96 protein-coding genes (1 of these 96 only partly in view) are annotated in these 112,428 nt (G+C 62.7%); 60 read left to right on the top strand and 36 right to left on the bottom strand.

Annotated features, from left to right (window positions below; genetic code table 11):
• The first annotated feature begins 210 nt into the window (after positions 1-210).
• The gene (locus GIB19_RS12340; RefSeq protein WP_099430238.1) at positions 211-1,107 is read left to right on the top strand and encodes a formate/nitrite transporter family protein; all 897 of its coding nucleotides are present in this window, start codon (positions 211-213) and stop codon (positions 1,105-1,107) included.
• A gap of 3 nt (positions 1,108-1,110) precedes the next feature.
• Here the strand turns inward: GIB19_RS12340 and GIB19_RS12335 are convergent, their stop codons facing one another.
• On the bottom strand, positions 1,111-2,205 hold the full coding sequence (locus tag GIB19_RS12335) for an MBL fold metallo-hydrolase (protein WP_099430239.1): 1,095 nt from the start codon (positions 2,203-2,205) through the stop codon (positions 1,111-1,113).
• Positions 2,206-2,335: 130 nt separating this feature from the next.
• Here GIB19_RS12335 and GIB19_RS12330 point away from each other — a divergent pair, with 130 nt between their 5' ends.
• The gene (locus tag GIB19_RS12330; protein WP_274886184.1) at positions 2,336-3,409 is read left to right on the top strand and encodes a diguanylate cyclase; all 1,074 of its coding nucleotides are present in this window, start codon (positions 2,336-2,338) and stop codon (positions 3,407-3,409) included.
• A gap of 56 nt (positions 3,410-3,465) precedes the next feature.
• A complete protein-coding gene (locus GIB19_RS12325) occupies positions 3,466-6,054 on the top strand; it encodes a bifunctional diguanylate cyclase/phosphodiesterase (RefSeq protein WP_274886182.1) in 2,589 nt (862 codons plus the stop codon).
• A gap of 45 nt (positions 6,055-6,099) precedes the next feature.
• Here the strand turns inward: GIB19_RS12325 and GIB19_RS12320 are convergent, their stop codons facing one another.
• The 8 genes from GIB19_RS12320 to GIB19_RS12290 all read right to left on the bottom strand — a co-directional run bounded on the left by GIB19_RS12320 (position 6,100) and on the right by GIB19_RS12290 (position 11,416).
• Complete coding sequence (locus GIB19_RS12320; protein WP_099455113.1) at positions 6,100-6,420, bottom strand: DUF2025 family protein; 321 nt, start codon at positions 6,418-6,420, stop codon at positions 6,100-6,102.
• 160 nt (positions 6,421-6,580) lie between these two features.
• Positions 6,581-7,450, bottom strand: coding sequence for an efflux RND transporter periplasmic adaptor subunit (locus GIB19_RS12315; protein WP_027594248.1), 870 nt, complete (start codon positions 7,448-7,450; stop codon positions 6,581-6,583).
• Positions 7,451-7,485: 35 nt separating this feature from the next.
• Positions 7,486-7,692 (bottom strand): DUF1656 domain-containing protein, encoded by a 207-nt coding sequence (locus GIB19_RS12310; RefSeq protein ID WP_186682724.1) that lies wholly within the window; start codon positions 7,690-7,692, stop codon positions 7,486-7,488.
• Positions 7,679-9,667, bottom strand: coding sequence for an FUSC family protein (locus tag GIB19_RS12305; RefSeq protein WP_274886179.1), 1,989 nt, complete (start codon positions 9,665-9,667; stop codon positions 7,679-7,681). Before GIB19_RS12305 ends, GIB19_RS12310 begins: the two co-directional genes overlap by 14 nt.
• 181 nt (positions 9,668-9,848) lie before the next feature.
• Positions 9,849-9,965: a cytochrome c oxidase subunit CcoM gene (ccoM, locus tag GIB19_RS28265; RefSeq protein WP_003254862.1), complete on the bottom strand. Its 117-nt coding sequence runs from the start codon at positions 9,963-9,965 to the stop codon at positions 9,849-9,851.
• A 135-nt stretch (positions 9,966-10,100) separates the two neighbouring features.
• Positions 10,101-10,262, bottom strand: a complete 162-nt coding sequence (locus GIB19_RS12300; protein ID WP_176515004.1) for a hypothetical protein — start codon at positions 10,260-10,262, stop codon at positions 10,101-10,103.
• Positions 10,263-10,329: 67 nt separating this feature from the next.
• Complete coding sequence (locus GIB19_RS12295; protein WP_085273530.1) at positions 10,330-10,659, bottom strand: aspartate-semialdehyde dehydrogenase; 330 nt, start codon at positions 10,657-10,659, stop codon at positions 10,330-10,332.
• Between the two features lie 61 nt (positions 10,660-10,720).
• Positions 10,721-11,416, bottom strand: a complete 696-nt coding sequence (locus GIB19_RS12290) for a M949_RS01915 family surface polysaccharide biosynthesis protein (RefSeq protein WP_274886178.1) — start codon at positions 11,414-11,416, stop codon at positions 10,721-10,723.
• A gap of 151 nt (positions 11,417-11,567) precedes the next feature.
• Here GIB19_RS12290 and rapA point away from each other — a divergent pair, with 151 nt between their 5' ends.
• Together rapA and GIB19_RS12280 are read left to right on the top strand one after the other, a co-directional pair.
• On the top strand, positions 11,568-14,414 hold the full coding sequence (gene rapA, locus GIB19_RS12285) for an RNA polymerase-associated protein RapA (RefSeq protein WP_274886177.1): 2,847 nt from the start codon (positions 11,568-11,570) through the stop codon (positions 14,412-14,414).
• 281 nt (positions 14,415-14,695) lie between these two features.
• Positions 14,696-16,960, top strand: coding sequence for a putative bifunctional diguanylate cyclase/phosphodiesterase (locus GIB19_RS12280; protein WP_274886176.1), 2,265 nt, complete (start codon positions 14,696-14,698; stop codon positions 16,958-16,960).
• Here the strand turns inward: GIB19_RS12280 and GIB19_RS12275 are convergent.
• Positions 16,860-17,747: an NAD(P)-dependent oxidoreductase gene (locus tag GIB19_RS12275; RefSeq protein ID WP_027594242.1), complete on the bottom strand. Its 888-nt coding sequence runs from the start codon at positions 17,745-17,747 to the stop codon at positions 16,860-16,862. The two genes, GIB19_RS12280 and GIB19_RS12275, sit on opposite strands and share 101 nt — an antisense overlap.
• 205 nt (positions 17,748-17,952) lie before the next feature.
• Positions 17,953-18,264 (bottom strand): DUF2288 domain-containing protein, encoded by a 312-nt coding sequence (locus tag GIB19_RS12270; RefSeq protein ID WP_027594241.1) that lies wholly within the window; start codon positions 18,262-18,264, stop codon positions 17,953-17,955.
• Between the two features lie 360 nt (positions 18,265-18,624).
• On the opposite strand from GIB19_RS12270, the gene GIB19_RS12265 reads away from it, so the two are divergent.
• The 8 genes from GIB19_RS12265 (at position 18,625) to nhaA (ending at position 27,700) form a co-directional block, all read left to right on the top strand.
• Entirely contained in the window at positions 18,625-19,740 is a 1,116-nt protein-coding gene (locus GIB19_RS12265; protein WP_027594239.1) for a branched-chain amino acid ABC transporter substrate-binding protein, read from the top strand.
• A gap of 187 nt (positions 19,741-19,927) precedes the next feature.
• A complete protein-coding gene (gene livH / locus GIB19_RS12260) occupies positions 19,928-20,851 on the top strand; it encodes a high-affinity branched-chain amino acid ABC transporter permease LivH (protein ID WP_008097482.1) in 924 nt (307 codons plus the stop codon).
• Complete coding sequence (locus GIB19_RS12255) at positions 20,848-22,104, top strand: high-affinity branched-chain amino acid ABC transporter permease LivM (protein WP_085273537.1); 1,257 nt, start codon at positions 20,848-20,850, stop codon at positions 22,102-22,104. The genes livH and GIB19_RS12255 overlap by 4 nt, the downstream gene beginning before the upstream one ends.
• The gene (gene livG / locus GIB19_RS12250; RefSeq protein WP_027594237.1) at positions 22,101-22,868 is read left to right on the top strand and encodes a high-affinity branched-chain amino acid ABC transporter ATP-binding protein LivG; all 768 of its coding nucleotides are present in this window, start codon (positions 22,101-22,103) and stop codon (positions 22,866-22,868) included. The genes GIB19_RS12255 and livG overlap by 4 nt, the downstream gene beginning before the upstream one ends.
• The gene (locus tag GIB19_RS12245; protein ID WP_085273538.1) at positions 22,869-23,570 is read left to right on the top strand and encodes an ABC transporter ATP-binding protein; all 702 of its coding nucleotides are present in this window, start codon (positions 22,869-22,871) and stop codon (positions 23,568-23,570) included.
• Between the two features lie 237 nt (positions 23,571-23,807).
• Complete coding sequence (locus tag GIB19_RS12240) at positions 23,808-24,482, top strand: COG3650 family protein (protein WP_274886165.1); 675 nt, start codon at positions 23,808-23,810, stop codon at positions 24,480-24,482.
• 103 nt (positions 24,483-24,585) lie between these two features.
• Positions 24,586-26,199: an NAD(P)/FAD-dependent oxidoreductase gene (locus GIB19_RS12235; protein ID WP_186682734.1), complete on the top strand. Its 1,614-nt coding sequence runs from the start codon at positions 24,586-24,588 to the stop codon at positions 26,197-26,199.
• Between the two features lie 325 nt (positions 26,200-26,524).
• Positions 26,525-27,700 (top strand): Na+/H+ antiporter NhaA, encoded by a 1,176-nt coding sequence (gene nhaA / locus GIB19_RS12230; RefSeq protein WP_274886164.1) that lies wholly within the window; start codon positions 26,525-26,527, stop codon positions 27,698-27,700.
• A 77-nt stretch (positions 27,701-27,777) separates the two neighbouring features.
• On the opposite strand, the gene GIB19_RS12225 is transcribed toward nhaA, so the two are convergent.
• Positions 27,778-28,242, bottom strand: a complete 465-nt coding sequence (locus tag GIB19_RS12225; protein ID WP_027594232.1) for a glycine zipper 2TM domain-containing protein — start codon at positions 28,240-28,242, stop codon at positions 27,778-27,780.
• A 151-nt stretch (positions 28,243-28,393) separates the two neighbouring features.
• On the opposite strand from GIB19_RS12225, the gene GIB19_RS12220 reads away from it, so the two are divergent.
• Positions 28,394-28,627, top strand: coding sequence for a hypothetical protein (locus GIB19_RS12220; protein WP_099430249.1), 234 nt, complete (start codon positions 28,394-28,396; stop codon positions 28,625-28,627).
• 140 nt (positions 28,628-28,767) lie between these two features.
• On the opposite strand, the gene pdxH is transcribed toward GIB19_RS12220, so the two are convergent.
• The 5 genes from pdxH to dinG all read right to left on the bottom strand — a co-directional run bounded on the left by pdxH (position 28,768) and on the right by dinG (position 36,250).
• Positions 28,768-29,415, bottom strand: coding sequence for a pyridoxamine 5'-phosphate oxidase (pdxH, locus tag GIB19_RS12215; protein WP_027594230.1), 648 nt, complete (start codon positions 29,413-29,415; stop codon positions 28,768-28,770).
• A 19-nt stretch (positions 29,416-29,434) separates the two neighbouring features.
• Positions 29,435-30,421: an OmpA family protein gene (locus tag GIB19_RS12210; protein ID WP_265968785.1), complete on the bottom strand. Its 987-nt coding sequence runs from the start codon at positions 30,419-30,421 to the stop codon at positions 29,435-29,437.
• A 99-nt stretch (positions 30,422-30,520) separates the two neighbouring features.
• Positions 30,521-31,666, bottom strand: coding sequence for a serine hydrolase domain-containing protein (locus GIB19_RS12205; protein WP_274886161.1), 1,146 nt, complete (start codon positions 31,664-31,666; stop codon positions 30,521-30,523).
• 120 nt (positions 31,667-31,786) lie between these two features.
• Entirely contained in the window at positions 31,787-34,024 is a 2,238-nt protein-coding gene (locus GIB19_RS12200; RefSeq protein WP_265968782.1) for a beta-galactosidase, read from the bottom strand.
• Between the two features lie 81 nt (positions 34,025-34,105).
• Complete coding sequence (dinG, locus tag GIB19_RS12195) at positions 34,106-36,250, bottom strand: ATP-dependent DNA helicase DinG (protein ID WP_027594226.1); 2,145 nt, start codon at positions 36,248-36,250, stop codon at positions 34,106-34,108.
• 97 nt (positions 36,251-36,347) lie between these two features.
• Here dinG and GIB19_RS12190 point away from each other — a divergent pair, with 97 nt between their 5' ends.
• Entirely contained in the window at positions 36,348-36,812 is a 465-nt protein-coding gene (locus GIB19_RS12190) for a CopD family protein (protein ID WP_099430252.1), read from the top strand.
• 35 nt (positions 36,813-36,847) lie between these two features.
• On the opposite strand, the gene GIB19_RS12185 is transcribed toward GIB19_RS12190, so the two are convergent.
• The 3 genes from GIB19_RS12185 to GIB19_RS12175 all read right to left on the bottom strand — a co-directional run bounded on the left by GIB19_RS12185 (position 36,848) and on the right by GIB19_RS12175 (position 38,748).
• Complete coding sequence (locus GIB19_RS12185) at positions 36,848-37,606, bottom strand: collagen-like protein (RefSeq protein WP_274886157.1); 759 nt, start codon at positions 37,604-37,606, stop codon at positions 36,848-36,850.
• A complete protein-coding gene (locus GIB19_RS12180) occupies positions 37,599-37,874 on the bottom strand; it encodes a DUF1145 domain-containing protein (RefSeq protein WP_027594223.1) in 276 nt (91 codons plus the stop codon). The genes GIB19_RS12185 and GIB19_RS12180 overlap by 8 nt, the downstream gene beginning before the upstream one ends.
• Positions 37,875-38,055: 181 nt before the next feature.
• Positions 38,056-38,748, bottom strand: a complete 693-nt coding sequence (locus GIB19_RS12175) for an OmpA family protein (RefSeq protein ID WP_027594222.1) — start codon at positions 38,746-38,748, stop codon at positions 38,056-38,058.
• 159 nt (positions 38,749-38,907) lie between these two features.
• Between GIB19_RS12175 and GIB19_RS12170 the strand changes: the two genes are divergently transcribed.
• The 10 genes from GIB19_RS12170 to pdeM all read left to right on the top strand — a co-directional run bounded on the left by GIB19_RS12170 (position 38,908) and on the right by pdeM (position 50,804).
• A complete protein-coding gene (locus GIB19_RS12170) occupies positions 38,908-39,402 on the top strand; it encodes a DUF6231 family protein (protein ID WP_274886156.1) in 495 nt (164 codons plus the stop codon).
• A 2-nt stretch (positions 39,403-39,404) separates the two neighbouring features.
• Positions 39,405-39,881 (top strand): YchJ family protein, encoded by a 477-nt coding sequence (locus GIB19_RS12165; protein ID WP_265968781.1) that lies wholly within the window; start codon positions 39,405-39,407, stop codon positions 39,879-39,881.
• Between the two features lie 2 nt (positions 39,882-39,883).
• Complete coding sequence (locus GIB19_RS12160; protein WP_085273650.1) at positions 39,884-40,360, top strand: LEA type 2 family protein; 477 nt, start codon at positions 39,884-39,886, stop codon at positions 40,358-40,360.
• A gap of 7 nt (positions 40,361-40,367) precedes the next feature.
• Positions 40,368-40,571 carry an SEC-C metal-binding domain-containing protein gene (locus GIB19_RS12155; protein ID WP_033694179.1) on the top strand — a complete coding sequence of 68 codons (204 nt, stop codon included), beginning with the start codon at positions 40,368-40,370 and terminating at the stop codon, positions 40,569-40,571.
• A gap of 429 nt (positions 40,572-41,000) precedes the next feature.
• Positions 41,001-43,442, top strand: a complete 2,442-nt coding sequence (locus GIB19_RS12150) for a penicillin acylase family protein (protein ID WP_274886152.1) — start codon at positions 41,001-41,003, stop codon at positions 43,440-43,442.
• 305 nt (positions 43,443-43,747) lie between these two features.
• Positions 43,748-44,764: a ligase-associated DNA damage response exonuclease gene (locus tag GIB19_RS12145; RefSeq protein ID WP_274886151.1), complete on the top strand. Its 1,017-nt coding sequence runs from the start codon at positions 43,748-43,750 to the stop codon at positions 44,762-44,764.
• On the top strand, positions 44,761-46,419 hold the full coding sequence (locus GIB19_RS12140; RefSeq protein WP_274886150.1) for an ATP-dependent DNA ligase: 1,659 nt from the start codon (positions 44,761-44,763) through the stop codon (positions 46,417-46,419). The genes GIB19_RS12145 and GIB19_RS12140 overlap by 4 nt, the downstream gene beginning before the upstream one ends.
• Before the next feature lie 98 nt (positions 46,420-46,517).
• Positions 46,518-47,633: a succinylglutamate desuccinylase/aspartoacylase family protein gene (locus GIB19_RS12135; protein ID WP_274886149.1), complete on the top strand. Its 1,116-nt coding sequence runs from the start codon at positions 46,518-46,520 to the stop codon at positions 47,631-47,633.
• A 67-nt stretch (positions 47,634-47,700) separates the two neighbouring features.
• A complete protein-coding gene (locus GIB19_RS12130; protein ID WP_274886148.1) occupies positions 47,701-50,154 on the top strand; it encodes a ligase-associated DNA damage response DEXH box helicase in 2,454 nt (817 codons plus the stop codon).
• Complete coding sequence (gene pdeM, locus GIB19_RS12125; protein ID WP_274886147.1) at positions 50,151-50,804, top strand: ligase-associated DNA damage response endonuclease PdeM; 654 nt, start codon at positions 50,151-50,153, stop codon at positions 50,802-50,804. The genes GIB19_RS12130 and pdeM overlap by 4 nt, the downstream gene beginning before the upstream one ends.
• Positions 50,805-50,816: 12 nt before the next feature.
• Here the strand turns inward: pdeM and GIB19_RS12120 are convergent, their stop codons facing one another.
• Positions 50,817-51,044, bottom strand: a complete 228-nt coding sequence (locus tag GIB19_RS12120; RefSeq protein ID WP_027594208.1) for a hypothetical protein — start codon at positions 51,042-51,044, stop codon at positions 50,817-50,819.
• Between the two features lie 95 nt (positions 51,045-51,139).
• Entirely contained in the window at positions 51,140-51,706 is a 567-nt protein-coding gene (gene dcd / locus GIB19_RS12115) for a dCTP deaminase (protein WP_012313046.1), read from the bottom strand.
• A gap of 340 nt (positions 51,707-52,046) precedes the next feature.
• On the opposite strand from dcd, the gene GIB19_RS12110 reads away from it, so the two are divergent.
• Positions 52,047-52,256: a cold-shock protein gene (locus GIB19_RS12110; protein WP_027594207.1), complete on the top strand. Its 210-nt coding sequence runs from the start codon at positions 52,047-52,049 to the stop codon at positions 52,254-52,256.
• 142 nt (positions 52,257-52,398) lie between these two features.
• Here GIB19_RS12110 and apbC read toward each other — a convergent pair whose 3' ends face one another.
• The gene (gene apbC / locus GIB19_RS12105; RefSeq protein ID WP_099430263.1) at positions 52,399-53,493 is read right to left on the bottom strand and encodes an iron-sulfur cluster carrier protein ApbC; all 1,095 of its coding nucleotides are present in this window, start codon (positions 53,491-53,493) and stop codon (positions 52,399-52,401) included.
• A gap of 158 nt (positions 53,494-53,651) precedes the next feature.
• On the opposite strand from apbC, the gene metG reads away from it, so the two are divergent.
• The 7 genes from metG to GIB19_RS12070 all read left to right on the top strand — a co-directional run bounded on the left by metG (position 53,652) and on the right by GIB19_RS12070 (position 59,344).
• On the top strand, positions 53,652-55,691 hold the full coding sequence (gene metG / locus GIB19_RS12100; RefSeq protein WP_265968763.1) for a methionine--tRNA ligase: 2,040 nt from the start codon (positions 53,652-53,654) through the stop codon (positions 55,689-55,691).
• An 87-nt stretch (positions 55,692-55,778) separates the two neighbouring features.
• A complete protein-coding gene (locus tag GIB19_RS12095) occupies positions 55,779-56,327 on the top strand; it encodes an Rnf-Nqr domain containing protein (protein WP_274886146.1) in 549 nt (182 codons plus the stop codon).
• Positions 56,324-57,307 (top strand): RnfABCDGE type electron transport complex subunit D, encoded by a 984-nt coding sequence (locus GIB19_RS12090; protein WP_274886145.1) that lies wholly within the window; start codon positions 56,324-56,326, stop codon positions 57,305-57,307. The genes GIB19_RS12095 and GIB19_RS12090 overlap by 4 nt, the downstream gene beginning before the upstream one ends.
• Entirely contained in the window at positions 57,304-57,903 is a 600-nt protein-coding gene (locus tag GIB19_RS12085; RefSeq protein ID WP_274886144.1) for an RnfABCDGE type electron transport complex subunit G, read from the top strand. The genes GIB19_RS12090 and GIB19_RS12085 overlap by 4 nt, the downstream gene beginning before the upstream one ends.
• Positions 57,896-58,420 (top strand): Rnf-Nqr domain containing protein, encoded by a 525-nt coding sequence (locus GIB19_RS12080; RefSeq protein WP_274886142.1) that lies wholly within the window; start codon positions 57,896-57,898, stop codon positions 58,418-58,420. Before GIB19_RS12085 ends, GIB19_RS12080 begins: the two co-directional genes overlap by 8 nt.
• Before the next feature lie 4 nt (positions 58,421-58,424).
• Positions 58,425-59,063, top strand: a complete 639-nt coding sequence (gene nth / locus GIB19_RS12075; protein ID WP_027594200.1) for an endonuclease III — start codon at positions 58,425-58,427, stop codon at positions 59,061-59,063.
• 104 nt (positions 59,064-59,167) lie between these two features.
• Entirely contained in the window at positions 59,168-59,344 is a 177-nt protein-coding gene (locus GIB19_RS12070) for a PA3496 family putative envelope integrity protein (RefSeq protein WP_027594199.1), read from the top strand.
• A gap of 43 nt (positions 59,345-59,387) precedes the next feature.
• Here the strand turns inward: GIB19_RS12070 and GIB19_RS12065 are convergent, their stop codons facing one another.
• Positions 59,388-60,014: a response regulator transcription factor gene (locus GIB19_RS12065; RefSeq protein ID WP_033702663.1), complete on the bottom strand. Its 627-nt coding sequence runs from the start codon at positions 60,012-60,014 to the stop codon at positions 59,388-59,390.
• Positions 60,015-60,382: 368 nt separating this feature from the next.
• Here GIB19_RS12065 and GIB19_RS12060 point away from each other — a divergent pair, with 368 nt between their 5' ends.
• The gene (locus GIB19_RS12060; RefSeq protein ID WP_085273554.1) at positions 60,383-60,817 is read left to right on the top strand and encodes a hypothetical protein; all 435 of its coding nucleotides are present in this window, start codon (positions 60,383-60,385) and stop codon (positions 60,815-60,817) included.
• A 69-nt stretch (positions 60,818-60,886) separates the two neighbouring features.
• On the opposite strand, the gene GIB19_RS12055 is transcribed toward GIB19_RS12060, so the two are convergent.
• On the bottom strand, positions 60,887-62,104 hold the full coding sequence (locus tag GIB19_RS12055) for an argininosuccinate synthase (RefSeq protein WP_027594196.1): 1,218 nt from the start codon (positions 62,102-62,104) through the stop codon (positions 60,887-60,889).
• Positions 62,105-62,593: 489 nt separating this feature from the next.
• Entirely contained in the window at positions 62,594-63,550 is a 957-nt protein-coding gene (locus tag GIB19_RS12050) for a flagellar protein MotY (protein ID WP_274886136.1), read from the bottom strand.
• Positions 63,551-63,680: 130 nt separating this feature from the next.
• Here GIB19_RS12050 and pyrC point away from each other — a divergent pair, with 130 nt between their 5' ends.
• On the top strand, positions 63,681-64,727 hold the full coding sequence (pyrC, locus tag GIB19_RS12045) for a dihydroorotase (protein WP_265968751.1): 1,047 nt from the start codon (positions 63,681-63,683) through the stop codon (positions 64,725-64,727).
• 59 nt (positions 64,728-64,786) lie between these two features.
• Positions 64,787-65,398 (top strand): ribonuclease T, encoded by a 612-nt coding sequence (rnt, locus tag GIB19_RS12040; RefSeq protein ID WP_371097688.1) that lies wholly within the window; start codon positions 64,787-64,789, stop codon positions 65,396-65,398.
• A gap of 177 nt (positions 65,399-65,575) precedes the next feature.
• Here the strand turns inward: rnt and GIB19_RS12035 are convergent, their stop codons facing one another.
• On the bottom strand, positions 65,576-66,178 hold the full coding sequence (locus GIB19_RS12035) for a peroxiredoxin (RefSeq protein ID WP_027594192.1): 603 nt from the start codon (positions 66,176-66,178) through the stop codon (positions 65,576-65,578).
• Positions 66,179-66,388: 210 nt separating this feature from the next.
• On the opposite strand from GIB19_RS12035, the gene GIB19_RS12030 reads away from it, so the two are divergent.
• Both GIB19_RS12030 and bfr read left to right on the top strand, forming a co-directional pair.
• On the top strand, positions 66,389-66,607 hold the full coding sequence (locus GIB19_RS12030; protein ID WP_099455144.1) for a bacterioferritin-associated ferredoxin: 219 nt from the start codon (positions 66,389-66,391) through the stop codon (positions 66,605-66,607).
• Between the two features lie 201 nt (positions 66,608-66,808).
• The gene (gene bfr / locus GIB19_RS12025) at positions 66,809-67,282 is read left to right on the top strand and encodes a bacterioferritin (RefSeq protein WP_027594191.1); all 474 of its coding nucleotides are present in this window, start codon (positions 66,809-66,811) and stop codon (positions 67,280-67,282) included.
• Positions 67,283-67,338: 56 nt separating this feature from the next.
• Here bfr and grxD read toward each other — a convergent pair whose 3' ends face one another.
• Both grxD and GIB19_RS12015 read right to left on the bottom strand, forming a co-directional pair.
• Positions 67,339-67,674: a Grx4 family monothiol glutaredoxin gene (gene grxD / locus GIB19_RS12020; RefSeq protein ID WP_012313029.1), complete on the bottom strand. Its 336-nt coding sequence runs from the start codon at positions 67,672-67,674 to the stop codon at positions 67,339-67,341.
• Between the two features lie 91 nt (positions 67,675-67,765).
• Entirely contained in the window at positions 67,766-69,874 is a 2,109-nt protein-coding gene (locus GIB19_RS12015; protein WP_274886134.1) for a molybdopterin-dependent oxidoreductase, read from the bottom strand.
• 364 nt (positions 69,875-70,238) lie between these two features.
• On the opposite strand from GIB19_RS12015, the gene argF reads away from it, so the two are divergent.
• Together argF and GIB19_RS12005 are read left to right on the top strand one after the other, a co-directional pair.
• Positions 70,239-71,159, top strand: coding sequence for an ornithine carbamoyltransferase (gene argF / locus GIB19_RS12010; RefSeq protein WP_085273557.1), 921 nt, complete (start codon positions 70,239-70,241; stop codon positions 71,157-71,159).
• Positions 71,156-72,265: an ABC transporter ATP-binding protein gene (locus GIB19_RS12005; RefSeq protein ID WP_099430271.1), complete on the top strand. Its 1,110-nt coding sequence runs from the start codon at positions 71,156-71,158 to the stop codon at positions 72,263-72,265. The genes argF and GIB19_RS12005 overlap by 4 nt, the downstream gene beginning before the upstream one ends.
• A 40-nt stretch (positions 72,266-72,305) precedes the next feature.
• Here the strand turns inward: GIB19_RS12005 and ybaK are convergent, their stop codons facing one another.
• The gene (ybaK, locus tag GIB19_RS12000; RefSeq protein ID WP_054899441.1) at positions 72,306-72,776 is read right to left on the bottom strand and encodes a Cys-tRNA(Pro) deacylase; all 471 of its coding nucleotides are present in this window, start codon (positions 72,774-72,776) and stop codon (positions 72,306-72,308) included.
• A gap of 303 nt (positions 72,777-73,079) precedes the next feature.
• Between ybaK and GIB19_RS11995 the strand changes: the two genes are divergently transcribed.
• From GIB19_RS11995 to glpD, 4 genes are all read left to right on the top strand, one after another.
• Positions 73,080-73,931: an MIP/aquaporin family protein gene (locus GIB19_RS11995; RefSeq protein ID WP_274886130.1), complete on the top strand. Its 852-nt coding sequence runs from the start codon at positions 73,080-73,082 to the stop codon at positions 73,929-73,931.
• Positions 73,932-73,982: 51 nt separating this feature from the next.
• Positions 73,983-75,482, top strand: a complete 1,500-nt coding sequence (glpK, locus tag GIB19_RS11990) for a glycerol kinase GlpK (protein ID WP_099430273.1) — start codon at positions 73,983-73,985, stop codon at positions 75,480-75,482.
• Between the two features lie 187 nt (positions 75,483-75,669).
• Positions 75,670-76,425 (top strand): DNA-binding transcriptional repressor GlpR, encoded by a 756-nt coding sequence (gene glpR / locus GIB19_RS11985; protein WP_027594184.1) that lies wholly within the window; start codon positions 75,670-75,672, stop codon positions 76,423-76,425.
• A gap of 450 nt (positions 76,426-76,875) precedes the next feature.
• Positions 76,876-78,414: a glycerol-3-phosphate dehydrogenase gene (gene glpD / locus GIB19_RS11980; protein WP_099430274.1), complete on the top strand. Its 1,539-nt coding sequence runs from the start codon at positions 76,876-76,878 to the stop codon at positions 78,412-78,414.
• A 38-nt stretch (positions 78,415-78,452) separates the two neighbouring features.
• Here the strand turns inward: glpD and GIB19_RS11975 are convergent, their stop codons facing one another.
• Complete coding sequence (locus tag GIB19_RS11975; RefSeq protein ID WP_274886126.1) at positions 78,453-82,847, bottom strand: NEL-type E3 ubiquitin ligase domain-containing protein; 4,395 nt, start codon at positions 82,845-82,847, stop codon at positions 78,453-78,455.
• 319 nt (positions 82,848-83,166) lie between these two features.
• Between GIB19_RS11975 and GIB19_RS11970 the strand changes: the two genes are divergently transcribed.
• The 6 genes from GIB19_RS11970 (at position 83,167) to GIB19_RS11945 (ending at position 89,673) form a co-directional block, all read left to right on the top strand.
• The gene (locus GIB19_RS11970) at positions 83,167-84,084 is read left to right on the top strand and encodes a glutamate/aspartate ABC transporter substrate-binding protein (RefSeq protein WP_099430276.1); all 918 of its coding nucleotides are present in this window, start codon (positions 83,167-83,169) and stop codon (positions 84,082-84,084) included.
• 142 nt (positions 84,085-84,226) lie between these two features.
• Positions 84,227-84,973, top strand: coding sequence for an amino acid ABC transporter permease (locus tag GIB19_RS11965; RefSeq protein WP_099430277.1), 747 nt, complete (start codon positions 84,227-84,229; stop codon positions 84,971-84,973).
• A complete protein-coding gene (locus GIB19_RS11960) occupies positions 84,974-85,645 on the top strand; it encodes an amino acid ABC transporter permease (RefSeq protein WP_265968731.1) in 672 nt (223 codons plus the stop codon).
• Entirely contained in the window at positions 85,642-86,376 is a 735-nt protein-coding gene (locus GIB19_RS11955; protein ID WP_027594178.1) for an amino acid ABC transporter ATP-binding protein, read from the top strand. The genes GIB19_RS11960 and GIB19_RS11955 overlap by 4 nt, the downstream gene beginning before the upstream one ends.
• Before the next feature lie 67 nt (positions 86,377-86,443).
• Positions 86,444-88,348 carry a sensor histidine kinase gene (locus GIB19_RS11950; protein ID WP_274886123.1) on the top strand — a complete coding sequence of 635 codons (1,905 nt, stop codon included), beginning with the start codon at positions 86,444-86,446 and terminating at the stop codon, positions 88,346-88,348.
• On the top strand, positions 88,345-89,673 hold the full coding sequence (locus GIB19_RS11945) for a sigma-54-dependent transcriptional regulator (protein ID WP_085273564.1): 1,329 nt from the start codon (positions 88,345-88,347) through the stop codon (positions 89,671-89,673). The genes GIB19_RS11950 and GIB19_RS11945 overlap by 4 nt, the downstream gene beginning before the upstream one ends.
• A 53-nt stretch (positions 89,674-89,726) precedes the next feature.
• On the opposite strand, the gene GIB19_RS11940 is transcribed toward GIB19_RS11945, so the two are convergent.
• Positions 89,727-90,722, bottom strand: a complete 996-nt coding sequence (locus tag GIB19_RS11940) for an alpha/beta fold hydrolase (protein ID WP_085273565.1) — start codon at positions 90,720-90,722, stop codon at positions 89,727-89,729.
• Positions 90,723-90,918: 196 nt separating this feature from the next.
• Between GIB19_RS11940 and metR the strand changes: the two genes are divergently transcribed.
• Entirely contained in the window at positions 90,919-91,836 is a 918-nt protein-coding gene (gene metR / locus GIB19_RS11935) for a transcriptional regulator MetR (protein WP_027594174.1), read from the top strand.
• Here metR and GIB19_RS11930 read toward each other — a convergent pair.
• The gene (locus GIB19_RS11930; protein ID WP_085273566.1) at positions 91,820-92,233 is read right to left on the bottom strand and encodes an NUDIX hydrolase; all 414 of its coding nucleotides are present in this window, start codon (positions 92,231-92,233) and stop codon (positions 91,820-91,822) included. The two genes, metR and GIB19_RS11930, sit on opposite strands and share 17 nt — an antisense overlap.
• A 127-nt stretch (positions 92,234-92,360) precedes the next feature.
• Between GIB19_RS11930 and GIB19_RS11925 the strand changes: the two genes are divergently transcribed.
• The 3 genes from GIB19_RS11925 (at position 92,361) to GIB19_RS11915 (ending at position 99,683) form a co-directional block, all read left to right on the top strand.
• Positions 92,361-96,653, top strand: a complete 4,293-nt coding sequence (locus GIB19_RS11925; RefSeq protein WP_274886119.1) for a DEAD/DEAH box helicase — start codon at positions 92,361-92,363, stop codon at positions 96,651-96,653.
• A gap of 147 nt (positions 96,654-96,800) precedes the next feature.
• Positions 96,801-97,751 carry an RHS repeat-associated core domain-containing protein gene (locus GIB19_RS11920; RefSeq protein WP_099430278.1) on the top strand — a complete coding sequence of 317 codons (951 nt, stop codon included), beginning with the start codon at positions 96,801-96,803 and terminating at the stop codon, positions 97,749-97,751.
• Positions 97,752-98,063: 312 nt separating this feature from the next.
• The gene (locus GIB19_RS11915) at positions 98,064-99,683 is read left to right on the top strand and encodes an FMN-binding glutamate synthase family protein (RefSeq protein ID WP_027594171.1); all 1,620 of its coding nucleotides are present in this window, start codon (positions 98,064-98,066) and stop codon (positions 99,681-99,683) included.
• Between the two features lie 38 nt (positions 99,684-99,721).
• On the opposite strand, the gene GIB19_RS11910 is transcribed toward GIB19_RS11915, so the two are convergent.
• Entirely contained in the window at positions 99,722-101,140 is a 1,419-nt protein-coding gene (locus GIB19_RS11910; protein WP_027594170.1) for an amino acid permease, read from the bottom strand.
• A gap of 418 nt (positions 101,141-101,558) precedes the next feature.
• Here GIB19_RS11910 and GIB19_RS11905 point away from each other — a divergent pair, with 418 nt between their 5' ends.
• The 3 genes from GIB19_RS11905 (at position 101,559) to GIB19_RS11895 (ending at position 106,083) form a co-directional block, all read left to right on the top strand.
• Positions 101,559-104,696 carry a transglycosylase domain-containing protein gene (locus GIB19_RS11905; RefSeq protein WP_085273568.1) on the top strand — a complete coding sequence of 1,046 codons (3,138 nt, stop codon included), beginning with the start codon at positions 101,559-101,561 and terminating at the stop codon, positions 104,694-104,696.
• A gap of 87 nt (positions 104,697-104,783) precedes the next feature.
• The gene (locus tag GIB19_RS11900) at positions 104,784-105,329 is read left to right on the top strand and encodes a PadR family transcriptional regulator (RefSeq protein WP_027594168.1); all 546 of its coding nucleotides are present in this window, start codon (positions 104,784-104,786) and stop codon (positions 105,327-105,329) included.
• On the top strand, positions 105,322-106,083 hold the full coding sequence (locus GIB19_RS11895) for a siderophore-interacting protein (RefSeq protein WP_274886111.1): 762 nt from the start codon (positions 105,322-105,324) through the stop codon (positions 106,081-106,083). The genes GIB19_RS11900 and GIB19_RS11895 overlap by 8 nt, the downstream gene beginning before the upstream one ends.
• 171 nt (positions 106,084-106,254) lie before the next feature.
• On the opposite strand, the gene GIB19_RS11890 is transcribed toward GIB19_RS11895, so the two are convergent.
• Both GIB19_RS11890 and GIB19_RS11885 read right to left on the bottom strand, forming a co-directional pair.
• A complete protein-coding gene (locus GIB19_RS11890) occupies positions 106,255-106,896 on the bottom strand; it encodes a Pr6Pr family membrane protein (RefSeq protein ID WP_085273570.1) in 642 nt (213 codons plus the stop codon).
• 1 nt (position 106,897) lies between these two features.
• Positions 106,898-107,119 carry a VF530 family protein gene (locus GIB19_RS11885; RefSeq protein ID WP_027594165.1) on the bottom strand — a complete coding sequence of 74 codons (222 nt, stop codon included), beginning with the start codon at positions 107,117-107,119 and terminating at the stop codon, positions 106,898-106,900.
• A gap of 164 nt (positions 107,120-107,283) precedes the next feature.
• Here GIB19_RS11885 and GIB19_RS11880 point away from each other — a divergent pair, with 164 nt between their 5' ends.
• The 3 genes from GIB19_RS11880 to GIB19_RS11870 form a co-directional block, all read left to right on the top strand.
• Positions 107,284-109,341: a TonB-dependent receptor gene (locus GIB19_RS11880; protein WP_274886105.1), complete on the top strand. Its 2,058-nt coding sequence runs from the start codon at positions 107,284-107,286 to the stop codon at positions 109,339-109,341.
• Positions 109,342-109,661: 320 nt separating this feature from the next.
• On the top strand, positions 109,662-110,996 hold the full coding sequence (locus tag GIB19_RS11875) for a carbohydrate porin (protein ID WP_027594163.1): 1,335 nt from the start codon (positions 109,662-109,664) through the stop codon (positions 110,994-110,996).
• A gap of 31 nt (positions 110,997-111,027) precedes the next feature.
• Positions 111,028-112,428, top strand: the 5' portion of a protein-coding gene (locus GIB19_RS11870; protein WP_099430282.1) for a glucose/quinate/shikimate family membrane-bound PQQ-dependent dehydrogenase. Its footprint extends 1,011 nt past the window's final position; 1,401 of the gene's 2,412 nt are visible here — the first part of the coding sequence; it begins with the start codon at positions 111,028-111,030; its stop codon lies beyond the right edge, outside the window.

Genomic DNA, 112,428 nt, shown 5'->3' with positions numbered 1-112,428 from the left:
TAACTTCGCTTTCTTTCGAAAGCTTTCAACTTCAACAACTTGCCGCTTGCCCCGAAGCGTTCATCGCTGCGAGGAGGCGAATAATACGCGCTTTGAAATCAGAGTCAACACCCTGATCTAAAAAAACTTTCCAGTAGTGTTTGCCCGCCCTTCGCAACTAATGAACACGCAACCGATCTGTAGATAAACACCCCACGGAGCGTGGCAACCATGAGCGAGACGCAAAGCGAGAAAACGCCAGGCCTGTCGGCGGACGAAGAGCAGGAGGTCAGCCATAACCAGCCGCCAAGGGCAGCGGTGCTGCACGAGATCATTCGCTACCAGGGCGACCAAGAGCTTGAGCGCACGATCGCAGCCCTGTGGTGGTCAGCGCTGGCCGCCGGGTTGTCGATGGGGCTCTCGCTCATGGCCATGGGGTTGTTCTATGCCCGCCTCCCCGAGGGCGACAGCGCCCAGGTGATTGCAAGCATTGGCTACAGTGCAGGTTTCCTGGCGGTGATCCTCGCTCGCCAGCAACTGTTTACAGAGAACACACTCACCGCCGTGCTGCCGGTGATGACCTCGCCTACCCTGGCCAACCTGGGTCGCCTGCTGCGCCTATGGAGCGTGGTATTGCTCGGCAACCTGGCCGGCACCCTGCTGGTGGCCTGGGTCATGCTGGAACTGCCGATCTTCGACGGCAAGACCGACGTGGCCTTCCTAGAGGTCGGGCGCAAGGTAATGAAGAACGACATCGGCCAGATGTTCGCCAAAGGCATCGTGTCGGGCTGGATGATCGCCACCATGGTCTGGATGATCCCGTCGATGGAGCACGCCAAGATCTGGATCATCCTGATGATCACTTACTTCATGGCGCTGGGTGACTTCACCCATATTGTCGTCGGTTCAGTGGAAGTGTCCTACCTGGTCTGGGCCGGTGAAGAGACCTGGCGCAGCTTCTTGCTGGCATTCGCCCTGCCGACCCTGGCCGGCAACATCATTGGTGGCAGCTTCATCTTCGCGCTGATCAGCCATGCGCAGGTGCGCAGTGACAGCGGTAAGCCGCCTTCGCGTTTACTGGACGACCAGAAGCCGCCCTCACCTCGCCAGCGAGACACTGAAAAATGACCCTCAGCGCACCGCCACGGCGCGCTCTGTCGACCGCTCTCGCTGATGCGCAGGTTTGGGCTGCCACCAGTTCTGCCCGGCATGCGGCGAGTCCAGGCTGACCCGCTCGCCCATCTGCGGGGTGCATAGCCGCACCTGCGCTTGCTCAGTGAGGGCCAGGATGCGCTCGAATGGCTCTTGCCAGGCATGGGTGGACAAGTCGAAGGTGCCGTTATGAATCGGCAGCATCCAGCGCCCCTGCAGGTCGAGGTGTGCCTGCAGGCTCTGCTCCGGCTGCATGTGCACGCTCGGCCAGGCGACGTTATAGGCCCCGGTCTCGATCAGGGTCAGGTCGAAAGGCCCGAAACGCTCACCGATCTGCTTGAAGCCCTCGAAGTAGCCTGTATCGCCGCTGAAAAACAACCGCAGCTGTTCATCGATCACCACCCAGGACGCCCACAAGGTCCGGTTACTGTCGAACAGGCCACGCCCTGAAAAGTGCTGTGCTGGGGTCGCGACAAAGCGTACCCCTTCAACTTCAGTGTCCTGCCACCAATCCAGTTGGCGCACCTTGTCTGCTGCAACCCCCCATTCGATCAGCAGGTCACCCACCCCAAGCGGTGCCAGAAACACCCCCGTACGCGGGGCAAGCCGTCGAATCGCCTGCTCATCCAGATGATCGAAGTGATCATGGGACAGGATCACCGCGGCCAATGGCGGCAGTTCGTCCAGGCCAAGCGGTGGCGCATGGAAACGTTGCGGCCCTGCCCACTGCACCGGTGAGGCGCGCTCGGCGAATACCGGGTCGGTAATAAAGAAGCGCCCACGCAACTTCAGCAATATCGTGGAATGGCCAAGGCGCCACAGGCTGTGATCAGGTGCATCAAGCACCTGCTGCCGGGTCATGGGCTGCACATGGAGGGGGGTGGAGGGCCGAGTGTCGGGCGGCTTGCGCAAAAACAGGTACTTGAGGCCGATGCGCAGCTTTTTCATCACGCCGTCTTGAGGCAGGCGGGCCTGATTATGGAAACGACCGTCCCGTTGAGGCGCCGATTCGCCGGCAGCGTTAGCCATGGGAACCATGAGCATGAGCACTCCAAGCAACAGGAAAGCCTTCATATTACCCCACAGTGATCAGATCAACCGTGAATTGGCTTGTAAGGTCATTTTTCATAGATGAAACACTGTTCAACAATATTCACACGCGTTATGCGATAAACGGCGCCTTAGCAGAAGAACGATGACCATGATGGACAACCGCAGCGGCAAGGGCCTTTCTTTCGTCAAGCGCATCTACCTGCCGCGCATCATCGGCATGGGCATCGGCCTGTTCAGTGTAATGGCTGCCATGGCGCCGCTATCGCCGCCTAACTGGGTCTGGCTGCTGGTGCTCTTCAACGGGATTGTCTGGCCGCATTTAGCCTACCGGTGGGCGATGCGCTCGGCAGCGCCTTATCAGGCAGAACAGCGCAACTTGCTGCTGGACTCGCTGATGGGCGGCTTCTGGACCGCCGCCATGCACTTCAATCCACTGCCCAGCGTGACCGTGCTGTCGATGATGACCATGAACAACGTGGCCGCGGGCGGCAAGCGCCTGGTCGTTCGCGGCGTGCTGGCCCAGCTTGCCGGCATGCTCCTGGCCACGCTCGTGCTCGGCCCTGGCTTGCAACTCACTGCCACGCCCTTGCAGGTTTACGCGTGCTTGCCAATGCTGACGCTCTACCCGCTGGCCCTGGGCTGGGTCTGCTACCGCCTGGCAATCAAACTGGCAGAGCACAAGCGCCGCCTCAGTGCGCTAAGCCTTACCGACAGCCTGACCGGGTTGCTCAACCACGGTGCCTGGAAAGACCTGCTGCTGCTCAAGTTCCAGACCTGCCAGCAACAGCAGCAACAGGCGGTCATCGCCCTGATCGACATCGACCACTTCAAGACCATCAACGATACGTTTGGCCACGTAGTCGGCGATTGCGTGCTGCGTCAGATGAGCGAAGAGCTCAAACGCAACCTGCGTGAGGTCGACCAGGCCGGGCGCTACGGTGGCGACGAGTTCTGCGTGATCCTGCCGGACACCAACGAGGCCCAGGCCTGCCTGGCCATGGAGCGCTTGCGCGAGCGGGTGGCGAGCTACCGCAACCCGCAATTACCACACTTGCGGATCAGCCTTAGCATCGGCCTGTCTGCCTTCGACGCCGACCTTGAATCCCCCGAACACTGGCTCGAACAGGCCGACAAGGCGCTCTACACCGCCAAGCACGCTGGCCGCGACCAGGTCAATTTCGCGCAACGCGAGGCCACCGGCCTCAGGCTGGCCTATCCTGACTGAACCTCCTTCCTGATTGCCTTGCGGGAGGCTGCTGTTCTTGAAGGAGTCACCCGCACATGGCCAGGACCGCCAACCTTCCACCCACCCTACCCACACCCCGATTTCAAGTTCGCCGCTTGATTGCAGGCTTTTGCGTGGTCTTTGGCCTGGCCTGCCTGGTCACCTTGGGCGCATTGCTCAACATCGCCGCCACCCTCGATCATCAAGAGCAACAGCGCAGCGCCTTCCATGCCTCGCAAGCCCTCGAGCAACGGCTGCTCGCCTCACGCCAGTTCCTGTCCAGCTATGCCGTGTGGGATGCCGCCTTTGAACACTTGGCCGGCAAGGCGGACTGGCAGTGGGCCTATGAAGAGAAGAACGTCGGTGAATCGCTATACAGCGCCAGTGGCTACGAAGGTGTGTTCGTGGTGGACGACCAGCGCACCACCTACGCCCTGTTCAAAGGCAAGCCCAGTGAAGCGAGCGCCAGCACTTATATAGAAGCGCCGCTGCAACCCATCATCAATGAAGCGCGGGGGGCTGCCAGCGCCCGCGAACAAATCACCCGGTTCGTGCTGTTCAACGGATGGCCCGCCGTGCTCAGCGCCGCGGCCGTACGGCCAGACAAAGACGTGTCGGACAGCGAAGTGCGTCAGGCACCCGTCATGCTGTTCGTCGACCAGCTGACCGACGACAAACTCACACGGTTGGGTACCGGCGCCGGCCTGGCGGGCATGCACCTCGAGAAAGACGCTACCGGCGAGCATGGCCAGCAGCGTATCGCGCTGGGCGATACCGGCTTCCACCTGGCCTGGACCAGCCCGCTGCCGGGCCAGCAATTGCTGTGGGCGATGCTGCCGCCGCTGCTGTGCGCGCTGCTGATACTCGGCCTGGTGATGCTTTACCTGTTCCGCCACGCCTTGCGCAGCTCCCGCGCCATCGACCTTAGCCTGGCGCGCCTGCAGCAGAGCAACCAGGCCCTGGAGGCCAGCGAGCAGCGTTTTCGCGCCGTCGCCGAAGCCGCATCCGACTGGATCTGGGAAACCGACCGACAACAACGCCTGACCTATCTTTCACAGCGTTTCGTCAGCGTCACCGGCTACCCGGTGGACGACTGGCTGGGCCAGCCGGTGAACCAGCTGCTGGCCTGCGACACCACGCCCCTCTCACCCTGGCTGGACGCGTTGGCCGCCGCCGACCCACAGCAGTTGGCAAACCTGCGCTGTACCTACCGTGACCACAATGGGCAAAACCGCTATTGCCGCATCTCGGCGCGGGCGATCTGGTACGACGGCAAGCCGACGGGTTTTCGCGGCACCGCCAGCGACATCACTGACGAGGTCGACGCCCATGCACGCATCCAGCACCTGTCACTGCATGACCCGCTGACCGGGCTTGCCAACCGCAACAAACTCGCCCGGCACCTTGAGCAGTTGTTATTGCGCGGCAGCGACTCGCCCCCACTCACGTTGCTGCTGCTGGACCTGGACAACTTCAAGCCGATCAACGATTTCCTCGGCCATGCCGCCGGTGACGCTGTGCTGCAAGAGGTGGCGACACGTCTGCGCGACACCACCCGCGATGTCGACCTGGTCGCGCGCCTGGGTGGCGACGAGTTCATCCTGGTGCTCAATGGCATGGACAACCGCACTGAAGTCGACCGTTTCTGTGCCCGCCTCATTAGCCTGCTGCAGCAACCTATCGTCTTCGACAACCAGCCCCTGCATATCGGCGCCAGCATCGGCGTCGCCCAGAGCCGAACCCTGGGCTTCGATGCCGGCGAACTGATCCGCTGCGCCGACATCGCGCTGTACCAGGCCAAAGCGGAGGGCAAGAACACCTGGCGGTACTTCGCCGCCGAAATGAACAAACAGATCCAGTACCGCCGACAACTGGAGAATGATCTACGCCGGGCCCTGCAAAACCAGGAATTCGCGTTGCATTACCAGCCACGCTATCGCCTGGGCGACCTGCGCATCGTCGCGGTCGAAGCCCTGCTGCGCTGGCAGCACCCGCAGGAGGGGTTGCTCGGGCCAGACACCTTCATCCCGCTGGCCGAGCAGAGCGACATCATTGTCGCACTGGGCCGCTGGGTGCTGCGCGAAGCCTGCCGCACGGCCCACGACTGGCCGGAGGGCCTACTGATATCGGTAAACCTGTCACCTGCGCAGTTCTTGCGCAGCGACGTGGTGGCCGATGTTCGCGAGATCCTGTTGGAAACCGCGTTCCCCGCCCAGCGCCTTGAACTGGAAATCACCGAAAACGTGATGCTCAACGACATCGAAGGCGCGCTAAGCACCATGCTTTCGCTAAAGGAGCTGGGCGTTCGCCTGAACATGGATGACTTTGGCACCGGTTACTCATCGCTGGGCTATCTGCGCACGTACCCGTTCGACAGCATCAAGATCGACAAACGCTTCATTGCCGGGCTGAACAACACCAGTGGCAATGATCGCGCCGTGGTGCAAGCCATCATCAACCTGGGTGAAGCCATGGGGCTGACGGTGACGGCCGAGGGCGTAGAAAGTGAACAGCAGCTCAAAACACTAGAAAAGGACGGCTGCCATGAGGTGCAGGGTTATTTCCTGAGCCGGCCTTTACCTAAAGAGGCGCTCGAAGCCTTGCTGCAACAGGCGCCCACAGGCTCGGCCAGGCGCCTGCTGTAAAGGCAGCCCTCGTAGAACAAGGCTGCCCCCGTGAACAGCAGGGCGTCAGCGCTTGTTGCGCTCGGCCACGATCTCGGGCAAATCACTGCGCCGCAGGTAAGTGCGCAAGGGTTCGCCAATGTTCAAGCGGTCATCCACATGCTGGTCCAGCAGCAGTGCCAGGCGTTCTCGGCACAACGCCATGCGCGGGCCTTGCTCGGGCCGCCAGACGAATTCGCTGCAGGGGGTGATACTGTCGTCGGCCACGTCCATGCCGAACGAGTCCTCGGAAAAACGCACGATATGAACGCCGCGCTTGCCATGAAAGCCAACGAAACCGTTGAGCTGCTCCGCCGCGTTGCAGATGTCCTGGGAAGTGATGGCCATGCCGTAACCTCGCAATCAAGTCGAAAGTGACGCACGCCGGGCTGCAAACGGTCGCCTCTGCCGGGCAACTCGCAGTTGCCAGCCTAACGCAAGTCACCGCGCATTCGCCAAGGTTTTCCGCCAGCCGCCGGCAGCCCCGTAAGAGGGTTCGGCATTCCCTTCATTGCGTAACCCGGTCCTCATGCACCTGCACGCTGGCAGTCATGCCGGCACTCAGGTTCATGCCCTGCGGGATCTCGTCCAGGCGGATCCGCACAGGTATCCGCTGCGCCAGGCGCACCCAGTTGAAGGTCGGCTCCACCTCCGGCAACAGTTGACTGTCCGGATTACTGTTGCGGTCGGTGATACCCCGGCTGATGCTCTCCACATGCCCCTGCATTGCCTCGCCCGCACCCATCAACCAGACCTTGACCGTGTCGCCGACGCGGATGCGCGGCAGTTTGGTTTCTTCGAAGTAGGCCTGGATATAGAAGGTCGAGTCGTCCACCAGGGCCATCACCGACTCCCCGGTGTTCACGTAGTTGCCCTGGGCCAGGCGCAGGTTGGTGATATGGCCACTGCGCGGCGCCCGCACTTCGCTGCGCGCCAGGTTGATCTTGGCCACTTGCAGTTGCGCCTCGGCCTCATGCAGTTCACCGCGGGCGATGGCGGCGTTGATCTGGGCATTTTCACGCAGCTCGGCACTGATTGCCTCCGGCCCCAGGGCAGTACGCCGCGCCGCTTCGCGCTCGCGCAAGCGCAGTTGCTGGGCGCGGGTCTCGGTCACGGCGCTGGCCTGGTCGAAGGCTGCCTGGAAGCGTTCACGGTCGATGCTCATGAGCAAATCGCCCGCCTTGACCTGCTGGTTGTCATGCACCTTGAGCTCGCGCACCCAACCGGATACGTCTGGGGCGATCACCACCACGTCGGCGCGCACCCGGGCATCGCGGGTCCAGGGTGTCAGCATGTAGTACTGCCACAGCTGGTAGCCTGCCAACAGGGCAAGGGCCACCACACACAGGGTTACCAGGGTACGTACGGCAGCACGCATTGAATCACTCCTTACAAAAATCGTTACAAGAGCCTTTAGGCAGCCCCCAGTACTCGCACCACCAGGAACAACACACACACGAACAACGCCGCGTCGAACAGCGCTTCATGCCAGATCCAGCGACCCAACGGCGTGGCGTGCACCAACAAGCGCAACACCCCGGTGAGCACCAGCGCCAGCAGCACATAAATCAGAAACGGGCTCAGCAGCACGCCGCCCAGCGCCCACTCACGCAACCCCATGCACGTCCTCCTGCCAGCGGCACCATTTGCCCCAGCTCTTCTGCAACTGCAGCACTGCACCTTCAGCCAGGCGCAACGGGTCGCTTGCCGGCAGCCGACGCAAGGCGGCGATGAATTGCTCACTGGCGCTGTCCAGGCGTTGCCCACGGCCCGGCGCCGGCCCCTTGGCCAGTACCGCCTCCACCTGCTGCAGGTACTCGCGTTCAGCGCGGCCCAACGGCGCCTGGGCGACCGCCAGGCACATGCGCAGGTGCACCAGTTCGTCGCCGATGTCCAGGCCGTGCAAGCCGTCATCCCAACGCTTGCGCTCGCTTTCGGGCAATTCGCCGGCATGCCGCGCCAGTTGCAAGAGGCGATCGGCCATTCGCCCGCCAAACCAGCTGTCGGCGCCACGCAGGTCGCGCCGGGTCAGGCGCACCAGGTCGCTTTGGGTCGCCGCCCGCAGGCGCTTGCCCAGCCAGGCCGGGTGACGGAACACCAACAAACGAAAGGCCATCACCGCAGCAGACACGCCCACCAGCATCGCCAGCGCGCTGTTGAGCATGCTGGCCACGCCAAACTGCATGGCATTGAGCGGCGATACCAACACGATGAAGTGCAGGCAATACGAAGTCGCGGTCGCGCCGGTACGCGGGTGGGCCATGCCCAACGCACCCAGAAACAGCGGCACACCCATGCCCAGGCAGAGCATGGCGAAGCTGCTCCACTGCGGCAAAAGAATCTGCCCGACCAGAAACGCCGCGGGGATCGCCAAAAAGATGCCGCGCAAGAAACTAAGGCCGATCTGAGCGCCGTTTTCGCGGCTGGCAAACAGGCTGCAGACCACACAGGTCAGCACCAGGCCGCCCGGCGCAGAGGGCCAGGCGGTCGCCAGCCAGAAGCCACTCATCACCAGAAACGCCAGCGCGCTGCGTGAACCGAACAACAGTGCCAGCGACCAGTCGCGGTGTGCGGCCAGGCCCTGGGACACATCCTTGGGCGCCCTGCCCGCTTCGACGTCGTCCAGCGCCTGGGTCGCAGCCATCGCGTAGTCCAGCAACAGCGTCATGCGCGCCAGGCAGTAATGTTCAGCAGCGCTTATCCGCTCATCATGGGCGGCATCCCAGATGCGTTGGCGCAACAGCAACAGGCCGGGTTGGTCGGGTGCACCCAACTGCGCGCGCACCGCCTCCAGCCAGGGCGCCAGGTGCCGAGCTTCTCCTTGATCGAGCTGGCGCCACTGCCGGCGCACCGAACGGGAGATACGCAGCAGCACCATCAGCTTCTGGCTCAGGCCGCGAATGGCGCGCGCCCGCTGACGCCCGCGATTGCCTTCGAACCAGGCATGTTCGCGCTGGCTGTCGATGGCGACGATGCGCCCAAGGCTTTCCAGCAGCCCTTTGCGCGCTTCATCCTCTCCCCCCAGCATGGCACTGGCCGCCTGCAGGCCATTTTGCCAAGCCTGCCGGGCTTGCCCGCTCAGTTGCTGCTCCACGCGCAGCGGCCAGATCAGGGCGCTGGTGGCGGTAGCGCAGAAAATCCCCAGGCAGATCTCGGTGCAGCGCGCCACGGCCTGGTCGAACACCTGCAACGGGTGGTCGATCGCCGGCAGGGCGATGATCGCGGCGGTGTAACCGGCCAGCACAAAGGCGTAGGCCCAGGCACTGCGCAGTTGGGTCGACGCGGCCGTGCACAGTGCCAGCCACAGCGCGAGGGTGATCAGGAACAGGCCTGGCGTCTGGGCGAACAAGCCGATAAAAACTACCGACATGAACGTGCCGACCAGGGTGCCGGCCAGGCGCGCAAGCCCCTTCTGCACCACCATGCCGGACAACGGCTGAGCCACGATGAACGCCGTCATCAATGCCCATGACGGCTGCTCCAACCCCCAGCGCATCGCCAGCCAAAGCGCCAGGCCGCCACCGAGCACGGTCTTGATGGCGAACTTGAGGGCGAGGCTGCTGGGTGCGAACAGGGCCTGGAGAGTGATGGGCACGAGGCGGACCTTGCGGGGATGATCAGGTAAACGATAGACAATGAAGCGAAGGATAATGCGGAAACGATTAATTAGCTAGCTAATCATCTTTATTGAAATGCGCTGCCCGACTTTTCGCAGGCAAAAAAAATGGGCGACCGAAGTCGCCCTAAATGCCTTGCGTGCTCGTGAACCCGGAAGGTCAGCGCGGCTTGCGCTTGTTCGAGTCCTTCCAGATGAAAATGCCCAGACCGGCAAAGAATGCGACCATCAACCCGACCGTTACCACACCTGCGATAACCACGTTGTCGAAGAACATGTCGGCCTCCCTCTTCGTTTGCCGTTGTCCGATGGATGCAAGGTAACGAATGTGGGGGCGGGGAAAATTGACCGGGGTCAATGGTGCCCGGGACCGGGCACGCGAGGCGGGCGCAGGGTTGACCTGCGTCAAGTTTCAGCGCTTCTTGGGCTTGCCCTTGGGCTTCTTTTTCTTTGCCGTGCTCAGGGGCATGGCTTGCTCGAAGGCCTGGCGCACTTCGTTCAGGCGCTTTTCCTTGAGGTCGTGGACGCGCTTGGCACGTTCGGCATCGAAATCGATGAGGTTGTCTTGACTCATGGGTGGGCTCGACGATCAACAGAGACTTGCATGATGAAGCCAGCCAGTGACGCTGACCAGCCCCGCGTCAGACTTCGATGTCGACCAGCAGCCCCTGGCGTGGGCTCTCGCCCATCAAGGGGGCGACCGGCACGGTGTTGTCGGCGTTGACTTCATCGCCCGGTAACGCGCTGTAAAGCTCGCTGTCGCTTTTTTGCCGACGTTGCTGTTGACGACGCTGTTCATCACGCAGGATCAAGGCCTGCTCCTGCGGGTCGCGCTGCTGCTTGAGGTTGATGGCGCTTTCACCGGAAGTCGGCTGCGCAGGGACCACCGGCTTGATGTCGGGAGTGGGTTTGACCGGGTCCTGTTGCGAGGTTACCGGGGCTGCACTGAGCGGAATAATCGGCGGCAACATGGAAAGTCTCCTATTACCCCTGTATCGGCGGGCGTTGTCCTACCTTGAATAGAGACAACGCTTATTCGACTTCGTCATCGGGGTCGTCATCGCTCGGCGGGCTCGCCTCGCTCCAGGGCCGCTTGTAGACCTGCTGCCAGACTGCGTCCATGTGCTCGCGCAGTACCTGCGGCGTGCTTTTGAGCGAGGCGCTGTCTTCGCGCTCGCCGCCGATCGGCTCCTCGCCCGCCGGGGTGATCAGCGATTGGCCGGTAATGGTGTAGATAGCCTGGCCTTCGCGCATTTCGATGGCGATATCGTGGGGGTCGATGCCGCCGCCGCAGAAGGCATGGCTGGCAACCGTCAGTTCGGCGATACCGTCCTTGTTCAGGTCACTGACATCGCTGACATCGGAATAGAAGTCGACATCCAGGTCCAGCCCCGGGCAGGTGGTTTCCTGCTCGATCTGCCAGCGTGCCTTGAACGCATCGCTTTCGGCCGTGCGCCCATACAGCGTGGCCTTGAGCACTACCTTGTCCACTTCCTGCTGGTTTTCCGCGTCGGTGGCCTGGCCGTCGGTGCGGCTCAGCACCAGCAGGCCTTCGCCGTCGCGGTCACGAAAGTGCACGCTCTTGATCGGCGTCTGCACGCCCAGTGCCTCAAGCTGCCCGGGCGTAATCGCCGGCAAGGTCTCGAAGCTTTTTTGCTCGCAGCCGGCCAGCAGCACAAGGCTGCTCACGGCCAGGGATACGTTCAACCAGCGGTGCTTGGCGGACATGTTAGTGCGCGGCCCTCGTCTACAAGACGGTGTTGGTCGATGAAACGGCTAGACTGTTGGTCTTCGGCACCCTTCGGTGCACTTCAACACTTTGGTCTGACCGGCCGATCCGTTAACATAGCCGGCTTTTCATCGCGGGAGTTCAGGCAGTATGGCGCAGCAGTATCAACCGGGGCAACGCTGGATCAGCGACAGCGAAGCAGAGCTCGGCCTGGGTACCATCCTGGCGCAGGATGGCCGCCTGTTGACCGTGCTCTACCCGGCCACTGGCGACACCCGCCAGTATTCCCTGCGCAATGCGCCGCTGACCCGCGTGCGCTTCTCGCCAGGTGACCAGATCACCCACTTCGACGGTTGGAAGCTGACCGTGCGCGAGGTCGACGATGTCGATGGCCTGTTGGTGTACCACGGCCTGGACGCGCAAAACCAGCCGCGTACCCTGCCGGAAACCCAACTGTCGAACTTCATTCAGTTCCGCCTGGCCAGCGACCGCCTGTTCGCCGGCCAGATCGACCCGCTGTCGTGGTTCAGCCTGCGTTACAACACCTTGCAGCACACCAGCAAGCAGATGCAGTCGTCGCTCTGGGGCCTGGGTGGCTGCCGCGCACAACCGATCGCCCACCAGTTGCACATCGCCCGTGAAGTCGCTGACCGCAGCGCACCCCGGGTGCTGCTGGCGGACGAAGTCGGCCTGGGCAAAACCATCGAGGCAGGCCTGATCATCCATCGCCAGCTGCTCTCAGGGCGCGCCAGCCGCGTACTGATACTGGTCCCGGAAAACCTCCAGCACCAATGGCTGGTGGAAATGCGCCGGCGCTTCAACCTGCAAGTGGCGTTGTTCGACGCCGAGCGCTTCATCGAGAGCGATGCCAGCAACCCGTTCGAAGACGCCCAGCTCGCGCTGGTGGCCCTGGAATGGCTGGTTGACGACGAAAAAGCCCAGGACGCGCTGTTTGCTGCAGGCTGGGACCTGATGGTGGTCGACGAAGCCCACCACCTGGTCTGGCATGAAGACCAGGTCAGCGCCGAGTACGGCCTGGTCGAGCAACTGGCCCAGGTGATCCCTGGCGTGCTGCTGCTCACCGCTACCCCCGAACAGCTCGGCCAGGACAGCCACTTCGCCCGGCTGCGCCTGCTCGACCCCAACCGTTTCCACGACCTTGTGGCGTTCCGTGCCGAGAGCGAAAACTATCGCCCGGTCGCCGAGGCGGTACAGGAGCTGCTCGACGAAGGTCGCCTGTCGCCGGAGGCCCACGCCACCATCCATGGTTTCCTCGGGGCCGAAGGCGAAGCCTTGCTGGCAGCCGTCAGCGATGGCGACACCCAAGCCAGCGCGCGCCTGATCCGCGAGCTGCTCGACCGCCACGGCACTGGCCGCGTGCTGTTCCGTAACACCCGCGCAGCCGTTCAGGGCTTCCCCGAGCGCGAGTTGCATGCCTACCCGGTAGCGATGCCGGAGCAGTACCGCGACCTGCCGCCTGGCGAAAAAGCCGAGCTGTACCCGGAAGTCGCCTTCCAGGCGCAGGGCGACATCACTGACGACGAGCGCTGGTGGCGTTTCGACCCTCGGGTCGACTGGCTGATCGATACCCTGAAGATGCTCAAGCGCACCAAAGTACTGGTGATCTGCGCCCATGCCGAAACCGCCATGGACCTGGAAGACGCCCTGCGCGTGCGCTCTGGCATTCCTGCCTCGGTCTTCCACGAAGGCATGAGCATTCTCGAACGTGACCGCGCCGCCGCCTACTTCGCAGATGAAGAGTTCGGCGCCCAGGTGCTGATCTGCTCCGAGATCGGTAGCGAAGGCCGCAACTTCCAGTTCTCTCATCACCTGGTGATGTTCGACCTGCCGGCCCACCCGGACCTGCTCGAGCAGCGTATCGGCCGTCTCGACCGGATCGGCCAGAAGCACACCATCCAGTTGCACGTGCCCTACCTGCAGGACAGCCCGCAAGAGCGCCTGTTCCAGTGGTACCACGAAGCGCTCAACGCCTTCCTCAACACCTGCCCGACCGGCAATGCCCTGCAGCATCAGTTCGGCCCTCGCCTGCTGCCGCTGCTTGAAAGCGGTGACAGCAAAGCCTGGGATGCACTGGTGGCCGATGCCCGCGGCGAACGCGAGCGCCTGGAAGCCGAGCTGCACAGCGGCCGTGACCGCCTGCTGGAGCTCAATTCTGGCGGGGCCGGTGAAGGCCAGGCACTGGTCGAGGCGATTCTCGAACAGGATGACCAGTTCGCCCTGCCGATCTACATGGAAACCCTGTTCGACGCGTTCGGCATCGACAGCGAAGACCATTCGGAAAACGCCCTGATCCTCAAGCCGAGCGAGAAAATGCTCGACGCCAGCTTCCCGCTGGGTGACGACGAAGGCGTGACCATCACCTACGACCGCGCCCAGGCGTTGTCCCGCGAGGACATGCAGTTCCTGACCTGGGAGCACCCGATGGTTCAGGGTGGCATGGACCTGGTGCTGTCCGGCTCGATGGGCAACACCGCCGTTGCGCTGATCAAGAACAAGGCCCTGAAGCCAGGTACCGTGCTGCTCGAACTGCTGTTCGTCAGCGAGGTAGTGGCGCCGCGCGCCCTGCAGTTGGGCCGTTACCTGCCGCCGGCAGCCCTGCGCTGCCTGCTCGACACCAACGGCAACGACCTGGCGTCGCGCGTGGCATTCGAAACGCTCAACGACCAGCTCGAAAGCGTGCCGCGCGCCAGCGCCAACAAGTTCGTCCAGGCGCAGCGGGATATATTGGCCCAGCGCATCAGTGGTGGTGAAGCCAAGATCATGCCGACCCACGTCGAGCGTGTGGCCGAAGCGCAGCGTCGCTTGCAGTCCGAGGCCGACGAAGAGCTGGCGCGCATGGTTGCCCTGCAAGCCGTCAACCCAAGCGTGCGCGACAGCGAAATTGACGCCCTGCGCAAGCAGCGTGAAGAAGGCCTGGCGATGCTTGAGAAAGCTGCCTTGCGCCTCGAAGCCATTCGCGTGCTGGTAGCCGGCTGATACACCCCGCCCCTGTAGGAGCAGCCTTGCGCTGCGAAGAGGCCAGTTCAGGCACAGCCAATGCTGTGGCTTTACCGGCCTCTTCGCAGCGCAAGGCTGCTCCTACAGGGGGCGCGGCACCAGCAGCCATATTCCTGGCTGCTATTGAACGCATAACCAAATCGTAGAAATCAAAGTGCCATTAGTCAGGAAGGCCTAACCACCTCTTCCTATACTGCCTCTGGACAGTCTCCCAAGGCGTTGTACCGGAGACGCGTGAAAACTCGGCCAAGAGGCACGCAATGGACTGGTTGGGACTGCAACTGTTCGCCGATCTGCCGGCAACCGGACGCATCGTCATCGATTGTCGCCACGAGCCTTTCCTTGTTCTGCTCGCCTTTACCGTGGCCTGCGCGGCTTGTTTCGCGACCCTGGACATGGCCGAGCGGCAATCCCACAACGAACACCCCACCGCGCAACGCCAGTGGCGCGTGCTTGGCGCCTGTTGCCTGGCTGGCGGTGTCTGGGCCATGCACTTCATCAGCATGCTGGCCTTCCAGGCGCCGGTGGAAGTCCACTACGACGTCTCGCTGACCGTCCTCTCGTTGCTCATTGCATTGATCGTTGCCTGGCTGGGCATGAACAGCCTCAACCGCAGCCAAATGCGAGTGCAGCACTACCTGCAAAGTGCCGTGCTGATTGGTGCCGGTATTATCCTGATGCACTTTGTCGGCATGGCCGCCCTCGAGACCGGCGCCCGGCAGTACTACCAGACCGGGCTGTTACTCGCCTGCGTGGTCATCGCTATGCTCACCAGCCTCGCGGCGTTGCTGTTGGCGCGGTATTTCCGCAATGGCAGCGGCACGTTGCACCAAGCCCTGAAGTACGGCGCCAGCCTGGTGATGGCCGGTGGCATCGTCGCGACCCACTTCAGCGCGATGTCGGCCATGACCCTGGTCATCCCCGCCGATACCGCCCTGCGCCTGCCCTCGGCAGACAACAGCCTGCAACTGGGGCTGACCATTGCCTTCATTACCCTGCTGATCAGCGGCGCCAGCATCAGTGCGGCACTGGCCGACAAGAAGCTGCAAAGCAAGGAGCACGACCTGCGCCGGGTCAGCATCCTGCTTAGCCAGCTCGACCAGGCACGGGCCTCGCTGCAACAGGCCGCGCATTACGACGCCCTGACCAACCTGATCAACCGCCGCGGTTTCAATCAGGTCTTCGCCGAACGCCTCGCCGAACAGACCGCTAGTCAAAACCGCCTGGCGGTGATGTTCCTCGACATCGACCATTTCAAGCGGATCAACGACAGCCTTGGCCATGCCGCCGGCGACGAACTGCTCAAGGTGATTGCCAACCACATCAAGGCAGCCACCCGCAGCCACGACCTGGTGGCGCGTTTCGGGGGCGACGAGTTTTGCGTGGTCACCAGCCTCAACAACCGTGACGAGGCACGTCACCTGGCGCAGCGCATCATGCAACGGATGAAGGAACCCATCGACCTGGGTGGCCGGCGCATGGTCATGACCACCAGTATCGGTATCAGCATTTTCCCCGACGATGGCCACACCGCTGAAGAGCTGCTCAAGCACGCCGACCTTGCCCTGTACCAGTCCAAGGGCAACGGCCGCAACAGCCTCAACTTCTTCAACGACAGCCTGAAAACCCGCGCCACCCTCGCCCTGCAGCTGGAAGAAGAACTGCGCATCGCGCTGCTGGAGGAACGCGGGCTGTGCGTGCACTACCAGCCCATCTTCGACCTGCGCAATGGCCAGGTGGCCAAGCTCGAAGCCTTGGTCCGCTGGCAGCACCCGCAACACGGCTTGCTCGGGCCCGACCGGTTCATCGGTATCGCCGAAGCGAATGGTTTGATCATCGACCTCGACCTGTGGGTGCTGCGCCACGCCTGCGCCGACCTGGCGCAACTGCACCGTCACGGCTTTGCCGACCTCAAGGTCACCGTCAACTGCTCGGCGGTAACCCTCAGCCACGATGAGCTACCCAGCGAAGTGGAGAAAGCGCTGTATCACTCGGCGCTGGCGCCCCGCCACCTGGAGCTTGAAGTCACCGAGAATGCCTTGATGGGCGATATTCAGCGCACGGTCAACCTGCTCAAGCGCGTGCGCGCCCTCGGCGTGGCCTTGTCGATCGATGACTTTGGCACCGGTTATTCGTCACTGGCCTACCTCAAGCGCCTGCCGCTGGACGTGCTGAAAATCGACAGGACCTTCCTGCAGGAGGTACCCGGCAGCCAGAAAGACCGCGAGATCGTCCAGGCCATCATCGTCATGGCCCACACCCTGCACTTGCAGGTAGTCAGTGAGGGGGTGGAAACCGTCGAGCAACTTGAATTCCTCGAAACCCACGGCTGCGACTACCTGCAAGGCTACCTGCTCGGCCGCCCGGTGGCGTTGGGCGAATTGCGGCCCATCCTGGAGCGGCTGGAGCGCGACAAAGGCGTGCTCAGCCCTTGCTGCGATACAGCGATACCAGGGTCGCCGGATCTTTTTGCAAGTAGCCCTGGCTACCGTGCAAGCGCATCAATTGCGCGGCGAGGCCACTGAGCGGTGTCGCCGAGCCCTGCTCGCGGGCGAATTTGACCGCGCTGTCGAGGTCTTTGAGCAGCGTACGCACATGCCACTTGATCGGCTCGAAGCGGCTTTCGGCCATTTGCGGAGCGAGGATCTGCAAGGGTTTCGAATCGGCAAAACCTCCCGCCAACGCCTCAGCGATCAGTGTCGCATCAACCCCCGATTGCTCGGCCAACGCCACCACTTCGGCGATCACCAACGCATTGCAGGCCACGATCATCTGGTTGCAAGCCTTGGTCACCTGGCCTGCACCCACGGCGCCCATGTGCGTTACACGTTGGCCCAGGGTCAGCAGCACCGGCTGCGCGCGTTGCAAGTCAGCCGCTTCGCCACCGACCATGATTGCCAGGGTGCCGGCCTCGGCGCCCGGCGTGCCACCGGACACCGGCGCATCCAGCCAGGCCATGCCACACAACGCAGCGAGCTCGGCAGCCATCTCACGGGTGGCGGTCGGTTCGAGGCTTGAAAAGTCGATCAGCAGTTGGCCACTGCGCCCGCCCTGGGCAATGCCCTGTTCACCAAACACCACCTCGCGCACCACCGGCGTGTCAGCCAGGCATAGCAGCACCATATCGCTGTCGCGGCACAACGCGGCCGGGCTTGCTGCCAGGCGCGCGCCAGCCGCCACCAGTTCGGCGCATTTGTCCGGGCTGCGGTTCCACACCGTCAAGGGGTAGCCGGCAGCCAGCAAGCGCCGACACATCGGCAGGCCCATCAGGCCAATGCCGGCGAATCCTAGCGAAGGTAGTTGTGAACTCATGAACGACTCCTTGCACATTTGTTATTTTTTGAGGCCGCATTCAGGGCCTAAGGCGCGGGTATACCCGCGAGGGGGCGCGCAGCGGCCACATTACGCATCCCGTAAACTGTTACCGCCACGCCGAATTGTTACTTACCTCTACCCGGCTGATCGCCTTCAAGCACCAAATTAAGGCGGGCTGCGCATTTTCACGCACCAAAAACGATCACGCCGATTCCGAACGCTTCGCTTGAATCACGATAAACGGTGAAACCACCACCGCCCAGATCTCTGGGTCGCGGTTTTGCAGGTCCAATGCCTGCTCAGCAGTGACCGGCCCCACAGTGCCATCACTGCGCCACTTGGCGAAGATCTCGCTGCGATTCTCGGCCATTGCTTCAGCAACGGCGATCAGGTCCAGGCTGGGGTCGACCCAAATCAGGTCACCCTTCGCCCAGAAGCGCTCCAGTGCTTTCCACTCGATGATTGCCGTCTCGCCAAGCAATTTGGCATAGAGGGTGCTTGTTTGATCAGTCATGGGTTTGTACCCGCAAAAATCGGCCAATAAAAAAGGCCGGTATTTTTGCAGAAAAACCCGGTTTCAAATACGTAATTTGGTCGATCGGCCCCGAACTTAGGGGGTGGGGCCGCAGATACAGGCAAATTGATGGCGCCTTTCTGTATCTTTGTGTCGATCAAGCGACAACCCAGGAAACAGGCTCTTTTTGACCGCTTTTCAAGCGCTCGGACAGCGCTCTACACTGTACCGGTACAGTTCCGGGACATGTTCCGGGGGAAGGTGGGCATGCAGTATGGCGTGGCCATACCGCAAATCCCGCCCGGTCTGTAGCCCTGGCCGCCAGGACTATAAGAATTACAACAGAATGAGTGGAGCACTATGATCAAGATTTCCAAGCTGTTCGCCGCAATGGTTCTGGCCGGGGTAGCCAGCCATTCGTTTGCCGCCGATACCATCAAGATCGGGATCGCAGGGCCTAAGACCGGCCCTGTCACCCAGTACGGCGACATGCAGTTCATCGGCGCCAAGCAAGCCATCAAAGACATCAACGCCAAGGGCGGCGTCGATGGCAAGATGCTCGAAGCCAAGGAATACGACGACGCCTGCGACCCTAAACAGGCCGTGGCAGTCGCCAACAAAGTGGTCAACGACGGCGTCAAGTTCGTCATCGGCCACCTGTGCTCCAGCTCCACCCAGCCTGCGTCCGACATCTACGAAGACGAAGGCGTGATCATGATCACCCCCGCCGCCACCAGCCCAGAAATCACCGCCCGTGGTTACAAGCTGATCTTCCGCACCATCGGCCTGGACAGCGCCCAGGGCCCTGCAGCCGGCAACTACATCGCCGACCACGTCAAGCCCAAGGTCGTTGCGGTCCTGCACGACAAGCAGCAGTACGGTGAAGGCATCGCCACCGCGGTCAAGCAGACCCTGGAAGGCAAAGGCACCAAGGTGGCCGTCTTCGAAGGCCTGAACGCCGGTGACAAGGACTTCTCCTCGATCATCCAGAAGCTCAAGCAGAACAACGTCGACTTCGTCTACTACGGCGGCTACCACCCAGAGCTGGGCCTGATCCTGCGTCAAGCTCAGGAAAAAGGCCTGAAAGCCAAGTTCATGGGGCCGGAAGGTGTCGGCAACGACTCCATTTCGCAGATCGCCCAGGGCGCTTCCGAAGGCCTGCTGGTTACCCTGCCGAAGTCGTTTGACGCAGACCCTGCGAACAAGGCCATCGTCGACGCCATCAAGGCTGACGGCAAAGACCCAAGCGGCCCGTTCGTGTTCCCGGCCTACTCGGCTGTCGAGCTGATCGCTGAAGGCATCAAGGCCGCCAAGTCGGAAGACACCGCCAAGGTTGCCGAAGCCATCCACAACGGCACCTTCAAGACCCCTACCGGCGACCTGTCGTACGACGCCAAGGGCGACCTGAAAGACTTCAAATTCGTGGTCTACGAATGGCACTTCGGGAAGCCGAAGACTGAAGTTTCCCCTCAGTAACTGCGTGACTAAATAGCTGACCGTAGAAGCCCACTGTGCGAGCAGTGGGCTTTGTTTTACGAGGTTCATGGGCCTGATCCCCGCGATCCGGGGGCCGGTCCACCTGAAAATCTTAAAACCGTCACCCGCGGTTTCCTGGCCGTACCCCTGCCAGTGAAATGCAAATCAGGTTTTTAGGAGCGCTGTAATGCCTGAGATCTACCATTTCTTCCAACAACTGGTTAATGGATTGACCATCGGCAGCACCTATGCCTTGATCGCCATCGGTTACACGATGGTGTACGGCATCATTGGCATGATCAACTTCGCCCACGGCGAGGTATACATGATCGGTTCCTACGTGGCCTTCATCGCCCTGGCGGGCCTGGCCATGATGGGTATCCATTCGCTGCCGATCCTGATGACCGTCGCCTTCGTCGCGACGATCTTCGTCACCAGTGCCTATGGTTACAGCATCGAACGGGTTGCCTACCGCCCCCTGCGCAACAGCAACCGTCTGATCCCGCTGATTTCCGCCATCGGCATGTCGATTTTCCTGCAGAACACCGTCTTGCTTTCGCAGGACTCCAAGGACAAATCCATCCCCAACCTGATCCCTGGGAGTTTCTCCTTCGGGCCAGGCGGTGCTGAAGAAGTACTGATCAGCTACATGCAGATCCTGGTGTTCGTCGTCACCCTGGTGGCCATGACGCTGCTTACCCTGTTCATCTCCCGTTCCCGCCTGGGCCGCGCCTGCCGTGCCTGCGCCGAGGACATCAAGATGGCCAACCTGCTGGGCATCAACACCAACAACATCATCGCCCTCACCTTCGTCATCGGTGCCGCACTGGCGGCTGTGGCGGCCGTGCTGCTGAGCATGCAGTACGGGGTGATCAACCCCAACGCCGGCTTCCTGGTGGGCCTCAAAGCCTTCACCGCCGCTGTGCTGGGTGGCATCGGCAGCATTCCGGGCGCCATGCTCGGTGGGCTGGTGCTGGGTGTGGCCGAAGCCTTCGGCGCCGACATTTTCGGCGACCAGTACAAGGATGTGGTGGCATTCGGTCTCTTGGTACTTGTCCTGCTGTTCCGGCCGACCGGCATCCTGGGCCGCCCGGAGGTTGAAAAAGTATGAACAAAAATCTCAAACAGGCGTTCTTCAGCGCCTTGCTGGTCTGGGCCGTGGCCTTCCCGGTGCTCGGCCTGAAACTGAGCATCGACGGCATCAGCCTGGCCGTGCACAGCCAAGGGTCGTTCACCATCAGCATCATCGCCGTCTGCTCGGTGCTGATGTTCCTGCGCGTGCTGTTCGACAAGCAGTGGAGTTCGGTCATGGGCCGCCGCTCGGATCGCAAGCTGGTCCCGCCTGCGGTGAGCAACTACCTGACCCTGCCCAAGACCCAACGCTGGATCATCATGGGGCTGATCGTGGCTGCGCTGGTCTGGCCGTTCTTCGGCTCGCGCGGTGCGGTCGACATCGCCACGCTGATTCTGATCTACGTGTTGCTGGGCCTGGGCCTGAACATCGTGGTCGGCCTCGCGGGCCTGCTCGACCTGGGTTATGTGGGCTTCTACGCCGTAGGTGCCTACAGCTATGCCATGCTGTCGCATTACCTGGGCTGGAGCTTCTGGGTCTGCCTGCCGATCGCCGGCCTGATGGCCGCCACCTTTGGCTTCCTGCTCGGCTTCCCGGTGCTGCGCTTGCGCGGCGACTACCTGGCGATCGTGACCCTGGGCTTCGGCGAGATCATCCGCCTGTTCCTGCGTAACCTCACCGACTGGACCGGCGGCCCTAACGGCATCAGCAACATCCCCAAACCAGAGTTTTTCGGCCTGACCTTCGAACGCCGTGCCGCCGAGGGCATGCAGACCTTCCACGAGTTCTTCGGGCTGGAATACAACTCGATCAACAAGGTGATCTTCCTCTACCTGGTAGCACTGCTGCTGGCCTTGCTGGCGCTGTTCGTCATCAACCGCCTGCTGCGCATGCCGATCGGTCGTGCCTGGGAAGCCTTGCGTGAAGACGAAATCGCCTGCCGCGCACTGGGCCTGAACCCTACCGTGATCAAGCTCTCGGCATTCACCCTGGGTGCCTGCTTCGCCGGTTTCGCCGGCAGCTTCTTCGCGGCTCGCCAAGGCCTGGTGACCCCCGAGTCGTTCACCTTCATCGAATCGGCGATCATCCTCGCCATCGTCGTGCTCGGCGGCATGGGCTCACAACTGGGCGTGATTCTCGCGGCCATCGTGATGATCCTGCTGCCTGAGCTGATGCGTGAGTTCAGCGAATACCGGATGCTGATGTTCGGTGCGCTGATGGTGTTGATGATGATCTGGCGTCCGCAAGGCCTGCTGCCTATGCAACGTCCACACATGGAGCTGCGTCGATGAGCCGCGAAATTCTGCAAGTCAGCGGCCTGAGCATGCGCTTCGGCGGCTTGTTGGCGGTCAACGGCGTGGCCCTGACCGTCAAAGAAAAACAAGTGGTGGCGCTGATCGGCCCGAACGGCGCTGGCAAGACCACCGTGTTCAACTGCCTGACCGGCTTCTACAAGCCCAGCGGCGGCACCATCCTGCTCGATGGCCAGCCGATCCAGGGCCTGGCCGGCCACCAGATCGCCCGCAAGGGCGTGGTACGGACCTTCCAGAACGTGCGCCTGTTCAAGGAAATGACCGCGCTGGAGAACCTGCTGATCGCCCAGCACCGGCACCTGAACACCAACTTCTTCGCAGGCCTGTTCAAGACCCCGAGCTTCCGCCGCAGCGAGAAGGAAGCCATGGAACGCGCGCAGTACTGGCTGGAGAAGGTCAACCTGACCGAATTCGCCAACCGCACCGCCGGCACCCTCGCCTACGGCCAGCAACGCCGCCTGGAAATCGCCCGCTGCATGATGACCCAGCCACGGATCATCATGCTCGACGAACCGGCAGCAGGCCTGAACCCGAAAGAGACCGAAGACCTCAAGGCCCTGATCGCCTACCTGCGCGAATCACACAACGTCACCGTGCTGCTGATCGAGCACGACATGAAGCTGGTGATGAGCATCTCCGACCATATCGTGGTGATCAACCAGGGCACCCCCCTGGCCGACGGCACGCCGGAGCAGATTCGCGACAATCCTGATGTGATCAAGGCTTACCTGGGGGAAGCGTAAATGCTGAAGTTCGAGAACGTTTCCACCTTCTACGGCAAGATCCAGGCACTGCACAGCGTCAACGTGGAAATCAACCAGGGCGAGATCGTCACCTTGATCGGCGCCAACGGCGCAGGCAAGTCGACCCTGCTGATGACCTTGTGCGGCTCGCCGCAGGCGCACAGTGGCAGCATCAAGTACCTGGGTGAAGAACTGGTCGGCCAGACCTCCTCGCATATCATGCGCAAGAGCATCGCCGTAGTCCCCGAAGGGCGCCGCGTGTTCGCCCGCCTGACGGTCGAAGAGAACCTCGCCATGGGTGGTTTCTTCACCGACAAGGGCGATTACCAGGAGCAGCTGGACAAGGTCTTGCAGCTGTTCCCGCGGCTGAAGGAGCGCTATATCCAGCGCGGCGGCACCATGTCCGGTGGCGAGCAGCAGATGCTCGCCATTGGCCGGGCGCTGATGAGCAAGCCCAAGCTGCTGTTGCTCGACGAGCCATCGCTGGGCCTGGCCCCGATCATCATCCAGCAGATCTTCGACATCATCGAACAGCTGCGCCGTGACGGCGTGACCGTGTTCCTGGTGGAGCAGAACGCCAACCAGGCGCTGAAGATCGCTGACCGTGCCTATGTACTGGAAAACGGACGGGTGGTGATGCAGGGCACGGGGGAAGCGCTGCTGAGTGACCCGAAGGTGCGTGACGCCTACCTGGGTGGTTGATGAGCAAAGGGCCTTCGGGCCCTTTGTTCTACCTGCTGCATTTATATGGCCTGTGCCGGCCTCTTCGCGGGTAAAACCGCCCCCACAGACCAGCAGAGACTTTGAAAGCTGTGCAGTACCTGTGGGAGCGGGTTTACCCGCGAAGAGGCCGGCACAGGCTATCAACAAAGCTTGTGATCGCCGCGCACCCTGAGTAACGTGGCCAGCTCTTTTGCAACGATCGCCGGAGCCCGCCCCATGCGCCTCACCCCCTCCCTGCTGCTCGCCGCCATGCTGCCCCTGTTCGCCGGCTGCCAGCTCATGGCTGCCACGCCGGCCGACCCGAACATCGGCACCACGCGCATGCAGGGCGAACTGAGCGCCGCCGGGGGCCAGTTGCTGTTCAAACCCTGTAATGAAAGCCGCCGTTTCGTGATCAACGACGCCGCCAGCACCGGCATCCTGCAGGAAGCCGCCAACCTCGCCAAGGATGCTGGCGACAAGCTGTTCGCCGACGTGCGCGGCCGCCTGACCGGCAGCAAGCAGGCCAACACCGACGGCCAGCTCGACGTCCGCCGCCTGTACCGCCTGGAGCCCTCGACCCGGGCCTGTGAAGACCCCAACTTCAAACAACTGACCCTACGTGCCAACGGCCACGAACCCGACTGGGACATCAAAGCCAGCGGCAAAGGCATGGTCGTCAACCGCGTAGGCCAGGCGCCGCTGCCCCTGCCGTTCCTGGAAGAAGAAGTACCCGGTGGCGGCCTGACCCTGACCAGCGAAGCCAACGGCCAGCACGTGGAGCTTTGGGTCGCACCGCAACGCTGCGTGGACAGCGCGACCGGGGCAGTCCGTCACTTGCGCGCCGAGCTGCGCATCGATGGCAAGACCCTACAAGGCTGCGGTTACTACGGTGGTGCACGCGACAACTGATCGCCGGGCGCTTTTATCCTGCCAGTCAGGGCGGCGAACAGCTTATACTTGGCGGTTTGTGTAAAGCCGCCGGCCGCCCATGGCCGGGATACTGGACCCTGCCATGCTACGAATCACCGAACTGAAGCTGCCCCTGGACCACCCTGACGAAGCCCTGCGCGAAGCCATCGTCCAGCGCCTGGGCATCCGCGATGAGCAATTGCTCAGCTTCAACCTGTTCAAGCGCAGCTACGACGCACGCAAGAAAAACAGCGAACTGCTGTTCATCTACACCATCGACCTCGAAGCCAGCAACGAAGCCGAGCTGCTTCGCACATTCGCAGACGATCGCAACATCGGCGTCGCGCCTGACGTTACCTACAAGTACGTCGGCCACGCCCCTGCCGAGGTCGAGCAACGCCCGATCGTGGTCGGCTTCGGCCCCTGCGGCATCTTTGCCGGCCTGTTGCTGGCGCAGATGGGCTTCAAGCCGATCATCCTCGAGCGCGGCAAAGAAGTGCGCCAGCGCACCAAGGACACCTGGGGCCTGTGGCGCAAAAGCGTGCTCAACCCGGAGTCCAACGTGCAGTTCGGCGAAGGCGGCGCCGGGACGTTCTCCGACGGCAAGCTGTACAGCCAGATCAAGGACCCGCTGCACCACGGCCGCAAGGTGCTGGAAGAGTTCGTCAAGGCCGGTGCGCCCGATGAGATTCTCTACATCAACAAGCCGCACATCGGTACCTTCCGCCTGACCGGTATGGTCGAGCAGATGCGTCAGGACATCATCGCCCTGGGCGGCGAAGTGCGCTTCCAGGAGAAAGTCACCGACCTGCTGACCGATGATGGGCAACTGACCGGCGTGGTATTGGAAAGCGGCGAGCAGCTGCATTCGCGCCATGTGGTCCTGGCCCTGGGCCACAGTGCCCGCGACACGTTCCGCATGCTGCACGCCAAGGGCGTGTTCATGGAGGCCAAGCCCTTCTCGGTCGGCTTCCGTATCGAGCACCCGCAAACGCTGATCGACAAGGCGCGCCTGGGCAAGTACGCCGGCCACCCGAAGCTCGGCGCCGCCGACTACAAACTTGTGTACCACGCCAAGAACGGCCGTTCGGTGTACAGCTTCTGCATGTGCCCAGGCGGCACCGTGGTCGCGGCCACCAGCGAGCCTGGCCGCGTCGTTACCAACGGCATGAGCCAGTACTCGCGTAACGAACGTAATGCCAACTCCGGCATCGTCGTCGGCATCGACCCGGAACGCGACTACCCGGGTGGCCCGTTGGCCGGTATCGAGCTGCAGGAGCGCCTGGAAGCCCACGCCTACGTGATGGGTGGCAGCAACTACCAGGCACCGGCGCAGTTGGTTGGCGACTTCGTGGCCGGCAGGCCGTCCACGGCCCTGGGCAGTGTCGAACCGTCTTATAAACCGGGCGTGACCCTGGGCGACCTGGCGCCGAGCTTGCCGGACTTCGCCATCGAGGCGATCCGCGAAGCACTGCCGGCATTCGATCGGCAGATCAAGGGCTACAACCTGCACGATGCTGTACTGACCGGCATCGAGACGCGCACGTCTTCGCCGCTGCGCATTACCCGGGGTGAGGACTTCCAGAGCCTGAACCTGAAGGGGCTGTTCCCAGCAGGCGAAGGTGCGGGTTATGCGGGCGGTATTCTGTCCGCTGGCGTCGATGGCATTCGTATTGCCGAGGCGGTGGCGCGGGATATGCTCGGGCTGAACGCATAAGGCCCGCTTCTGGTAGGAGCAGCCTTGTGCTGCGAAGAGGCCGGTGAAAGCAGCGAAGCGCTATGTGCTGCCACTGGCCTCTTCGCAGCGCAAGGCTGCTCCTACACGGAATCGAGTCTGCGGGGCTCTGCAGTGCCAGAAAAGCCTGCAGAGCTAATCGGATTTCCCCTACCCACGCATTCCGCAACACCGTCTAGGCTTGCCACAGCCTAGGCAGCAATAACATATAACAAAAACGAATATAGTTTTTGTTTTAAAGCATATCGCCACAGGCTAGGGTGTACGCCCGTTCCATCCTTAATCTCTCAGGGAGAGCCCATAGCCCGTGCGTAGCCTCTTCACCCGATTCTTTCAGCTCGAAGCTGCCAGCGGTCTGCTGCTGATCGCCGCGGCCGTTCTTGCGCTGGTCATCAACAACTCACCTTTGTCCTACCTGTACAACGGCCTGCTCGACGTCCCGGTGGCGGTCAAAGTTGGCGCGCTGGAAATCGCCAAGCCCTTGCTGCTGTGGATCAACGACGGCCTGATGGCGCTGTTCTTCCTGCTCATCGGCCTGGAGGTCAAGCGCGAGGTGGTCGACGGCCACCTCTCCAAGCCCTCGCAGATAGTCCTGCCCGCTACCGCTGCGGTGGGTGGCATGGTGATACCCGCACTGATCTACTGGTTCATCAACCGCGACGACCCGGCTGCGGTCGCCGGCTGGGCCATCCCCACCGCCACCGACATTGCCTTCGCCCTTGGCGTGCTGGCACTGCTGGGCAAGCGCGTACCGGTCTCGCTGAAGCTGTTCCTGATGACCCTGGCGATCATCGATGACCTGGGTGCGATCATTGTCATTGCCCTGTTCTATTCGGGCACCTTGTCGAGCGTCTCGCTGCTGCTGGCCGGCGCCTGCCTGGTAGCGCTGCTGGCCATGAACCGCCTTGGCGTGGTCAAACTCGGGCCCTACCTGATCATCGGCCTGGTGCTTTGGGTGTGCGTGCTCAAGAGCGGTGTTCACGCCACGCTGGCGGGTGTCGCCCTGGCGCTGTGCATCCCACTGCGCACCCGCAACGCCGAAACGTCGCCGCTGCTGTCCCTGGAGCATGCCCTGCACCCTTGGGTTGCCTACGCCATTCTGCCGCTGTTCGCCTTCGCCAACGCCGGTGTTTCGCTGGCAGGCATGAACCTGGACAGCTTCACTCATCCAGTACCGCTGGGTATCACTGTCGGCTTGCTGTTGGGTAAGACGGTAGGGGTGTTCGGCCTGACCTGGGTGGCGATCAAACTTGGCATGGCCGCGTTGCCGGCAGGCGCAAACTGGGGGCAATTGCTGGGGGTGGCGATCCTCTGTGGCATCGGCTTCACCATGAGCTTGTTCGTGGGCTCGCTGGCATTCGTGCCAGGCAGTAGCGATTACGCGGGCATGGACCGCATGGGCATCCTTACGGGCTCGTTCTTCGCCGCGGTCATCGGCTATGCCGTCACTGCCATGGCCAGCCGCAAACCCCTCGCAAACTAAAACAGTGGCATTAAAAAACCCCGACTGGCGTGGCCATGTCGGGGTTTTTTATTGTTGCGCTACAACCGGGTCAAGGCTCAGTGCGAGACGCGGCTGGTACCGTCAACGGTCATGATGCGAACACGGTCGCCAACCCGGAAAATCTCATTTTCCTGAACGGCCTGCACATAGGCACGCATGCTGCCGTCATCTTCACGCACGGTGATTTCAACACCCTGGGTGCGAGTGATGCCTTCCTCGGCGGCAGAACCTGCCAGGCCACCGGCCACTGCACCAATTACGGCAGCAACGATGCTGCCGCGGCCACCACCGACTGCACTGCCGGCAACGCCACCGACAATGGCGCCAGCGCCACCGCCGATTGGGGTCTTGGTGCCTTCGATCTTGACCGGACGGAGGGATTCGATGGTACCCATACGCACTGTCTGCACGCGACGGGCCTCATCACGGGAGTAGCTATCGCCGGTCAGGCTCGAGGCACAGCCCCCCAGCAACAGCGACATGGTGGTAAAGGTCGCCACCAGCAAAGCGGATTTACGCATAGGTAAAATCTCCAAAAGTCATCGGTGTCCATTAGACGCTGCGCGTTGACGGCTGTCACGACGCAGACGCAATAAAATTGTTTTCATTCAGCCTGGGTACAGCCTGCATGGACTGTATCGTGGGGCCTTTCAAGTGAGACCAAGGATAGCCATGGATTACTTCATCGTCGTGGTGACAACTGTCGCAGGGCTGTACTTCCATGGGTGGCTGTATGTGCGCATGCGCCGCTGGATGGACCGCGACCTGGCGCTATCGCTGGCCGGGAAGGATGCGCAGAAGCGTGACTATATGTTGCAGCGGCTGGAGCAGGCACGCAAAGAGAAGGTCAAGCGCAAGGCGCTGGCGACGTGGTTGGAGCGGGAGGCGGCGGCTTATACGAGGTAACCTGATCGATCGCTGGGGCCGCGTTGCGGCCCATCGCGACACAAGGCCGCTCCTACAGGGGAACGCGCCAGTTGCTGGATACACGATCTCCTGTAGGAGCGGCCTTGTGTCGCGATGGGCTGCAAAGCAGCCCCAGGATCTCAGGGTGCCAGCCGCTCTCGCAGCCATTGCCCATCGACCAGGCGGTAATTCAACCGGTCATGCAGGCGGCTCGCCCGCCCCTGCCAGAACTCGATACGCTCAGGCAACAGACGGTACCCTCCCCAGTGCTCGGGGCAATGCGGCTGAGTGTCACAGAACCGCGCCTCGGTCGCCTTTACCAGCGCTTCCAACGCTTCGCGGCCGGTTATTACCTGGCTTTGCGGCGAGGCCCAAGCCCCCAGGCGGCTGCCCAGCGGTCGCACCTGGTAGTAGTCGTCCGACTCCTTGGCCGTGACCTTTTCCACACGCCCTTCGATACGTACCTGGCGCTCCAGCGCCGGCCAGAAGAACGTCATGGCGGCGAAAGGGTTGGCCTGCAGTTGCTGGCCCTTGGCACTTTCGTAGTTGGTGAAGAAGGTAAAACCACGGTCATCGAGCCCCTTGAGCAGCAAGACGCGGCAATGGGGCCGGCCCTCGCCATCGACCGTGGCGAGGGTCAAGGCGTTGGCCTCGACCGGGGGTTGTTCAGTCTTCACCGCATCGGCGAACCACTGGTGGAACAAAGCGAACGGCTCCCCCGGGGCCTGGGCTTCTGCCAGGCCATCACGGGTGTAGTCGCGGCGCATATCGGCCAGGGTTTGAGTCATGGCTGCGTTTCCTTGACGATCAGTTGGTCTTCGCAGGGCTGTTGGCGGCTACTTTCTTGTCGGTGGTCGCCTTCTTGGCAGCGGGCTTGGCCGGCGCGGCTTTGCTTTTTGCAGCCGTCTTGGCGGGTGCCTTGGCCTTGGCGACAGGCTTTTTCGCGGCCGGTTTGGCAGCGGCCTTGGCAGCCGGTTTGGTGCTGACGGCCTTGGCGGCAGGTGCCTTGGCATCTTGCACTGCGACCATCGACGCTGGGGTCGGTGCCGGCGCGGCCTGTTGGTACTTGGCCAGCAGCGCGAGCATGGTGTTCTGTGGCGTCAGCAGCAATTCCACACGGCGGTTCAGTGCACGGCCTTCGGCGCTGTCGTTGGCGGCGCGCGGCATTACCGACCCCATCCCCTTCAGGCTCAGGCGATCACGTTGCAGGCCGCTGAGGCGGAAAATCGCCGACACCGAGGCGGCGCGCTCCAGGCTGAGCTTCTGGTTAGCCGCTGCAACACCGCTGCTGTCGGCATGGCCCAGCACCAACACGGCGGTCTTGGAATCGCCCTCGACGGTCTTGGCCACACGGGTGATCGGGCCCAGGGTCATCGGCAGCAGCATGTTCGGGCGATCAGGGTTGTAGGAGCTGTCCACCGGAATGGTCACCGCCAGCACGTTGTCACGGCGCTCCAGTTCCAGCTTGCTGTCCTTGATCGCTTCACGCAGCTTGGGCTCGTATTCGTCCAACCAGGCTTGGGTGGCTTTCTGGTCGATCTTCGGTACAACAGGCCCTTTGGCCGTGTCGTCGCCGCCAAACGGCCACCACCAGCGGCTTGCGCTTTCGGACTTGGCATCGGCCTTGGCGACCTTTTCGGTGACGGCTTGCTTCACTTCCTGCTCGGCAACCTGGTCCGACCCAAAAGGCCACCAGTTGAAACCACTGTCCTTCGCGGCGTCCGGGGAGTGGCTGGCGCAGCCGGTAACGGCGGTCAGGCACAGGGCGAGTGCTAAGGTTTTATGTGAAGACATCAGCGATACACCATGAAATAGAAGGAAATTTTGCCAACGCACTTAACGCGTAGACATTGAGGATAGTCAAAGGGGTCAGCCAATACCCGCATTACCCGATCAAAGGCAACTGGCAAGGACGCGGACCAACTTCTGGGCTCTCGGGTCCATGAGCACATACGGGCCAAGGGTATTGACCACAAAACCGAATGCCACATCGTGCTCTGGGTCCGCGAAACCTACTGAGCCGCCCGCGCCGGGATGCCCGAACGCACGGGCACCGAGGCCAAAGGTGGCATTGGCCACCTCGGGCTGGTCAAGCATGCAGCCCAGGCCGAAACGGGTCTGGGTCAGCAAGGTGCGATCCTGGCCGATACTGTGCTCGCGGGTGAGTTCGTCGAGCAGTTCGGACTCGAGCAGGCTGCCATCGAGCAGCCCGGCATAGAAGCCTGCCAGGCTGCGGGCATTGCCGTGGCCATTGGCCGCCGGTTGCTGCATGCGCCGCCACTCGGGCTTGTTGGTACTGGTGAGAATCGCTGGCGGGTTGGTGAACGCACGGGTCGACAGCGCCTCGGGCTCACGCATGGTCACCTGCAGCAAGCGCTGGGCCGCGGCATCGCCGGGGTTACCTTTGCCGCGTGCGATATGCGCCACACGGTAAAACTCGTCATCCGCCAGGCCGACATGGAAGTCCAGCCCCAACGGCCGGGCCGTACGGGCCACGATCGAATCGCCTGGGCCACGGCCGTCTGCACGGCGGATCAGCTCCCCGATCAGCCAGCCATAAGTGATGGCGGCGTAGCCGTGTTCGGTGCCGGGCGCCCACCACGGGGTTTCGGCGGCCAAGGCATCGACCATCGCCTGCCAGTCATACAACGCCTCGGCAGGCAGCAACTCACGGATGGCCGGCAGGCCAGCGCGATGGCTGAGCAACTGGCGCAGGGTGATGGACTGCTTGCCGGCCTGAGCGAATTCGGGCCAGTAATGCGCGACCGGAACATCCAGCGCCAATTTGCCCTCGCCTACCAGTTGCAAGGCGGTGACGGCGGTGAAAGTCTTGGTGCAGGAGAACAGGTTGGCGATGGTGTCGCTGTGCCAGGCCTGCTGCCCGTCCTTGTCGCTGCTGCCCGCCCACAGGTCGATCACGGTCTCGCCGCCCACCTGGATGCACAGCGCCGCGCCACGCTCCTGGGGATCATCGAACAACTCGGCGAAGGCTTCACGCACCGCCTCGAACTTCAGCTCATAGTGACCCTGGATCTGCACCCACTGTTCTCCGTACGACCTTCTGAAAATGGCGTGCATTGTTTCAGTAGTTGGCGGTTTTGCAAACTGGCTTAGGCTGGGTGGTCGCAGGTAAAGGGGCCGTTTGACGGCCCCGATGGCTCACGGCTGCGGCTTGGCCAACTGCGCGCGCAACTGACCAATGGCCTGCTGGTTGTTTTTACGCACCGCCTCAACGAACCCTGGGTAGGGCACATCAGTGATGGCCACCAGCCCCAGGTGCCCGTTCTCACCATCGAGCAGCCGCCCACTGGCCGGTTGGTCCAGGTACTGGAACCAATGCGCACCGACGATCATCGGCTGCGCCAACGCGGCCTTGAGGAAGTTGCCATAGGCCGGCCCACGGTCTTCTTCACGCGCCACCTCCAACGGCCCCGGCCAGAACGGCCCACGGTCGCGGGAGCCGAACTGGAACTCGGACACCAGCACCGGCTTGTCCAGCTCGGCAAGGCGGGCGAAGTCGTAACCGTCCTCAGGCTTGAGGGTATAGAAGTTGAAACTCAGCACGTCGCAGAACTCCGCGCAGGCCTTCACCGCTTCTGGCGTGCTCACCGCATAGCGGCCGCCGAGCAGCAGGTGATTGGGCGCGTGCCACTTCAACGAATCGGCGATGGTCTTGAAATAGGTCTCGGCGAACACCTGCTGGAAGTACTGGTAATCCCGCTCGATTTCCGGGTGCTCCGGGTTGGGCAAGGGGGCCTCGAAACCGGGGTCTTCCATCAGCTCCCAGGCGGACAGTTCAATCCCCCACGCCTTGGACAGGCCCTCCTGGTTGCGGTATTTGTCCCGCAGTTGCTTGAGGAAGGCGCGCTTGGCGGGCACGTCGGTGGTCAGGCGCAGTGTGCCGTAGGCCAGCCCGTAGCGGGCCTTGGGGTCATTGCCCGGTGCGGCCCAGGCCAGCTCGTTGTCAGCGAAGTAGCCGATCAGCCACGGGTCATCACGGTGGTCCCGGGCGGCGATGGCGACCGCGCGCTCAGTGGCCATGGCGAACCGGGGGTCGAAGGGGTCGGGCATGCTGCCCCACCAGTCCATGCCCGTGCTGATGCTGGCATAGTCACCGACAATCGACAGCGGCAAGGTGTAGGGCATGCGCTTGGCCTGGCCCAACGCCGAATCGCTCCAGTTACCCAGGGTGTTGAAACCCCAGGCTTGCAGGCGATCGAGCGCGTGCGTCTGCCAGCGCGAGGCATCCAGCACGAATGGCGGGCACTCTACTGCAGGCTGCCCCTCAACGCTGGGCGGGCAAGGTTTGCCATAGGTGCGCTGGATATTGGCGGCATAGAAGTCGAACCAACGCCCCTGCTTGAAGTTGCGCCCTTGCGACGAGGCATTGCCGTCGTCGTTGTTACCCTTGCCATAGAACGCCGCCAGCGGATCATTATCGCCGGGCAGCGCCTTGAACATGCCGTCACGGCCTTCGACGTAGGTGCGCCCGCCATCCGCGGCTACGGCGTTGACACCCAGCGAGTAGAACGGGTGGCCATCCGGCGTTACCAGGTACCAGCGCCCATCACGCTTCTCGGTTCGGAAAAAGCCCTTGGCCTCGAACGCCGCCCCGTCCAGCAGCCCGCCATAGGTGTCCAGGGGCTGCTTGCCAAGCTCTGCCAGCCAGCCCTTGAGTTGCTGCTGTTCGCGCACATCGGCAGCCTTGAGCTGCTCGTCGCTGCCGATTTTTTCAGGCCATTGGCCACGCGTGGACTGGCCATAAGCATCGATCAGCTCGTGGTAGGCCGCTTTGTAGGCCTGGTCGTCATCCTGAATACCCACTTTCTCGATCAGCAGGCTCTGCGCCACCTTGGGGTTGGGGATCGTCAGGCTGACAGAGGCCACTTGCTTGAGGTCTACCGCGCCCGCGCTACTGGTCAGCAGCAGGCGCTGGCCGGCATACGTCCACGGCATTGGCGGGCCAGCGCGCATACCCTGGCTCAACGGCGAGGTGGCCGTGAGCGGCACCATCACCGTCTGGGCCGGCCCGGCTGGCAGGTCGATGCGGCTGGTCAGCGTGCGGCCATCAGTGCCCAGCACGGTGACATCCACAGTCAGCGCCCAATCCATGGCGCTTTGCAGGCGCAAGGTCAGGAACTGCCCGGCCGACCAGTCCCAGGCACCGCTTTGCGGGCTCAGGCGCAGGGTCGGCCGCTCGACCGGGTTGAACACCACACGCCGCAGCACCTCCCCCCCGGCCGTTTGCTCTGCGTTGTACTGCGGCATGCCGGCATCTTCGGTCACCACGTTGACCACCGAGGCCGGGCGCACGAAGCTGAACAGCGTCTGCTGCCCGGCCAGCAAGGGCGAGCTGAACAACAGGGCGAATACGACAGGCAGGGTACGGCGGACCATAGGGCTGGGGCTCTCCTTCAGGGCCCTCGTGAGCCCAAGACTGAGTGATGGACAACAAGCCGGAGCAGTGTGCTCCGGCCGTCAGGAAATCTCCCGCCGGAAGGGCGGCAGCGCATTGAGAATAGCCTTGCCGTAGCGCTGGGTGACCAAGCGCCGATCGAGCAAGGTGATGACGCCGCGATCCTGCTCGGTCCGCAGCAACCGGCCACAGGCCTGGATCAACCGCAACGAGGCATCCGGCACGGCAATTTCCATGAACGGGTTACCGCCGCGGGCTTCGATCCACTCGGCCAGGGCCGCCTCGACCGGGTCGTCGGGCACGGCGAAGGGGATCTTGGCGATCACCACATGCTCGCAATAGGCACCGGGCAAATCGACACCTTCGGCAAAGCTGGCCAAGCCGAACAACACGCTGTGCTGGCCGTCATCGACCCGCGCCTTGTGCTTGTTCAGGGTTTCCTGCTTGGACAGGTTGCCCTGGATCAGCACCAGCTTGCGCCAGTCCCGGTCCAGGCCGTCGAACACATCCTGCATCTGCTTGCGCGACGAGAACAGCACCAGCGCACCGCGGGCATCATCGAGCATGTTGGGTAATTCGCGGATGATGGCGGCGGTGTGCGCCGCCGCATCACGTGGGTCGGCGCCCAGGTCGGGCACCCGCAGCAGGCCGGCATCGCCATGCACGAACGGGCTGGGGACCACGCAGGTAACGGCATCACGCGGCAGGCCCGAACGCATGCGGTAGCGGTCGAACTTGCCCAGGGCAGTGAGCGTGGCCGAGGTCACCAGCGCGCCGTGGGCGACACTCCACAGGCTGCGACGGAGCATTTCGGCGGCGAGAATGGGGCTGGCGTTGACTTCGATGTCGAACAACGCCCCACTTTCGGCCAGGGTCAGCCAACGTGCCATGGGTGGGCTGTCTTCGGGGTCTTCGGCGGTGAAGGCCGTCCACAGCTCCCAGTTGCCCTGTGCGCGGGTCACCAGGCTGCCGAACAGCGGGTACCATTCTTCGGCCTGGTGGCTGGCGATACCGATATTCACTTCACCGTCCATGCCTTCCTTCAGCAGGTCGGCCAGGCGAGTGAACAGGTCGTTGAGGCGGGCGAAGCCCTTTTTCAGTTCGATGCCCACCTCGCGGATCTGCTCCGGCACCACGCCCCCTTCGAAGCGATAGCGCGGGCGTTCACGGCCCTCGGTGTCTTCACTGGGGCGGAAGTCCGCGACCTGTTCGCACAGGGTGAACATGAACTGCTGCTGGGTGCGGATCTCCCGTGCCAGCTCCGGCACCTGTTCGATCAGTTTGCCCAGGTCACCCGGCAACGGGTGCTGAGCCAGCAGCTTGGTGAGGTTCTTGGCGGTCTGCTCCAGCCAGTCGGCCGTGGAGCGCAGGCGCGAGTAATGCGCGAAGTGGCCAATGGCTTTGTCTGGCAGGTGGTGGCCTTCGTCGAACACGTACATGGTGTCGCGTGGGTCGGGCAACACCGCGCCGCCCCCCAGGGCCAGGTCAGCCAGGACCATGTCATGGTTGGTGACGATCACGTCGACTTTGCCCATGCCCTCGCGCGCTTTATAGAACACGCACTGCTGGAAGTTCGGGCAGTGGCGGCCAGTGCATTGGCTGTGATCGGTCGTCAGGCGTGCCCAGTCCTGGTCTTCCAGGGCTTCGGACCAGCTGTCGCGGTCGCCGTCCCAGCGGTTGCCCGCCAGTTTCTCGATCATGCTGTTGAACAGTTTCTGGCTGCGCTCGTCGACTTCGATGTGGAAGCCTTCTTCCTCGAACAACTGCGCGGTGGCCGATTGTGCGTGGCCTTCTTGCAGCAGCACATCGAGCTTGGACAGGCACAGGTAGCGGCCGCGCCCCTTGGCCAGGGCGAAGCTGAAATTGAGCCCGCTGCTGCGCATCAGGTCGGGCAGGTCCTTGAAGACGATCTGCTCTTGCAGGGCGACGGTCGCGGTGGCGATGACCAGGCGCTTGCCGGCAGCCTTGGCGGCCGGGATCGCGGCCAACGCATAGGCGACCGTCTTGCCGGTACCGGTACCCGCCTCGACGGCGACAACGGCAGGCTCGCCGGCACGGCGGCCTTCATCGTCGCAGGCGATGTCGCCGAGCACCTTGGCCACTTCGGCGATCATCAGGCGCTGGCCGTAGCGCGGCTTGAGGCTCTTGGCTTCGAGAAAACGCGAGTAGGCGCCCTGGATGGTGGCTTTGAGTTCGTTGCTGATCATGGTCTGCAGGCGCCCGGAGGGCTGGATATATTTTCAGTGTTTCGCATGGGCGGCTATCATACCCCGCTATTGCCCTTTATGCCGCATGGAGATCCGGATGCTTGCCTTTGCCCTCCCCTACACACTGCATGTCCTGGCCGCGTTGGTCTGGGTCGGCGGCATGTTCTTCGCCTGGCTAGTGCTGCGCCCGGCAACGGTTGCAGCCCTCGACGGGCCTGCGCGCCTGCGGTTGTGGGTGGAAGTTTTCCGACGCTTCTTCAGATGGGTCTGGTTGGCTGTCGCGATTTTGGCGATCAGTGGTATCGGCATGTTGCACATGCGCTTCACAGGCTTCGAGACCGCGCCCAAGTACGTGCATGTGATGATCGGTGGCGGCATTGCCATGTTCGCCCTGTTCATGCGCATCCAGGCCTTGCTGCTGCCAGAGCTGAAAACAGCCGTGCAGGCCGAGGACTGGGCGGCGGGGGCCGCGGTACTGGGCAGGATTCGACGGATGGTCGGCATCAACCTGCTGCTGGGCATCGCGGTGGTGGCAGTGGCCAGCTCGCGGTGGGTGCTGTAGGCGACGCGCCCCCTGGGCCGCGCCGCCCGCGCGGGTCAAAGGCGCTGCAGAATCAACTCACCCGAGGCACCGGCCAGGCCTGGCTGGCCCGGTTGCCCCGCCCGCCCGCTGGCACCGGCATCGGTGCGATAGACCAAACACCCTTTACTCGCCCCGCCTTTGCCTGCCTTGCCCGCTGTGCCAGCCTGGCCCGGGGCACCGCCATCCAGGCGCACCACAATGCGCGATTGAGCAAAGCCCTGCGGCACACTCAGGCGAATTCGCCCACCCGCCGCACCGTCATGCCCGTTGCCGCCATCATCGCCATTGGCACCGCGGCTGGCTTGGCCCCAGGTGCAGCCCCCGGCTTGGCCGTTGGCACCATCGAGGCCTGCATAACCCGGCGCGCCGGCACCGCCTCGGGCATCGATCGACAGTTGCTCGGCCTCTAACTCATCCAGCTTCAAGTCCAGGCTTCGCCCGGAACGGGCCGCACGCTGGTAGGTGCCTGGCGCACCCGGGGCACTGATCTGGCTGCCCTCACCCAGCCGGGCACTGCGTGCTTCAATGCGCAGCGGGTAGTCAGCGGGAGCAATGGCGATACGCGCCTCACGCCCCAGTTGCAGGTGATCGACCTTCAACTCGGTGAGCGTGGCAGGCAAAAGCAGCGTCGCCGAGTCGGCCACGCGCAGGGACTCAAGGTGCACGCTGGCCGACTTGTCGGGCAAGCGCAGCATGGAATTGGAAGCCACTTCAAGGCTTTCGGCCTGGGCCAAGGGCGCGGCCAACACCGCCAGCAACATCAGATTACGCATTGCGCGGCGCCTCCTGCGCACGAGGAATGGACATGACATGGAAGATCCCCGTCAGCAGGATCTGCAAGCGGTCGAACCAACGGTGGCTGCGCCCACGCAGGCTGGCGTTGAAGAACAACACCTCGAGCACATGCAGGCTCAGCAAGACAATGCCTGCCGCGTTGATCAGAAGATTGAATGGCAAGGGTTGCGGCATCAACAGATTGAACAGCGCCACGCCCCAGAAGATAACGGTCAGGACCTTGCCCAGGCCCAGGATGAACTTCATAGCCCCGCCCCTCTACATTTATTGTTATGTCGAAGCGGCCCGTTCGAGCGAGCCGTGCGACCAACAGTACCTGTAATGCCAAGGCGTGCGCCAGAGGCCCTGCAGTGACGCTTGTCGGATCGAACTGCCCAGCAGCCTGCGCCCGCGCCACTGCTCCAGGCGCGGACGCTGGTGCTGGCCGTCACCGCTGGATCTTGATCTCGGTGCGACGGTTCATGGCGCGCCCATCGGCCGTGGCGTTGTCAGCCACTGGCTGGGTTTCACCGGCACCCACTATCGAGACGAAGCTGCTGCGCGGCACACCGCTCTCGACCAGGTAATCGGTCACCGAATGGGCACGGCGCTCGGACAGTTTCTGGTTATAGGTGTCAGAGCCCACGCTGTCGGTATGGCCGCTGACACTCAGGCGGGCACTCGGTGCTTCCTGTTTGAGGCGGGTGGCAATGGTGTTCAGCCGCTCTTTATCCTTGGCGGTCAGACGCGCAGAGTCGAACTCGAAGTGCACATCGCGGATGACGATGACCTCTTCCTTCTGCACCACGACTTCCTCGACCACCGCGACCGGTTCTGGCGGGCAGCCATTGGCATCGACCTGCACACCGCGTGGGGTGCCGGGGCACTTGTCACGGCTGTCCGGCACGCCGTCACCATCCTCGTCGCCATCGCCATGGGCCCAGCAATAGCCCGCCGCCAGGCCACCGCCCAGCAACGCACCCCAGCCAGCCCAGCTGGAACTCTCGATGGCACCCAAGGCGGCGCCGCCTACGCCCCCGACGGCAGCACACTTCGGCCAGTCGGTTTTTTGCAAACCTGCACAACCAGTCAACACACTGGTGAGCAGTACCAGGGGTATCGCTGTGCGTACTATGCTCATTTTCGTTGCTTCTCCTAGGGGAATCGGCATAAGGCCGATCTCTGGGAGTAAAGACCGCGCAATCCATCCCTGCCAGCAATAAGCCACGACGCGGTCACATGCCGCTTTGCCCAGGCGCTGCGGCCCGTTAGTCTTGGATGACTTGAACGAGGATTGGCAATGACCGACGGTTTTTCCCAGCGCACGCCCCAGCAGGCCTTGGCGGCCCTGCTCGAGCGTTTTACCCCTCAACGCCTGTTGCTGGTAGGCACGCGCTTCCCCGCACTGGACGCCTTTGCCGAGGCACACCCGCAGGTGGCCATCGCAATGACTGCACCTGGCCCGTTGCCGGCAGACCTTGCCGGTCAACGCTTCGACTTGGCGGTGCTGGTGGACTGCCTGGAGCACCTGCCCAAGCGTACCGGCCTGGAACTGCTGGGCGGCATTCGTAACCTTAATGCCAGCCGGGTTGCGGTGCTGGCCGACCTCTCGGCCTGCGGTTGGCAAGACACCGACTTTTTCGCCCTGGCCTTGTCTGCCAGCGAAAAATTCCGTCGTGAAGGGCAGGTGTTGAGCCTCTTCACCTATGATCTACATGACTACAAGCAAGTCCCGGACTGGCTCAATGCGCGATTCTGGGCCAACCCTGAAAATTTTGGAAAGTACTGGTGGTGATGATGAGTGTCTCGGTCTGCCCTTGCGGCAGTGGCAACCTGCTCGACGCCTGCTGCGGGCACTACCATGCCGGAACCCCGGCGCCGGATGCCCAGACGCTGATGCGCTCGCGCTACAGCGCTTACGTGCTGGGCCTGATCGACTACCTGGTGAGCACCACCCTGCCGGCTCAACAAGCGGCGCTGGACCGCGCCGCCATGGCCAGCTGGAGCGCCCAGAGCACCTGGTTGGGGCTGGAGGTGGAAAGCGCCGAGGTGCTGGGCGGCCAACCCGAGCACGGTTTTGTCACCTTCACCGCGCGCTGGCACGATGTGGACGGCGATCACCAGCACCGCGAGCGCTCGGCGTTCGTCCAGCATGAGGGGCGCTGGTACTTCATCGACCCCACGGTCGGGCTGAAGGCCGGGCGCAACGACCCTTGCCCCTGCGCCAGCGGTCAGAAGTTCAAGAAATGCTGCGCCAGTTACGTGGCCAGCTGAGCATGATCGCCCAGGCCCGCGTACTGCTGCTCGGCGCCCTGCTGGCACTGCTGGCGGGCTGCGCCAGCTGGGGCGGCGACGACTGGCGCGAACCTGAGGTGCACCTGGTCAGGGTCGAAACGGTCAAGGCCAGGCTGCTTGAGCAGGAGTTCGTGCTGCACCTGCGCGTCGACAACCCGAATGACAGCCGCTTGTTCATCCGCAGCCTGGCGTATTCGATACGGCTCAACGACCTGCTGCTGGTGCAGGATGAGACCAGTGTGTGGCGCAGCGTCGGCGGCCATGCCCGGCGCACCTTCAAGATCACCGCGCGGACCAACCTGTGGCAGCACCTCAAGCCGCTGGCCAAGCTGCTTAAAAGTGAGCAACCGCTGCATTACACCTTGCAGGGCGAGCTGGCCACCGGGTTGCTGTTCCACCGAGACCTGCACTTGTCGCGCAGTGGTGAGATAATCCCCGGTGATTTCATACCGGAGTAACTTTGCAATGACCCAGCAACCTCATGTTCATGGCCCTGACTGCAACCACGATCATGATCACCACCACGATCACGACCATGGCCATGTGCACGGCCCGCACTGCAACCACGGCCATCAGGAACCTGTTCGTAACGCCCTGAAGGACGTTGGCCGCAACGATCCTTGCCCTTGCGGCAGCGAGAAGAAGTTCAAGAAGTGCCACGGCGCTTGATCGGCACGTTGTGCTGAGGGCCTGGGTGTAGGGCTTGAGTGATGTGATGCTCTCAAGATCGAGCGCCGCCCGCGCGGCGCTTCGCAGCACAAGGCTGCTCCCACATCTGTTTCGGGCCAATTATTCCTGTCGCATGAGCGCGCGGCCCCTTAGCGCCTGACACGATATCGAGTCGAACAAACAAGGCGGTCGCGCGCCTCTCTCTCAGGCATGACTGGCCCGGAAACAGATGTAGGAGCAGCCTTGTGCTGCGATGCGCCGCGCGGGCGGCGCTCGATCTCGAGAACACCACATCACTAAAGCCCTACACCTGCACGCCCCTCCCACATACCATTCGTAAATAAACCGCCTAAGCACCTTGCACCGCGCCTGCGTGCTCACTACCTTAGCGCCTTTCAAACCCCCGCCACGCCTTGCAGGAGCCTTGTCATGGCCGCCCCCGCCTTTCCTCCCTTCCGCCCGCGGTTCACGACCGCTGCCACGCTGCTCGGCATGCTCGGACTCGCCGGTTGCCAGATGGGCGGCTACCAGGACAGCGTGCCACCGACCACCGGCGTACAGCCGCTCAAAGGCCTGGCACAAAACGTCTCGGTCCGGCGCAATGCCATGGGCGCGCCGTTGATCGAGAGCGGCAACTTCCATGACGCGCTGTTCAGCCTCGGTTACGTACACGCCGGGGATCGCATCGAGCAGATGGTCGCCATGCGCCTGCTCGCCCAAGGCCGCCTCGCCGAACTTGCCGGCAGCGATGCCCTCGACATCGACCGCCTGATGCGCGCCGCCAACCTCAAGCAAAGCGCCGCCCAGCAATACGCCGACGCCTCGCCACGGCTCAAGCGCTTCTTCGAGGTCTACGCCCGCGGCGTCAACGCCTACCTGTTCCGCTACCGCGACAAGCTGCCCGCCAGCCTGGCCAGCAGCGGCCATCGCCCTGAGTACTGGAAGCCAGAAGACTCGGCGCTGATCTTCAGCCTGTACGCCTTCAGCCAATCGGTGAACCTGCAAGAAGAACTCAGTGCCCTGACCCTGGCGCAGAAGGTCGGCAGCGACAAGCTGGCCTGGCTGTTGCCCGGCGCACCGGACGAACCGTTGGCCGACAGCGAAGTGGACAAGCTCAAGGGCCTCAACCTCGCCAGCCAGCTACCCGGCTTGCCCGCCCTGGCGGCAGCCAGCCAAAAGCTCGCCGACCTCGACCTGCTCGGCAGCCCAGGCTCGGCCAACCTGGCCTTGGCAGGCCAACGCAGCCGCAGCGGCAAGAGCCTGCTGGCCAGCGACAGCCAGGCCGCCTGGGCGCTAAGCCCGGTGCAGATCCACACGGGCAAGTACCAGGTCGCCGGCCTGTCGCTGCCGGGCCTGCCGATCGTGCTGGCCGGCTACAACGGTAAGATCGCCTGGAGCAGCAGCGCCGTGATGGCCGACAACCAGGACCTGTACCTGGAGCAACTGCGCCGCCAAGGCAACCAACTGAGCTACCTGGCCGACGGCAAATGGCTGCCTGCACGGGCACGCAGCGAAACCTTCTTCGTGCGTGGCCAACGCCCGCTGCGCGAGGTCATGTACGACACGCGCCACGGCACCCTGCTTGCCCAGCCGGCAAGCGCCAGCCTGGGCCTGGCCCTGAACCTGCCTCAATTCAAGGGCGACCGCAGCCTCGACGCGCTGTTCGACCTGACCCGCGCCAAGACCGTCGAACGGGCATTCGACAGCACCCGCGAAGTCGCCGCCGCGGCGCTCAACTTCGTCTTCGCCGAGCCAGAGCACATCGGCTGGCAAGTCAGCGGGCGCTACCCTAACCGCCGCGAAGGCCAGGGCCTGCTACCTTCGCCCGGCTGGGACGGCCGTTACGACTGGGACGGTTACGCTGACCCGATGCTGCACCCTTACGATCAGGACCCGCCGGCTGGCTGGATCGGCCACGCCAACCAGCGCAGCCTGCCGCGCGGCTACGGCATGCAGTTGTCCAACACCTGGTACTACCCCGAGCGCGCCGAGCGCCTGGCTCAGTTGGCAGGCAACGGCCGTCACGACAGCCGCAGCCTGATGGCCCTGCAAAACGATCAAGTCACCCTGCTGGCCGACAAGCTCAAGCAGATGTTCGACGCACCGGGCATGGCTCAACCACTCAAGCAAGCCATCGATGCTCTGCCACCTACTCAGCGTGACAAGGCCCGCGACGCCTTGGCCCGGCTCAAGGCATTCGATGGCCGGCTGAGCCCTGTGTCGGCAGACGCCGCGCTGTACGAGCTGTTCCTTCAGGCCTTCGCCCGCGAAACCTTCCTCGACGACCTCGGGCCAGAATCCAGCCCTGCCTGGCAGGCGTTCGTCAGCAACGCGCGGCTCTCCTACTCGGCACAGGCCGACCACCTGCTGGGCCGCGAAGACAGCCCGTTCTGGGATGACCGCAGCACCCCGCACAAAGAAGACAAGCCGGTGATTCTCGCCCGCAGCCTGGCCGCTGCGGTGGATGCCGGCACTGCGCAACTCGGCGCCGACCGCCGCGCTTGGCAGTGGGGCAAGCTGCACCAGTACCGCTGGCCGGCACCGGCCTACCATGGCCTGGGTGATGCCCTCAGCCGTTCACCGCTGGCTGCCGGCGGCGACTTCAGTACCCTGGCCCTCACCCCCTACGCCTGGGGCAGTGACTTCGACACCCGCCTGCCAGCATCGGCACGCATGGTCGTCGATTTCGGCCAAGCCGAACCGTTGCAGGTGCTGACCAGCAGTGGCCAGTCCGGCAACGCGGCAAGCCCGCACTACAGCGACGGGTTGGATGCCTGGTTCAAGGGGCGCTTCATGAGCCTGCCGCTGCAACCACAGAACTTTGGGCGGGCCTATGGGAGCCAGCGGCTGACCTTGGTGCCGGGTCGGTGAAGGGGATGGTGTGATGCCGTGAGTGCATGACGCCTCCCTGTAGCGCCTGTGAGATCGAGCGCCGCCCGCGCGGCGCTTCGCAGCACAAGGCTGCTCCTACATCTGTTTCGGGCCAATTATTCCTGAGACGAGGGCACGCGACCTTCTTGGCGTAAACGTAAAAATGTAGGAGCAGCGTTGTGCTGCGAAGCGCCGCGCGGGCGGCGCTCGAATTCACAGGCGCCACAAGCCCCACGACGAACTCACTCGAACTTCCCATCGCCCACCGCGCTCCTAACTGGTAACCCACCACCGGCGCCCGTGCCATGGACCTCGTTATCGCCCGCCCCGAAGGCCTGTACTGCCCGCCCGGTGATTTCTACATCGACCCCTGGCGGCCGGTGGACCGTGCCATCATCACCCACGGCCACGGCGACCACGCCCGCACTGGCAATAACCATTACCTGACCGCCGCACCCGGCGCAGGCATCCTGCGCAGCCGACTGGGCCAGGACATCAACCTGCAAACCTTGGCCTACGGCGAGCGCATCCTCCACCACGGTGTCACCCTGAGCTTGCATCCCGCCGGCCATGTACTGGGCTCGGCGCAAGTACGCCTGGAATACCAGGGCCAGGTTTGGGTCGCTTCGGGCGACTACAAAGTCGAACCCGATGGCACCTGCGCCCCGTTCGAGCCAGTGCGTTGCCACACCTTCATCACCGAGTCGACCTTCGGCCTGCCTATCTACCGCTGGCCCCGCCAGCCTCAGGTGTTCGCCGGTATCAACGCCTGGTGGCGCGCCAATTGCGCGCAGGGCAAGGCCAGCGTGCTGTTCTGCTACGCCTTCGGCAAAGCGCAGCGCATTCTCCACGGGCTGGACGCGAGCATCGGGCCGATTCTGGTACACGGCGCGGTCGAGCCATTGAACCGGGTGTACCGCGAAGCGGGCGTGCACCTGCCGGAAACCCGCTATGCCGGCGACATCCCGCGCAACGACCCATTAATGCGCCAAGCCTTGGTCCTGGCCCCGCCCTCTGCCGGGGGCAGTAGCTGGATGCGGCGCTTCGGCGATTACAGCGATGCCTTCGCCAGCGGCTGGATGCTGTTGCGCGGCACACGCCGGCGGCGTGGCGTCGACCGCGGCTTCGTGCTGTCGGACCACGCCGACTGGCCGGGCCTGCTGTGGGCCATTGGCCAGACCGGCGCTGAGCGCGTGATGGTCACCCATGGCTCGGTTAACGTGCTGGTGCGCTACTTGAACGAACAGGGCCTGGATGCTCGAGCCTTCGCCACCGAATACGGCGACGAAGACGAGCCAGCGCCCTCGGAGCCCGAGGCATGAAAGCCTTCGCCGCCCTGTACCTGCGCCTGGACGCGACCACCTCCAGCAACGCCAAGCTCGACGCCTTGCGCGACTACTTTGCCCAGGCGCCTGCCGAGGATGCGGCCTGGGCCGTGTACTTCCTCGCCGGCGGCCGGCCGCGGCAACTGGTGCCAACCCGTGTGCTGCGCGAACTGGCGACTGAGCTGGCAGAACTGCCTGAATGGCTGTTCGAAGAGAGCTATCAAGCCGTGGGCGACCTGGCCGAAACGATCTCGTTGCTGCTGCCCGAGAACAGCCATGGCAGCGACGAGGGGTTGGCCCACTGGGTCGAGACACACCTGCTGCCCCTTCGCGGCCTGCCGCCCGACGTGATCCGCCAGCGCCTGCCGCCGCTCTGGGCGCAGCTCGACCGGCCAAGCCTGATGCTGTGCCTGAAGCTGATCACCGGCAGCTTTCGCGTCGGCGTGTCCAAGCTATTGGTCACCCGCGCCCTGGCGCAACTGGCCGGCCTGGACGCCAAGCGCGTGGCCCAGCGCCTGGTCGGCTACACCGACATCAGCCACCGCCCTACCGCCGCCGGCTACCAGCAGTTGATCGCTGCCGAGTCGGCGGATGAACACCGCCAGCGTGGCGGTCAGCCCTATCCTTTTTTTCTGGCCCACCCGCTGCAGGCGCCCGTCGAGCAGTTTGACGCGCAACTCGGCCCGCCGAGCGACTGGCAGATCGAATGGAAGTGGGATGGCATCCGCGCACAGGTGGTCAAGCGCGACGGCCAGCTGTGGGTCTGGTCGCGTGGCGAAGAGCTCGTCACCGATCGCTTCCCCGAGCTGCACAGCCTGGCGCAAACACTGCCGGACGGCGTCGTGCTCGATGGCGAGATCCTGGTGTGGAAACCAGGGGCAACGGACGATGCCCTGGCCGTGCAACCCTTCGCACTGTTGCAGCAACGCCTGGGCCGCAAGACCCTGGGCAAGAAGCTGCTGGCCGACGCGCCCGTGGTGCTGCAGGCCTATGACCTGCTGGAATGGCAGGGCGAGGATTGGCGCAACCAGGCGCAGCACGTACGTCGTCAGCAGTTACAACGCCTGGTGGCAGATTACCCGCTGGCGCCTGTGCTGCTTTCGCCCTTGCTCGAAGGGCAAACCTGGGCCGAGCTGGCCGAACAGCGCGAGCAGTCACGCAGCCTCGGCGTGGAAGGCCTGATGCTCAAGCAGCGCGAGGCCTTGTATGGCGTCGGTCGCACCAAAGACATGGGCACCTGGTGGAAGTGGAAAATCGACCCGTTCAGCGTCGATGCCGTGTTGATCTACGCCCAGCGTGGCCACGGCCGCCGCGCCAGCCTCTACAGCGACTACACCTTCGCCGTCTGGGACGCGCCGCCCGGCACGGCCGGGCGAGCATTGGTGCCCTTTGCCAAGGCGTATTCAGGGCTGAGCGACGAAGAGATGCGCAAGGTTGACGCGATCATCCGCAAAACCACAGTGGAAACGTTCGGCCCGGTGCGCAGCGTGACCCCAACCTTGGTGTTCGAACTGGGTTTCGAAGGCATTGCCATGTCCAAACGCCATAAAAGCGGCATCGCCGTGCGCTTTCCACGCATGCTGCGCTGGCGCCTGGACAAACCGGTCGAAGAAGCCGACGACCTCGCGACACTGCAGGCACTGCTGATCTGACAGTGCCTAATTCGCACAGGCGCAGACGCAAAAATTATGCTTCTATCTGTGTGCCGACCCGTGTCGCAGACCGTATTCGCCACGTAGCCAGGACTACCATGCACCATTCGACCCACGACCTGCTTTCTCCCGTACCGGGCATTTCACGCCAACTGCACAGCTTTCACTTTGGCCCACGCGGTGGCGGCAAGGTGTACATCCAGGCCTCGCTGCATGCCGACGAACTGCCCGGCATGCTGGTGGCCTGGCACCTCAAGCGCAGGCTGGCCGAGCTGGAACAACAGGGCCGTCTGCAGCGGGAAATCATCCTGGTGCCGGTGGCCAACCCGGTCGGTCTCGAGCAGGTGCTGCTGGACGCCCCGTTGGGGCGCTTCGAACTGCAGAGTGGCGAGAATTTCAATCGCAACTTCGTCGATCTGTCCGACTCCATCGGCGATCAGGTCGAAGAACACCTGACCCAGGACGCCGCACACAACGTCGCCTTGATCCGTGAATACCTGCGCCGCGGGCTAGACGCCCACCCCGCACGCACCCCACTCCAGGCCCAACGCCTGATCTTGCAGCGCCTGGCCTGCGACGCCGACCTGATACTCGACCTGCACTGCGACTTCGAAGCCGTCGAGCACCTGTACACGACGCCCGATGCCTGGCCACAGATCGAGCCACTGGCCCGCTACCTGGGCGCCCAGGCGAGCCTGCTGGCCACCGATTCAGGCGGGCAATCGTTCGATGAATGCTTCAGCCTGGTCTGGTGGCAGTTGCAGCAACGCTTTGGCAAGCGCTTCCCGATTCCGCTGGGCTGTTGCTCGGTCACTGTCGAATTGCGCGGCCAGGCGGACGTGAGCCATGACCTGGCCGGCAAGGACTGCCAGGCAATCCTCGACTTCCTGACCCACAACGGCGTCATAGAAGGCACCTGCGCCCCCCTTCCTCCACTGCCCCGCGCGGCCACGCCCCTGGCGGCCGTAGAGCCCGTGTCGACGCCGCTTGGCGGTTTGCTGGTGTACCACGCGCGCCCAGGCCAGCACCTGCAAGCCGACCAGTTGATCGCCGAAGTCATCGACCCGCTCAACGACCGAGTGACTGCGGTGCGCAACAGCCAACCCGGCCTGCTGTACGCCCGTAGCGTGCGCCGCATGGCGACGGCAGGCATGGTCATCGCCCATGTGGCGGGCGAGCAGGTGTGCCGCAGCGGCTACCTGCTGGGGAATTGATCCGGTAAAACCAATGCCCCTGGCGGGCGGTCAGTAGAAGCACAGCCTTCGAAGGATCACCCGCCCCATGGCCGCCTCCACCGACCTCGCCAACGCCTGGTTCGCCCTGCGCGGCTGGAAACCCTTCGCCTTTCAGCGCCGTGTCTGGGCGGCCGTCGAACGCGGCGAGTCCGGGCTGTTGCACGCCAGTACCGGCGCCGGCAAAACCTACGCCGTCTGGCTGGCGGCCCTGCGCGCGTTCGCCGTTGCCAGCTCAGCCCGCCAGCCGGCCCCCTTGCAGGTGCTGTGGGTGACGCCCATGCGCGCCTTGGCCGCCGACACCGCGCGTGCCTTGCAAGCGCCGCTCGATGAGCTGGGCCTGAACTGGAGCGTGGGCGTGCGCAGCGGCGACACTGGCAGCGCCGAACGCGCGCGACAAGCCCGGCGCCTGCCCAGCGTGTTAATTACTACCCCCGAGAGCCTGACCCTGCTGCTGACCCGGGCACAGGCCCATGACGACTTCGCCAACCTGCGCCTGGTGGTGGTGGATGAATGGCATGAGCTGCTGGGCAACAAGCGTGGCGTGCAATTGCAACTGGCCCTGGCACGCCTGCGCCACTGGCACCCGCCGCTGCTGACCTGGGGCCTCTCGGCCACCCTCGGCAACCTGCAGCACGCACGCGACGTGCTGTTGCCAGGCGATGGGTTGCTGGTGCAAGGCCGGCAAGACAAGCAACTGCAGGTCGATACCCTGCTGCCCGACGCGATCGAGCGTTTCCCCTGGGCAGGGCACATGGGCTTGAAGATGCTCGATCAGGTCAGCCGGGAGCTCGACAGCAGCGCCAGCAGCCTGGTCTTCACCAACACCCGCGCCCAGGCCGAACTGTGGTACCAGGCGCTGCTCGAGGCACGCCCCGACTGGGCCGGCCTGATCGCCCTGCACCACGCTTCGCTGTCCCGCGACACCCGCGACTGGGTTGAGCGAAACTTGAAGCAAGGTACGCTTAAAGCCGTCATCTGCACCTCCAGCCTGGACCTGGGCGTGGATTTCCTGCCCGTGGAGCGGGTGCTGCAGATCGGATCGGCCAAAGGCATCGCCCGCCTGATGCAGCGCGCCGGTCGCTCCGGGCACGCACCGGGGCGCCCCTCGCGGGTTACCTTGGTGCCCACCCACAGCCTGGAACTGGTGGAGGCCGCTGCGGCCCGGCATGCCCTGCTTGCGGGGCAGATCGAGGCCCGGCGCTCACCACAGCTGTGCATGGATGTGCTGGTGCAACACCTGGTCAGCATGGCCTTGGGCAGTGGCTTTCGCCCCGAGCAGTTGCTGGCCGAGGTACGCAGCACCTGGGCCTTCCGCGCGTTGCGCGACAGCCAGTGGCAGTGGGCGCTGGACTTCGTCTGCCACGGCGGCAACTCGCTCAGCGCCTACCCTGACTACCAACGTGTCGAACCCCACGCCGACGGGGTCTGGCGGGTTGCCAGCGAGCGCCTGGCACGGCGCCACCGCATGGGCATCGGCACCATCGTCAGCGAGGCCAGCCTGCAGCTCAAGTACTGGAGCAAAGGCGGCGGTGGCAAGTCGCTGGGCAGTGTCGAGGAATCGTTCATCGCCCGCCTGCGGCCCGGTGATAGCCTGGTCTTCGCAGGGCGCGTGCTGGAACTGGTGCGCGTCGAGAACATGACCGCTTACGTCCGCCGCAGCACCTCGCGCAAGGCCGCTGTGGCCCGCTGGAATGGCGGGCGCATGCCGCTGTCCAGCGAACTGGCCGATGCCCTGGTCGAACAACTCGATGCCGCCGCCCACCAGCGTTACGAAGGCCCGGAAATGCGCGCCGTGCGCCCGTTGCTGGCCTTGCAGGCAAGCTGGTCTGCACTGCCGACTACCCGCACGCTGTTGGCCGAAACGTTAAAATCACGCCAAGGCTCTCACCTTTTTCTGTACCCGTTCGCCGGGCGCATGGCCAACCTCGGCTTGGCCAACCTGATTGCCTGGCGGGTCAGCCAGGTGCAACCGCTTTCGGTCTCAATTGCGGTCAGTGACTATGGCTTTGAGTTGCTCAGCCCAAGCGCCGTGGACTGGGCCAGGCATTTGCCCAGCGCGCTCTCGACCGAGCACCTGCTGGAGGATGTACTGGCCAGCCTGAATGCAGGCGAGATGGCGCTAAGGCGCTTTCGCGAGATCGCCCAGATCGCCGGCCTGGTGTTTGGCGGCTACCCGGCGGCGCAAAAGAGCACCCGGCAGATCCAGGCTTCGAGTGGGCTGTTCTACGAGGTGTTTCGCAAGCACGATGCCGACAACCTGCTGCTGGGCCAGGCACGGGACGAAGTATTGCGCGAAGAATTGGAAATAGAGCGGCTGCACCGGCAGTTGGCGAAGCTGGGCCAACTGCAGCTGGACCTGCGTGAATTGCGCCGCCCAGGGCCGCTGGCCTTTACCTTGCTGGTGGAAGGCATGCGCGAAACCTTGAGCACGGAAAAACTCGCAGACCGCATTGCGCGGATGGTGGCAGACCTGGAAAAAGTGGCGGGTAACAACGCATGAATGATCACCTGGCCATCGAGCACTGCGGCGAAACCCTGTGGTTACTGCCGGACAAAGCGCTGTACTGGCCTGCCCGCCGGGCCCTGCTGTTAGCGGATGTGCATATTGGCAAAGCCGCCAGCTACCGCGCGCTGCATCAGCCCGTGCCGCGGGGCACCACCGAAGCCACTTTGGCGCGCCTGGACCAACTGCTGACCAGCCATGAGTGCCAGATGCTGATCATTTTGGGCGATTTCCTGCATGCCCGCACCGCGCGCGCACCGGCAACGCTGGCCAAGCTGCAAACATGGCGGGAACGGCACGCCGGACTGCGCATCGTGCTGGTGCGTGGCAACCATGATCGCCACGCGGGCGACCCACCGCCTGCGCTGGGTATCGAGGTGGTCGAAGAACCCTGGCTGCTGGCACCTTTCGCCTTGCAGCACGAACCCGTCGTTCACCCCCAGCACCCAGTGCTGGCGGGCCACGTCCACCCGGTGTTCGTGTTGCAAGGGCGGGCCAGACAACGTCTGCGCCTGCCCTGCTTCCTGATGGGTGACGCGATCAGCTTGCTACCGGCCTTCGGTGAATTCACCGGTGGCTGGCGCGTGCACCCCGACGCCGAAAACCGCGTGTTTCTGGCCGGCGCCGGGCGGGTATGGGCGCTCTAAAGCAGCGCCCACTCAGGCGACGGGCGCGGGAGGTGGTTCGTCGGGCAGGGTTGGCTCACCGGGCTCCATGGGCTGCGTTTCGCCCGGTTCCGGTGGTTGAGGAGTATCGGGATCAGGCTGGTGGGGCACGCCGCCCGCCTGCATCGGCAGCGGGTGCGCCAGCAGTGACCATGGCAACATACCGACCTGGTTAGGCTGCAGGCCAGCCAGCTTGGCACTGATTGCGGGATGGAGTTTCATAGGCAGCTCCTGACGAGAGCCGACACGCATCATGCACATCGGCAGGTTACCCGTTGGAGTACCAAATGCGCGGGGAATTCCCCGCGCTCGTCGGCTCAGGTGCGTGGCAGGGTGACGCCGCGCTGGCCCTGGTACTTGCCGCCGCGGTCCTTGTACGACACTTCGCACTCTTCGTCGGACTCGAGGAAGAGCATCTGCGCCACGCCCTCGTTGGCATAGATTTTTGCCGGCAAGGTGGTGGTGTTGGAGAACTCCAGGGTCACATGGCCTTCCCACTCGGGTTCAAGCGGGGTGACGTTGACGATGATGCCGCAGCGCGCATAGGTGCTTTTGCCCAGGCAGATGGTCAGCACGTTGCGTGGGATGCGGAAGTACTCCACCGTGCGGGCCAAGGCGAAGGAGTTTGGCGGAATGATGCAGACGTCGCTCTTGACGTCGACGAAGCTGCCGGCGTCGAAGTTTTTCGGGTCGACGGTGGCCGAATTGATGTTGGTGAACACCTTGAATTCGTCGGCGCAGCGTACGTCGTAGCCGTAGCTGGAGACGCCGAAAGAGATGACTCGGCTGTCGTGCTCGCCGCGCACCTGGCGCTCGACGAACGGTTCGATCATGCCGTGTTCCTGCGCCATGCGGCGAATCCACTTGTCCGATTTGATGCTCATGGCGGGGGTGTCCTGAAGAGTTGCGAGGTGAAAATCGTGAGGCGCATCTTACCGGTCCCAGCGCCCTCTTCAAAGTTCCATCCTGCATTCTTGCTACAATCCCCGCCAGGCGGGGCCTACAGCTGCCACCGATCTGAATTTCAGTAAAGCGGCTTCTGGCCATTGGCAGGTTGCGGAAAGTGGGTTAAGGTGACGCCACTGTGCTGCACGTGACACCGAGAATCTCTAGTTTGACGCACGATCCTGATCGGCCCATATCTGAATTTTCTGCTCTCTTTGCACTCAGTCCCGGGCAGGGTTTTTCCTGACCGTAATCAACTTTGTCCAAGGAGACAGAAACATGTCCAATCGCCAAAACGGTGTTGTTAAGTGGTTCAACGACGAGAAAGGCTACGGCTTCATCACCCCTCAGTCGGGTGACGACCTGTTCGTGCACTTCAAAGCCATCCAAGCTGACGGCTTCAAGACCCTGAAAGAAGGCCAGGCTGTTACTTTCGTCGCTACCCGCGGCCAGAAAGGCATGCAGGCTGAAGAAGTTCAGATCGCCTAAGTCGATCTCAGCTTTCTAGCTTTCAAAAAAACCCGCCTTCTGGCGGGTTTTTTTATGCCTGGCTGAAACCGGTGCTGGCTTCTTCGCGGGTAAACCCGCTCCTACAGGCCTGTGGTGTACCTGTAGGAGGGGGTTTCTCAGGTCAATCCTCGCTGATGGTGATGCTCGGCATCGCCGGCGCTGCGGCTTCTTGCAGCACGATCCGCGCACCGACCTGGCGGGCCAGCTCCTGGTACACCATGGCGATCTGGCTTTCCGGCTCGGCAATTGCCGTCGGCTTGCCACTGTCGGCCTGTTCGCGGATGAGCATCGACAACGGCAGCGAGGCCAGCAGGTCGACACCATACTGGGCTGCCAGCTTCTCACCGCCGCCTTCGCCGAACAGGTGCTCGGCATGGCCGCAGTTGGAGCAGATGTGCACGGCCATGTTCTCGACCACGCCCAGCACCGGGATATTGACCTTGCGGAACATCTCCACGCCCTTCTTGGCGTCCAGCAGGGCGAGGTCCTGCGGGGTGGTGACGATCACCGAGCCCGCCACCGGCACTTTCTGCGCCAGGGTCAGCTGAATGTCGCCGGTGCCTGGCGGCATGTCGATGACCAGGTAATCAAGGTCATCCCAGGCGGTCTGGGTCACCAGCTGCAACAGCGCACCCGACACCATCGGGCCACGCCACACCATCGGCGTGTTGTCGTCCGTGAGAAACGCCATGGACATGACTTCTACACCGTGCGCTTTGATCGGCACAAACCACTTCTGCTCGCGAATCTGAGGGCGGGTGCCTTCTGCGATGCCGAACATCACGCCCTGGCTGGGGCCATAGATATCCGCATCGAGAATACCGACCCGGGCGCCTTCACGGGCCAGGGCCAAAGCCAGGTTGGCAGCAGTGGTCGACTTGCCGACGCCACCCTTGCCCGAGGCCACGGCGATGATGTTCTTGACGTTGGCCATGGCCGGCACCTGGGCCTGGGCCTTGTGCGCGGCGACCACGCAGTCGATCGACACCTGGGCGCTGCTGACGCCGTCAAGGTTGCCGATGGCGGTCTGCAGCACCTGGGCCCAACCGTTCTTGAACAACCCAGCGGCATACCCCAGTTGCAACTGCACACTGACCTGCCCGCCCTGGATATCCACGGCGCGCACGCAGCCGGCGCTGACCGGATCCTGGTTCAGGTAGGGGTCGGTGTACTGGCGAAGCACGCCTTCGACGGCGGCACGGGTGACGGCACTCATGGAGACTCCCATTGGCAAACTGAATGTAAAACAGGCGCCTATCCTAACCCGTCAATCGTCAGCAGGTGCGTATGTGGGGTGAAATATCTTCGCCAGCCCTTTATAGTGGCCGATCACCCTCATTTTTACCCCGTAGCCAGATAAGTAGCCGAGCCACCATGTCCGAGCCACGTCAGATTCTCGTCACCAGCGCCCTGCCCTATGCCAATGGATCGATCCACCTTGGCCATATGCTCGAGTACATCCAGACAGACATGTGGGTCCGCTTCCAGAAACTACGCGGCAACCAGTGCATCTATGTCTGCGCCGATGACGCCCACGGTTCGGCCATCATGCTGCGCGCCGAGAAGGAAGGCATCACCCCCGAGCAGTTGATCGCCAATGTCCAGGCCGAGCACAGCGGCGACTTTGCCGACTTCCTGGTGGATTTCGACAACTTCCACTCGACCCACAGCGAAGAAAACCGCGAGCTGTCCAGCCTGATCTACACGCGCCTGCGTGACGCCGGCCACATTGCCACCCGTTCGGTGACCCAGTACTTCGACCCCGAAAAGGGCATGTTCCTGGCCGACCGTTTCATCAAGGGCACCTGCCCCAAGTGCGCGGCCGAAGACCAATACGGCGACAACTGCGAGAAGTGCGGCGCAACCTACGCCCCGACCGAGCTGAAGAACCCCAAGTCGGCCATCTCCGGTGCCACCCCGGTACTGCGTGATTCCCAGCACTTCTTCTTCAAGCTGCCTGATTTCCAGGCCATGCTGCAGCAGTGGACCCGTAGCGGCACCTTGCAGGAAGCCGTCGCCAACAAGCTCGCCGAATGGCTGGACTCGGGCCTGCAAGAGTGGGACATCTCCCGCGATGCGCCGTACTTCGGCTTCGAGATCCCGGGCGAGCCGGGCAAATATTTCTACGTCTGGCTGGACGCGCCAATCGGCTACATGGCCAGCTTCAAGAACCTCTGCGCGCGCCGCCCAGAGCTGGATTTCGATGCTTTCTGGAAGGAAGACTCCAGCGCCGAGCTGTACCACTTCATCGGCAAGGACATCGTCAACTTCCACGCCCTGTTCTGGCCAGCGATGCTCGAAGGCGCGGGCTTCCGCAAGCCAACTGCGGTCAACGTGCACGGCTACCTGACCGTCAACGGCGCCAAGATGTCCAAGTCGCGCGGCACCTTCATTAAGGCCCGTACCTACCTGGATCACCTGCAGCCGGAATACCTGCGTTACTACTACGCGGCCAAGCTGGGCCGTGGCGTCGATGACCTGGACCTGAACCTGGAAGACTTCGTGCAGAAGGTCAACTCCGACCTGGTCGGCAAGGTGGTCAACATCGCCAGCCGTTGCGCAGGCTTCATTCACAAAGGCAACGACGGCGTGATGGTGGCCGGTGATGCCGCACCCGAGCTGACCGAAGCCTTCCTGGCAGCCGCGCCGTCCATCGCCGAAGCCTATGAGAGCCGTGACTTCGCCCGCGCGATGCGCGAAATCATGGCCCTGGCCGACCGCGCCAACGCCTGGATCGCCGACAAGGCGCCCTGGTCGCTGGCCAAGCAGGAAGGCAAGCAGGACGAAGTCCAGGCCATCTGCGCCCAAGGCATCAACCTGTTCCGCCAGTTGGTGATCTTCCTCAAGCCGGTACTGCCGGTGCTGGCTGCCGACGCCGAGGCCTTCCTCAATGTCGCACCGCTGACCTGGAACGACCACCAGTCGCGCCTGGAAAACCACAGCCTGAATGCCTTCAAGGCACTGATGAGCCGTATCGAACCCGCCAAGGTCGAAGCCATGGTCGCTGCCAGCAAAGAAGACCTGCTGGCCGCCGAAGCCCAGGCGCCGGCCGGCAATGGCGAACTGGCCAAGGACCCGCTGTCGGCGGAAATCGAATTCGATACCTTTGCCGCCGTCGACCTGCGCGTGGCCCTGATCGTCAAGGCCGAGGCCGTACCCGGTGCCGACAAGCTGCTGCAACTGACGCTGGACATCGGTGACGAGCGCCGCAACGTGTTCTCCGGCATCAAGTCGGCCTACCCCGACCCGTCCAAGCTGGAAGGCCGCCTGACCATGATGGTCGCCAACCTCAAGCCTCGGAAAATGCGCTTTGGCGTGTCGGAAGGCATGGTCATGGCTGCCGGCCCTGGCGGTGAAGAAATCTACCTGCTCAGCCCGGACAGCGGCGCCAAGCCAGGCCAACGCATCAAGTAAGCCCCCAGCCCCGGCCTCTGTGCCGGGGCTGTTCTATCACCCGCTGAATGCCGGACAATCGATACGAATCCCGGCTATCGTCATGTCATGAGTGACTACGTTCTGGTCCTGATCAGCGCCACCCTGATCAATCACCTGTGCCTGCAGCAACAGCCAATATCGTGGCTGCGCGTGCATGTGCTCGGCTTGGCCTGCGCCTTGTCCGTGGCACTCGCCATGATCGGCGCTCACCTGTTCAGGTGGCTGGTGCTCGACCCTTGGCAGCTCCACGACCTGAGCCTGTTCCTGTTGCTGCCCTGGTTGGCATTGCTGGCCTACGGCGTGCCATCGGCGCTGGCCAGGCTACGCGCCGACTGGCCCGTGGCAGACCTGCCTGCAGTGCTGCTGAGCAACGTCGCCGTACTGGGGTTGGCCCTGGAGGAGACAAGCGCTGGCACGGCCTGGCTCGCGACGCTGAGCAAAGGCCTGCTGGCCGGCGTGGGCTTGTGGCTTGCGCTGGCCCTGTTCGCGGACCTGCGCCAGCGCAGCGCCCATGCCGACATACCTGTTGCCCTGCGTGGCCTGCCAATCGAATTGCTCGGTGTGGGCATCATGGCCTTGGCATTTTCCGGTTTCAACGGACTTTTTGCGCAATGACCCCGACCAAGGCAAAGCCTGACCCACGCCTGCGTACCAGCATGGGCCTGGTGCTACTGGCCTGTGCCCCCGGTTTGCTAGCACTGCTGTGGGTGCAGGGCTGGGGGCTGCTGTGCAACCTGCTGCTGTGTGCCAGTGCAGCATTGCTCTGCGAAGCGCTGCTATTGGCCCTGCGCGGCCAACCTGTAAGAGTGACGCTGAGCGATGGCAGTGCGCTGGTCACTGCGGTGCTGCTGGCGGCCGCCCTTCCTGCGCTGGCCCCTTGGTGGCTGCCCATGGTCGCCGCTGGGGTGGCGATCGGGGTTGGCAAACAGGCCTTCGGCGGTGTCGGCCGCAACCTGTTCAACCCAGCCATGGTGGGCTACGCCTTCGTACTGCTGAGTTTCCCGTTGCAGATGAACCATTGGCCAGGGCACGCGCCGGGGGTGCTCGAGAGCCTGCAGCAGGTAGTGGGCGGCGGCGAGCACATCGATGCCTGGGCACAACCGACAATACTCGACGGCCTGCGCCACAACCGCAGCCTGACCATCGATGAACTGTTCGCCAGCCACCCCGGGTTCGGCAGCATCGGTGGGCGCGGCGGCGAATGGGTCAACTTGGCGTTTCTGCTGGGCGGGTTGTTTCTGCTTCAGCGCAAAGTATTCAGCTGGCATGCGCCAGTGGGTTTGCTGGCTGGCCTGATGTTGTTCAGCCTGCTGGGCTGGAACGGCTCAGGCTCCGATTCCAACGGTTCTCCCCTGCTGCACCTGTTCTCTGGGTCGACCATGCTGGCGGCTTTTTTCATTGCCACCGAGCCTGTCTCCAGCCCCAAAAGCGAGTGGGCCAAGCTGCTGTTCGGTTTTGGCACAGGCCTGCTGATCTACCTGATCCGCACCTGGGGCAGCTACCCAGATGGCACCGCGTTCGCCATCCTGCTGATGAACCTCATGGTCCCCAGCCTTGAACGGCTGGCCTTGCGCCGCCAAGAGGCTGCCCGATGAAGCGCCTCGCGCAGGCGGCAGTGTTGCTGGCGACAGCGGCGTTGGCCTTGTCGACGACGCTGATCTGGCGCTCGTGGACCACGCCCACCATTGGCCAAGCTGAAAAACAGCTGCAGAGCCGCCAGCGGCTGGCAGTGCTGCCCGAGGCCAGTTACGACAATCACCCATTGGATACCCCCCTGCCAACGCCCGAAGCACAACTTGCGCACAGCCGCATCGTGTCGGCCTACCGGGCAACGCTGGCGGGCACGCCTGCGGCGGTCGTCCTGATCACCCAGGCCCAGGGCTATGCTGGGCCGATCGTCTTGACTATCGCCATCACGCCCGACGGGCGCCTGCTGGGCAGCCAGGTGGTCGAGCAGCAGGAAAGCCCCGGGCTCGGCGGGCGCCTTGCCGACCCGCAGGTGCACTGGCTGACGCAGTTTGCCAATCGCAGCCTGGGTGATCACTGGGCACTGAAGCGTGACCAGGGCGACTTCGACCAATTGGCAGGCGCAACAGTCACCTCGCGGGCAGTGATCGAGGCGCTGCAAGATGCCCTGCGCTATTTCGATAAGCATCGTCGCGCGCTCCTCGAGGGCCCACCCCATGAATAGGGACTACGTGCTGGTCGCCGCCCTCGCCCCGCTGTTAGGGACGACGCAAACGCTGCCCATGGCGGCTGTCATGGGCGGGTGCGCGGTGTTGATGGTTGGCCTGCATCAAGCCTTGCTGATGCCATTGCGCAACCGCCTGCATGGGGCGGCCTACGGGCTGGCAAGCCTGCTGATACTCGCTGGCCTGGCCAGTTGCCTGCAATTGGCCCTGCGTGCCTGGCTGCTGCCCATGGCGCTGCTCCTGGGCCCGTACCCCGCACTGTTGTGCCTGACGTGCCTGGCAATGGACCGGCTGCTGCCGGAAGCAGCCCGTTGGCGATCATTGCTGCTGCACCTGGGTGGCCTGCTGGCTGCATACCTTGTGCTCGGCGCCTGTCGCCAAGGGCTGGGCGAAGTGCTGGGCGTGCACCTTGCCAGCCTTGCCCCGGGTGCACTGCTACTGCTCGGAGTGCTGTTGGCCCTGTACAATCACCTGCGTCCGGGCCCTGCCCACCCACGTCGTCAAGGAAAGCCCTGAGTCCATGAATGCCGCAAAACGCCTGGAGATCTTTCGCAGGCTGCACGAAGACAACCCTGACCCGAAAACGGAACTGGCCTACACCACCCCGTTTGAGTTGCTTGTCGCCGTGACCCTTTCAGCGCAATCCACCGACGTAGGCGTCAACAAGGCCACCGCCCGGCTGTTCCCGGTCGCCAATACCCCGGAGGCCATCTACGCCCTGGGCGTCGAAGGGCTGAGCGAATACATCAAGACCATCGGGCTCTACAACAGCAAAGCCAAGAACGTGATCGAAGCCTGCCGGCTTTTGATCGAGCGCCATGGCAGCCAGGTGCCTGAAACCCGCGAAGCGCTGGAAGCGCTGCCCGGTGTGGGGCGCAAAACGGCCAACGTGGTCCTCAACACGGCGTTCCGGCAGCCGACCATGGCGGTGGACACGCATATTTTCCGGGTCAGTAATCGCACCGGCATCGCACCCGGTAAAACCGTGCTGGAAGTCGAGAAGAAGCTGATCAAGTTCGTACCCAAGCCCTACCTGCTCGATGCCCACCACTGGCTCATCCTTCATGGGCGCTATGTATGCCAGGCGCGAAAGCCCCGCTGTGGGAGCTGCCGAATCGAAGACCTGTGCGAATACAAGCACAAGACGTCTGACGATTGAGCCGATAGTTAAAAACCACCTTGCTCGATTGAAAAAATCTTTTTTACCAGCGTCTGCTTTCTGGTTATAAGGACGGCCAATGGCCCCTTGGCTTGGAGCGACTCATGAGTGCTGATAAAGACGACCTGTCAATCGAAGATGATTTTGTTGCCGCAGATGATGAAGCGGAGCCCCAGGTAGAGACTGCAAAGACCAACCTCAGTAAACGTCGCACCATCGACAACCTGCTGGAAGAGCGACGCCTGCAGAAGCAACTGGCCGATTTCGACTACGACTTATAGACCCTTGCAAAGCCTCCCACCGGGAGGCTTTGCAGCGCAGCGGTCAGTTCAACCCGTGGCGCTGTGCCAGCTCGATCAGGTCTACCAGCGACCGGGCGTTGAGCTTGAGCAGCAAACGGGACTTGTAGGTGCTGACAGTCTTGTTGCTGAGGAACATGCTGTCGGCAATTTCCTTGTTCGAGCGCCCGCGCGACAGCTGCTGCAAAACGGTCATCTCCCGGGCCGAGAGACGGTTGACCATGTCCGTCTCGCTGCCACCGCTGCCCCTGCCTCGCGAGGCATGCAAGGCCTGATTAGGGAAATAGCTGTAGCCTGACAACACCGCCTTGATGGCGCTAAGCAACTCGGTCAGCTCCTGCTGTTTGCACACATACCCCGCCGCCCCCGCCTGCATGCAACGCATCGAGAAGTTCCCAGGTACCTGGGAGGTCAGCACCAGCACCTTGCTGCCTGGGCTGAATGCCGCCATGCGGGCGATGACCTCAAGGCCATCGAGCTTGGGAATCCCGATATCCAGCACCACGATATCCGGTAGGTGCTCACGCGTCAGTTGCAAGGCGGCCACGCCGTTATCGGTTTCCGCAACGACGTCATACCCATGCCGCTCCATCAGCATGCGCACGGCCAGGCGTATGACCGGATGGTCATCCACGATAAGGACTTTATTCATGTGATATCCATTCATTCATTATTTTTGCTGTGGCACGCCACGATAACTGACAGAACGCTTAATGGCGCGACGATTTGTCAATGAAACTCATGAATAGACGAGCCCTACAACACTTACAGAAATTTCCTACACAAAACCTTGCAGCACGCTAATCGTGAGTGTTCATCTCTTGCAAGAAACGTAGCACTGACCCGATCGAATGAACCAGTTGAAAACAAACTTCCGCACGAAGAATAGGCCACTTTAAATGCGCGAAAAAAATCAGGCACCCGCCGTTGTGCCGACAATGCGCAGTCGGGAAACACTACAGCCTTTAGTTGAGCATAACAGTACGGTAATGATGAGCAAAACCGCAGGAGACAGCCATCATGCCCGACGTACAACCTGTCGCCCCGCTGACGATCATTGCTATCTTCGCGGGGATCATCGAAGCATCCGCCCTTGCAACACTGCCGTTTCTCAGCGAATCCAGCCAAAGTCTCTATACCTGGTTTCTGGTCTGTTTTCCGTTTTTCCTTACAGCCTTGTTCTTTCTAACGTTGAACTTCAATTACAAGTCGTTCTACAACCCTGCCCTAAAAAAAGTAACAACCGACAACCCAGAGGCTGAATCGCCTGAACCTGTGACCGTTATCTTTACTGGCCCCGATGCACAACAAAGGCTGGAACAGCATATCCTCGTGGCACTCGCACACGCGCCTGAATCAACACGCACGTGGCACTTCCTTAATCTGGACAAGCGTCAATGCGCACGCCTGTCTATCAGTGCGCTCCAGGAGGACGTCGTCAATCACAAGGCTTAAAGGCCATTGGCATAACGCACCAAAAAAAACCCCGGCCTGAGCCGGGGTTCGTGCAACGCTTGCCAGTACTTAGAGCAGCGAACGGCCCTTGTTGGCGGCAATGCGCATGCGCAGCGCATTGAGCTTGATGAAGCCCGCAGCGTCGGCCTGGTTGTAAGCACCGCCGTCTTCTTCGAAGGTCGCGATGTTGGCATCGAACAGCGAGTCGTCCGACTTGCGGCCGACAACGGTGACATTGCCCTTGTACAGCTTCAGGCGTACCACGCCATTCACGTTGACCTGCGAAGCGTCGATCATTTGCTGCAGCATCACGCGCTCCGGGCTCCACCAGTAACCGGTGTAGATCAGGCTGGCATACTTCGGCATCAGCTCATCTTTCAGGTGAGCGACTTCGCGGTCCAGGGTGATCGACTCGATCGCACGGTGGGCGCGCAGCATGATGGTGCCGCCAGGGGTCTCGTAGCAGCCACGCGACTTCATGCCGACGTAACGGTTCTCGACGATGTCCAGACGGCCGATGCCGTTGGCACCACCGATGCGGTTCAGGTCAGCCAGGACGGTAGCCGGAGACTTCTCGACACCATCGATGGCAACGATGTCACCGTTGCGGTAGGTCAGTTCGATGTAGGTAGCCTGGTCCGGGGCGTTCTCCGGGGAGACGCTCCAGCGCCACATGTCTTCCTCGTGCTCGGTCCAGGTATCTTCCAGGACACCGCCTTCGTAGGAAATGTGCAGCAGGTTGGCGTCCATCGAGTACGGCGATTTCTTCTTGCCATGACGCTCGATCGGGATGCCGTGCTTCTCGGCGTAGTCCATCAGCTTCTCGCGGGACAGCAGGTCCCACTCACGCCATGGGGCGATGACCTTGACGCCCGGCTTGAGCGCGTAGGCACCCAGCTCGAAACGTACCTGGTCGTTGCCTTTGCCGGTCGCGCCGTGGGAAATGGCGTCGGCGCCGGTTTCGTTGGCGATTTCGATCAAGCGCTTGGCGATCAGCGGACGGGCGATGGAGGTACCCAGCAGGTACTCGCCTTCGTAGACGGTGTTGGCGCGGAACATCGGGAACACGAAGTCACGCACGAATTCTTCGCGCAGGTCGTCGATGTAGATCTCTTTCACACCCATTGCCTGTGCCTTGGCACGGGCCGGCTCGACCTCTTCGCCCTGACCCAGGTCAGCGGTGAAGGTCACCACTTCGCAGTTGTAGGTATCCTGCAGCCACTTGAGAATCACCGAAGTATCAAGGCCGCCGGAATACGCCAGTACGACCTTATTTACGTCCGCCATGCCATCACTCCACGGGGTTGTACGGAAAGGGGTCGATTCTAACGGCGTTATGGAAAAATTTACAGTGGGGCGACAGCTTCTGACGACAAAGCGACAGTAATTGTCGAGGGCGCGACGTTGCCTGAATGGATGCTTGGGAGGTATTGCGGTCTGGGCATGCGGGGGCATGGTTTGAGAGGTGTAGCGCCTGTCAGATCGAGCGCCGCCCGCGCGGCGCTTCGCAGCACAAGGCTGCTCCTACAGTTGTTTCGGGCCAATTTTTCCTGTGGCATGGGCGCGCGGCCCTCTTTGCGCCTACCTCATTATCGAGTCGGACCAACAAGGCGGTCGCGCGCCGCCTTCACAGGCGTGACTGGCCCGAAACAACTGTAGGAGCAGCCTTGTGCTGCGAAGCGCCGCGCGGGCGGCGCTCGATCTCACAGGCGCTGAATAGGTTGTGGCGAACCCCTAATGACCCTGAAGCAATCACTTGCCATGCCCCCCACGACCTCAGGGTAGCTTCGCCCCCGGCGCCACGGCAGCCGGGCTAGCTGGCGCCGGAGCAGCAGCTGGCACTGTTTGCTCAACCGGCTTCTCCACCGGTTTTTCAACCACCGCAACCCGGCCCAGCTCGATGCTCACCCGCCGATTGCGGGCCCGGTTAGCGGCATTGTTGTTCTTCGCCAATGGGTAGCGCTCGCCATGGAAGCGCACGGTGATTTGCGCATCGGGCACGCCATGGGCCTTGAAGTAGTCCGCCACTGCCACTGCCCTGCGGCGCGACAGGTCACGGTTGGTCAGGCGGTTTCCGCTGTTGTCGGAGTGCCCGTCGAGCTCGATGTGGTTAACCGTCGGGTCGGCCTTCATGTAATCCAGCACAACGTCCAGCCGGGCTCGAGCCGAATCGTCCAGATCGATGCCGCCCCCCGGGAAGCCCACCTGCGTCTGCCTCACCTGGTCGTAATTCATCGGCAGCAACTTGCTGGCACAGGCCTGGTAGTCGCTATAGGCCTTGGCGAAACTCACCGGCAGTACCCGCACCTCCATTGCCCGCCCCGCCTCGCCGGTGTAGTTGCGCACCACCGTGCTGCGGCCATCGAGCAAACCATTGATCAGTCGGCCGGCCTGCCCCTGGGACGAGCTGAACAGCACGCCGCTACGCGCCATCCGCACCACACCCAGGTTGATATCACCACGCCCCGGCTGCCAAGGCGCCGCTGCGGCCAGCAACGTCGCAGACCCAGCCCCCAGCGCGTTACTGTGCGAACGCAGCTGGAACACCGGCAGCTCACCGGCCCGGCGCACGAACTCGCCACTGCCAAAACCGTCGATCGGCTGGATCAGGCGGCACTCGAACTGGTCACCCTCGACTTGCCAGGCAATGTTCTCCATGCGCGTCTGGAAAGTCAGTGCACCGGCCGGCAGGCTGGCGAACAGGGTCAACAGGGCTAGGTAACGCTGGCGCACGGGCGGCTCCACAAATTCTGACGGCTTACCTGCAGGGTATCGGACGCCACCCGAAAAACTTGATAGCCGTGCTCGGCCCAGGGTTTTCCGGTAGCATTGGGCCTTGAGTTCGACCCGCCTGGAATCCCCAATGTCCGATCGCCTGACCCTCCTGCGTCCCGACGACTGGCACATCCATCTGCGCGATGGTGCCGTCCTGCCCCATACCGTTGGCGATGTGGCGCGTACCTTCGCCCGTGCCATCATCATGCCCAACCTCGTACCGCCGGTGCGCAATGCCGTCGAAGCTGGCGCCTACCGTGAGCGCATCCTTGCCGCGCGCCCGGCCGGCAGCCGCTTCGAACCGCTGATGGTGCTTTACCTCACCGACCGCACCAGCCCCGAGGACATCCGCGCGGCCAAGGCCAGCGGTATCGTGTACGCCGCCAAACTGTACCCGGCCGGCGCCACGACTAACTCCGATTCAGGCGTGACCAGCATCGACAACATCTTCCCCGCTATCGAAGCGCTGGCCGACGTTGGCATGCCGCTGTTGGTGCACGGTGAAGTGACCCGCAGCGAGATCGACGTGTTCGATCGCGAGAAGCGCTTCATCGACGAGCACATGCGCCGTGTGGTCGAACGCTTCCCAACGCTCAAAGTGGTGTTCGAACACATCACCACCAGCGATGCCGCGCAGTTCGTCACCGAGGCCTCGGCCAACGTCGGTGCCACCATTACTGCCCAGCACCTGCTGTACAACCGCAACCACATGCTGGTTGGCGGCATCCGCCCGCACTTCTATTGCCTGCCGATCCTCAAGCGCAACACCCACCAGGTGGCGCTGCTGGATGCTGCCACCAGTGGCAGCCCGAAATTCTTCCTCGGCACCGACTCGGCCCCTCACGCCCGTCACGCCAAAGAAGCCGCCTGCGGTTGCGCCGGCTGCTACACCGCGTACGCGGCCATCGAGATGTACGCCGAAGCGTTCGAGCAGCGTAACGCGCTGGACAAACTCGAAGGCTTCGCCAGCTTGCACGGCCCGGCCTTCTATGGCCTGCCGGCGAACACCGACACCATCACCCTGGTCCGCGAAGAGTGGACTGCCCCTGAAAGCCTGCCGTTTGGCGATCAGACCGTGGTACCGCTGCGTGCCGGCGAGAAGCTGCGCTGGCGCCTGCTGGAGGAAAACGCGTGAGCGAAGACCTCTACGAAGACGATCAGGACGGCCAGGCCGGCAGCGGCTCGCGCCACCCGATGGCTGAGCGCTTCCGTGGCTACCTGCCAGTGGTGGTGGATGTCGAGACCGGCGGTTTCAACAGCGCCACCGATGCCTTGCTGGAAATCGCCGCCGTCACCATCGGCATGGACGAGAAAGGCTTCCTGTTCCCCGAACACACCTACTTCCACCGGGTAGAGCCGTTTGAGGGGGCTAATATCGAGGCTGCCGCACTGGAGTTCACCGGCATCAAGCTGGACCACCCGCTGCGCATGGCAGTGAGTGAAGAAAGCGCGCTGACCGATATCTTCCGCGGCGTGCGCAAGGCGCTCAAGGCCAACGGCTGCAAGCGCGCAATCCTCGTCGGCCACAACAGCAGCTTCGACCTGGGCTTCCTCAATGCCGCGGTCAACCGCAACGACCTCAAGCGCAACCCCTTCCACCCGTTCTCCAGCTTCGACACCGCCACCCTGGCGGGCCTGGCGTATGGCCAGACCGTGCTGGCGCGGGCCTGCCAGAGTGCTGACATCGACTTTGACGGGCGTGAGGCGCATTCGGCGCGTTACGACACCGAGAAGACGGCCGAGCTGTTCTGCGGCATCGTCAACCGCTGGAAGGAAATGGGCGGCTGGCGCGATTTCAACGACTGAGTTGAATGCCTCATCGCCGGCAAGTCGGCTCCCACAGGATTACCACAGGCTTGAATATTGTGGGGTACCTGCGGGAGCTGGCTTGCCAGCGATGAGAGCAGAACAGCCACTGGAAGACTCAAATTCCAGGCACAAAAAAACCGGCCACCAGGGCCGGTTTTTTTATGCGCTTGGCAATTACAGCTTGCCAGCGTTCTCGCTCAGGTATGCAGCAACGCCTTCTGGCGAAGCGTTCATGCCTTTGTCGCCTTTCTTCCAGTTGGCAGGGCAGACTTCGCCGTGCTCTTCGTGGAATTGCAGGGCGTCAACCAGACGCAGCAGCTCGTCCATGTTACGGCCCAGTGGCAGGTCGTTGATGATCTGCGAACGGACAACACCGTTGGTGTCGATCAGGAAGGCACCACGGAAGGCCACGCCACCTTCGGACTCGACGTCGTAGGCTTTGCAGATTTCGTGGGTCATGTCGGCAGCCAGGGTGTACTTCACCTGGCCGATGCCGCCGTTGTTGACCGGGGTGTTACGCCAGGCGTTGTGGGTGAAGTGCGAGTCGATCGAAACGCCGATCACTTCAACGTTGCGAGCCTGGAAGTCTGGGATGCGGTTGTCCAGGGCGATCAGCTCGGACGGGCAGACGAAGGTGAAGTCCAGCGGGTAGAAGAACACCAGGCCGTACTTGCCCTTGATGGCCGAGGCCAGGTTGAAGCTGTCGACGATTTCGCCAGTGCCCAGTACAGCGGGAACGGTGAAGTCGGGGGCTTGTTTACCAACGAGTACGCTCATTGTTATCTCCTGATGAGGGTGAAAAACCGTTTGCCGGGCCAGACGGGCTTGCCCGACATCCAACAAAGGCCGACCATCATACACGGCTTCTCATGACAGACCGAATCCAACCGCCGGTCGCTCAAGCACGCCCCTCTCAGAAAGTCTTTTGACAAGCATTCTCATTACCATTAAGCTCCAGACCATCTCAACCAGCGATGGTCCGACTTTATGTATGTGTGTCTTTGTGTCGGCGTGACCGACGGACAGATCCGCGATGCGATCTATGACGGATGCTGCAGCTACAAGGAAGTTCGAGCCGCGACCAACGTCGCCAGCCAATGCGGTAAATGTGCCTGCCTTGCCAAGCAAGTGGTCCGCGAGACCTTGACCGATCTTCAGGTCAGCCAGGCTGCCCTGCCCTATCCGGTAGAATTTACTGCCGCTTGAAACCCCCTATTTTGAAGAACCGGACCTAGCGTCCGGTTTTTTTATGCCCGCAATTCAATAACTTAGCACTCCAACGCGCTTCACAAACATTCTTATTCCTATTCATTTTCACTTATTATTCAATAACTTAGGTTTGACAGCCCTAAGTATCAGGCTCAAACTTCTCTGTATTGGCACACTTCTACAGGGCAGGAACCCGTCATGAAAGGCGACGTAAGCGTCATCCAGCATCTCAACAAGATCCTCGGAAACGAGCTGGTCGCGATCAACCAGTACTTCCTGCACGCACGCATGTACGAAGATTGGGGCCTGAACAAACTCGGCAAGCACGAGTACAAGGAATCCATCGACGAGATGAAGCACGCTGACAAATTGATCAAGCGTATTCTCTTCCTCGAAGGCATCCCGAACGTCCAGGACCTGGGCAAGCTGCTGATCGGCGAGCACACCAAAGAAATGCTCGAGTGCGACCTGAAGATCGAACAGAAAGGCCTGATCGACCTGAAAGCCGCCATCGCTCACTGCGAAACCGTTGGTGACTTCGGCTCCCGTGAAATGCTCGAAGACATCCTCGAGTCCGAGGAAGAGCACATCGATTGGCTGGAAACCCAGCTGAGCCTGATCGACAAGATCAGCATCGAGAACTACCTGCAGTCGCAGATGGGCGAAGAGTAAAATCCCGCCCATAAAAAAACCCGCCATGAGCGGGTTTTTTTATGGGCGTTCGAGGGTCAGGCTTCAGAAGCCTTCGCCTTGGCAGCAGCATCCTTGATCAGGGTTTGCAGCTCACCGTTTTCAAACATTTCCAGCATGATGTCGCTACCGCCGACCAGCTCGCCGGCTACCCACAGTTGCGGGAAGGTTGGCCAGTTGGCGTACTTGGGCAGGTTGGCGCGGATTTCCGGGTTCTGCAGGATGTCGACGTAGGCGAACTTCTCGCCACAACCCATCACAGCTTGCGATGCCTTGGCCGAGAACCCGCACTGCGGGGCATTCGGCGAGCCTTTCATGTAAAGCAGAATGGTGTTGTTGGCAATCTGCTCTTTGATCGTTTCGATGATATCCATGGAACACCTCGTCTGAACTTTCCGACTCGATGGTCGGCACGGTGACGCATTGTATCGGAAAGCCGAGCGGTATGCTCGGCCTTGCCGTTGCTCAGGCGGCCTCGACGTGCACAGGCACGCCATTGAGGGCGGCATTGCCCGACACCTGATCGCGCAAGCGCTCATCGGTGAGGTCATTGGCACTGACCCCGGGTTGCCCCTGGGCGACCTGCAGGTGCACGCCCTGGCGAGCATGGCCGTAGCCGTGTGGCAGGCTGACCACGCCCGGCATCATGTCGGTACACGCCTGCACTTCAACCTCAAGGGTGCCGGTACGCGAACGTATGCGCACGCGCTGGCCATCCTGCAGTTGCCGTTGCAGCAGGTCATCAGGGTGCATCAACAGCTGGTGGCGCGGCTTGCCTTTGACCAGCCGGTGGAAGTTGTGCATCCACGAGTTGTTGCTGCGCACATGGCGGCGGCCAATCAACAACAGCGCCCCAGCGGCCAATGGTGCCTGCCGGGCAAGCCTGGCCAAGTCGTCGAGCAGCACCTGAGGGGCCGCCTCGATGGCCTGGCTGGCAGTGCGCAGGCGCGCTTGCAGATTGGCGCCTAGTGGCCCCAGGTCGAGCCCGTGGGGGTGTCGATCCAGTGTTTCGATCGAGAGCTTCCAGGCCGATTCATCACCATAAGGCCCCTTGCGCAAAGCCCAGTCGATCATCTGCGCCGGGGGCAGGGTCGGCTTGAGCTCCAGTGCCGCACGCTCGGCAAAGGCCTTGGCCAGGCCGACAAAGATCTCCCAATCGTGCAACGCGCCTTCTGGCTTGGCGAGGATCGCGCGGTTGAAGCGCGTCACGTTGCGTACCGCCAGCAAGTTGAAGGTGCTGTCGTAGTGGTCGTTCTCCAGCGCCGACGTGGAAGGGAGGATCAAATCGGCATGGCGGGTGCTCTCGTTGATGTAAAGGTCGATGCTGAGCATGAACTCGAGCCCCTCCAGCGCCTCGTCCAGCTGTCGACCATTGGGCGTGGACAGCACCGGGTTGCCCGCCACGGTCACCAGCGCCCGCACCTGGCCGTCACCAGGCGTGAGCATTTCTTCGGCGAGTGCAGCCACCGGCAGCTCGCCGGCGTACTCCGGCAGCCCCGAAACCCGGCTTTGCCAGGCATTGAAGTGCCCACCCGAGGTACTCGCCACCACGTCGACTGCAGGCTCGGTACACAGGGCGCCGCCCACGCGATCCAGGTTGCCGGTGACCAGGTTGATCAGTTGCACCAGCCAGTGGCACACGGTGCCGAAGGCCTGAGTCGATACGCCCATGCGGCCATAGCAGACGGCCTTGTCGGCAGCCGCAAAATCACGCGCCAGCTGGCGAATATCGGTGGCGGCAATGCCGCACAGCGGGCTCATGGCTTCAGCGGTCAGGGGGGCAATTGCGTTGCGCACCTGATCAACACCCTTGACCGGCACGTGCGACGCGCGGGTCAGGCCTTCGTCGAACAGGGTATTGAGCAGGCCACTGAGCAATGCTGCATCGCCGCCGGGGCGGATGAACACGTGGCGGTCAGCCATGGCCGCCGTTTCGCTGCGCCGCGGGTCCACTACCACCAGTTGACCGCCCCGGGCACGCAGGGCCTTCAAGCGCTTCTCCACATCTGGCACAGTCATGATGCTGCCATTGGATGCCAACGGGTTGCCGCCCAGAATCAACATGAAGTCGGTGTGGTCGATGTCCGGGATCGGCAACAACAGACCGTGGCCGTACATCAGGTGGCTGGTCAGGTGCTGGGGCAACTGATCCACCGAGGTAGCGGAAAAGCGGTTGCGGGTCTTCAACAAGCCGAGGAAATAGTTGCTGTGGGTCATCAACCCGTAGTTGTGCACGCTGGGGTTGCCTTGATACACCGCCACCGCGTTGCGACCATGCGCCTGCTGGATGGCCCACAGCTTGTCGGCCGCCAGGGCGAAGGCCTCGTCCCAGCCGATCGCCTGCCAGCGTTCGCCAACCCGACGGTGCGGCTGACGGAGGCGGTCGGGGTCGTTCTGGATGTCTTGCAAGGCCACTGCCTTGGGGCAGATATGGCCACGGCTGAACGGGTCATCGGGGTCGCCCTTGATCGAGCTGATCAGCGCCCGGCCATCGTCTTCATGGCTGACTTCGATGTTCAGCCCGCAAATGGCTTCGCACAGGTGACAGGCACGGTGATGCAGGGTCTTGGTCATGGCCGCCTCTGCGTTGTGATGGGTCCGATCACGACTATGCGCCCGGCCCACGGCCCTCGCCAGCGCGCTTTGCGCTGTGAATTCCCCGACATCAGGCAAACGATTCGCGACACGCATTTGCCAAATTGCGGGCAAGCCGTGTACAACCTCTGTAGCAAATAAAAAACAGCGCACGCTCAAGGGGTAACGACACCCTTTGCAACAGAGCTGCTGTTTCCCCTCTTGGTTTCAGGCGACATTTAATTATAGTATTGCGCCTTTCCCTATTTCGTCCGCCCCGTGCGGCTTACGCCGCAGGTCACTCCCGTTGTCAAAAAAAACCATACGGTCGACCTGCATACCGTTGCAGATAAGGTAGTCAAACATGAGCGCTAGGCACTTTCTCTCCCTGCTGGACTTCACCACCGACGAATTGCTCGGGGTGATCCGCCGCGGCATCGAGCTGAAGGACCTGCGCAAGCGAAGCGTACTGTTCGAGCCGCTGAAAAACCGCGTGCTGGGCATGATCTTCGAAAAGTCCTCGACCCGGACCCGCGTGTCGTTCGAGGCCGGCATGATCCAGCTCGGCGGCCAGGCCATCTTCCTGTCACCTCGCGATACCCAGCTGGGCCGTGGCGAGCCGATCAGCGACAGCGCCATCGTGCTGTCGAGCATGGTCGACGTGGTGATGATCCGCACCCACGCCCACAGCACCCTCACCGAATTCGCCGCCAACTCGCGCGTGCCGGTGATCAACGGCCTGTCCGATGAGTCGCACCCGTGCCAGTTGCTGGCCGACATGCAGACATTCGTCGAACACCGTGGCTCGATCCAGGGCAAGACCGTGGCGTGGATCGGTGATGGCTTCAACATGTGCAACTCTTATATCGAAGCCGCCCAGCAGTTCGATTTCCAACTGCGCATCGCCTGCCCCGAAGGCTACGACCCGGATCCACGCTTCATGGCGCTGGGCGGTGATCGCGTGCAGATCATCCGCGACCCGAAGGAAGCCGTGCGCGGCGCGCACCTGGTGACCACCGATGTCTGGACTTCCATGGGCCAGGAGGAGGAAACTGCACGCCGCCTGGCGCATTTCGCGCCTTACCAGGTCACCCGCGAACTGCTCGACCTGGCGGCACCCGACGCCCTGTTCATGCACTGCCTGCCCGCCCACCGTGGTGAGGAAATCAGCCATGACCTGCTCGACGACCCTCGTTCGGTCGCCTGGGACCAGGCTGAAAACCGCCTGCATGCACAGAAGGCCCTTCTCGAATTCCTTGTAGAACCGGCTTACCACCACGCATGAGTCAACCCCTACTGCTCAACCTGCGCAACCTCGCCTGCGGCTACGGCGACCAGCGCATCGTCCAGAACCTCAACCTGCACCTGAACGCAGGCGACATTGGTTGCCTGCTGGGTTCATCCGGTTGTGGCAAGACCACCACCCTGCGCGCCATCGCCGGTTTCGAGCCTATTCATGAAGGCGAGATCCAACTGGCGGGCGAGGTCATTTCCCGTGCCGGCTTCACCCTGGCCCCGGAAAAACGCCGCATCGGCATGGTGTTTCAGGACTACGCCCTGTTCCCGCACCTGACCGTGGCCCAGAACATCGCCTTCGGCATCGCCAAGCACCCGCGCCAGGGTGAGGTGGTCGAAGAGATGCTCGAACTGGTCAAGCTGGGCGGCTTGGGCGGTCGCTATCCGCACGAGCTGTCCGGTGGGCAGCAGCAACGGGTCGCCCTGGCCCGCGCGCTGGCGCCAGAGCCTCAGTTACTGCTGCTCGACGAGCCGTTCTCCAACCTCGACGTGGAACTGCGCCGCCGCTTGAGCCATGAGGTGCGCGACATCCTCAAGAGCCGGGGTACCAGCGCCATTCTGGTGACCCACGACCAGGAGGAAGCGTTTGCCGTCAGCGACCAGGTGGGTGTTTTCAAGGAAGGTCGCCTGGAGCAGTGGGATACGCCTTACAACCTCTACCACGAGCCGCAGACGCCGTTCGTGGCCAGCTTCATTGGCCAGGGCTACTTCATCCGTGGCCAGATGAGCAGCCACGAGGCAGTCAATACCGAACTCGGCGAACTGCGCGGCAACCGCGCCTACATCATGGCGCCAGGCAGCTCGGTGGATGTGCTGCTGCGCCCTGACGATATCGTGTATGCGCCAGACAGCCTGCTGCGGGCCAGTATCGTGGGCAAGAGCTTCCTGGGGGCATCGACCCTGTATCGCCTGCAACTGCCTACCGGCAGCCAGCTGGAGGCGATCTTCCCAAGCCATATCGATCATCAGGTCGGTGAGGATGTAGGGATTGCCGTGGCGGCCGATCACCTGGTGCTGTTCCCGGTACCGGGCAGTGTCGCGGCGCAGTTGCCACGGCAGGAAAATGGCGTTCGCCGCTACAGCTCGGCGACCTGATTCTCTATTCTGGGGCTGCTGCGCAGCGGCCCCTGCGATTTCAACCCCTGCCAATACCGGCAAACGTGCCCTGGGTATGTTCAGCCAGCACCGCCGCCGCCAACTCCACCTCCAGCCCACGCCGCCCGGCGCTGACATGGATGGTTGCAAAGTTCTGCGCCGAGTCATCAATAAAGGTGCGCAAGCGCTTCTTCTGGCCTAACGGGCTGATGCCACCGACCAGATACCCCGTAGCCCGCTGTGCCGCCGCCGGGTCGGCCATCTCGCACTTCTTCACCCCCGCCGCATGGGCCAGTGCCTTGAGGTCCAAGGTGCCCACCACCGGCACCACGGCCACCAGCAACTCACCTTTCTCACTGCTCGCCAGCAAGGTCTTGAACACTTGCTGCGGATCGAGCCCGAGCTTTTCCGCTGCCTCCAAACCATAGGAGGCCGATTTAGGGTCGTGCTCATAACTGTGCACACGATGCTCGGCGCGGGCTTTTTTCAACAGGTCTAGGGCGGGGGTCATGCGCAGGCTCCGGTCAGGGACAAGTCGGCGGCTACTTTAGGACATATCCCACATCCCAGCCAGTTCGGAGGCTACGCACCTGTCTAGCGTGCGGTTTCGCGACCCCACACTACGTCCAAAACGTGACTGACCGTTCACTTTCGACCTTTGACATAAGCGTTTCTTGTCTATATTTTTTCGTTTCTGAAGAAATGGTGCACATTTAAGGTGCATTTCCTGTATCTGCCTGGGGTCAATGGGGATCGACTCCGGGCTTTGCTGTCGAGCGCCACGCGCCTCACAACAAAAAAAACGAGGTCATACATGACGACTGCTCTACGCGAACCCACCTTGTCCAGCCAATGCCTGGCCGAATTTCTTGGCACCGCCCTGCTCATCTTTTTCGGCACCGGTTGCGTCGCCGCGCTCAAAGTCGCGGGTGCCAGCTTCGGCCTGTGGGAAATCAGCATTATCTGGGGCGTCGGCGTGAGCATGGCGATCTACTTCACCGCGGGTGTTTCCGGCGCGCACCTGAACCCGGCCGTGAGTATCGCCCTCACCCTGTTCGCCGGCTTCGACAAGCGCAAACTGCCGCTCTACATGCTGGCCCAGGTCTGCGGCGCCTTCTGCGGCGCAGCGTTGGTCTACACCTTGTACAGCAACCTGTTCTTCGATTTCGAACAAGCCCACGCCATGCTACGAGGCAGCAGCGAAAGCCTGGAGCTGGCGTCGGTGTTCTCCACCTATCCGCACCCCTCGCTGTCCACTGGCCAGGCATTCCTGGTGGAAGTGGTCATCACCGCCATCCTCATGGCCGTGATCATGGCCCTGACCGACGACAACAATGGCCTGCCCCGTGGCGCCGTGGCGCCGCTGCTCATCGGCCTGCTGATTGCCGTGATCGGCAGCGCCATGGGGCCGCTGACCGGCTTTGCGATGAACCCGGCCCGCGATTTCGGGCCAAAATTGATGACCTTCCTGGCCGGTTGGGGCGAAATCGCCTTCACTGGCGGACGGGACATTCCTTATTTCCTGGTACCGGTGTTCGCACCGATCCTTGGCGCATGCCTGGGCGCCGCAGCGTATCGCGGCCTGATCGCCCGCAACCTGCCAGTAGCGCCAACCGCAAGCGCTGAGACAAACGACAATCGCCAGGGCGATACTCAAGTCAACTGATGTGGCCTCACGCCCAAGCCCTGACTTCCCATTTTTGCAAGGCCTACGACCATGACAGACACCCTGGATAAGAACTACATCATCGCCCTGGACCAGGGCACCACCAGTTCGCGGGCCATCATTTTCGACCGCGACGCCAATGTGGTCGGCACCTCCCAGCGCGAATTCGCCCAGCATTATCCGCAGGCGGGCTGGGTCGAACACGACCCGATGGAGATTTTCGCCACCCAGAGCGCCACCTTGGTCGAGGCCCTCGCCCAGGCGGGCATCAGCCACGCCCAGGTCGCTGCGCTGGGCATCACCAACCAGCGTGAAACCACGGTGGTGTGGGACAAGGAAACCGGCCGCCCGGTGTACAACGCCATCGTCTGGCAGTGCCGCCGCAGCACTGAAATCTGCGCGCAGCTCAAGCGGGATGGCCATGAAGACTACATCCGCGAGTCCACCGGCCTGGTCACCGACCCGTACTTCTCCGGCACCAAGCTCAAGTGGATCCTCGACAATGTCGAAGGCGCCCGTGAACGCGCCGAACGTGGCGAGCTGCTGTTCGGTACCGTCGACACTTGGCTGATCTGGAAATTCTCCGGCGGCAAGGTACACGTCACCGACTACACCAACGCGTCGCGTACGCTGATGTTCAATATTCATACACTGGAATGGGACGAAAAACTGCTGAAAATCCTCGGCATCCCACGCCAGATGCTGCCCGAGGTTCGCCCCTCCTCCGAAGTCTACGGCCACACCAAGAGCGGCATTGCCATCGCCGGTATCGCTGGCGACCAGCAGTCTGCGCTGTTCGGCCAGATGTGCGTCGAGCCCGGCCAGGCCAAGAACACCTACGGCACCGGCTGCTTCCTGCTGATGAACACCGGCGACAAGGCCGTCAACTCGTCCCATGGCCTGCTCACCACCATCGCCTGCGGCCCGCGGGGTGAAGTGGCCTATGCACTGGAGGGCGCCGTGTTCAATGGTGGCTCTACCGTGCAGTGGCTGCGTGACGAGCTGAAGATCGTCAACGACGCACTCGATACCGAGTACTTCGCCAGCAAGGTCAAGGACAGCAACGGCGTGTACTTGGTGCCCGCCTTCACGGGCTTGGGCGCCCCCTATTGGGACCCTTATGCCCGTGGCGCCCTGTTCGGCCTGACGCGGGGTGTGAAGGTCGACCACATCATTCGTGCAGCGCTGGAATCGATCGCCTACCAGACCCGTGACGTACTGGACGCCATGCAACAGGATTGCGGCTATCGCCTGTCCGAATTGCGCGTGGATGGCGGTGCGGTGGCCAACAACTTCCTCATGCAGTTCCAGGCCGACATCCTCGGCACCTGCGTGGAGCGCCCGAAAATGCGCGAGACCACAGCCCTCGGCGCCGCCTACCTGGCAGGACTGGCCTGCGGGTTCTGGAGCAGCCTGGATGAGTTGCGCGACAAGGCGATCATCGAGCGCGAGTTCAGCCCGCAACTGGACGAGACGCAGAAAGAGAAGCTTTACGCCGGGTGGCTGAAGGCCGTCGACCGTACCCGTGACTGGGAAGATCACGAAGCCTGACGTCTTCATGGAGCAGCCTTGTGCTGCGAAGAAGCCAGTGATCAGACAGTGAATATTCGCTGCTAACACCGGCCTCTTCGCAGCACAAGGCTGCTCCTACACGCGCCCTGCACATTCGTCTACTGGCCGTCATCCGCTTCCTACGGCATCATTGCAGAATTTGTCCGGCAGCCCATAAGGACCGCCCATGAATCTGCCCCCCCGCCAACAACAAATCCTCGAGCTGGTCCGCGACCGCGGCTACGTCAGCATCGAAGAAATGGCGCAGCTGTTCGTCGTCACCCCGCAAACCATCCGCCGCGACATCAACCAGCTCGCCGAGCTCAACCTGCTGCGCCGCTACCACGGGGGTGCCGCGTATGACTCGAGCATCGAGAACACCGCCTACGCCATGCGCGCCGACCAGATGCGCGACGAGAAGCAGCGCATCGCCGAAGCCGTGGCCTCGCAGATTCCCGACCATGCCTCGCTGTTCATCAACATCGGCACAACGACCGAATCGATCGCCCGCGCACTGCTCAACCATAACCACCTGAAGGTGATTACCAACAACCTGCACGTGGCCTCGATCCTGGCGGCCAAGGACGATTTCGAAGTACTGGTGGCAGGTGGCACGGTGCGCCGCGATGGCGGTGTGGTAGGCCAGGCCAGCGTCGATTTCATCAACCAGTTCAAGGTTGACTTCGCCTTGGTTGGCATCAGCGGCATCGACGAAGATGGCAGCCTGCTGGACTTCGATTACCAGGAGGTACGGGTTTCCCAGGCCCTGATCGCCAATGCACGCCAGGTTATCCTGGCCGCCGACTCCAGCAAGTTCGGGCGCAATGCCATGGTTCGCCTGGGCTCGATCAGCCTGGTGGACTGTTTGGTGACCGACCAGACGCCGACGCCCGCCCTCGCCCACTTGCTTAACCAGTACAAGATTCGCCTCGACGTGGTGTGAAGCAGATTGTGGGGCTGAAGCGTATGGATTGAGATTTTTATCGCTCTCGAGATCGAGCGCCGCCCGCGCGGCGCATCGCGAGCAACGCTCGCTCCTACGTTTGTTTCCGGCCAATTATTCCTGTGGCATTGGCGCGCGGCCCCTTGGCGCCCGCCTCAATGTCGCGTCGGACCAACCAGGCGGTCGCGTGCGCTGGCACAGGCGTGACTGGCCCGAAACAAACGTAGGAGCGAGCGTTGCTCGCGATGCGCCGCGCGGGCGGCGCTCGATCTCGACAACGCCTAATGAATCAAGCCCTAACCCGAATTTTCGTAAATGTTCACTTTATTGTCATCCGATCAGTATTTTCTATAAAGACTGACTGGATACCCGCCTTCTGTTGCGCTAGTATTTTCGGAAACGAACATCAATGTTCATATTCGATGTGAACAGCCCCAGGAGGCCTTGCCCGTGTCCCAGCCCGTTTCGTCCCAGCCCCCCCTCACCGACTGCTATGACCTCGCCGTGATCGGCGGTGGCATCAATGGTGTGGGCATTGCTGCCGACGCCGCCGGGCGCGGCCTGAAGGTGTTCCTTTGCGAAAAGGACGACCTGGCGCAGCACACGTCGTCGGCGAGCAGCAAGCTCATCCATGGTGGCCTGCGCTACCTGGAGCACTACGAGTTCCGCCTCGTGCGCGAAGCCCTGGCCGAGCGCGAAGTCCTGCTGGCCAAGGCGCCGCACATCGTCAAGCCAATGCGTTTCGTGCTGCCCCACCGCCCGCACCTGCGCCCGGCCTGGATGATCCGTGCCGGCCTGTTCCTCTACGACCACTTGGGCAAGCGCAAGCGCCTGGGCGCTTCGCGCAGCCTGCGCTTCGGCCCGGGCTACCCGCTCAAACCGGCCATCACCCGGGGTTTCGAATACGCTGACTGCGCTGTGGACGACGCCCGCCTGGTCGTGCTCAATGCCATGGCAGCCCGCGAAAAAGGTGCGCACATCGTCACCCGCACTCGTTGCCTGCGTGCCGAGCGTGTCGATGGTGTGTGGCAGGTCGAGCTGCAGCATGCCGACGGCAGCCTGCAGAGCATTCGTGCCCGCGCCCTGGTCAACGCTGCTGGCCCGTGGGTGGCCAGCTTCATCAAGGATGACCTCAAGCTGGATGCGCCTTACGGCATCCGCCTGATTCAGGGCAGCCACCTGATCGTCCCGCGCCTGTACGAAGGCGAGCACGCTTACATCCTGCAGAACGAAGACCAGCGCATCGTGTTCTGCATCCCTTACCTGGACCGCTTCACCCTGATCGGCACCACCGACCGTGAGTACAGCGGCGACCCGGCCCAGGTGAAAATCACCGAGGCCGAGACCGACTACCTGCTCAAGGTGGTCAACGCGCACTTCAACCATCAGCTCAGCCGTGCCGACATCCTGCACACCTACTCCGGCGTACGCCCGCTGTGCAACGACGAGTCGGACAACCCGTCGGCCGTGACCCGCGACTACACCCTGGCGCTGTCGGCAGGTGAAGGCCAAGCGCCGCTGCTGTCGGTGTTCGGCGGCAAGCTCACCACGTACCGCAAGCTGGCCGAATCGGCCATGGCCGAGCTCAAACCGTTCTTCACCCAGATGCGAGCCAGCTGGACCGCTACAGCGCCGCTGCCCGGCGGGGAAGACATGACCACCGCGCAGGCACTGACCGACGCCATTCTGGCGCAGTACGGGTGGCTGCCGGTGGACATCGCCAAACGCTGGGCAGTGACTTACGGCAGCCGCGTATGGCGCCTGCTCGAGGGTATTCAGGGCCCGGAAGGTTTGGGCCAGGCCATTGGCGGCGGCCTCTTCAGCCGCGAAGTCGACTACCTGCGCAGCGAAGAGTGGGCTGTAGATGCTGCCGACATTCTGTGGCGCCGTACCAAACTGGGCCTGTTCACATCGCCTGCGGAACAGCAGGCGCTGCACGACTACCTGAAGAATGCGCCAGTAAGCCAGACATCGTTCAAGGCCGCCTGAGGCCAACCTGAAGCCGGTGCCGCCTCAGCGGCACCGGCTCACGGCAACACCCCATCGATACCGAACCAACGGTCGAAAGCCTCGCGAGCCAAGGTTACAATCAGGTCTCGTTCGCCGTCGTGTATGGCTTGCACGATACCTTCGCAGTACGTCAAATACTGCTCCTCACTGACCTCTCCCGCTTCTGCACGCTCCCGGTAGGCCTCTTCTGGCGCCCGGAAAGCGTCCACCAATGCCGTGAAGCGGCGCTCGTAACGGTCTCGCACGTAACGCTCCCAAAACTCTCGTTCGGCCAGCGCTTGGGTCAGCCGCTCCGGGGTTTCCGCCCTTAGCACTTCAATCCTGGCGTTATTCAGGTCGGCTGGTGTCAGGTCGGCATAGGCCTCGAAATGCAGCGCAGCGGGTTGGGCCGGCAGGCGCAGCGAGCCGGCCAGCCGCACACGGTAGGTCAGATAGACTTCGATGTCGTCCACGTCACGCCCCGCAGCGCGAATCCCCTGGATACGCCGCGCGGCGATATGGTCAAGTTCATCCAGGCGAAACAGCGAGCGGTTCAGGCGCATCAGCTCGACCTCGCTTTGCGCAATGGTCAACCCAGCGGTGTACCGGTGGATAAGCACCCGCACCTCCATCTGACTGAACAACCACAGCAACCGGTCCTCGCAGGACGCTGTGCCTCCAGACATTACAAACAACTGCTCACGCAGCTCACTGTTCTGCTCGCAGGCCTCGATGATGTTCCAGACCCTTGCCCGATAGAAGGTGGGCCGCTGAACAAAATCGGGGGATCGAGAGAAATCGCGCAGGAAGTTGAAGAAGGGCCGCGACGCATTTTCATGTTGCAGGTTACGCCACTGCACCTCACGTTCACTCCGCTGTACGCCGGTCGAGCCAACTAGCCATTGCTCGCGCTCGTTCTCACGCACCAGCTGATGACGAAAGGATGGACTGTGCGTGATGGCCTGATCGCGGCTACTGGGCCCCGGCAACTCATCGAGGTACCGCTCGGCCGCTTCATCCAAGGGATTGTCATGCAACGCCATACGCTGCAAACGCTGGCGTAGGCCGTGCAAGTCCTGATTGACCTGACGGATCTGGTTATTGCGCAGGTCGGCAATACCCCGCAACGGTAACTGCTGCAGGCGCGAAGGGAATGCCGTGATGCCTGTCGAGCGCAACCCCAGCGGCCCAAGGTGAATAAGCCCACGAATATCCGGGACAAAACCGAGCGGATTGTAATTGAGGTCCAGCCGTTGCAGGCTGACCAAGGCATTGAGCCGACGGTTGCCAGCGGCGTCCATGATGATCCGGTTGTTGTCCAAACGCAGCGACCTCAGCTGAGTCAAACGCTCCAGCCCTGGAGGCACAACGCCCAGGCTATTTTCACGCAGGTCGAGTTCACGCAGGTTGGGGAAGCGAGCGAGAAAATCGGGATCGATCTCCGACAGGTCCATGTCTCGCAGGGTCAGCCGCGTGACATGCTCGAAACTGACGCCCTCTTCCAGCGCTGGCAGGCTGCCGACCCGTTCGCCGCGAATGTCCAGCGCATAGGTGCCGTCACGGCGCAAGCCTGTCTTGCAACGCCAACACCGGCGGATGCTATTAGCGACCCGACTACGCCGCAGCAAGTCCAGTACACCAGCATGCTCCATGCGCCACCGCCGCAAGACCTGGCGCAAGCCAGCCAACTGCTGACTGAGCTGGCTGTAATGCTGCCATGGGTCGACCCCGCGGGTAATAAGGTTCAGCAGGTAACGTTGCAGTTGGCTATCGTCGAGCGTCGGGAAAATTTGCCGCATCCCGCGCCGGCTGGCCTGGCCGCGGCTTTCGCCACGGCCACTGAGCGGGTAACCCAGGCGCCCATCTCCCCATCGCACCGGCGGCCGCACACCACCGCCTATCGGCGCCAGGCCAATCAGTTGAGCGACCAGGTCACGATGAGTGCGCGCATGTTCAGCCAGCAGGCCGCTCAGCGCTTGAGCGTCCAATGTGCGGGCCCCCATTGCGCCCTTTTGCGCCTCGCTCAAGGTCAATGAAAGTGCCTGCAGAAGGCTGTCAGTTGGAGCCGCGCCTGCCAGTAGCTGGCCCGTGGCGGCGTAAGCGCTGTACCCCGCTGGCGTCCTGATAATACTGAACCGACCATCAGCGGCTTCCCCGCCTGTCTGGGCCAGGATCGCCCCGGTGCGGCTGTCTGCACGCACTTCGATGGCCTGCGGCTCAAGCCAAGGCGCCACGTGATCGATGAGGCCAACGGCCAGTTTCGCGGAATCGGCATTGGCTGCAGACGCCTGGCGCAGCCCAGCGCAGGCGCGGTCAAGGCGGCTATCGCGCAGAAACCAGCGTGCGCGCTCAGCCAAGGCCAAAGGGACCCGATCACTGGCCACCATCTGCTCGACCTGCTGGCTATTCCCCTGTTGGATGATCTCGTGCGCCCCGCGCTGCGACAGGCCCGGAAAGTCTCTGCGTAGTACGACACTGGCCAGTTCCTCATTATCTTGCGATGTGCTGACCAGAAACTCGAACGCCTCACCCTGCACAGTGGGGAATTGTTCATGCAATCGGCGGCGCTCCAAGGCATCGAGCAACCGTGCCGGTGGCGGAGCGTTCTCCAGGTGCAGACGCCTTAGCTGTGCTTCATCGAAGCCGGTGCTTTCGAGCACGCTGCGCACCTCGTCGTCGCTGACATCGGCCAGCCTGGCGCTCAAGCGCCGCATCAGGCGCGCTGCCCCCTGCCACTCCTGGACACGCTCCAGCGCATGCCGCCAGCCACCACTGCCGTTGTGCTCAAGCATTGGCTGAAAGGCCTCGCTGCAGTGAGGATGGCGAATAAACAGATGCTCACCGTCCTTGTAGCCCGCCAACTGAAAACTGGCTTCATGCAACTTCAGCTGCCACTGGCCTTCGTCCTGGATCAGTTCGCCCACCGTCATCCCCTGCTCCCTTACCCGGTAGGCGGCCAGATCGTGGGCGCAGAGCTTGATGTGACCGGCTTCGGTGTGGATAGGCGACAGGTCATCGACGAATGCGATGCGCTTGACCAATTGCCCGGCCGCTGCAGTGCCAGCCCCTACCGCAGCCCCCAGCACAACGCTTTCAGCGACATTGAAGACGTGCTCCAACGCCCCCTGACGATCACCCAGTTGCCAATCCTGATACCCCTCATAGACCTCTTCGGCAATCTGCACGGCGGCCACCGCGAGCATCAGCTCCCCCAACACCGGCACGAACAGTCCTGCCAGGTTCAATAACGTCAGTCCCGCTTGCTGGTAGCCCTTGAGCCGCTCGTCCCGCGCCTTCCTGTCCTCATCGGCAGTTGGCACTGCCAGCACGCGAGCATCATCGAGCATCTTGTCGATGCGCGAAGCGCGCAAAAACGCAAACAATGGTTGGGTAATGGCGAAGTCACGACCATCGAGTTGCAGCGCTGAGCCCTGGGCAGTCGACGACAGCAAACGCTTCAAGGTGCCGAAAAATACGACCCGGTCGCGCTCGGCGATGAACCGCGCAATAAACGCCGCATAGTGAGGATCGCGCAGGCGCAGCCCCATGGCCTGGTAAAGCGCCCACCAGGACTCGAACACCTGTACTGGCTTCAGGGGGTTCCCCGGTATCCAGAGCATGATGCCGCGTAAAAACGCCTGATCCCGGTCTTGAATCTCGATGGCCACCACCCCGTGCAGGCATTTGCCCAGCAAGTACACCTGGCGGGTACTCAACACCACAGGGTAGGCAGGCACCACAGCACGCTTCGCAAAGACCGGCAGCGTCTGCAGGTAGTTGTCATGGCTGATCTCACCCTTGATGGCTGCTAGGCGTACGGCGGCCTCCATTGATGAGCGCAGGGCCTCCTCCAGCAACGCCTCGACTTCCCGACGGGCTTGGCCGGGTTCATCACCGGGCCGATCTGCCGGCAACAGATGCTCGCGCAGCAGGGCCTGATAGCGGCCGCCCAGGTCAAGGGTGCGACACAACCTGGCGAAACGCTCGAACGATACCGACAGGGTGACCCCTGCCGCATCTCGCAACGCGACCTGGGTGAAACGCCCAGGCTTGGTTTCGGCCTGGGTGAAGTTGTGCAATGCCGTCGTCAACAAGGGTTGCGTCGATATGCGCGCAATGTTTGGCGAGGGTGTCGGTGGAATGGGTGACGACAGAATGATTTGAACCACCTTGCGCAGTGTCGCTTTGCGCACGTCAGTGCTGACCTTGAAACGCCGACGCAACGCGTCCTCCAGCAGTGCGGCGGCAAAGTCGTCCAAGGCCGGAATGTGGCTGAACAATTGCCGCACACGCTCAGCACTGTCCTGCTGCTGACGCAGGGCCTGGTGAAGCGCACGCTGCTGGTCGACCGTGGCCGAGGTGAGCCAAGCCGGTAAACGTTGGGAAATCAGGGCATCAATCGAAGCAGGCGCTTCATCGGCAGAAAGGGTCATGGCAGTGCGGTCCGTAAAAACCGCTAACAGACCACACGGCAATCCGTCACCTGCGGTAACTAAATCTAGGCCCCATTCATTCGGGTTTCCGAACAGCAAAAGCCAACCCATTCGGAATCACGGACAACACATGCTGTCGATTTACTGTCAAAAAAGATCGATACCCCGTAATTTCGGGGCGTTATGATCAAGAAGGAAGCTTGGCACGACTCATGCTCTACACTCTTTAGCCGAATGCACCCGCTTCATGTTGTATTCGTTGAACGAAAGAGTCCGCCAACGGCTCCATAAAAAAAACAAACATGTCGAGGAAAATTTGATGCGTATCGTTCGTCAATTGCTGGGCGCCGCTATCGCGGCTGCAGTCATCGCTTCGCCGGCCATGGCCGAGGAGCTGACCGGCACCCTGAAGAAGATCAAGGACTCGGGCACCATCACATTGGGCCACCGCGACTCCTCCATTCCATTTTCCTACCTGGCAGGCAAGCCGGAACCCGTGGGCTACTCCCACGACATCCAGCTGGCCGTGGTCGAGGCCCTGAAAAAACAACTGGGCACCGACATCAAGGTCAAATACAACCTCGTCACCTCCCAGACCCGCATCCCGCTGGTGCAAAACGGCACCGTCGACCTGGAGTGCGGCTCCACCACCAACAACGTCGAGCGCCAGCAGCAAGTCGGCTTCTCGGTCGGCATCTTCGAAGTCGGCACCCGCCTGCTGACCAAGGTCAAGGACGGTCAGCCTGCATACAAAGATTTCCCGGACTTGGCCGGTAAGAACGTGGTGACCACCGCTGGCACTACCTCCGAACGCATCCTCAAGGCGATGAACGCCGACAAGCAAATGAAGATGAACGTGATTTCCGCCAAGGACCACGGTGAAGCCTTCAACATGCTCGAAAGCGGCCGCGCCGTGGCCTTCATGATGGACGACGCCCTGCTGGCTGGTGAAATGGCCAAGGCTCGCAAACCGGCCGACTGGGTTATTACCGGTACCCCTCAGTCGTACGAAATCTACGGTTGCATGGTGCGCAAGGAAGACGCTGCGTTCAAGAAAGCGGTCGACGAGGCCATCGTGGCTTACTTCAAGTCGGGCGAAGTCAACAAGAGCTACGACAAGTGGTTCATGCAGCCGATCCCACCAAAGGGCCTGAACCTGCAGTTCCAGATGAGCGACGAGCTGAAAAAACTGATCGCCGAGCCGACCGACAAAGCGGCGGACGAGAAGAAGTCCTGATCCTCAGATAGTGGCCTGGTGCGCATGCGCACGAATCAATTCTGCAGGCCACTCATTAGTGTCTAACCTTTCATCCGAGGGCGCCAAGCGCCCCCGGATGCTCGAAGGTGCCCGTGAAACAACCGTCTGAGGGGAAATCCCGATGAATTACAACTGGGACTGGGGCGTGTTCTTCAAGTCCACCGGCGTGGGCAGCGAAACCTATCTGGACTGGTACATCACCGGCCTGGGCTGGACCATCGCCATCGCCATCACCGCCTGGATCATCGCGCTGCTGCTGGGGTCTGTCCTTGGCGTCATGCGTACTGTGCCGAACCGCCTGGTATCGGGCATCGCCACTGCTTATGTGGAACTGTTCCGCAACGTGCCGCTGCTGGTGCAGCTGTTCATCTGGTACTTCCTGGTACCGGACCTGCTGCCCGAAGGCCTGCAGGAATGGTTCAAGCAGGACCTCAACCCGACCACTTCGGCGCTGATCAGCGTGGTGGTGTGCCTGGGCCTGTTCACTGCGGCCCGTGTCTGCGAACAAGTGCGCACCGGCATCCAGGCGCTGCCCCGCGGCCAGGAATCAGCAGCCCGCGCCATGGGCTTCAGCCTGCCGCAGATCTACACCAACGTGCTGCTGCCGCAAGCCTACCGGATCATCATTCCGCCGCTCACGTCAGAGTTCCTGAACGTGTTCAAGAACTCCTCGGTGGCCTCGCTGATCGGCCTGATGGAGCTGCTGGCACAAACCAAGCAGACCGCAGAGTTCTCTGCCAACCTGTTCGAGGCGTTCACCCTGGCCACGCTGATTTACTTCACCCTGAACATGGGCCTGATGCTGCTCATGCGCCTGGTCGAGAAAAAAGTCGCAGTACCTGGCCTGATTTCCGTGGGGGGCAAGTAAATGGACATGGATTTCAGCGAAATCATTCCCGCCCTGCCCGCCCTCTGGGAAGGCATGATCATGACCCTGCAACTGATGGTCATGGGCGTGGTCGGCGGTATCGCACTCGGCACCCTCCTGGCGCTGATGCGCCTGTCGTCGAGCAAACTGCTGTCGCGGCTGGCGGGCGCTTACGTCAACTACTTCCGCTCGATCCCGCTGCTGCTGGTGATCACCTGGTTCTACCTGGCGGTGCCGTTCGTGCTGCGTTGGATCACCGGCGAAGACACCCCCGTCGGTGCGTTTACCTCCTGCGTGGTCGCGTTCATGATGTTCGAGGCGGCCTACTTCTGCGAAATCGTCCGTGCCGGTGTGCAGTCGATCTCCAAGGGCCAGATGGGCGCCGCGCAAGCGCTGGGCATGAACTACGCCCAGACCATGCGCCTGATCATCCTGCCCCAGGCCTTCCGCAAGATGACCCCTTTGCTGCTGCAGCAAAGTATCATCCTGTTCCAGGACACCTCGCTGGTGTACACCGTGGGCCTGGTCGACTTCCTCAACTCGGCACGCTCCAACGGCGACATCATCGGGCGCTCGCATGAGTTCCTGATCTTCGCCGGGGTCGTCTACTTCATCATCAGCTTCTCCGCTTCGTGGCTGGTCAAGCGCCTGCAAAAAAGGATCACCGTATGATTTCCATCAAGAACGTCAACAAGTGGTACGGCGACTTCCAGGTACTGACCGACTGCAGCACCGACGTCAAGAAGGGTGAAGTGGTAGTGGTGTGCGGGCCGTCGGGCTCGGGCAAGTCCACCCTGATCAAGTGCGTCAACGCGCTGGAGCCGTTCCAGAAGGGCGACATCGTGGTCGATGGCACCTCGATTGCCGACCCGAAGACCAACCTGCCGAAACTGCGCTCGCGGGTGGGCATGGTGTTCCAGCACTTCGAGCTGTTCCCGCACCTGACCATCACCGAAAACCTGACCATTGCCCAGCGCAAGGTGCTCGGCCGCAGCGAGGCAGAAGCCTCCAAGAAAGGCCTGGCCCTGCTCGATCGCGTCGGCCTCAGCGCGCATGCCAAGAAACACCCCGGCCAGCTTTCCGGCGGCCAGCAGCAACGGGTGGCGATCGCCCGCGCCCTGGCCATGGACCCGATCGTCATGCTGTTCGACGAACCCACCTCGGCACTGGACCCTGAAATGGTCAGTGAAGTGCTCGATGTGATGGTTCAGCTGGCCAACGAGGGCATGACCATGATGTGCGTGACCCACGAGATGGGCTTTGCCCGCAAGGTCGCCAACCGGGTCATCTTCATGGACAAAGGCAGCATCATCGAAGACTGCACCAAAGAAGAGTTCTTCGGCGACCAGAACGCCCGCGACCAACGCACCCAGCACTTCCTCAGCAAGATCCTGCAACACTAAGCCGGCCTCAGCGTCCGCTGCCCGCCCCCATCGGGCAGCGGACGCTGGTCGTGACAAGGCCACTGTGATGAAATGCGATCCTTCGCTTCTTCTCCCTGCCAGACCTGCCGTGAATTCCCGCCTGATTCGTCAATTGCTGTTACCCCCCCTGGTCATCCTGCTGATGGTCGGCCTCGGCATGGCCGGTTACTTGGTCAGCGAGAGCAATGGCATCCGCAGCCTGAGCGAAAACGGCGAGCGTCAGCTGGAGCTGCACGCGCGCACGGTCGAGAGCGAGATCAGCAAATACACCTACCTGCCTAGCCTGCTGGAGCTTGAAGACAGCGTCTCGCACCTGCTCACCGAGCCCGATGGCGGCTCCCGCCAGGCGGTCAACGAATACCTCGAAGGCCTGAACCGGCGCAGCCGCAGCCGGGCAATCTTCGTGCTCGACACCAACGGCCGGGTGCAGGCCACCAGCAACTGGCGCGATGCCGATTCGTTTCTGGGTGAAGACCTGTCGTTCCGGGCCTACTTCCAGACTGCCGTGCGCGGCGAACCCGGGCGCTTCTATGGCATCGGCAGCACCACCGGCGAGGCCGGCTACTACCTGGCCCATGGCCTGGAAGAACACGGCAAGATCATAGGCGTTGCGGTGATCAAGGTACGCCTGGACACCCTCGAAGAACGTTGGCAGCGTGCCCGCCTGGAAGCGTTCGTCAGCGATGAGAACGGCATCATCATTCTGTCCAGTGACCCGGCCCGGCGCTTGAAGTCGGTGCGCCCGCTGACCCCGCAAATCAAGGAACGCCTGGCGCGCAGCCTGCAGTATTACTGGTGGCCGCTGAACGAGCTGCAACCTCTGGCGCGGGAAACCCTCGCCGATGGTGTTGAAAAGCTGACCTTCCCGGCCAACAGCGAAACAGTGCAAGGCAAGGCCCATGAAGTGGCCTACCTGGCCCAGACCCGTCGCCTGGTCGACACCCCGTGGCATTTCACCCTGCTGACCCCGCTGCAAGACCTGCGCCGAGAATCGATGGTGCAAGGCATCCTGGTCGGGGTGGCATTCGCCCTGCTGGCCATTCTGGGCATCGCCTGGAACGAACGCCGCAAGGTCATCGCCACCCGCCTGGCCGCCCGTGAGGCGCTGCAGGAAGCCAACAGCCAACTCGAACGCCGCATCACCGAACGCACCGCCGACTTGCGTGCCAGCAATGAGCGGCTGAAGGGGCAGATCCGCGAGCGCCGGCATGCTGAGCAAACCCTGCGCCATGCCCAGGATGAGCTGGTGCAGGCGGGCAAGCTGGCTGCCATCGGGCAGATGTCGACCAGCATCGCCCACGAACTCAACCAGCCCTTGGCCGCGCTGCGCACGTTGTCCGGCAACACCGTGCGCTTCCTCGAACGCGGCGCGCTGGAAACGGCCAGCACCAACCTGCGTACCATGAACGACCTGATCGACCGCATGGGCCGTATCACCGCCAGCCTGCGTTCATTCGCCCGCCGTGGCGACGACGGTGGCCAGGCCTCGCTGGCCAAGGCGGTGGACGCCACCCTGCAGGTACTGGCCAACCGCATCAGTGGCTGCCACTTGCAATTGCACAACCAGTTCGAAGACCATCAACTGGCCATCGACCAGACCCGCCTGGAGCAGATCCTGGTCAACCTGATCGGCAACGCCATCGACGCCATGGCCACCCAGCCCCTGCCAGAGCTGTGGCTCGAAGGCGAACTGCAGGGTGACAAGTATCGCCTGCGGGTGCGCGACAACGGCCATGGCATCGACGCCGAGGCACGCAAGCATCTGTTCGAACCCTTCTTCACCACCAAACCGGGCGAACATGGCCTGGGCCTGGGCCTGACCTTGTCGGCGAGCCTTGCCGCCGCCGCCAAAGGCAGCCTGAACGTCGAGCATCCTGTCAGTGGCGGCACGGCCTTCGTGCTTGTCCTGCCCCTGGTATCCCCCCCTAGCGAATCGGCAGAGCACCCATGAACCAAGCGCCTCTCACCGTCCTGATTGTCGAAGACGACCCGCATGTGCTGCTCGGCTGCCAGCAGGCATTGGCCCTGGAAGACATCGCCTGCGAAGGGGTCGGCAGCGCCGAACAGGCCCTGGAACGCATCGGCGACGACTTTGCCGGCATCGTCGTCAGCGACATTCGCCTGCCGGGCATCGATGGCCTTGAGCTGCTCAACCGCCTCAAGGCCCGCGACCGCAGCCTGCCGGTGGTGCTGATCACCGGCCACGGCGATATCGACATGGCGGTCGGCGCCATGCGCAACGGCGCCTACGATTTCATGGAGAAGCCCTTCTCGCCCGAGCGCCTGGTCGACGTGGTGCGCCGCGCCCTCGAACAGCGCGGCCTGTCACGCGAGGTGGTTGCCTTGCGCCGCCAACTGGCCGAACAGAGCAGCCTGGAGGGCCGCATCATTGGCCGCTCGCCGGCCATGGAGCACCTGCGTGAACTGATCGCCAACGTCGCCGACACCTCGGCCAACGTGCTGATCGAAGGCGAGACCGGCACCGGCAAAGAACTGGTCGCCCGCTGCCTGCACGATTTCAGCCGCCGCCAGGGCCAACCCTTCGTGGCGCTGAACTGCGGCGGCCTGCCCGAAAACCTGTTCGAGAGCGAAATTTTCGGCCACGAAGCCAACGCCTTTACCGGCGCAGGTAAACGCCGAATCGGCAAAATCGAACACGCCAATGGCGGCACGCTGTTCCTCGACGAAGTCGAGAGCATGCCGATCAACCTGCAGATCAAACTGCTGCGGGTGTTGCAGGAGCGCACACTGGAGCGGCTGGGCTCGAACCAGAGCATCGCGGTGGATTGCCGAGTAATCGCTGCGACCAAGTCCGACCTCGATGCCATGGGGCAGAACGGGCAGTTTCGCAGTGACCTGTACTACCGGCTGAACGTGGTGACGCTGGAGCTCCCCCCCCTGCGTGAGCGCCGCGAAGACATCCTGCAGTTGTTCGAGCACTTCCTGCAGCAATCGGCTTTGCGCTTCGACCGTGAAGCACCGACGCTGGACAGCCAGACCTTGTCGCGGTTGATGGCCCATGACTGGCCGGGCAACGTGCGAGAGCTGCGCAACGTTGCCGAGCGTCATGCCTTGGGCTTACCGGCCTTCAAGAAGGGCCCGAGTGGCGGCGCCAGCCAGGGCCTGGGCTTTTCCGAGGCTGTGGAGGCCTTTGAACGCAACCTGCTCAGCGATGCCTTGCAACGCACCGGCGGCAACCTCAGCCAGGCCAGCCAGGAGCTGGGCATGGCCAAGACCACGCTGTTCGACAAAGTGAAAAAGTACGGGCTGGGCTGAAAATCGGCGGCGCTTGCTTCGCGGGCTTGCCCGCGAAGCAGCCAATGCCAATCTCACAGACCCGCAATATGCGTCACATCCTGCCGATGCGATTGCAGGTAAGGCAGCACCGCCCCCAGCAACGGCGCCTTGAACGGCTCCTGAAAACGGTGCGCCAGCCCCGGTATCAAGCGCAGCTGGCTGCCCTGGATATGCGCCGCCAAGTGCACCCCATGCATCACCGGCAACAACGGGTCGGCCGTGCCATGCACCACCAACGTCGGCACGCGCAGCTGGTTGAGCAACGCCACGCGGCTCGGTTCGGCCAGGATCGCCATGATCTGGCGCTTGGCACCATCCGGGTTGAATGCCCGGTCATAGGCCACCGCTGCCTGCTGCAACAAGGCGGCCCGATCATCACGCACCTGCGGGCTGCCCAGTGCCGCCAGCAAGTCAGCCTGCTGCTCGATCGCTACCTCACGGTTGGGCGCACTGCGCCGGGCCAACAGCTGCACCAGGGCAGGGTCCGGCGCCGGCAGCCCTGCGGCGCCTGAGCTGGACATCACCAGCGTCAGGCTACGGACCCGCTCCGGCGCCATTGCCGCCAGGTGCTGGGCAATCATCCCGCCCATGCTGACCCCCAGCACATGAAACTGGCGTATGCCCAATGAATCCATCAAGCGCAGCCCATCCCCCGCCATGTCGGTGAGCGTATAGGGGGCGGAAACCGGCAGGCCGAGCTTGTAGCGCAGCAGCTCGACCGTCAGGTTGGCCGAGGGTGGCAGTTGGTTCCAGCGCGACAGGCCGACATCGCGGTTGTCGTAGCGTATGACCCGAAAACCCTGGCGGCACAGAGCCTCGACCACGTCGTCCGGCCAATGGATCAGTTGCCCGCCCAGGCCCATGACCAGCAGCAATGCAGGGTCTCGCGGCGCACCGACGCTTTGGTAAACCAGGCTCAAATCACCCAGTTCAGCCCGTTGTACCGCTACCTGCGTGTCACAGCGTTGGTCGGCGAAGCTCGCCGGCACGCTGAAAAGAAAGAAGAGAAACAGCAACAAAGCCCGCATGAAAGAAACACCAGAATGCAGATCCCCAGTAGAGCGCGAGTTTGATGAATTTCTGTCGGGCGCGCTGCCACAGTTCAGTGACAGTTTGATGACCCCCGCTGAGTGGTGTGGCCAACGGTCCAGTCGACAGCCTGGGCAACATGAGAGAAACTCAACTCAATTCCTTCCCTTTGGCATTCAACCCTCGGAGTCAGCAGTGCTGGAGATCCGCCACCTGAAAACCCTTCATGCCCTGCGCGAGGCCGACAGCCTGGTAGAGGCCGCCGAACGCCTGCACCTGACACAGTCGGCGCTGTCGCACCAGTTCAAAGAGCTGGAAGAGCGCCTGGGCTTGCCGCTGTTCGTGCGCAAGAGCAAACCGATCCGCTTCACCAGTGCCGGCCTGCGCTTGCTGCAACTGGCAGATGCCACGCTGCCGCTGCTGCGCGGCGCCGAGCGTGACATCGCGCGCTTGGCCGGTGGCACCGCCGGGCGCTTGCACATGGCCATCGAATGCCACAGCTGCTTCCAATGGCTGATGCCGACCATCGACCAGTTCCGCGATGCCTGGCCGGAAGTCGAGCTGGACCTGGCCTCGGGTTTTGCCTTCGCTCCCCTGCCCGCGCTGGCCCGTGGCGACCTGGACCTGGTAGTCACCTCCGACCCGCTGGACCTGGCCGGTATCACCTATGTGCCGCTGTTCACCTATGAAGCCATGCTCGCCGTGGCCAACCAGCACCCGCTGGCCAGCAAGCCTTACATGGTGCCGCAAGACCTGCTCGACCAGACCCTGATCACCTACCCGGTGGAACGCGATCGCCTGGATATCTTCACCCGCTTCCTGGAGCCGGCCGACATTGAGCCAGCTGCGGTGCGTACCTCGGAGCTGACGGTGATGATGATGCAATTGGTCGCCAGCGGCCGTGGCGTGTGCGGCATGCCGCACTGGGCACTGCACGAGTACAGCTCGCGGGGCTACGTGAAAGGCAAGCGCCTGGGCGAAAAGGGCCTGTTCGCCACGCTTTATGCGGCGGTACGCACCGACATGCTCGATGCGCCGTACATGCGCGATTTCTTGCTGACCGCCAAGGACACTTCGTTCGCCACCCTCGATGGGGTCAGCGCGGTACGCTGACGGCCTGGCGGTACAACGGCAGAATCAGGTCGCGGGTCAGCGGCGCCAGCTCAAACGCAGGCGCCTGGTCCGCCGCCAGCCACACCACTTCTTCGATTTCCGCCGCCGGGGTCACGGCTTCGGCGCTGTCGACGCGAAACAGTTCGGCTTGCACCTGGTAGCCTGGCTCGTTGGCAGCCGGCGCGCTGAACTGGCCGAGGTGGACGGCCTGGGCGGGGTCGATGCGCAGGCCCAGCTCCTCATGCAGCTCACGCACCAGCGCCTCTACCGGCGACTCACCCGCATCGATCTTGCCGCCGGGCTGCATGAAGGCCACGGTGCCGCGCTTGCGCACCAGCAAGGTGCGGCCCTGGGGGTCGATCAGCAGGGCGGCGGCGATGCGAAGGGTGTTGGGCATGGGATGGGCTCGCTGGAAAAGCCTGAGAGGATCCCATGGGGTTCATCGCCTGACAAGGTCGGTGCAGCCTGCCCTCACAGACGAACGGCCCCTTGCCAACCCGCCGCGCACCCGCCATAACCAACACATGAACCTACCCGCCCAACAGCACCCGGTGCTGGCGCTGTTCCACCCCGCCGTCGGCACCTGGTTCCGTCGCCATTTCGCCACGGTCACCGACGCCCAGGCGCGTGCCTGGCCATTGATTCACGGCGGCCAGTCGATGCTGCTGGCTGCACCGACCGGCTCCGGCAAGACCTTGAGCGCCTTTCTGGCCGTGCTCGACCAACTGTTCTGCCAAGGCCTCGAACACGGCGGCGAACTGCCCGCGTGCACCCAAGTGGTGTATGTCTCGCCGCTCAAGGCGCTGTCCAACGATATTCGCCTGAACCTGCAAGCGCCGCTCGAAGGCATCAGCCAGGCGCTGGAAGACCAGGGCCTCAAGCCGCCCCGCATCAGCACCGCAGTGCGCACCGGCGATACACCGCAAAAAGAACGTGCAGCCATGCGCAAGCTGGCCCCGCATATCCTGGTGACCACGCCGGAATCACTCTATGTGCTGATGGGCTCGGCCTCGGGCCGCGCGGGCCTGGCCAGCGTGCACACAGTGATCGTCGATGAGATCCATGCCCTGGCCGGCAACAAACGGGGGGCGCACTTGGCACTGACCCTCGAACGCCTGCAGGCGCTGAGCGGGCGGCCGTTGCGTCGCATTGGCCTGTCGGCCACCCAGCGGCCGGTGGAGCGCGTGGCGCAATTTCTGGTCGGCCATCAGCGCCCTTGCGCGATCGTCGACATTGGCCACGCCCGCCAGCGCGACTTGGCCCTCGAGTTGCCGCCCGTGCCCTTGGGCGCGGTCATGGCCACGGACGTGTGGAACCTGGTTTATGACCGCCTGGCAGCCCTCGCCCGCGAGCACCGCACCACGCTGGTGTTCGTCAACACCCGGCGCCTGGCCGAACGCCTGACCCGCCACCTCAGCGATCGCCTGGGCAAGGACGCGGTGGCCGCGCACCACGGCAGCCTGGCCAAGGAACTGCGCCTGGATGCGGAACAGCGCCTGAAAACCGGCCAGTTGCAGGTGCTGGTGGCCACGGCGTCACTGGAGTTGGGCATCGACATCGGCGATGTCGACCTGGTCTGCCAGATCGCCTCACCCGGCTCGATCGCGGCCTTCTTGCAACGCGTCGGGCGCTCCGGGCACCAGGTCGAGGGCATCCCCAAAGGGCGCCTGTTCCCCACTTCGCGCGACGACTTGATCGAATGCATCGCCCTGCTGGACTGCGTGCGCCACGGGGAGCTCGACCAACTGCACATTCCCACTGCGCCCCTCGACGTGCTGGCCCAGCAGATTGTCGCCGAAACCAGTAATCAGCCCTGGCAGGAACAAGCGCTGTTCGACTGCCTGCGCCAGGCAACGCCTTACGCCGAACTCGACGTCAACCATTACCAGGCGCTGCTGCGCATGCTCGCCGAAGGCTATAACGGCCGCCAGGGCATCCGTAGCGCCTACCTGCACCGCGACGCGGTCAGCGGCACCTTGCGCGGCCGCCGCGGCAGCCAACTGACTGCGCTGACCAGTGGCGGGACTATCCCCGAAACCGCCGACTACGCCGTGCTACTCGAGCCGCAGGCGCTGAACATTGGCAGCGTCAATGAAGACTTCGCTGTGGAAAGCATTGCCGGCGATATTTTCCAGTTGGGCAACGCCTCCTACCGGATTTTGCGCGTCGAATCGGGCCGGGTGCGGGTAGAAGACGCCCATGGCCTGCCGCCGACCATCCCCTTCTGGCTGGGCGAAGCACCGGGGCGCAGTGACGAATTGTCCGCCGCGGTCGCTCGGCTGCAGGCACGCATTGATGAGCGACTGGGGTTGCCCGGCGCCGACAGTACCGCCGTGCTGGCCTGGCTGCAGCGCACCTTCGAGCTGGGCGAAGACAGCGCCAGCCAGTTGCTCGATTACCTGGGGCGCACCCGCGACGTGCTGGGCGCCCTGCCCTCGCAGCAGACGCTGATCATGGAGCGCTTCTTCGATGAGTCCGGCGGTACTCAGCTGATCATCCACTCGCCCTACGGCAGCCGCATCAACCGCGCCTGGGGCCTGGCCCTGCGCAAGCGCTTTTGCCGCACCTTCAATTTTGAACTGCAGGCGGCGGCCAGCGAAGATGCCATCGTCCTGTCGCTGTCCACCAGCCACAGTTTTGCGCTGGACGAGGTGTGGCGCTACCTGTCCAGCCGCAGCGCCGAACAGCTCCTCATCCAGGCCCTGCTCGATGCGCCATTGTTCGGCGTGCGCTGGCGCTGGAACGCTGCCGTGGCCATGGCCTTGCCGCGCTTCATCGGTGGGCGCAAGGTGGCCCCGCAGCTCCAGCGGATGAAAAGCGAGGACCTGATCGCTTCGGTGTTCCCCGACCAGATCGCCTGCCTGGAAAACATCGCCGGCGAACGGCAGATTCCGGATCATCCGCTGGTCGAGCAGACCCTCGACGACTGCCTGCACGAAGCCATGGACAGCGAAGGCTGGCTGGCCTTGCTGCGCCGCATCGAAGGCGGTGAGGTGCGCTTGCTCAGCCGTGACCTGCCGGCCCCGTCGCCACTGGCCTCGGCCATCCTCAACGCCAGGCCCTACGCCTTTCTTGACGATGCGCCCCTGGAAGAGCGACGCACCCAGGCCGTGCTCAACCGGCGCTGGAACGAACTGCACAGCGCGGATGAGCTGGGCGCGCTGGACACCGATGCCATCGCCGCCGTAGAGAGCGAGGCCTGGCCGCAAGCGGCTAACGCCGACGAGATGCACGAAGCGTTGATGAGCCTGGGGGCCATCACTGCCCATGAAGTGCAGGCCAACGCCCATTGGGATTTGCTGCTTCGGCAACTGACCAAAGCGGGGCGCGCCTTGCGCCTGCCGGATCAACAGCTGTGGCTGGCGCGTGAACGCCTGAGCCTGCTGCAACGTGTGTATCCAGGTTCAGCCACCGAACCTGCGCTAAACGTGCTGCCAGGCTTCGAGCAAGCCATCGAGGCGGACAATGCGCTAAGTGAACTGCTGCGTGCTCGCCTAAGTGGCCACGGCCCGCAAACCGTGGCGCAGATCGCTACCCCGCTAGGCAAGCCGCAGCCAGACATCGAACAGGCCCTGGCCCGCCTGGAAGCCGAAGGCTACGTGTTGCGCGGCTATTTCAGGCCTGCGGAACAACAGCTGCAGTGGTGCGAACGGCACTTGCTGGCGCGCATCCACCGCTACACGGTCAAACGCCTGCGCCGGGAGATCGAACCGGTCAGCCTGCAAGACTTCATGCGTTTTCTGTTCGACTGGCAGCACCTGGCCGCAGACGAGCGCCTGCGCGGGCCACAGTCCGTGGCTGAAGTGCTGACACAGTTGCAGGGCTTCCCCGCTGCGGCCGGCGCCTGGGAGGCGGAGCTGCTGCCGGCACGCATCCAGGACTACAGCCCGCACTGGCTCGACGACACCTGCCGCAGCGGGCAGTTTGCCTGGAGCCGGCTAGCAACCACGGTGGCCAGCACGACCTTGGCCAGTACACCGCTGGTGCTGTTGCCGCGCGAACACCTGGGCCTCTGGCGCAGCCTGGCGCCCGTACCGGCAGTAGACGAGCTCGGCCCGCGGGCGCAACGCGTGCATGACGTGTTGCAGGCGCATGGGGCGTTGTTCTTCGATGAACTGACGCAGGAAGCCCACCTGCTGCCCAGCGAACTGGAAACCGCATTGCAGGCACTGGTGGGCTTTGGCCTGGTGGGTGCCGACAGCTTCACCGGGCTGCGCAGCCTGATCACGCCAGCGGCAAAACGCACCTCGCGCAACAGCAGGCGCGGCCATGCCCCCCTCTCCACCAGCATGGCCCACGCCGGCCGCTGGGCGCTGTTGCGCAGGGGCACTGCTGCAATAGACGACAGCCAGCGTCTGGAGCACATCGCCCGCGCCCTCTTGCGCCGCTATGGGGTGATCTGCTGGCGGCTGCTGGAGCGGGAAAGTGATGTATTGCCGCCTTGGCGCGAATTGCTGCGTTGCTATCACCGCCTGGAGGCCCGCGGCGAAATCCGGGGTGGGCGCTTCATTGCTGGGCTGGCCGGTGAGCAGTTCGCCTTGCCAGAGGCTGTGGGCCTGTTGCGGCAAGTACGCCGGCGTGAGCCGGAGGGCGCACTGGTGATGGTCAGCGCCAGCGACCCGCTCAATGTGGTCGGGTCATTGCTGCCGGGGGCGAAACTACCCGCGGTGAGCGGTAACCGCTTGCTGTACCGCGATGGCGTGCCGGTGGCGGTGCGAGTCGCTGGGCGTTACCAGTTTCTCATTGATGCCTCGGTGGAGGAACAGCACACCTGGCGTCACAGGTTATTGAGCGATGCACGCTCAAGTATCCCCTAACTGACTGCCTCAACCCTGCCGATCACTACCTTATGTTCCGGACAATCTGGAGGTACGCATTTACCTATCATTTTTGCCAGTTGTGCTGCCTGAGCTCGGTGTCTGACACTGAGGCTCGGCATCTTTTTATCACAAACGAGGCAGACGATGAACTCAAATCCTCCGGGGCCCCATTTATACTTTTATCAGGATAATAGACTAAGCACGGTGAAACTACGAGACAACCATAGCGCAATATTTCGCCATCAGCGCAACGCACTAGCAGAGCTTAAAAAAAGCGAAATCAGTAACGTACTTTGGGCTGTCGACACCCAAGGTTCAATTCTAGGCATCAACACCAGAGCCGGGTCGCACACAGGTGTCTACACCCCCTACGGACACCAGCCTGCTGATGGGCTAGCACGTTCACTATTAGCATTTAACAGTGAACCTCCGACGACTGGCGGTACCTACCTGTTGGGAAATGGCTATCGAACGTATAGCCCGATCCTTATGCGCTTTCATTCCGCTGACAACTTAAGCCCTTTTCTCGCCGGCGGATTGAATGCTTATGCCTATTGCGGCGGAGACCCCATTAACAATATTGACCCAACTGGCCACTTTATCGAATTCTTAAAAAATATCTTGAACCCAAGACATATAAATATAATAAAAACTATTGATTATATGGATGAGATTAGCAATTACAACACTGCAATCACCAAAAGAAACGACTACATAGACAGAATACTTGGCAGTGACGCCCCTGCATTTGAAAAATATCATGGACACATCAAAAACTATGATTCCACAAGAGAGGCATTGTACAGAGTTGACCAGCGCATCACCGATAACGGCCCCCTTCCGAGTATACCAACCCTTTCAGCAAAGACTTGGAATTTTGCAGAAACATACAATAGACCGGTACACACCACCGATCCGGACAAGTTGCGAATTTATCAAAATTACCAAAACATCTCACTACACCACAGGCGTTTTGATGCCGAACTAAAAAAATTTTTCCATATGAACCTGAGACCACGCAAACCACTCGACAACCTTGAACAGTTAAGAGCCATTCAAAAAAATCGAAATATCAGGACTAACTATTCAATGTGAACACCTTACTCCCGAATGTGCAGCGCATTCCTACACCACCCTGCTTAATGGCATTCAAAATTGTGCGTATTCCAAATATTCTCATTTCCCTCATTCAGGTTGTGTCACAGCGTAGGTGAGCCTATGCATTAGGCAGGAGTAGGGGTAAATAGGGCCTGAAGGAGTTCGCTGGGTGAGACCACATGGATGACGAACCGGCAGCTACGAATGATTTTCGATACCCCGATTTTCATTTTCAGCATCGCCCAACCGGGCTATGGTCGGGGTTTGCCCCAGGCCCTGAGCCTGACCGCGCCATCGCAAGGACCCCGTATGAGCCTGTCACTTCTCAGCCGCTACGCCTTCTTCGCCGCCTGTGTATTGTTCACCCTGGCGAGCCTGCCGTTCACCCACCATGAGTGGTTGTGGCCGTTCACCCTGACCACTGCCGTGCTCAGCCTGATCGGTGTGTTCGACTTGCTGCAGCAACGCCACGCCGTACGCCGCAATTACCCGATCCTCGGCAACATCCGTTACCTGGTCGAGGGCATTCGCCCAGAGATCCGCCAGTACCTGCTCGAAGCCGACAGCGACGCCCTGCCCTTCTCCCGCGCGCAACGCTCGCTGGTCTATGCCCGGGCCAAGAACGAAGCCTCGGACAAACCCTTCGGTACCCTGATCGACGTGTATGAGTCCGGCTTCGAATTCATCGGCCACTCCATGCGCCCGGCACCGCTGACCGACCCGGCGAGCTTCCGCGTCATCGTCGGCGGGCCGCAGTGCCGGCAGCCGTATTCGGCGTCGATCTTCAACATTTCCGCCATGAGCTTCGGCTCACTCAGCGCCAACGCCATCCGCGCCCTCAACCAGGGCGCCAAGCTGGGCAACTTCCACCACGATACCGGCGAAGGCAGCATCAGCCCTTACCACCGGGAACACGGTGGCGACCTGGTCTGGGAGCTGGGCAGCGGCTATTTTGGCTGCCGCACGCCTGACGGGCGCTTCGACCCCGAGCGCTTCGCCGCCCAGGCACGCAGCCCGCAGGTACGCATGATCGAGATCAAGATGAGCCAGGGCGCCAAGCCAGGCCACGGCGGCATCCTGCCCAAGCACAAAGTGACCCAGGAGATTGCCGAAACCCGCGGCGTGCTCATGGGCGAGGACTGCATTTCGCCGTCACGCCACAGCGCCTTCTCCACCCCGATAGAAATGATGCAGTTCATCGCCCAACTGCGTGAGCTGTCGGACGGCAAGCCGGTGGGCTTCAAGTTCTGCCTGGGCCACCCGTGGGAGTTCATGGGCATCGCCAAGGCCATGCTGGAAACCGGCATCCTGCCCGACTTCATCGTCGTCGACGGCAAGGAAGGCGGCACCGGTGCTGCGCCGGTAGAGTTCACCGACCACATCGGCGTACCGCTGCGCGAAGGCCTGCTGTTCGTGCATAACACCCTGGTGGGCCTGAACCTGCGCGACAAGATCAAGCTCGGCGCCAGCGGCAAGATTGTCAGCGCGTTCGATATCGCCAGCGTGCTGGCCATCGGCGCCGACTGGGCCAACTCGGCGCGCGGCTTCATGTTCGCCATTGGCTGCATCCAGTCGCAAAGCTGCCACACCAACAAGTGCCCGACTGGCGTGGCCACGCAAGACCCGTTGCGCCAGCGTGCGCTGGTGGTGCCGGACAAAGCCCAACGGGTGCTGAACTTCCACCACAACACCCTGCGCGCCCTGGCCGAAATGCTGGCAGCGGCCGGCCTGGACCACCCCGCGCAACTGGAGGCCAAGCACCTGGTACGGCGCGTATCGGCCACGGAGATCAAGCTGTTCTCGCAGATGCACGTATTCCTCAAGCCGGGCGAGTTGCTGACCGGCGAGGTGAATGGGCAGTTTTATTCGCGGATGTGGCAGCTGGCCAGGGCGGACAGCTTCGAGCCGAACAGTGAGGTGGCAGCCTGACATGGCTGGGGCCGCTCTGCGGCCCCAGCCAGTTCACATCAGGATGCGGTGCTCGCTACCCCTTGCGCCTCCTTCGGCGCCAGGCGGAAGGTGTAGTACAAGGCGGTCAGCAAGACCAGGAACGCCGGCCCGATGTACAGCGCCACGCGGGTATCCTCGAAATACGCCATCAGCCCCACCACCAGCACCAGGAAAGCCAGTGCCAGGTAGGAGCTGAGCGGCCACAGCCACATGCGGTATTTCAACGCCTTGCGCTCGGCAGTCGACAGCCCGGCGCGGAATTTGAGCTGCGCCAGCAGGATCATCACCCAGGTCCAGATCGCGCCGAAGGTGGCGATCGAGGTCACCCAGACGAAGACTTTCTCCGGCACCAGGTAGTTGGCCAGCACGCCCAGCAACAGTGCGCCAATCGACAGCAGCAACGCATTGCGCGGCACACCGTTTTTCGAGGTACGGGCAAAGGTCGCCGGGGCCTGGCCATTTTGCGCCAGGCTGTAGAGCATGCGCCCAGTGCTGAAGATGCCGCCGTTGCACGACGACAGCGCCGCCGTGATGACCACGAAGTTGATGATGCCGGCCGCAGTCTTGATGCCGAGGCGCTCGAAGGTCATCACGAACGGGCTGCCCTGGCTGCCGATCTCGTTCCACGGGTAGATCGACAGGATCACGAACAGCGCCCCCACGTAGAACAGCAGGATGCGCCAGAACACCGAACCGATGGCCTGCGGGATGGTTTTTTGCGGGTTGCGCGCTTCGCCGGCGGTCAGGCCGATCATTTCCACGCCCAGGTAGGCAAACATCACCATCTGCAGCGACATCAGCACACCGGTCACGCCATTGGGCATGAAGCCGCCATTGCTCCACAGGTTGGAAATACCCACCGCCACGCCGTCGTTGCCCAGGCCAAAGGCAATGATGCCGATGCCCCCCAGGACCATGGCGATGATGGTGACGATCTTGATCAGGGCGAACCAGAACTCGAACTCACCGAACGCCTTGACCGCAACCAGGTTGACCGCGCCCATGCTGCCCAGCGCCGCCAAGGCCCAGATCCAGCGGGGTACGTCGGGGAACCAGATGCCCATGTAGATGGCCACTGCGGTGATTTCCGCCACGCAAGTCACCAGCCACAGGAACCAATAGTTCCAGCCGGTGAGAAAACCGGCCAATGGGCCAAGGTAGTCCTGGGCGTAGCGGCTGAACGAGCCGGCAACGGGGTTGTGCACGGCCATCTCACCGAGGGCGCGCATGATGACCAGGATGGCCAGGCCACCGATGATGTAGGAAAGCATGATGGCAGGGCCGGCCATTTCGATGGCTTTGGCCGAACCGAGGAAGAGACCGACACCGATACAGGCGCCCAGCGCCATAAGACGGATGTGCCGTTCGCCCAGTTCACGCTTGAGAGGGCCGCCTTGTGCGGTCTCGGCATGGGCAGGGTGGTTGCCGACTGGCATAGCAATACAACCTCATTTTGTTATTGGATTTGACCTTCGTGCCGCAACTGCCGCGCCGATAGGCGGGGCGTTGATTGGCCGGGCTGGCCTTGTGGGCCGGCCCGTGTGCCGGAGTAGAGCGTCCGGCAGGTCGAAGGGGCGAGCAGTATAGGAAGCTACCTGTAGGGATTTTCACTGTATAAACGGGTAAATTTGGCGAGAAATCTCGGGTCTATTCCACAAATGATAGGGTTCTGAGGCTGTAACACGCCGCAGATTCAGGGCGACACCTTACCAACATCACCTGGTCCCGAAACCCACACCAAAGCCGCATATCCCTACGCCACTTTTCTCGCCTTCCTACAAATTTTTCACCCAACCCGGTCAACGTCTAAGCTTCAGACAAGCAAGACGAAAATACCTGGCCGGATTGAAGACTATGGGCGCACTGTGGCAATCGGAACCAACCAGAACGGAAGCACCCGCAACCCCTCCGGCCGAGACGCCACCTGCAAAGTCCCCACGTCAGCGTCGGCTCTGGTGGCGGCTGATCATTCTGATCCTGCTGGTGGCCCTCATCGCCCTGGGCTTTGCCGCCTATGACGAATTCCGCACCTCCAACCTGCAATCGCGGGAGTTCAGCAAGCTCGCCACCACCCTGACCTACTCGCTGCAGCCAGGCCCCAGCGATGCCATCGTCTACCCCGGTGAAGGCCCGTTCGACAAACGCCTGGGCTACAGCGCACTGGGCGAATTCCTGCCGCGGCTGCTCAAACGTGACTACCTGATCAGTGAACAGGTGCAGTTCTCGCCCGCGTTGATGGACTACGTCGATCACGGCCTGTTCGCCCCCTATATCGAGAAAATTCAGGCTGGCCTGTCGATTACCGACTGCCGTGGCGACACGCTGTACCAGTACAACTACCCGCAACACCTGTACCCGGATTTCGCAGCGATCCCGCCGGTGATGGTCAACAGCCTGTTGTTCATCGAAAACCGCGACCTGCTCGACACCTCCGACCCGCGCAACAACCCGGCTGTCGACTGGCCGCGCTTCGCCAAGGCCGCCTACAGCCAGGTGGCCAAGTACTTTGCCTTGCCCGGCCAGTCGGCCGGTGGCAGTACCCTGGCGACGCAGCTGGAAAAGTACCGCCACTCGCCGGATGGCCTGACCGTGTCCGGCGCTGAGAAGATCCGCCAGATGGTGTCCGCCAGCGTGCGTGCCTACCAGGGCGGCCCGGACACCACCGAGGCCCGGCAGCGCATCGTGCGCGACTACCTCAACAGCGTGCCGCTCTCGGCGGTGCCCGGCCACGGTGAAGTGCATGGCATGGCTGAAGGCCTGCGGGTGTGGTACGGCGCCGATTTCGACCAGGTCAACCAGGCCCTGCTGTCGACCGCCAGCGACCCCGAAAGCCTCGCGGCGCGTGGCCTTGCGCTGCGCCAGGTGCTGTCGCTGATGATCGCCCAGCGTCGCCCCTCGCATTACCTGTCCAAAGGCCGGGTCGAACTGGCCGAGCTCACCGATTCCCATGTCCGCGTGCTCGCCGCCAACAAAGTCATCGACCAGCCGCTGGCCGATGCGGCGCTGGCCAGCAAGGCGGTATATCGCGACTGGGTGGCACAACCGACCATCGTGCCGATCATCACCAACAAGGGCATCAGCCTGGCCCGCAACCGCTTGGCAGCCATGCTCAACCGCCCGCTGTACGACCTCGACCGCCTCGACCTGTCGGCCACCAGCACCCTGCAGGCTGACCTGCAAATGCAGGTCAGCCAGTACCTGAAGAACCTTTCGGACCCTGAATTCGCGGCGCAGATCGGGCTGATCGGCGAGCGCCTGCTGACCACCAAGACCACCGACCAGGTGCGCTACAGCTTCACGCTGTTCGAGCGCACCGCCGATGGATCCAGGGTGCGGGTGCAGACCGACAGCACCGACCAGCCGTTCGACATCAACGAAGGCAGCAAGCTGGAACTGGGCTCGACGGCCAAGCTGCGGGTGCTCACCACCTACCTGGAAATCATCGCCGAGCTGCACGACAAGTATGCCGGCAAGCCCGCTGCCGAACTGAAGAAGGTCGAGGTGGCCGAACTGGACCGCATCACCCAGTGGTCACTGGAATGGCTGATGCAGAACAGCAAGGACCAGAACCTCGATGCCATGCTCGACGCCGCCCTGGAACGCAAGTATTCGGCCAACACCGGCGAAGCCTTCTTCACCGGGGGTGGCATGCACGTGTTCAACAACTTCCGCAAGGAAGACAACAGCCGCAACCCAACGCTGAAGATCGCCCTGCGCGAATCGATCAACCTGCCGTTCATCCGCCTGATGCGCGACCTGGTGCGCTACGTCACCTATCAACAGCCGTTCAATCGGGTACCGCTGCTCAAGGACGACGCCGACCCCCGCCGCCAGGAATACCTGGCCCGTTTCGCCGACAAGGAGGGTACCAACTACCTGATGCGCTTCTGGAAGAAGTACCAGCGCAAAACCTCGCAACAACGCCTGGACACCTTCCTCGACAGCATGCGCGTGACCCCGCAGCGCCTGGCGGCGGTGCACCGCTACCTGTTCCCCGAAGCCGGCCAGGAAACCTTCAACGCCTTCGTACGCGCGCACAGCAAGGACGACAAGATTGCCCTGGGCAAACTCACCGACGGTCGCCTGTCGGAAATGTACGACGCCTACGGCCCGGGCAAGTACGACTTGCCCGACCAGGGCTACATCGCCAAGGTCCACCCGCTGGACCTGTGGCTGCTCGGTTACCTGCTCAAGCACCCAAGCTCGACGCTGACCGAAATGGTCAATGCCAGCCGCTTCGAACGCCAGGAGGTGTATGGCTGGCTGTTCAAGAGCCGCCATCAGGGTGCACGCGACAGCCGTATCCGCACCATGGTCGAGATCGAAGCGTTCCTCGACATCCACCAGCGCTGGAAGCGCGTGGGCTATCCGTTCGACCACCTGGTGCCGTCGCTGGCCACCGCCATCGGCAGCTCGGGTGACCGCCCGGCCGCCCTTTCCGAACTGGTCGGCATCATCCAGAACGACGGCGTGCGCCTGCCGACCTTGCGCATCGACACCCTGCACTTCGCCGCTAACACCCCCTACGAGACCAAGTTGGTGAGTGACCCCGACCGCGGCCAGCGGATCCTCCCAGTGGAGGTTGCGCGGGCCCTCAAAGGCGCCATGTCGCAAGTGGTCGACGCGGGGACGGCGCGGCGTATTTCCGGCAGCTTCAAGCTGCAAGACGGTACACCGCTGGTGATGGGCGGCAAGACCGGTACCGGCGACAACCGCATCGAAAGCTTCGGTGCCGGGGGCCGCTTGATCGGCTCGCGTTCGCTGAACCGCACCGCCACCTTCGTGTTCTTCCTGGGCGATAACCACTTCGGCACATTGACCGCATTCGTGCCGGGGCGCTCGGCCGAAGCGTTCAAATTCACCTCGGCATTGCCCGTGCAAGTGCTAAAGGGAATGGCGCCGATCCTCATGCCGTACCTGCAGCCGGGCAACCCGAATGAATGCAAAGCGCCGCAGGTTGCGATGCACGGGAGCGACTCATCTAACATTTAGATGATAATCATTGGCATTCAGGGCTTGTCTTTAGATATATCTTGAGTAATATCTTAAGATATATCGCACAAGACGGAGCCCATGTTGATGCGCGACCCTGCACCCCACGATCCTTTCGAGCGCCGCCCCGGCCGCGGCGAACGCGGCCCTCGCGTCTTCGCCCCCGGCGACCTCAAGCTGCTGATGCTGGCCTTGCTGGCTGAGCAACCTGGCCACGGTTATGACTTGATCCGCCAGATCGAGAACCTGTTCGACGGCAGCTACAGCCCAAGCCCCGGCGTCATCTACCCGACCCTCAACTTCCTTGAAGAGGCCGAGCTGATCAGCGGCCAGGTCCAGGGCAGCAAACGCCTGTACGCCATCACCGATGCCGGCCGCACCGCCCTGGCCGAGCAGGCGGTCGCCCTCGACGGCGTGCGCATGCGCATCGAAGTCAGCAAACGCGCCCTGCGCGGGCACGACCGCCCACCCGAGATCCACGAAGCGGTCGGCAACCTGCGCCATGCGCTGCACATGCACAGCGGGCGCTGGACACCGGAAGAAATCGAACGGGTCCGCGACCTGCTCAACAACACGGCCAAGGCCATTGCCTCCGGGCCGGACGATGCCGTTACGGAGAACACCCATGAGTGACACCATTCACCGCGTCAACCACGAAATCCGCCAGCGCCGCCTTGACGTGCTGCGCGTCACCGACCTGACCCCACGCATGCGCCGTATCACCCTGGGCGGTGCGGAACTGGCGGGCTTTACCAGCGTCGGTACCGACGATCATGTGAAGCTGCTATTTGCCGAAACGCCGGCGCAACAGCAAGCCATCGACACCCGTAACCTGGGCCGCGACGGCGGCGCACGGCCCACCATGCGCGAATACACACCACGGCGCATCGACCTGGTGGCCAACGAACTGGACATCGACTTCGTCCTGCACGGTGATGGCCCTGCCTCCACCTGGGCCGCCCAGGCGGCGCCAGGCCAACACCTGAACATCGCCGGCCCACGGGCCTCGTTGGTGGTACCGGATATCTTCGACAGCTACCTGCTGATCGGTGACGAGACAGCGATCCCCGCTATCGGCCGCCGCCTTGAAGAACTGCCCGCGGGCCGGCACGTGCTGGCGGTAATCCAGATCGAAGACGAGCAGGAACGCCAGCCGCTGCCAAGCAAGGCACAGGTGGATGTGATCTGGGTCCGGCGCCAGGAAGAAGACCTGCTCGCCCTGCTGAAGAACCTGACCTTGCCAGAAGGCAGGCTGTACGGTTGGGTGGCGCTGGAGAAAGCCCTGACCCGCCAGGCCAAGGCGTTGCTGCTGGAAAAAGGCGTGCCTGACGATGCCTTGAAAGCAGCAGCCTACTGGCGGGCGGACGGTACTGCGGACGACGAGTAAGCGCCGCTCTCGCGTAACGCGCTTGAGCTTCGCCCCAGATAATGGACGGGTGCCCAACATCTGGGGCACAGCTCAGCTTTGTGTAGGAGCAGCCTTGTGCTGCGAAGAGGCCAGTAGCATCACCCAGTTCTTCAGTGATGCCACTGGCCTCTTCGCAGCACAAGGCTGCTCCTACACGCTGACCGCCAACTGCCGGCCGCGCCAGCGGTCCAACCCCAGCAACACCAGCCCGATACCCCAGAACCCCGCCAACACCCCGAGGGCATTGAGCATCACCCGCCCATACCCGAGGCTCGCCACATCGATGAAGGGGTAGGCATACACGCCAATCTCACTGCCCCGCCACAGCGCATAGGCAAAGTACCCCGCCGGGTACAGCGCCCAGCCCGCCAGGTGCCACAGCCGCAAATGGCCCTTGGGCACCGCGAACCACCAGTACAGAACGAACAACGCCGGCATCACATCATGCAGCAACTCGTCTGCCAGCCATTGCCAGCCCTCGGGTTGCCACAAGTGGCGCAGCAGCACGCTGTAGGCCAACGCCACCAGCACGATGCTGGCCGCCACGGCGGAGCTGACCGACGGCAACAGAAAGAAGCGCCTGGCGCTGCCCTCCCGGCCAAACGCGGCATAGCTCAAAACCGTTGCTACCAGGGTGTTGGTCAGCACGGTGAAATAACCAAACACGTTGACCAGGCCGCCAATCAGGCTGGCCTGCTCCTGCCAGCGCGCCAACAGCACCAGATACACCTGCACCGCTAGGCCGAACCAACCGAGCACGGCGGCCAGGCTCAGCCACGGATGGCGCCGCACCTCAGGCCTTGCGCTGCAGCTTCACGTACAGCTGCTCGACCTTCTCCCGCGCCCAAGGCGTCTTGCGCAAGAAAGTCAGGCTCGACTTGATGGTCGGGTTGCTCTTGAAGCAACGCACATCGACGCGCTCGGCAAGGCCCTGCCATTCGTAGTGAGCCACCAGTTCGGTGAGGATCTGCTCCAGGGTCTTGCCGTGCAGCGCGTTGTGTTGGGCCGTGCTCATGCCAGTGCTCCAGCGTGGGAAAGGTGCGCACCTTACACGAGTGTAGTGGCCAGGGGACTCAGGTCGCTTGAAAAACCGCTGGCCAGAGGCGAAAGCCTTATGCTGAAATAGCAATGTTATACAGTAACAATACAAAAGCCTCTGCCAAGGAACGCCCCATCCCCATGCTGTACATCCCGCTCCGCCTCTCCCCCCTCGCCGTCGCGCTGTGGCTGGCCTCATCACCCAGCCAGGCCGTTGAACTCGAACCCCAGGTCATCACCGCCAACCCGCTGGGCAATCGCCAACTGGCCGCCCCGAGCACGGTCCTCGAAGGTGACCACCTGCTGCAACAGCAACACGGCAGCCTCGGTGAAACCCTGAACAAACAGCCCGGCGTCGCCTCTACCTGGTTCGGCCCTGGCGCCAGCCGCCCGGTAATCCGCGGCCTGGACGGCGACCGCATCCGCATCCTGCGCAACGGCGTCGGTGCACTGGATGCCTCGTCGCTGTCCTACGATCACGCCGTACCGCTCGACCCGGTGACCGTGGAGCGGGTCGAAATCGTCCGCGGGCCCGCTGCCCTGCTCTACGGCGGCAATGCCATTGGCGGTGTGGTCAATACCTTCGATAACCGCATCCCCGATGCGCCGATCGAAGGCATCCACGGGGCGGGCGAACTGCGTTACGGCGGCGCCGACACCACCCGCAGCAGCGCCGGTAAACTGGAAGCCGGCAACGGCGCTTTCGCCCTGCACCTGGACGCCAACAGCCGCCAGTTCAACGACCTGCGCATCCCCGGCTACGCGCGCAGCTCGAAGGTGCGTGACGCCGACGAGCCGGGCAGCAAACACCGCCTGGAGAACAGCGACGGGCGTCAGGATGGGGGCGCCGTCGGCGGGTCTTACCAGTGGGACCATGGCTATGCCGGCCTGTCCTACAGCCGCTACGACAGCAACTACGGCTCGGTGGCCGAACCCGGCGTACGCCTGGACATGCAGCAAGACCACTACGCATTCGCCTCTGAACTGCGTGACCTCGAAGGCCCGTTCAGCTCGGTCAAGGTCGATGCCGGCTATACCGACTACGAGCACAGCGAAATCGAAGAAGGCGAGGTGCACACCACCTTCAAGAACAAGGGCTACGAGGCACGCATCGAGGCGCGTCATCAGCCACTCGGGCCGGTTGAAGGGGTGATCGGTGCCCAGGTCAGCCGTAACGAGTTCTCGGCACTGGGGGAGGAAGCGTTCGTCCCGCATACCGATACCGACAGCCTGGCGCTGTTCACGCTTGAGCAATGGCAGGCCACCGAGCGCCTGAACCTGAGCCTGGGCGCGCGTTTGGAGCACACCCGCGTCGACCCGGATGCCAAGGGCAACGAGACCTTTGCAGCGGCCGACAGCGCCAGCAGTTTCAATGCCTTCAGCCTGTCTTCCGGGGCGGTGTACCAGCTCGACCCGGTCTGGGCACTGGCCGCCAACCTTGGCTACACCGAGCGCGCCCCAACCTTCTATGAGCTGTATGCCAACGGTGCGCATGTGGCCACCGGGGCTTACGAGGTGGGCGATGCCAGCCTGAACAAGGAAAAGGCCATTTCCGGCGACTTGGCCCTGCGCTTCGACAACGGCACCCACAAAGGCAGCGTCGGGGTCTTCTACAGCCACTTTCGCAACTACATTGGCCTGATCGGTACAGGCAACCTGCGTGAGGGCCATGACCACGACCATGGCGAGGATGAGCATGACCACGATCATGATCATGATCACGACCATGACGGTTTCCCGGAATACCAGTATCAGGGCGTGCGGGCGCGCTTCTATGGCATCGAGGCGCAAGACCGCTGGCAACTGGTCGAGAACCGCTATGGCAGCTTCGCGCTGGAGCTGTCCGGCGACTACACCCGGGCCAAGAACCTCGACAGTGGCGAGCCATTGCCACGAATCGCACCGCTGCGGTTGAACAGCGGCCTGGTCTGGGCGCTGGACCGCTGGCAGGCGCGGGTCGATGTGCAGCATGCCGCGTCGCAACATCGCACACCGGCCAACGAAACCAGCACCGATGGCTACACCACGCTGGGCGCGAGTGTGGGCTATCGCTTCGACATCGGGCAAAGCGAGTGGCTGGCCTTCGTGCGGGGTGAAAACCTGACGGATCAGACGGTGCGCTATGCCAGTTCGATTCTGCGGGATATTGCGCCAGCGCCAGGGCGCAGTGTGGAAGTGGGGCTGCGTACGACGTTTTGAGCTGCCATCGGGGCGCCCTGCGCCCCCATTCGCGTGTAGGAGCAGCCTTGTGCTGCGAAGAGGCCGGTAAAAGCACTGAAGATTTGCTGGGTTATCTCCGGCCTCTTCGCAGCACAAGGCTGCTCCTACAAACGGCACTGTTACCGGATCGACAACAATCAACTGCGACAATTTGTCTTTTTTTCTTACAACTTCCCCTATATCCTCCCCGCCGCAAGCTGAATCGCTTCATCGACTCCACCTTGTTGTCATCTCCATTGAAGGGCCCGCCCTTCGATGCCCTTGTCGTTTGTTCAATAATCAAAAGATAGCGCTATCTCATGTTCCAGCTGCCCAAAACCTGTTTCATCGGCCTTGCCCTCACCGCCTGTGCAACCCCTGCCAGCGCCAGCGAAATGTTCGCCAGCGATTCCCCGTGGATGCTGGGCGATTGGGGCGGCACCCGCAGTGAATTACTGGCAAAAGGTTACGACTTCACCCTCGGCTATACCGGCGAGATGGGCAGCAACCTGCACGGCGGCTTCGACCACGACCGTACCGCGCGCTACAGCGACCAGTTCACCTTCGGTAGCCACCTGGACCTGGAAAAGATCCTTGGCTGGAACGACACCGAATTCCAGCTGACCCTCACCGAGCGCCACGGCGACAACATCAGCAACGACCGCATCAACGACCCGCGTGTCGGCGGCTTCACCTCTGCCCAGGAAGTCTGGGGCCGCGGTGAAACCTGGCGGCTCACGCAACTGTGGGTCAAACAGAAGTACTTTGACGGCGCACTGGACGTCAAATTCGGCCGTTTCGGCGAAGGCGAAGACTTCAACAGCTTCCCCTGCGACTTCCAGAACCTGGCCTTCTGCGGCTCGCAGGTAGGCAACTGGGTTGGCAGCATCTGGTACAACTGGCCCGTCAGCCAATGGGCCCTGCGCGTGCGCTACAACCTCACCGACGCACTCTATGCCCAAGTCGGCGTGTACGAGCAAAACCCTTCCAACCTGGAATCGGGCAACGGTTTCAAGCTCAGTGGCAGCGGCACCCAGGGCGCCATCCTGCCGGTCGAACTGGTGTGGAGCCCACAGGTCAATGGCCTGAAAGGGGAATATCGCGCCGGCTACTACTACAGTAATGCCAAGGCACACGATGTGCTCGACGACAGCAACGGCCAGCCGGCTGCGCTCAGTGGCGCCGCCTACCGCAGCCGTTCGAGCAAGCACGGCATGTGGCTCGGCGCCCAGCAGCAGGTCACCTCGCTGGCGTCCGACCAGTCGCGTGGCCTGAGCCTGTTCGCCAACGCCACCTTGCACGACAAGAAGACCAATGCCATCGACAACTATGTTCAAGCAGGACTGGTATACAAAGGGCCCTTCGATGCCCGCGCCAAGGACGACATCGGCTTCGCCCTCGCCCGCGTGCACGTCAACCCGGCCTACCGCAAGAACGCCCGCCTGGCCAACCAGGCCGCCGGCCTCGACGACTACGACAACCCTGGCTTCCTGCCCGTGCAGGACACGGAGTACAGCGCCGAGCTGTACTACGGCATTCACTTGGCCGACTGGCTCACAGTGCGCCCCAACCTGCAGTACATCCGCCACCCGGGCGGGGTGTCGCAGGTTGACGATGCGCTGATCGGCGGCCTGAAGATCCAAAGCACTTTCTGAATCAACTTTTTGACATAACGGAGAACCTACGATGAGCACTGACGGTGCCAAGAATGGAACCCGCTGGCTACCGCGCCTTCTGGGCGTGCTGCTGTTGCTGATGGGCCTGGCCCTGCTGGCTGGCGGCATCAAGCTGAGCCAGTTGGGGGGGTCGCTGTATTACCTGATCGCCGGCATCGGCTTTGCCCTGTCCGGTATCCTGCTGCTGGCCCAGCGCCGCATCGCCCTCGGGCTGTACGGCCTGGTGCTGCTCGGCAGCACCGCCTGGGCATTGTTGGAAGTGGGCCTGGACTGGTGGCAACTGGTGCCGCGCCTGGCCATCTGGTTCGCCATTGGCGTGGTCCTGCTGCTGCCTTGGGCACGTCGCCCACTGATCGGCCCGGCCGCCAAGGCCAACACCGCGCTGCTCAGCGTCGCCGTGGTCGCCTCCGGTGCCTGCGCCCTGGGCAGCCAGTTCACCCACCCGGGTGAAGTGTTCGGCGAACTGGGCCGCGAGAGCAGCGAGATGGCCAGCGCCGCGCCAGCCATGCCCGACGGCGAATGGCAGGCCTACGGCCGCACCGAGCATGGTGACCGCTATTCGCCGCTGCGCCAGATCACCCCGCAGAACGCCTACCGCCTGGAAGAAGCCTGGCGCATCCGTACCGGCGACCTGCCGACCGACAACGACCCGGTGGAGCTGACTAACCAGAACACCCCGTTGAAGGTCAACGGCATGCTCTACGCCTGCACCGCGCACAGCAAGCTGCTGGCCCTGGACCCGGACACCGGCGCCGAAATCTGGCGCTACGACCCACAGGTCAAGAGCCCGGTCGGTACCTTCAAGGGCTTCGCCCACATGACCTGCCGCGGCGTCTCTTACTATGACGAGAACAACTACGTCAGCCGTGATGGCAGCCCAGCACCGAAAATCACCGATGCCGGCAAGACTGTCGCCCAGGCCTGCCCGCGCCGCCTGTACCTGCCCACCGCCGACGCCCGCCTGATCGCCATCAACGCCGACAACGGCAAGGTCTGCGAAGGCTTCGCCAACCAGGGCGTGATCGACCTGACCACCGGCATCGGCCCATTCACCGCCGGCGGCTACTACTCCACTTCGCCGGCGGCGATCACCCGTGATCTGGTGATCATCGGCGGCCATGTCACCGACAACGAGTCGACCAACGAGCCCTCTGGCGTCATCCGCGCCTACGACGTGCACGACGGCCACCTGGTGTGGAACTGGGACAGCAACAACCCGGACGACACCAAGCCTCTGGCACCCGGCAAGACCTACAGCCGCAACTCTGCAAACATGTGGTCGATCGCCAGCGTCGATGAAGACCTCGGCATGATCTACCTGCCGCTGGGCAACCAGACCCCAGACCAATGGGGCGCCGACCGCACCCCCGGCGCGGAAAAGTACAGCGCAGGTGTTGTCGCCCTCGACCTG

The sequence above is a fragment of the Pseudomonas sp. ITEM 17296 genome (assembly GCF_028895205.1).
Taxonomy (GTDB): Bacteria; Pseudomonadota; Gammaproteobacteria; order Pseudomonadales; family Pseudomonadaceae; genus Aquipseudomonas; species Aquipseudomonas kermanshahensis.
This window is presented reverse-complemented; position numbering and strand designations above follow the sequence as displayed.

What these genes read in the sequence shown, in the direction of transcription:
- GIB19_RS11945 (WP_085273564.1), top strand. Translation starts at nt 88,345, where the DNA reads ATGAACCAAGCGCCTCTCACCGTCCTGATTGTCGAAGACGACCCGCAT.
- GIB19_RS12065 (WP_033702663.1), bottom strand. Translation starts at nt 60,014, where the DNA reads ATGAATAAAGTCCTTATCGTGGATGACCATCCGGTCATACGCCTGGCC.
- GIB19_RS12070 (WP_027594199.1), top strand. Translation starts at nt 59,168, where the DNA reads ATGAGTGCTGATAAAGACGACCTGTCAATCGAAGATGATTTTGTTGCC.
- grxD (WP_012313029.1), bottom strand. Translation starts at nt 67,674, where the DNA reads ATGGATATCATCGAAACGATCAAAGAGCAGATTGCCAACAACACCATT.
- GIB19_RS11880 (WP_274886105.1), top strand. Translation starts at nt 107,284, where the DNA reads ATGCTGTACATCCCGCTCCGCCTCTCCCCCCTCGCCGTCGCGCTGTGG.
- GIB19_RS11950 (WP_274886123.1), top strand. Translation starts at nt 86,444, where the DNA reads ATGAAATGCGATCCTTCGCTTCTTCTCCCTGCCAGACCTGCCGTGAAT.
- GIB19_RS12330 (WP_274886184.1), top strand. Translation starts at nt 2,336, where the DNA reads ATGGACAACCGCAGCGGCAAGGGCCTTTCTTTCGTCAAGCGCATCTAC.
- rapA (WP_274886177.1), top strand. Translation starts at nt 11,568, where the DNA reads ATGGCGCAGCAGTATCAACCGGGGCAACGCTGGATCAGCGACAGCGAA.
- GIB19_RS11910 (WP_027594170.1), bottom strand. Translation starts at nt 101,140, where the DNA reads ATGCCAGTCGGCAACCACCCTGCCCATGCCGAGACCGCACAAGGCGGC.
- GIB19_RS11975 (WP_274886126.1), bottom strand. Translation starts at nt 82,847, where the DNA reads ATGACCCTTTCTGCCGATGAAGCGCCTGCTTCGATTGATGCCCTGATT.
- GIB19_RS12335 (WP_099430239.1), bottom strand. Translation starts at nt 2,205, where the DNA reads ATGAAGGCTTTCCTGTTGCTTGGAGTGCTCATGCTCATGGTTCCCATG.
- GIB19_RS11895 (WP_274886111.1), top strand. Translation starts at nt 105,322, where the DNA reads ATGAGTGACACCATTCACCGCGTCAACCACGAAATCCGCCAGCGCCGC.
- bfr (WP_027594191.1), top strand. Translation starts at nt 66,809, where the DNA reads ATGAAAGGCGACGTAAGCGTCATCCAGCATCTCAACAAGATCCTCGGA.
- dcd (WP_012313046.1), bottom strand. Translation starts at nt 51,706, where the DNA reads ATGAGCATCAAATCGGACAAGTGGATTCGCCGCATGGCGCAGGAACAC.
- GIB19_RS11995 (WP_274886130.1), top strand. Translation starts at nt 73,080, where the DNA reads ATGACGACTGCTCTACGCGAACCCACCTTGTCCAGCCAATGCCTGGCC.
- GIB19_RS12150 (WP_274886152.1), top strand. Translation starts at nt 41,001, where the DNA reads ATGGCCGCCCCCGCCTTTCCTCCCTTCCGCCCGCGGTTCACGACCGCT.
- GIB19_RS11930 (WP_085273566.1), bottom strand. Translation starts at nt 92,233, where the DNA reads ATGCCCAACACCCTTCGCATCGCCGCCGCCCTGCTGATCGACCCCCAG.
- GIB19_RS12030 (WP_099455144.1), top strand. Translation starts at nt 66,389, where the DNA reads ATGTATGTGTGTCTTTGTGTCGGCGTGACCGACGGACAGATCCGCGAT.
- GIB19_RS12140 (WP_274886150.1), top strand. Translation starts at nt 44,761, where the DNA reads ATGAAAGCCTTCGCCGCCCTGTACCTGCGCCTGGACGCGACCACCTCC.
- GIB19_RS12190 (WP_099430252.1), top strand. Translation starts at nt 36,348, where the DNA reads ATGCTTGCCTTTGCCCTCCCCTACACACTGCATGTCCTGGCCGCGTTG.
- GIB19_RS12090 (WP_274886145.1), top strand. Translation starts at nt 56,324, where the DNA reads ATGACCCCGACCAAGGCAAAGCCTGACCCACGCCTGCGTACCAGCATG.
- GIB19_RS12080 (WP_274886142.1), top strand. Translation starts at nt 57,896, where the DNA reads ATGAATAGGGACTACGTGCTGGTCGCCGCCCTCGCCCCGCTGTTAGGG.
- GIB19_RS11940 (WP_085273565.1), bottom strand. Translation starts at nt 90,722, where the DNA reads ATGCGGGCTTTGTTGCTGTTTCTCTTCTTTCTTTTCAGCGTGCCGGCG.
- ybaK (WP_054899441.1), bottom strand. Translation starts at nt 72,776, where the DNA reads ATGACCCCCGCCCTAGACCTGTTGAAAAAAGCCCGCGCCGAGCATCGT.
- GIB19_RS11925 (WP_274886119.1), top strand. Translation starts at nt 92,361, where the DNA reads ATGAACCTACCCGCCCAACAGCACCCGGTGCTGGCGCTGTTCCACCCC.
- GIB19_RS11905 (WP_085273568.1), top strand. Translation starts at nt 101,559, where the DNA reads ATGGGCGCACTGTGGCAATCGGAACCAACCAGAACGGAAGCACCCGCA.
- apbC (WP_099430263.1), bottom strand. Translation starts at nt 53,493, where the DNA reads ATGAGTGCCGTCACCCGTGCCGCCGTCGAAGGCGTGCTTCGCCAGTAC.
- GIB19_RS12225 (WP_027594232.1), bottom strand. Translation starts at nt 28,242, where the DNA reads ATGCGTAAATCCGCTTTGCTGGTGGCGACCTTTACCACCATGTCGCTG.
- GIB19_RS11920 (WP_099430278.1), top strand. Translation starts at nt 96,801, where the DNA reads ATGAACTCAAATCCTCCGGGGCCCCATTTATACTTTTATCAGGATAAT.
- GIB19_RS12055 (WP_027594196.1), bottom strand. Translation starts at nt 62,104, where the DNA reads ATGGCGGACGTAAATAAGGTCGTACTGGCGTATTCCGGCGGCCTTGAT.
- ccoM (WP_003254862.1), bottom strand. Translation starts at nt 9,965, where the DNA reads ATGTTCTTCGACAACGTGGTTATCGCAGGTGTGGTAACGGTCGGGTTG.
- GIB19_RS12130 (WP_274886148.1), top strand. Translation starts at nt 47,701, where the DNA reads ATGGCCGCCTCCACCGACCTCGCCAACGCCTGGTTCGCCCTGCGCGGC.
- GIB19_RS12095 (WP_274886146.1), top strand. Translation starts at nt 55,779, where the DNA reads ATGAGTGACTACGTTCTGGTCCTGATCAGCGCCACCCTGATCAATCAC.
- metG (WP_265968763.1), top strand. Translation starts at nt 53,652, where the DNA reads ATGTCCGAGCCACGTCAGATTCTCGTCACCAGCGCCCTGCCCTATGCC.
- pyrC (WP_265968751.1), top strand. Translation starts at nt 63,681, where the DNA reads ATGTCCGATCGCCTGACCCTCCTGCGTCCCGACGACTGGCACATCCAT.
- GIB19_RS12315 (WP_027594248.1), bottom strand. Translation starts at nt 7,450, where the DNA reads ATGCGTGCTGCCGTACGTACCCTGGTAACCCTGTGTGTGGTGGCCCTT.
- GIB19_RS12170 (WP_274886156.1), top strand. Translation starts at nt 38,908, where the DNA reads ATGACCGACGGTTTTTCCCAGCGCACGCCCCAGCAGGCCTTGGCGGCC.
- glpK (WP_099430273.1), top strand. Translation starts at nt 73,983, where the DNA reads ATGACAGACACCCTGGATAAGAACTACATCATCGCCCTGGACCAGGGC.
- rnt (WP_371097688.1), top strand. Translation starts at nt 64,787, where the DNA reads ATGGCTGAGCGCTTCCGTGGCTACCTGCCAGTGGTGGTGGATGTCGAG.
- pdeM (WP_274886147.1), top strand. Translation starts at nt 50,151, where the DNA reads ATGAATGATCACCTGGCCATCGAGCACTGCGGCGAAACCCTGTGGTTA.
- GIB19_RS12220 (WP_099430249.1), top strand. Translation starts at nt 28,394, where the DNA reads ATGGATTACTTCATCGTCGTGGTGACAACTGTCGCAGGGCTGTACTTC.
- GIB19_RS12325 (WP_274886182.1), top strand. Translation starts at nt 3,466, where the DNA reads ATGGCCAGGACCGCCAACCTTCCACCCACCCTACCCACACCCCGATTT.
- GIB19_RS12175 (WP_027594222.1), bottom strand. Translation starts at nt 38,748, where the DNA reads ATGAGCATAGTACGCACAGCGATACCCCTGGTACTGCTCACCAGTGTG.
- argF (WP_085273557.1), top strand. Translation starts at nt 70,239, where the DNA reads ATGAGCGCTAGGCACTTTCTCTCCCTGCTGGACTTCACCACCGACGAA.
- GIB19_RS12035 (WP_027594192.1), bottom strand. Translation starts at nt 66,178, where the DNA reads ATGAGCGTACTCGTTGGTAAACAAGCCCCCGACTTCACCGTTCCCGCT.
- GIB19_RS12275 (WP_027594242.1), bottom strand. Translation starts at nt 17,747, where the DNA reads ATGAGTTCACAACTACCTTCGCTAGGATTCGCCGGCATTGGCCTGATG.
- GIB19_RS11915 (WP_027594171.1), top strand. Translation starts at nt 98,064, where the DNA reads ATGAGCCTGTCACTTCTCAGCCGCTACGCCTTCTTCGCCGCCTGTGTA.
- GIB19_RS12270 (WP_027594241.1), bottom strand. Translation starts at nt 18,264, where the DNA reads ATGACTGATCAAACAAGCACCCTCTATGCCAAATTGCTTGGCGAGACG.
- GIB19_RS12290 (WP_274886178.1), bottom strand. Translation starts at nt 11,416, where the DNA reads ATGTCCGCCAAGCACCGCTGGTTGAACGTATCCCTGGCCGTGAGCAGC.
- GIB19_RS12210 (WP_265968785.1), bottom strand. Translation starts at nt 30,421, where the DNA reads ATGTCTTCACATAAAACCTTAGCACTCGCCCTGTGCCTGACCGCCGTT.
- GIB19_RS11960 (WP_265968731.1), top strand. Translation starts at nt 84,974, where the DNA reads ATGGACATGGATTTCAGCGAAATCATTCCCGCCCTGCCCGCCCTCTGG.
- GIB19_RS11875 (WP_027594163.1), top strand. Translation starts at nt 109,662, where the DNA reads ATGTTCCAGCTGCCCAAAACCTGTTTCATCGGCCTTGCCCTCACCGCC.
- GIB19_RS11900 (WP_027594168.1), top strand. Translation starts at nt 104,784, where the DNA reads ATGCGCGACCCTGCACCCCACGATCCTTTCGAGCGCCGCCCCGGCCGC.
- GIB19_RS12295 (WP_085273530.1), bottom strand. Translation starts at nt 10,659, where the DNA reads ATGTTGCCGCCGATTATTCCGCTCAGTGCAGCCCCGGTAACCTCGCAA.
- GIB19_RS12320 (WP_099455113.1), bottom strand. Translation starts at nt 6,420, where the DNA reads ATGGCCATCACTTCCCAGGACATCTGCAACGCGGCGGAGCAGCTCAAC.
- GIB19_RS12155 (WP_033694179.1), top strand. Translation starts at nt 40,368, where the DNA reads ATGACCCAGCAACCTCATGTTCATGGCCCTGACTGCAACCACGATCAT.
- GIB19_RS12015 (WP_274886134.1), bottom strand. Translation starts at nt 69,874, where the DNA reads ATGACCAAGACCCTGCATCACCGTGCCTGTCACCTGTGCGAAGCCATT.
- GIB19_RS12145 (WP_274886151.1), top strand. Translation starts at nt 43,748, where the DNA reads ATGGACCTCGTTATCGCCCGCCCCGAAGGCCTGTACTGCCCGCCCGGT.
- GIB19_RS12310 (WP_186682724.1), bottom strand. Translation starts at nt 7,692, where the DNA reads ATGGGGTTGCGTGAGTGGGCGCTGGGCGGCGTGCTGCTGAGCCCGTTT.
- GIB19_RS12060 (WP_085273554.1), top strand. Translation starts at nt 60,383, where the DNA reads ATGCCCGACGTACAACCTGTCGCCCCGCTGACGATCATTGCTATCTTC.
- glpR (WP_027594184.1), top strand. Translation starts at nt 75,670, where the DNA reads ATGAATCTGCCCCCCCGCCAACAACAAATCCTCGAGCTGGTCCGCGAC.
- nth (WP_027594200.1), top strand. Translation starts at nt 58,425, where the DNA reads ATGAATGCCGCAAAACGCCTGGAGATCTTTCGCAGGCTGCACGAAGAC.
- GIB19_RS12180 (WP_027594223.1), bottom strand. Translation starts at nt 37,874, where the DNA reads ATGAAGTTCATCCTGGGCCTGGGCAAGGTCCTGACCGTTATCTTCTGG.
- GIB19_RS11885 (WP_027594165.1), bottom strand. Translation starts at nt 107,119, where the DNA reads ATGAGCACGGCCCAACACAACGCGCTGCACGGCAAGACCCTGGAGCAG.
- GIB19_RS12185 (WP_274886157.1), bottom strand. Translation starts at nt 37,606, where the DNA reads ATGCGTAATCTGATGTTGCTGGCGGTGTTGGCCGCGCCCTTGGCCCAG.
- livH (WP_008097482.1), top strand. Translation starts at nt 19,928, where the DNA reads ATGCCTGAGATCTACCATTTCTTCCAACAACTGGTTAATGGATTGACC.
- livG (WP_027594237.1), top strand. Translation starts at nt 22,101, where the DNA reads ATGAGCCGCGAAATTCTGCAAGTCAGCGGCCTGAGCATGCGCTTCGGC.
- GIB19_RS12200 (WP_265968782.1), bottom strand. Translation starts at nt 34,024, where the DNA reads ATGGTCCGCCGTACCCTGCCTGTCGTATTCGCCCTGTTGTTCAGCTCG.
- GIB19_RS12160 (WP_085273650.1), top strand. Translation starts at nt 39,884, where the DNA reads ATGATCGCCCAGGCCCGCGTACTGCTGCTCGGCGCCCTGCTGGCACTG.
- GIB19_RS12255 (WP_085273537.1), top strand. Translation starts at nt 20,848, where the DNA reads ATGAACAAAAATCTCAAACAGGCGTTCTTCAGCGCCTTGCTGGTCTGG.
- GIB19_RS12135 (WP_274886149.1), top strand. Translation starts at nt 46,518, where the DNA reads ATGCACCATTCGACCCACGACCTGCTTTCTCCCGTACCGGGCATTTCA.
- GIB19_RS12120 (WP_027594208.1), bottom strand. Translation starts at nt 51,044, where the DNA reads ATGAAACTCCATCCCGCAATCAGTGCCAAGCTGGCTGGCCTGCAGCCT.
- GIB19_RS12165 (WP_265968781.1), top strand. Translation starts at nt 39,405, where the DNA reads ATGAGTGTCTCGGTCTGCCCTTGCGGCAGTGGCAACCTGCTCGACGCC.
- GIB19_RS12240 (WP_274886165.1), top strand. Translation starts at nt 23,808, where the DNA reads ATGCGCCTCACCCCCTCCCTGCTGCTCGCCGCCATGCTGCCCCTGTTC.
- GIB19_RS11955 (WP_027594178.1), top strand. Translation starts at nt 85,642, where the DNA reads ATGATTTCCATCAAGAACGTCAACAAGTGGTACGGCGACTTCCAGGTA.
- GIB19_RS12300 (WP_176515004.1), bottom strand. Translation starts at nt 10,262, where the DNA reads ATGAGTCAAGACAACCTCATCGATTTCGATGCCGAACGTGCCAAGCGC.
- GIB19_RS12265 (WP_027594239.1), top strand. Translation starts at nt 18,625, where the DNA reads ATGATCAAGATTTCCAAGCTGTTCGCCGCAATGGTTCTGGCCGGGGTA.
- dinG (WP_027594226.1), bottom strand. Translation starts at nt 36,250, where the DNA reads ATGATCAGCAACGAACTCAAAGCCACCATCCAGGGCGCCTACTCGCGT.
- GIB19_RS11965 (WP_099430277.1), top strand. Translation starts at nt 84,227, where the DNA reads ATGAATTACAACTGGGACTGGGGCGTGTTCTTCAAGTCCACCGGCGTG.
- GIB19_RS12235 (WP_186682734.1), top strand. Translation starts at nt 24,586, where the DNA reads ATGCTACGAATCACCGAACTGAAGCTGCCCCTGGACCACCCTGACGAA.
- GIB19_RS12005 (WP_099430271.1), top strand. Translation starts at nt 71,156, where the DNA reads ATGAGTCAACCCCTACTGCTCAACCTGCGCAACCTCGCCTGCGGCTAC.
- GIB19_RS11970 (WP_099430276.1), top strand. Translation starts at nt 83,167, where the DNA reads ATGCGTATCGTTCGTCAATTGCTGGGCGCCGCTATCGCGGCTGCAGTC.
- pdxH (WP_027594230.1), bottom strand. Translation starts at nt 29,415, where the DNA reads ATGACTCAAACCCTGGCCGATATGCGCCGCGACTACACCCGTGATGGC.
- GIB19_RS12110 (WP_027594207.1), top strand. Translation starts at nt 52,047, where the DNA reads ATGTCCAATCGCCAAAACGGTGTTGTTAAGTGGTTCAACGACGAGAAA.
- GIB19_RS12340 (WP_099430238.1), top strand. Translation starts at nt 211, where the DNA reads ATGAGCGAGACGCAAAGCGAGAAAACGCCAGGCCTGTCGGCGGACGAA.
- GIB19_RS12245 (WP_085273538.1), top strand. Translation starts at nt 22,869, where the DNA reads ATGCTGAAGTTCGAGAACGTTTCCACCTTCTACGGCAAGATCCAGGCA.
- GIB19_RS12280 (WP_274886176.1), top strand. Translation starts at nt 14,696, where the DNA reads ATGGACTGGTTGGGACTGCAACTGTTCGCCGATCTGCCGGCAACCGGA.
- GIB19_RS12085 (WP_274886144.1), top strand. Translation starts at nt 57,304, where the DNA reads ATGAAGCGCCTCGCGCAGGCGGCAGTGTTGCTGGCGACAGCGGCGTTG.